Genomic DNA, 115343 nt, shown 5'->3' with positions numbered 1-115343 from the left:
GACGATCCGTCTCGTCGATCACTGGACGCCGCCGAGCGGCCGCACCCACTGGTTCGACATCACCAAGCAGCCGCTGGTGCGCGACGGCGAGGTCTACGTCCTGTCGATCGCCATCGACATCAGCCACGTCAAGGCCGCCGAGGCCGCGCTGGCGCTGACCGACCCGCTCGGCGGCGACATTGCCGATGCGCTGCCTTGCGCCTTCCTGCTGGTCCGCGAGGGCCAGATCGAATTTGCCAACCTGCGCGCCTGCGAGCTGCTGAACACGCCGCCGGTCGGCCTGCTCGGCCGCCCCCTGGCCGCAGTCGCGGGCGCCGACCTGCTGCCGCCGGACGGGCAGGCTCAGTGCAGCACCCGCTTCACCGTCGGCGAACAGACGCTGCTGGGCGAAGCCCGTGCGATCACCTGCGTCGAGCAGCGCACAACACTGGTCGTTCTGCACACGGCCGGCGCCGCCGGGACGGCCGGCACGGCGTGATAAACTGCGCGGTTACCTCAAATACGCCGCGCAGCAATGAACGCCACGTCCACTCTTTCCGATCTCCTGAGCCGCGTACCGGCGCGCGAACACGCGGCGCTGGCAAGAAAGCTCGCCACGCTCGAAACCCGTCGTGCCGCCGGCAAACCGGTTGACCGGCTCGAGACCGAACTGGGTCAGGAACTGAACCACGCAGCCGCCAAGACCGAACGGCGCCGGCAGAACCTGCCAGTCCCGAGCTTCGACGAATCGCTGCCGGTCAACCAGCGGCGCGACGAAATCCGCGCGGCCATCGCGGCGAATCAGGTTGTCATCGTCTGCGGCGAAACGGGCTCGGGCAAAACGACGCAGTTGCCGAAGATCTGTCTCGAACTGGGTCGCGGCATCAACGGCCTAATCGGTCATACGCAGCCAAGGCGCCTCGCCGCGCGGTCGGTCGCCAGCCGGATTGCGCAGGAGCTCAAGAGCGAACTCGGCGCCATCGTCGGCTTCAAGGTCCGCTTCACCGAGAAATCCGGTGGCGACAGTTACATCAAGCTGATGACCGACGGCATCCTGCTCGCCGAAACGCTGTCCGACCGCGACCTGACCGCCTACGACACGATCATCGTCGACGAGGCGCACGAACGCAGCCTCAACATCGACTTCCTGCTCGGCTACCTGAAGCAGCTGCTGCCGCGCCGGCCCGACCTCAAGGTCATCGTCACCTCGGCGACGATCGACGCCGAGCGCTTTTCGCAGCATTTCGACGGCGCGCCGGTACTCGAAGTCTCGGGCCGCACCTATCCGGTCGAAGTCCGCTACGCGCCGCTGGAAAGCCGCGACGAGGACGACGCCGAGATCGAGATGGAGGAAGCGATCGTTGCCGAGGTCGAGCACCTGTGGCGGCATGACGGCGCCGGCGACGTGCTGGTCTTCCTGCCCGGCGAGCGCGAAATCCGCGAAACCGCCGAGGCCTTCCGCAAGGCCAAGCTCCGCAATGCCGAAGTGATTCCTCTGTTCGCACGGCTCAGCAACGAAGACCAGCAGCGCATCTTCCGCCCCGGCAACGGCCGCCGCGTCGTGCTCGCGACCAATGTCGCCGAAACCTCGCTGACCGTTCCCGGCATCCGCTACGTGATCGACTCGGGACTGGCACGGATCAACCGCTACAGCCCGCGCGCCAAGGTCGAGCAGTTGCTGGTCGAAAAGATCTCGCAGGCATCGGGCAGGCAGCGTGCCGGCCGTTGCGGCCGCGTCTCCTCGGGCATTTGCGTACGGCTTTATTCGGAAGAAGACTTCAATCTGCGCCCGGCCTTCACCGACCCCGAGATCATCCGTTCGAGTCTGGCCGGCGTCATCCTGCGCATGGCCGCGCTCAGGCTCGGCAAGGTCGACGCCTTCCCCTTCCTCGAAGCGCCGTCGGGCCGGCTGGTTGCCGACGGTTACCAGCAGCTACACGAGCTCGGTGCCGTCGACGACCTCGACGAGCTGACCCCGGTCGGCAAGCAGCTTGCGCGGCTGCCGGTCGACCCGCGACTGGCGCGGATGCTGCTTGCCGGCCATGAACAGCAATGCCTGTCCGAGATCCTGATCATCGCCTCGGGCCTGTCGGTGCAGGACCCGCGCGACCGGCCGTTCGACGCCCGCGACGCCGCCGACCGCGCGCAGGCAAAGTTCGTCGACGAGAAGTCCGACTTCCTCACCTATCTGAACCTGTGGGCCTTCTTCGAAAAGGCCGTCGCCGAGAAGACATCGAACCGCCAGCTCGTCGAGGTGTGCCACACGCATTTCCTGTCGCACATCCGGCTGCGCGAGTGGCGTGACCTGTACCGGCAACTGGCCGACATCGTCGACGACCTCGGCTGGCGCCGGAACGAGACCACCGGCACCTTCGAGCAGATCCACAAGGCGCTAATCACCGGCCTCTTGGGCAATATCGGTTTCAAGCAGCCCGACCGCGACGAATACCTCGGCGCACGCGACATCAAGTTCAACATCTTCCCGGGATCGGGGCTGAAAAAGGCGCGGCCGAAGTGGATCGTCGCCGGCGAACTGGTCGAAACGACCAGGCTGTACGCGCGCGGTGTTGCAGCGATCGAATCCGAGTGGATCGAAAAACTCGCGACCCACCTGACCAAGAAGCAGTACTTCGATCCGCACTGGGAGAAGAACGGTGCACAGGTGATCGCCAGCGAGCGCGTCACGCTGTACGGCCTGCCCATCGTCAACCGCCGCCGCGTCCACTACGGCCGCATCAATCCGGTCGAGGCGCGCGAGATCTTCATCCGCGAGGCGCTGGTCCGTTTCAACTACCAGACCAAGGCCAAGTTCTTCGACCACAACCTCGAACTCTTGCTCGAGATCGAGGAGCTCGAACACAAGGCACGCCGGCAGGACGTGCTGGTCGACGAGAACGCGCTGTATGCGTTCTTCGACGAGCGCGTGCCGGCGGACGTCGTCAACGGCGCCAGCTTCGAGGCCTGGCTGAAAAAGGCCGAACGCGAACAGCCGCAGCTCTTGTACCTGAGCCGCGAGTTCCTGATGAGCCACACCGCCGACGCGGTGACCGAGGAGCAGTTCCCGGTGTTCTTCAAGCTGGCCGAGGCCAGGCTGCCGCTCGCCTACCGCTTCGAGCTCGGCCACGCGCTCGACGGCGTCACGCTCACCCTTCCGCTGCACCAGCTCAACCGCGTCAACCACGCGGTGTTCGACTGGCTGGTGCCGGGCATGCTGCGCGAGAAGGTCACGCTGCTGGTCAAGTCGCTGCCCAAGGCGATCCGCCGCGTCTGCGTGCCGGTGCCCGAGTTCGCGACCAGGATGCTGACCGAACTCGACAAGGCCGACCGCGAGGCGCCGCTGCTGCCGCAACTGGCGCACGCCGTCACTCGCGGTACCGGGCTGACCGTGAGCGCCGAGGATTTCGACCCCGGCGTGCTGCCGCCCCACCTGTTGATGAACTTCCGCGTCGTCGACGACGCCGGCCAGGAGCTGGCAGCGGGCCGCGACCTGATCGCGATCCGCGCCCAGCTCGGCGAAGCGGCGCAACTGACGTTCCGCGACGAGGCCGACGATGCCGGTATCGAGAAATCCGGCATCGTGAAGTGGGACTTCGGCGACCTGCCCGAACAGCTCACCTTCAAGCGCCACGGCCGCAAGCTGACCGGCTACCCGGCGCTGGTGCCCGATGACGACAGTTGCGCGATCCGGCTGTTCGATACCGCCCACGCCGCAGCCGGGGCACACCGGCAAGGCGTGGTGCAGTTGCTGCGTTTCGAGCTCAAGGAACACGTGAAGCAGCTCGAGAAATCCGTACCCAACTTCCAGCAGCACGCCATTGCGCTGCGCGGCACACAGAATGCCGACCAGTTGATGGCGGACATCGTCGCGGCGATCTGCGACCGCGCCTTCGTCGGCGACGACGAAGCGCCGCGCAGCAAGAAGGACTTCGACAACCAGAAATCGCGCGCCAAGGTACGGCTGCCGAGCGTGCGCGATGCCGTGGTCCGCACGCTCGCGGCGGTCGTCGCCGAATACGTGCCGGTGGTGATGGCGGCGAACAGGTCGGGCAATCTTGCCCACGCGCTGAACCAGCAGCTCGGCACGCTGGTCTACCAGGGCTTTCTGGCCGCGACGCCGTGGGAGCAGTTGCCGCGGCTGCCGCTGTACCTGAAGGCGATCCGCATCCGGCTCGAGAAGCGCGTCGCGAACCCGCAACGCGACGGCCAGCGCAACGCCGAGATCACCGAGCTGTGGCAGCGCTGGGAATCCGAGCTCGATCGTTGGCAGCGCGAAGGTCGCGATACCGCGCCGCTGCTGCCGTTCCGGTGGATGATCGAGGAGCTGCGCATCTCGCTGTTCGCGCAGGAGCTCAAGACGCCGTACCCGGTATCGCTGAAGCGGCTGAACAAGAGCTGGGACGAGATCACCCGCCGATGACCGGTCTCCCCCGGATCTGCTGCGCAACCCGATTGCTGCGTCGGTCTTTCACCCGACCCTCGCTGCGCCGCGAAGCAAGTCCCCTTGCGAGATACGGTGCGTATCATCTCGGGTTTGGTTCAAAGCCCTCCTTGCTCTCGGGCTGCTCGCGACGATTCGGGATGTCAGCTTGAAACCGCATCTCGACCTGCGGGGTGCGCTGCAGGACGTGAGGCCCGAAGCGGACGAGCGTCGGACCGCGCTGATCGCCGGCGCGGTCAACCGGCTCGGCGAGGCGCTGCTGAACCGGCTGCTCGTCGAGTACCGGCACGTCTGGGTGCTGACGAGCAAGCCGCTGCTCAGCAGCACGTCGCGCTGCGGTGAAGTGCTGCTGGCCGGCGAACCGCTCGATCACGCCGGGCTAGCCGCCGCGCGGCTGCCGCGGGTCGACGACGTCTACTGCCATGTCGGCGAACGCGGCCTTGCCAACCAGCGCGATGCCGGCATCCATGCAATCGGCCCCGGCGACATCGTTGCGCTGGCGCACGCCGCCGCACAGGCCGGCGCGCGGCGCTTCTGCCTGATCGAAGCGATGGCACCCGGCGCGCAGATGATGCGGCACGTTCCGCTTGCCGCCGGCGAGACCGGCCGCCAGCTGGCGCTGCTGTCGTTCGAGCACGTCGCCCATGTCCATCCGACGGTGTTCAGGACGCCGCCGGCCGGCCAGGGCTGGCTGGCCCGGTTCAAGTCGGCCTACCTCGCGCAGTTCGCCTACATGCTGCCGCAATCGGTCACACCGCTGACCAGCCCGCGCATCGCCGAAGCGTGCACGCGGATCATGCGGCGGCCGGCGACCGGCCATCAGGCCTTCGACGTTCGCGACCTGCGGGACGCACTCGAACAAGGTTGAGTGCGGCGATCGGAATCCGGTTTGACGGCGAAGACGCACCGACAGCCGATACGCCATACCGCCGGCAGCGGTTTCGGCCGCCGCCCTAGGCCAGGCACCAGCCGTCGCGCCCCCCCGCCTTGGCGCGGTACATCGCCTGGTCGGCCAGGCGGATCAGCGTGCCGATATCGGCCGTGTCGCCGGCCGGCACCGCAATGCCGATACTGGCGCTGACCCCGATGTCGATGCCGAGCGAGTGGTGGATGACGCGGACCGCGTCGTTGATCTGGACCGCGATCCGCTCGGCATCGTCCGGCTCGCCGACGTTCTCGAGCAGGATCACGAATTCGTCGCCGCCGAGACGGGCGACGGTGTCGCTGGCGCGGACCTGCTGGCGCAGCGCCAGCGCAATCGCCTTGAGCAGCGCATCGCCGACATCGTGGCCGTAGCAATCGTTCACCGCCTTGAAGCCGTCGATGTCGATCAGCAGTAAGGCCAGCCTTGCCCCGTTTCGGCCGGCACGCGCCAGCGCCGTCTTCAGCCGGTCGTGCAGCAGTAACCGGTTCGGCAGCCCGGTCAGCGGATCGTGATGCGCCAGCCGGGTCAGCTGTGCCTCGCTCAGCGCCAGCCTGGCGTTGGCGTCGGTCAGTGCCTGCGTGCGCTCGGCGACCTTGGCTTCGAGCGCCTGCTCGCTCTCGCGCGACGCATGCAGCGCCATCTCGCGCGTCGCAAGCGTCTCGGCCTGCGCCGCCTCGGCCTGGCGGCGCGACACCTGGATGCGGTCGGCGAGGGCGAACGACAGCAGCAGCATTTCCAGCGCCGAGCCGATCTGCATCGTATGGCTGGTCAGCGCATTGGTCGGCAGCCACGCGAGGTTGCGCATGGCCATCATGCCGACGCCGGCGAGCAGCAGCGTCCATGCAAGCAGGAAGTAGCGCGCACCGGGCTGGCGGCGCAGCAGGCACAGCACGCCGATGACCACCGCCAGCAGCGAGAACGATGCCCCGAGCAGCGAGGTCACGACGGCCGCCCACTGGTAAGGCAGCACCGCCGGCGCGAGTGCGGCGAGGCCGAATCCGGTCATCAGCACGACGATCAGCCGGTCGGCCCTCGGTGCCACCGTGGCGGTATCGAGGAACATCCGCGTGAACAGCGCGCCGAAGAAACCGGTGGCGGCAAAACCGCTGGGCAGCGCGACATTGCCCCAGGCCAGCCACTGCGGCCACAGGTACTGGTTGCCCAGACCGTTGAGCGACAGCTGCCCGACCGCCATGCTCGCTGCGAACGCGACATAGACGAGATAGACCCGCTCGCGCAGCGAGAAATACAGCAGCAGGTTGTAGAGCGCCAGCGCCAGCAGCATGCCGTAGTACAGCGCCAGCAGCGCGTATTCGTCGCGACTGTGTGCGTGGAAGGCGGCCGGTTGCCAGAGCCGCAGCGGCACGGTGAGGTTGCCTTCGGACACGACGCGCAGGTAGACCGTCGATTCGCCGGCCGGCAGCGACAATGGCACCACGAAGTGCCGGTACGGCAGCGGCCGCTGTGCGAACGGCAGCTTGTCGCCGAACTGCGCGGTGGCACCCGGCGCGTAGACGGTGATGTGGTCGAGCGACGAATAGCCGATCTCGAGCAGCCAGTCCGCCGGCGCCATGCCGCGCTGCACGGTCAGCTTCAGCCAGTAGGTGCTGTGCGAGTAGCCGAAGTTGGGATCGCTGTGCGATGGCGGCAGCGGGCGGAATCCGTCTGCCTTGCGGACGTCGTCTATCGTCAGCGCCCTGCCGGCGTCCTCGAGATAGCCGACTGCCGGCGCCGCGTCGTACATCGTCGCCCGGGCGTCGAGGACCAGCGCCGAGTGTGCCTTCGCGGCAAGGCAGAGCAGCAGAAGTATCAGCAGCCGCATCGGGCTTTCCTTGGAAGCTGTTTACGATTTTTTCGCGGCCGCGCCGAGCCGGAAAAAACACCGCCACAAGGCGTGCGACGCGGGCAATAACGGCTTATTGGCAAGAAGCACAACGCAGTGATACGTTTTTTCCCGGCTCGCTCCACCGGCTTCCGGGCAGTGCCGGCGGCGGACCGCGCTGCAAACCGCTTGCGGTACTCGTACCGCGGCGCGGTTCACGCCCTGCCCCCGGCACGGCCCGAAACGTAGCCGTGAAAAGATCGTAAACAGGTGCTTGCCATGCAATCGGCATGATTTTCGCAGATTATGCCGCAGCGTGTGACCGGCAATGCATCCGGCCGATCAGCCTGCGACGGCCAGCGCCGGCAGCCCGTGCCGCGCCCGCGCGTCATTGCAGCGCTCGTCACCCTCGGAAAACTCGTGGCAGGTGCTCGATCGCCGCGCATAGATGCCGCAGCCGACCGATACGCCGACCTCGCCCTGCAGCGCAATGCAGTGCACCGGCGCGGTTTCGGTGCCGCGCATCGCCACCCGCCACGGATTGATCGGCGTCGTCAGCTCGGCCGGCACCGTGCCACCCGGGCAGGCGTCGGTTTCGCCCCAGTAGAACGAGACGCGGAAGCTGGCGCAGCAAGCGCCGCAGGACTGGCAGGCTGAGGACATCGCACGGATACCGGAATGCGGTGCACCCTGCACCGCGGCGGCGATCATAGCCAGCCGGCGCCAGAGCGGATGTTGCGATCTGTACAAGCCGCATCCGTGTTGTGCGTTTACGCCAGTGTCGCACCGAGCACCCGCTCGGCCAGCCCGAACGACACGCTCATGCCGATGCCGCAGGTGATCGCCACCGCGGTGACGCCCGGCGCCGCCTGCCTGACGAGGTAGCCGCCCGGGCCGCTGGCGTAGACGCCCTGCCAGCGTTCGAGCACCGTCAGCCGACGCCCGAGCAGCGATTCGGCCAGCTCCAACAGGCGCTGGTCGATCGCCTCGGCGTTGAACGGCCCGACCGACTCGCCGTAGCGGTGCGAATCGCCGATCAGCAGCTCGCCCGACTCGCCGACCTGCTGGACGATCAGATGGATGCCCTCGGCCAGCCAGACCGGATCGGTGGCGTCGAGCTGGCGGCGCAGCGCGGCCAGCGACTCGAGCCCGGCGAACGAGCCGTAGCGCAGGGTCGACATCCCGGTCATCAGCGCCGGGCCGAGCGTGATGCCGGGGTTGGCAACCCGGAGCATCTGCAGCGCGCAACGCTGCAGCGGCGGCTCGGCGTAGGCGTCGGGGAAGAGCGTCTGGAAATCGTGGCCGGCGCAGATGATGGCCTGTTCGGCCTGCCAGATGCCACGGCTCGTCGTCACGTTCGGCAATTCGATCGCGTTGACCTGCGTACCGAAAACGAACTCGACGCCGTGCACTTCGGCCAGCCAAGCGACGAGACGCGGCAAGGCAACGCGCGATTCGAACGCGATCTCGTCGCCGCTGTAGAGCGCGCCGGTCACGTTGTCGAAAGGCACGCCGAACGCGCCGACCTCGGCCGGACTGATGAGCCGCGTGCCGTAGCTGTCGCCACGCAGCGCCTGGAACTCGTCGAGCACCGCCTGCTCGACCGGATTGCGTGCCACCGTCACGCTGCCCTGCGCCTTGTGCCAGCAACCGGCCTTCAGCAGCACGTCGAGCCAGATCTCGCGGCTGGCCTGCGCCAGCTCGCGCATTTCGCCCTGCGTCTGGCCGAGCACGAGGCCGAGGCCGAAGTTGCGCACCGATGCGCCGAGCGGCTGGCTGTCGCGCTCGAACACCGTCACCTTGTGGCCGCGTCTGGCCGCCGCCAGCGCGTGTGCCAGCCCGACGATGCCGGCCCCGACGATGGCGATGTCGCACCGTTTGGCCGCACTCACGGCCGCTTGCCGCGCGGTCTGATTCACGGCCGCTCCCCGCGCGCGAGGCGCGCATCGATCTCGGCGATGACCGCCGGCAGGTCTGCAATGCTGTCGATGACGAAATGCGCGCCGGCGGCGTCGAGCTTCGCCTCGGCCGGCGCGCGGCGCGCGGCCTGTTCGGGCGGGCTTAGCGCCGCCCATTCCTCGTAGCTCAGGCCGACTTCGTTGCCCGACGCCGACAGCCCGACGGTCCACATCCCGGCCGCCAGCCCCTCGGCGATGCCGGGCACGGTGTCGTCGACCTTGACGCAGGCGGCAACGTCGCTGATGCCTAGGCGGATGACGTTCTCGAGCGCCATCCATGGCCCCGGACGCCCGCCGGCGGCCAGGTCGTCGGTGGCGATCGTGCAGTCGGGCGCATAGCCGCGATCAAGCGCGATCGGCAGCAGCGCGTCCATCACCACGCGCGGATAGCCCGAGCACGAGCCGATTTTGATGCCCTGCGCCCGCAGCGCCGCAATCGCGTCGAGCGCACCGGGGATCAGCTGCGAATACTGGCCGACCCGCGCAACCTGCAGCGGCATGAAGGCCTCGTAGACGGCATCGACGTCGCCATTGCTCATGCCGCGGCCGTACTTCGCATGCCAGCGCGCAGCGATCTGCGGCATGTCGCCGAGCGCGCGGATGTGGTCCCACTTGGCGAGGCCCATCGGCACGCGGGCCTCGGCCATGTCGATGTCGACGCCGAAGCCGCCGAATGCGTCGAGCAGCACCTGCGTCGGCGCGAACGAGCCGAAGTCGACGACGGTGCCGGCCCAGTCGAAAATTACGGCTTGCAATTGGCCGGCGTAGCGGCGGGTGTAGCGGTAGTTCATAGGTATGCTCCTGGTAATACGGAGCGACCGGAAAAGCCCCGCTGGCAAGGCGTGCGAAGCGCAGACAGTACAAGCAAGTACGGCAAGCGAGCACAACGATGCCAGCGGGGCTTTGCCGGCCGCGACAAGTCAGTGGGTCCAGCCGAGTTCGGCGAGTGCATCGGCAATCGCGGCAACCGCCTGGCCGATCTCGGCGCCGTCGATCGCGCCGATGCAGCCGACGCGGAAGGTTTCGACCGCGGTGAGCTTGCCCGGGTAGAGCACGAAGCCGCGTGCGCGCACCGCCTCGTAAAAGCGCTTGAAGTCGTAGTCGGGATGGTTCGGCGCGTGGAAGGTGACGATGATCGGCGCCTGCAGCGACGGCTCGAGGAACAGCCTGAGCCCGATCCGCGCCAGCCCCGAGATCAGCCTGCGGCAGTTGGCGGCATAGCGCACCAGCCGGGCCGACTGGCCGCCCTCTTGCCGGTACTGGTCGAGCGCGGCGGCCAACGCCGCGACGACGTGGGTCGGCGGCGTGAAGCGCCACTGGCCGGTTTTCTGCAGGTAGAGGTACTGGTCGACGAGGTCCATCGCCAGCGAATGGCTGTTGCCGCTCGACGCCAGCAGCGCATCGCGCCGGGCGATGACGAAACCGACGCCGGGCACGCCCTCGAGGCATTTGTTGCCCGACGCGATCAACGCATCGAAGCGGATCTCGCGCGCGTCGACCGGCAGCGCACCGAAGCTGCTCATCGCGTCGACGATCAGGCTGCGCCCGGCGCGCTCGACCACGGCGGCGATCTCGGCCAGCGGGTTGAGGATGCCGGTGCTGGTTTCGCAATGGATGACGCCGACGTGGCTGATCGCCGGGTCGGCGGCGAGCCTGGCGGCCAGCTCGGCCGGATCGGGCGGCGTGTCGTCGGCCGTTTCGCAGACCGCGACCCGCCGGCCGATCACTTCGGCGATCCGTGCCATCCGCCGGCCGTAGGCGCCGTTGACGAGCACGAGGATCTTGCCGCCCCTGGGCACCAGGTTGCCGATCGCGGCCTCGACCGCAAAGGTGCCCGATCCCTGCAGCGGCACGCAGACGTGGGTCTCGGCGGCGTGGGCAATGTCGACCAGCGCCGTGCAGACCTGCGCCGTCAGCGCGTTGAACGCGCCATCCCACGATCCCCAGTCGGTCAGCATCGCGGTCTTGGTCGCCAGACTCGTCGTCAGCGGCCCCGGCGTGAGCAGAATGGCATCTCTCATTGGGCTTCCCTCATCATCATCCCTCAGTCATCTAGACGAATTTTTCGTTACTTAAAAACCGGGGCAGCGCCCCGGCACGATCGAATCAGCGTTGCCGCCACGCCTGCGTCCTGCGGCCCAGCCACCACGCGGCAAGGCTGAACAGCAGGCAGACGAGCGCCGATGCGGCAACGATCAGCGTCGCCATCGCCGCCGCCGCTGCGGTGTCGCCGGCGTCGTCCATGTTCAGCACCGCAACCGAGGCAAGCACCGTGTCGGGCGTGTAGAGGAAGATCACCGCCGACACCGTGCACATCGCCGACACGAAGTAAAAGCGCGCAATGTCGAGCATCGCCGGCAGGCAGACCGGCAGGGTCACGCGCCACAAGGTCGTCCAGAACGGCACCTTGAGCGATGCGGCGACGGCCTCGAACTCGTCATCGAGCTGCTTGAGCGCGGTGGTCGCGGTCAGGTGGGCCGTGGTGTAGAAGTGGGCGACCGAACAGAGCACCAGCACCGTCATCGAGCCGTAGAGGAAGTGCAGCGGGTTGGCCGGATCGTTGAAGAAAAAGATGTAGCCGAGACCGAGCACCAGCCCCGGCACCGCCATCGGCAGTATGGCGAAGGCCTTGAGCAGTTGCCGCGCGACCGGCGCCGCGCGGCTCTTCTCGGCCAGATAGGCGCCGCCGAACACCGCGACCGTGCCGCAGACCGCCGTGGCCAGCGCCAGCCTGACGCTGTTGTAGAACGCCGCCCAGCCGCCACCGTCCATATTGTCGAAGTCGAAGTGGGCCAGCGTCGGCATCAGCTTGTACGGCCACATCCTGATGAAGGCCGCGGCGACCGCGGTGGCGAGGATGGCCAGCAGCGCGCCGCCGATCACCGTGCACGTCAGCGTGCTCAGTGCGTCGACCCAGGCCTTCGGCCTGATCACCAGCGGCTGCGCCCTGGCCGTCAGCAGCGCGCGCTGGCGCTTCTGCAGCGCCCGGTCGATCACGAAACTCAGCACCGCCGGCAACAGCAGCAGCACGCCGATCACCGCGCCCTTGGGGAAGTTCTGCTGGCCGATCACCTGCTTGTACGCCTCGACCGCGAGCACGTTGTACTGGCCGCCGATGACCTTCGGCGCACCGAAGTCGACGATCACCAGCGTGAACACGACCAGCGCCGACGAGATCAGCCCGTAGCGCGCCGCCGGCAAGGTCACGGTCAGGAAGCGCCGGACCCGGCCCGCGCCGAGCGCCGTCGCCGCCTCGTACAGCCGCGCATCGGCAACCGACAGCGCCGTGACCAGAATCATCAGCGCATGCGGAAACGTGAAGAAGACCTCGGCGATGACGATGCCCCAGAAGCCGTAGATGCCGCCATCGGGAAACCACGCCTTCAGCAGCCCCTGGTTGCCGAACAGGTAGACGAGCGCGATGCCGGGCAGCAGCGACGGCGCCAGCAGCGGAATCAGCGCCAGGCCGCGGAACAGCGGCTTGGCCGGCATGCAGGTCCGGGTCAGCGCCGCGGCAAACACATAGGCCAGCGGCAGTACGATCGCGGTCGTCGCCAGCGACACCGCCAGGCTGTTCGACACCGCGTCCCAGAAGCGCTCTCCGCCGGCGATCGCGGCAAACTGCGCCAGTCCGGCGAAGCGGCCGTCGTCGCCGGTCAGCGCCTTGCCGAGGATGGCCGCCAGCGGCAGCGCCAGGCTGACCACCAGCGCGGACACCAGCAGCCAGAGCAGGCCGGCCGCGAGGAGCTGACTGCGATCGCTGGCGAGCCGTGTGCGCAGCGCGATCATGCGCCCTCCTCCGCCGATGCAAATGCGCGCAGGCGCGCTGGCGGCAGCGACAGCGGCACCATCCGGTCGAGCGACAGGTTCAGGTGTTCGAACTCGCCGCGGCCGACGTCGGCGACAAGCTGCAGGCCGCCCCAGCCCGGCACCGACAATGCCACCCGGTAAAAGCCGCCGAGGAGCTCGATCTTGCGCACATGCGCCAGCGCGGTATTGGTGACCTGCGTTCCGGCCGGCCCCCAGTTCGCATGCAGCTGCACGTCCTCGGGGCGGATGAACAGCGTCAGCGGATGGCCTTCCGGCCTTGGCGGCGTCACGGTCGCGGCCAGCAGCAGATCACCCAGCCTCGCCATCCCGATGCCGGCCGAACTCGCGTCGATCCAGTTCGACTGGCCGACGAACCCGGCGACGAAGCGGCTCGCCGGCCGGGCGTAGATCTCCTCCGGGGTGCCGATCTGCTCGATCACGCCATGGTTCATCACCACGACGCGGTCGGCCATCGTCAGCGCCTCCTCCTGATCGTGCGTCACCATGATCGTCGTCACGCCAAGCCGTTGCTGCAGCGACTTGATCTCGCGGCGCAGGTGCTCGCGCACGCGGGCGTCGAGCGCCGACAGCGGCTCGTCGAGCAGCAGCAGCGACGGGCTGGTCGCCAGCGCCCGGGCCAGCGCGACACGCTGCTGCTGGCCGCCCGAGAGCTGGGCCGGGTATCTGGCGTCGATGCCGGGCAGGCCGATCTGCGCCAGCAGCTCCGTGACACGCCGCGCCTTGTCCTCGCGCCGCCCCTTGAGGCCGTAGGCGATGTTCTGCGCGACGGTCAGGTTGGGAAACAGCGCGTAGCTCTGGAACACGATGCCGTAGTCGCGCTGCGAAGCCGGCAGTCGCGTCACGTCGCGCTCGGCGTCGCCAGCGGACATGAACAGCGCACCGTCGCTGGCCGCCTCGAGGCCGGCGATGATGCGCAGCAAGGTCGTCTTGCCGCAGCCGGACGGGCCGAGCAGGCAGAGGAACTCGCCCTTCTTCACCGACAGCGACACGCCGTCGAGCGCAGTGAATGCGCCGAAATGCTTGGCGACGCGCTCGACGCGCAAGGCATCGACCGCGGTGCCTGCCTGTTGCCAGTCGCGGTTCATTGCGCTTCTCCTGCAACAACGCGCGCGGCGCGGCGGGCAATGGCGAGGTAATGCGCGAGCCCCGGCGTCGTCTTGCCGACGACCTTGGCCTCGTCGTCCCAGCGGCGCAGCGCGACCGCCGCCACGGCATGCGGATTGCGCGCGAAACGCCCGGCCTCGGCCGCGCCCATCACGCCGCCCTGCAGCGCCAGTGACAGCCGCGACGCATCCGACAGCCCGGCCAGATAGCCCGGCTCGGCCGCGCACAGATAGCGCTTGGCCGACACGTGCAGGGCGATCGGCGCAAGCACATCCTCGCCGAACAGCTTGCGCAGCGCGGCGATGCCGGTCTGCTCGTGGCGGTCGTCGATGCCCTTGGCAAGGTCGTCGTCATCCTGTCCGGCCACCAGATGACCGACGTCGTGCAGCAGCGCCGCGGTGATCAGCGATGCGGACGCACCGTCGCGCTCGGCGCATTCGGCGCTCTGCAGCGCGTGTTCAAGCTGGCTGATCGCCTCGCCGCCATAGCGCGAAGCGCCTGCGCCGGCCAGTAACTCCTCCAGCGCCATCCAGTCCAGAGTCATCGTGTATCCATCCCGTTTTGACATGGCGCCAATCTAGACGGCTTGTGTTACGCACCCATGACGTCTAGACGACTTTTCGCACCAGGCCGCAAATGCAAACAGCCCCGCGGCTGCGGGGCTGTCTGACGGGGGCAGGCTTATTTCTTCGGTTCGGACTTGGCGTCGTAGCGCTTGGTCCACTCGGCGAGGATCTTGTCTCGGTTGAGCGCCGACCACTTGAGATCCTGCTTGATCAGCAGCTGTTCGTAGTTGGCCGGGATGTGCGCATTCGGCTTGGCGATACCCGGCATCGCGACGATGGCGAAATTCTTCTCGTACAGCTCGTTGGCCGAGCGCGACGCCGACCAGTCGGCGAGCTTCTTCGCCGCATCGGCGTTCTTGGTCCCCTTCATGATCGCCGTGGCTTCGACGTCCCAGCCCAGACCTTCCTTCGGGAACACGAGGTCGATCGGCGCCCCGCCTTCCTTGAGCTTGGCCGCACGGTACTCGAACGAAATGCCGATCGGGAACTCGCCCGCGGCCGCCTGCTTGCACGGCTTGGAGCCCGAATGCGTGTACTGGGCGATGTTGTCGTGCAGCTTGTCCATGTACGCCCAGCCTTCCTTCTCGCCGAACACCTTGAGCCAGGCCGACACGTCGAAGTAGCCGGTACCGCTCGACGCCGGGTTCGGCATCACGATCCTGCCCTTGTACTCGGGGCGGGTCAGGTCGCGCCAGCTTTCCGGCTTCTTCAGCCCCAGCTTGGCGGCTTCGACGGTGTTGAAGCAGATCGCCGCCCCCCACACGTCCATGCCGACCCACGACGGCGGGCTGGCCGGATCGACATAGGCCTTCGACAGCTTCTCGACGCCCTTGGGCGCGTACGCCTGCAGCATGCCTTCCTTCTCGAGCACCAGCAGCGACGACGCGGCAACGCCCATCACCACGTCGGCCTGCGGATTGGCCTTTTCGGCCAGCAGCTTGGCGGTGATGATGCCGGTCGAATCGCGCACCCACTTGAGCTTGATGCCGGGGTTCTCTTCCTCGAACTTCTGCTGGTAGGCCTTGAGCTGGTCGGCTTCCAGCGCGGTGTAGACGGTGAGCGTGGTATCGGCGAAGGCGGTGCCGGCCAGTGCGCAGGCAAGACCGAATGCGATACGGTTGACGAGTTTCATGACTGCGGTCCTTGTGCGGTCCAGAGGGGGAAATCGCAGCGGATTCTAGGCAGCGTGTATTACCAGGTTGTGACGTCTAGACCTATCCGGCCGGCACGATCATCGCCGCTCGCGCCGTGGCAATCGTGCTCACGACGCCAGCAGCGGCGCCATGTTCGGCGGCGTGGACGGCAGCTCGAATCCCAGCGTCATCCAGTGGCGCAGTTCATCGGCCGGCATCGGCCTGGCGATCAGATAGCCTTGCGCGGCATCGCAGCCCATCACCGCCAGCGCCTGCCAGATCGCCGCGGTTTCGACCCCCTCGGCGACGACCTCGAGCCCGAGGATGTGGCCGAGTTCGATGATCGAGCGCACGATCGATACATTCTCGAAATTGTGGCCGAGCCGCTCGATGAAGGTCCGGTCGATCTTGAGCTCGTGGACCGGCATCTGCGCCAGATAGCCGAACGACGAGTAACCGTTGCCGAAATCGTCGATCGACAGCAGCACGCCGAGCTGGCGCAGCCGGTCGAGGTTGCGCAGCAACTGCTGCGGCCGGTGCATCATGCCGGTTTCGGTGATTTCGAGGCACAGTTGCGAGGGCGGCACATCGTGTCGCTGCAGCGTGTTGTCGATGAAGGTCACGAAGGTGTCGTCCTCGACGTCGCCGGTGCTGACGTTGACCGAAACGCACAGCATCAGCCCGCCTTCGCGCCAGCGTGCCAGCTGGCCGACCACTTCGTTGACAACCCAGTGCGTGATCGCGTGCAGCCGGCCGGTCTGTTCGGCGAACGGGATGAACTCGTCCGGCGCGATCCAGCCGCGCTCCGGGTGCGCCCAGCGGATCAGCGCTTCGGCCTTGTCGACGCTGCCGTCGCCCAGCCTGGCCTTGGGCTGGTAGTGGACGCGGAACTGTCCGTCCTCGATCGCTTCGCGCAGGTCGGCGAGCAGCACCGTCCGGTTGCGCCGCTGCACCTGCGTTTCCGGACAATAGATCGCATAGGCCGTGTGGTCTCGCTTGGCCAGATACATCGCCATTTCGGCATGGCGCAGCAGCAGTTCGGCCGTCTCGCCGTGTTCCGGGTAGACCGCGACGCCGATGCCGACGCCGAGGTCCAGCCGCTGCCCGCCGACCATCACCGGATCGAGCAAGGCTGCGTCGAGCCGGGCGAGCAGGCTCGGCAGCGCGTCGATCCGGGTGCGCGGGAACAGCAGCGCGAACTCGTCGCCAGGCAGACGCGCGCACAGTTCGCCCTGCTGCTGCATCAGCCCGGACAGGCGACGCGCCAGCGCGACCAGCATCGCATCGCCGGCCGGATAGCCGAGGTAGTCGTTGACATAGCGGAACTGGTTGATGTCGAGCAGCAGCAGCACGAACGGCGCATCGTCGCTGGCCATGCCCGACTGCATCAGTTCGAGCAGCCTGGTCCGGTTCGGCAGGCCGGTCAGCCTGTCCTCGAAAGCCTGCCGCAGCATCAGCCGTTCCCGCTCGGCCACCGCCTCGCTCATCGCATTGAAGTTGCGGGCCAGTTCGCCCAGCTCGCCGCCCCCTTCCTGCCCCAGCCGGACACCGTAATCGCCTTCGCGCATCCGCCGTACCGCGGCCAGCGTTGCGCTGATCGGTCTGGCGATCCGCCACGCGAGCAGGCTGGAAATCAGCATGCCGACCATGAAAACGGTCATGCCGACCCAGATGGCCTGCCACAGCGCCCGCACCAGTGCCGCATCGAATGCAGCGGCATCCTCGGTCGCGGCGATCACATAGCGGCTGCCGGCAGCAGGGCCAGGCTGCAGCAGCGTCCGCACGCGCTCGCCGGCGACCTCCCGCTCGATCGTCCGGGCCGCGGTCAGCGCCTGCCGCAGCGTGTCACGCCCGGGGTCGTGCGATTGGCCGTCGATCACGGCTCCAGCTGCGAGCTTCGGCGCGTCGCCCTCAAAGAGGTAGACCGAGATCGACCCCAGTCCGAGCAACCGGCAGTAACGCGAAAAGGCCGATTGCCATTGCTGCGGATCGGAAACGATGTCTGCACCGGTCAGCGCGTCGCGCAGCATCGGCCCCGCGGGCAGCAACTGCTCGGCGGCGGCGACGGCGGCACGCAGGCGACCGTCAGTTTCGGCGCGGGCCGCCGCCGCCTTGAGCGCGTAGGCGTAGGCCCCGCCCGCAACGGCCACAAGCAGTGTGAGCAGCAGGAAAACCAGCAGCATCCGGGCACGGATGCCATAAAACCCGCCGGGACCGGATCGGGGCAAGCGCATGCTGTCGTCCATATCGAATCGTCAAGACCAATCTATACGACAGCATGGTAACTTACCAGAAGCTTAAATCAATCCAGAATCCAGCCGGCGCACAAGGTATTGGCCGCGTCGTCGCGCAGCTTCAGCCCCCAGGTATCGGCGGCGGCCGGCTTCAGCTGCAGCGTCCGCTCGATCAGTTCGTCACGGCGGAATGCATGCACGTGCAGCCTGCTGCCATGTTGGTAGCCGGCCAGCACGCCGTCCAGGCTGCCCAGCCGGATGCCGTCGATCGCGATCAGCACATCGCCGGCCGACAGCCCGGCCGCATGCGCGGCGCCCCCCTCGAAGACCTGGGTAAGCTTGACACCGGCGGCATCGGCACCGATGCGGGCACCGATGCTCACGCCGGGGACCAGCTTGCCGTCGTGCCAGCCGCCCTTGTCGCCGCCGCCGAGCGGCACCCGGCGCTGCACGTCGACACCGAAACCGGCCAGCAACTCGGCGACCGGCAGATCGGCGGTCGAGCGGATCGCCATCTCGAAGAAGGCCGCGAGATCCACCCCGGCCACCTCGCCGGCAACGCGCTCCCACTCGTCCTCGCCGACGCCGCGGCCGTCGCGGTCGAAGTCCTTGCCGAAGCGCTGCCAGAGCGCGCGCATCACGTCGTCGAGGCTCTTTTCTCCACCGGTCTTCTGACGGATGGTCAGGTCGAGGCACAGCGCGGCCAGCGCGCCCTTGGTGTAGTAGCTGACCAGCGCGTTCGGGCTGTTTTCGTCCTGCCGGTAGTACTTGACCCAGGCGTCGAGGCTGGCGTCGGCCAGCGTCTGCCGCTGCCGCCCCGGCGTGCGTTCGACGCCGGTCAGCGTCTGCGCCAGCAGGTCGAGGTATTGCTGCGGCGTGATGATGCCGGCGCGCCGCAGCATCAGGTCGTCGTAGTACGAGGTGATGCCCTCGAACGCCCACAGCAGCCGCGTGTACGCTTCGCGGTCGAGCGGGTACGGCGCGTAGGCGGCCGGCTTGATCCTCTTCACGTTCCAGCTGTGGAAATACTCGTGGCTGCACAGCCCGAGGTACTGGATGTAGCCGGTCTTGCGATCGGTTTCGTGCGCCAGCGGCAGATCGTTGCGCGCGGTGATCAGCGCCGTCGATGCGCGGTGCTCGAGCCCGCCGTAGCCGTCGCCGGTCGCGACCGTCATGAACAGGTAGCGGTCGAACGGCGCCGGCTCGCCGAACAGGCGGATCTGCGCCTCGCAGATCTTTTTCAGGTCTTTCTTCAGCCGCTTGAAATCGGTCCGGTGCCGGCCGGCGATGACGATCTCGTGCGGGACGCCGCAGGCCTTGAAGCTGTCGTCGTCGAAGGTGCCGAGCTCGACCGGGTGGTCGATCAGCTCGTCGTAGTTGCGCGCCCGGTAGCGGCCGAAGCCGCCGTCCTTGAGCTTGACCGCCGGCAGCGTTGTCGCAACGCGCCAGCCGGCGTTTCCTTTCGGCGCGACGATCTCGACCTCGCACGGCAGACCCTCGTGGCCGGCGGCGGCGAGAAAGACACTGGTGCCGTTGAAGAAGCCGCGCGTATCGTCGAGCCAGGCGCCGCGCACCGACAGGTCGAACGCGTAGACGCGATACTCGATCACCAGCGGCCCGGCGGCCGGCGCGGCCTGCCAGCGGTGCTTGTCGAGCTTGCTCAGCGTGACCGGCTTGCCGCCGGCGCGGGCGGCGATGTCGGTGATGTTGCGGGCGAACTCGCGGATCAGGTAGCTGCCGGGTATCCACACCGGCAGCCAGACGACCTGGCCGTCGGTCGCCGGCTCGGCAATCGTCAGCGTCACGTCGAAGTAGTGGCCGGCGAGGTCGGCCGGGCGGATGCGGTAGTGCAGTGCGGACATGTTCTTCCTCTCGTGTTGTCCTAGCGCGCCAGACCGACCTGATTGCGGCCGGCCGCCTTGGCCTGGTAGAGCGCGGCATCGGCGGATTCGATCAGTTGTTCGGCGTGCATGCCGTTGCCGAGCTGGGCAACGCCGGCACTGAACGAAATCGTCAACGGCTCGCCGCTGCCGCTCGTCTGGCACAGATCGCCGAAGCGCTGCCGCAGCTCGTCGACCTGTTGCGCGGCGCGCAGCAGCGAGGTGTCCGGAAACACGATCGAGAACTCCTCGCCGCCGTAGCGGCCGACCAGATCCGCACCGGGAAAAGCCTGCCGCAACAGCCGTGCCAGGCTCTTGATCACCCGGTCGCCGACGGCATGGCCGTAGCGGTCGTTGACCGACTTGAAATGGTCGATGTCGATCATCGCGAATGCCAGCGGGCGCACGGTCTCGTGCGCGCGGGCGACCTCCTGCAGCAGCCGCTCGATCAGGTGGGTATGGTTGAGCAGCCGGGTCAGGCTGTCGCGGCTCATCAGCTCGCGCAGTCGCCGGTAACGGTCGACCATCATCGTGACGATGTCGATCAGCTCGTCCGGATCGTTGTTCTTGACCAGGAAATCGTCGCCGCCCATCCGCCTTGCCGACAGCTGGCGGCCGCGTTGCGTCTCGCTCGACAAAAAGACGATGGGGATGCCGTCGAACGCCGGGTTCTGCCGCAGCACCCGTGCCAGCTCGTCGCCGGTACATTCGGGCATGTACATGTCGAGCAGGATCAGCTCGGGCTTTTCCAGCGCGACGAGCTGCGGCACCTTGAGCGGGTTCTTGACGCTGCGCACGCGCATTCCGCCCATGGTCAGCACATTGCTCGCCCAGTGCGTCAGCATCTCCGAATCGTCGACGATCAGCACCCTGGCCGGCTGCGGCGACTGCGCCTCGAGCATCCGGTCGATCTGGTCGATCAGCCGGTGGCTGTCAAACGGCTTGGGCAGGAAATCGGTGGCGCCGGCCCGGGCGAGTTCGATCTGCTCCTGCGCGGCCATCGGCAGCGACAGATAGACCAGCGGGACATCCTGCAGGCGCGCAATCATCGGCAGGACCTGCGGCAGCGCCATGTCGTCGCAACCGGCCTCGTCGACCAGCACCATCAACGGCGCCTTGCCGTGGATGGCGGCGAGCAGCGCGCTGGCGCGGGCAAACGCCTGGCACTCCAGCCCGAAGAGCGACAGCTGCTGGATGACGCTGCCGGCATACGCGGCGTTGCGGCACAGCAGGTAGATCGACGCGGGCGCAGCATCCATGGGCATCATCCTTGCTGCTTGCGCGAGAAATCGTGAAGCTGCCGCCGCCACTTCTTGGTCGGCCGGCCTTTGGAGAGCGGGTGTTCGAACGTCGGCACCAGCGCGCGATCGAGCGACTGTTGCGCCCTTCTCGCCTCGCTCTCGGGCGTTTCGTCGTACAGCGTCCGCGCCACCTCGGCCGGACCGCGGCGGTCCGACAGCTGCGCGACGACGACGTCGAACTCGCCGTGTGCGGTCAGCACGCGCAGACGGTCACCGGCCTTGACGGTTCGCGCCGGCTTGGCGCGGTCGCCGTTCAGGTGCACGTGGCCGGCGTCGATCGCCTCGGTGGCCAGCGAGCGGGTCTTGTAGAAACGGGCGGCCCAGAGCCATTTGTCCAGCCGGACCTTGGCCGCGGCTTCGTCGTGTACGGGCATGATGTCGTGGTATTGGTAGCGTGACCTGAATGGTACTACGCAAGTGCCGGCATCGCCCGGGCGAGCGAACACAACTGCGCCGCTTGAAAATGCCCACGATTGTCTGTTGTCGACATCGCCGTCGCAGCGCACGCTAGGAGCCTGTCCAAGGAGCCGCTTTTCAGGAGAAACCCATGATCGTCGTTGTCACCGGAGCCAGTGCCGGATTCGGCCAGGCCATCGCCCGCCGCTTCGTGGCCGAGGGTCACAAGGTCGTTGCTGCCGGCCGCCGTCTCGAAAGACTCGAGGCGCTCGCCGCCGAGCTCGGCCCGGCGCTGCTGCCCTTGCAGCTCGACGTCACCGACCGTGCGGCGGTCGCCGCCGCATTCGACACGCTGCCCGCCGGCTTCGGCGCAGTCGACGTGCTCGTCAACAACGCCGGGCTTGCGCTCGGGCTCGAGCCGGCACAGCGCGCCGACCTCGACGATTGGGAGCGGATGATCGCCACCAATATCAACGGTCTCGTCTACTGCACGCGCGCCTTGCTGCCAGGCATGGTCGAACGCGGCCGCGGCCATGTCATCAGCATCGGTTCGACCGCCGGCGAGTGGCCCTACCCGGGTGGCAACGTCTACGGCGCGACCAAGGCCTTCGTCCACCAGCTCAGCTACAACCTGCGCGCTGACCTGATCGGTACGCCGGTGCGCGTGACCAATATCGAACCCGGGCTGGCCGGCGGCACCGAATTCTCGAATGTGCGCTTCCACGGCGACGATACCAAGGCCGGCGCGGTGTACCAGAACGTCCAGCCGCTCACGGCCGACGACATTGCCGACACCGTCTACTGGGCCGCCAGCCGGCCGGCACACGTCAACATCAACAACATCCAGCTGATGCCGGTGTGCCAGGCCAACGGGCCGCTGGCCGTGCACCGCGGCTGAGCGCCGCCAGCAAAACCCTGCTGGCGGCGTTGTACTCGCTTGCCGTACTTCCATGTCCTGTTGCGACTGCAGGAAGTCGGGACGCTTCGTCCGCCCTGCCAGCATCGCCTAGCCGAGTTTTGTTTGCGGCTCTACGCGCTAGCCAGAACAACAAACCCGCCGGTGGCGGGTTTGTTGTTCTTGGTACCGGGTCAGAGCCACGGTTCGGTCAGCTCGATCCATTTCTGGCCATTGTCGAGCCGCACCGGCGAGTACACCTGGAAGTAGGCATCGAGCAGGCTGCTGGCGAGCGGATCGACATTGGCGGCCACATAACCGCGAGCCTTGTAGTAGCGGTAGACACCGCTGCCGTCGATCCGGAACACCAGGCTGTTCTGCGCGTAACTCTTGCCGGTCTGCCACTGGCTGTAGCCATTGAGTGGATCGTTGTACGGCGGCGGCGTTTTCAGCGTATCGACCAGCGCCAGCGGACTGGCGGTCGAGACGCGGAAGTCGTCGAAGTAGGCGAACTGGTCGCTGGCCGGCGCCCAGTCGGTGCTCGATCCGCCGAAGAAGGTATCCATCTTGATCGCCGATACGCCGACCGCAGCACCGTTGCGCAGCAACAGCCCGCTTTGCTGCAGCACCAGCTTGCCGTCAATCCACTGGCGGAACTGGCCGTTGGCCTGGCCCGCATCCCCCAGCACGACCTGCTGCGTCAGCGTGTACCAGACACCGGGCTTGAACCGGGTCGCCACCGCGTAATAGTCGCCGCACTCGTCCTTCTTGCCCGGGTAGTACTGGTAGCTGAAGCCGACGCCGTTCTCGCGCCACATCAGCCGGGTGGTGAAGCCGTCGAACGTACCGTTGGCGATGCAGCCGGTCGGAGTATCGCCGCCGCCGAGCCCCGGCAGCTTGCCGCCCTTGACCCAGGTGAAAGCGTTGTCGAAGCGCAGCTTGTACTGCAGCCACAGCTGACCGTAACTGCCGCCGAGCGGTGCATCGAAGGTCATCGCCGAATTGCCGCCGATCTGGCCGGCCTTGTAGGTGACGCGCAGCACCTTGTTGGCCTGGTTGTCCGGATCGCCGACGATGGACAGCCGCCCTGCGGCAACGCCGGTCGATTCGCCCGGTGCAATGCCCCAGTCGGACTGGAACGCCGATGCGCCGTACAGGCCGATCGCACCGTTCTCGAAGGTGTTCTGCAACACCCATACGTCCGGAGCCGGAGCCGGAGCCGGAGCCGGAGCCGGAGCCGGAGCCGGAGCCGGAGTCGGAGTCGGAGTCGGAGTCGGAGTCGGAGTCGGCGATGGTACTGGCGTTGGCGTTGGCGTTGGCGTTGGCGTTGGCGTTGGCGTTGGCGTTGGCGTTGGCGTTGGCGAGGGTGTCGGAGTCGGTGTTGCGCCGCAAGTCCCGCCGACCGACCACAAGGTCGGCGTCGCGGCCGGATTCCAGCCGGTGCCGACATAGGCCGTGTGCGTGCTGCGCGCGGTATACACCGTGCCGCTGTAGACCACGGTATCGCCCGCGGTATAGGTATTGCCCTCGGCCCAGTCACCGCGACAGGCGGCGTGGCCGAGCACGCTCAAGCCCAGAAGCACGGCAAACGCCGCACCATGCATCGTCTTCATCTCTCTGCCTCCCCGGCGTCCGGCGCCTTGTGTGATTGCCGGCCTCAAGACCGGTCGCCGAAAACGATAAGGTTCAGCCTTGCAAGGAACAAGCGGCCGGCGGCAGACGTCGTGATGGATGCGACAGACGGACAAAAAAAAACGGAGCCGCTCGGGCTCCGTTCTCTTCGGGCAAGGCCGAATCAGCCTTCCGACTTGGCCGCACGGCGGCGTTCGTGTTCCTGCAGGTGGCGCTTGCGGATACGAATCGACTTCGGGGTGATTTCGACCAGTTCGTCGTCGTCGATGAACTCGACCGCCGATTCCAGCGACAGCTTGATCGGGGTGGTCAGGCGAACGGCTTCGTCGGTGCCCGAAGCGCGGACGTTGGTCAGCTGCTTGCCCTTGATCGGGTTCACGACCAGATCGTTGTCGCGGCTGTGGATACCGATGATCATGCCTTCGTACAGCTTGTCGCCCGGCGACACGAACATGCGGCCGCGGTCCTCCAGCTTCCACAGCGCGTAGGCCACGGCTTCGCCGTTGTCCTGCGAGATCAGCACGCCGTTGTGGCGACCCGGCATGTCCGGCTTCACCGGTGCGTAGTCGTCGAACACGTGGCTCATCAGGCCGGTGCCGCGGGTCATGGTCATGAAGTCCGACTGGAAGCCGATCAGGCCACGTGCCGGGATATGGTATTCGAGGCGGGTACGACCCTGGCCGTCGGATTCCATATTGGTCAGCTCGCCACGGCGACGGCCGATTTCTTCCATGATGCCGCCCTGGTGTTCGTCTTCCAGGTCGATGGTCAGGTTTTCGTACGGCTCGCACTTCTGGCCGTCGATGTCCTTGTAAACGACGCGCGGCTTGGCCACGGCCATTTCGAAGCCTTCACGGCGCATGTTTTCCAGCAGGATCGTCAGGTGCAGCTCGCCGCGGCCCGAAACGCGGAAGATGTCGGCATCGGCCGTGTCTTCGACGCGCAGCGCGACGTTGGTCAGCAGTTCCTTGGTCAGGCGGTCGCGGATCTGGCGGCTGGTGACGAACTTGCCTTCGGTACCTGCCAGCGGCGAGGTGTTGACCATGAAGTCCATGTTCAGCGTCGGTTCGTCCACGCCGAGGACCGGCAGGCCGATCGGGTTATCCTTGTCGCAGATCGTGACACCGATACCGATGTCGTCCAGACCCGAGATGATGATGATGTCACCGGCTTCGGCGCCTTCGACCGGCACGCGATCCAGCCCCTTGTAACCGAGCACCTGGTTGATACGGCCGGTGGCCACCTGCTCGTCATGGTTCATGACGACGACTTGCTGGCCCGGCTTGATGCGGCCGTTGATGACCTTGCCGACGCCAAGACGGCCGGTATAGGTCGAGTAGTCCAGTGCCGACAGCTGCATTTGCAGCGGCGCATCCGGATCGCCCGGCGGCGTCGGCACGTGCTTGAGCACCACTTCGAACAGCGGACGCATATTGTCCGATTCTTCGGCTAGGTCGAGCTTGGCGAAGCCGTTCAGGCCCGACGCGTAGATGATCGGGAAGTCGAGCTGTTCGTCGGTTGCGCCCAGCTTGTCGAACAGGTCGAACGTCTGGTCGACGACCCAGTCCGGACGCGCGCCCGGACGGTCGACCTTGTTGATCACGACGATCGGCTTCAGACCCAGCGCCAGCGCCTTCTTGGTGACGAAGCGGGTCTGCGGCATCGGGCCTTCAACCGAGTCGACCAGCAGCAGCACGCCGTCGACCATGCCGAGCACGCGCTCGACTTCACCGCCGAAGTCGGCGTGCCCCGGGGTGTCGACGATGTTGATGTGGGTGCCTTCGTAGTCGATGGCGGTGTTCTTGGCCAGAATCGTGATGCCACGTTCCTTTTCAAGATCGTTCGAGTCCATCACGCGCTCGTCAACCTGCTGGTTGTCGCGGAAGGTGCCGGATTGGCGCAGGAGTTGGTCGACCAGGGTGGTTTTGCCGTGGTCGACGTGGGCGATGATGGCGATATTGCGAAGGGCGCGTGTCATGGAATGCTGCGAGGGTTTGGGTAAACCGGGGATTCTACCACGCGATCATGACGATCCGCTTCGGGCACAATCACCGTCCGGCGCAAATTGGCTTCGAACGTGCAGCCGGCCCGGTATTCGCGGCGACAAAAAAAACGCCGGCACGAGCCGGCGTTCTCTGGCAGATCGCCGAGCGGCTTAACGCTGTTCGTCCATCTGGGCGGCCTGGATCGCGGTCAGCGCGATCGTGAACACGATGTCGTCGACCAGCGCACCGCGCGACAGGTCGTTCACCGGCTTGCGCAAGCCCTGCAGCATCGGGCCGACGCTGACGACGTGGGCGCTGCGCTGCACCGCCTTGTACGTCGTGTTGCCGGTGTTGAGGTCCGGGAACACGAACACGGTGGCCTTGCCGGCCACCTTGCTGCCCGGTGCCTTCTGCGCGGCGACATCGGCGACCGATGCGGCGTCATACTGCAACGGACCATCGAGCACCAGTTGCGGGTACTTCTCGCGCGCCAGCTCGGCCGCGGCACGCACCTTGTCGACATCGGCGCCGGCGCCGGACTTGCCGGTGCTGTAGCTGATCATCGCCACCTTCGGGTCGACGCCGAACGCCTGCGCGCTGTCGGCGCTCTGCTTGGCGATTTCGGCCAGTTGTTCGGCGGTCGGGTTCGGGTTGATCGCGCAGTCACCGTAGACCAGCACCTGGTCCGGCATCAGCATGAAGAACACCGACGAGACGATCGACGAGCCCGGTGCGGTCTTGATCAGTTGCAGCGCCGGACGCACGGTACTGGCCGTCGTGTGCACGGCGCCCGAAACCAGACCGTCGACCTTGTCGACCGCCAGCATCATCGTGCCGAGCACGACGGTATCGGCCAGTTGCTCGAGCGCCTGGCCTTCGGTCAGGCCCTTGCTCTTGCGCAGCTCGACCATCGGTGCAACGTATTCCTGACGGACCAGATCCGGGTCGAGGATTTCCAGCGATGCCGGCAGCGTCACGCCCTGGGCGGCGGCAATCGACTCGATCGTCGCACGCTTGCCGAGCAGCACGCAGCTGGCGATGCCCTTCTCCTCGCAGATCACCGCCGCCTTGATCGTGCGCGGCTCGTCGCCTTCCGGCAGCACGATGCGCTTCTTCGCCGCGCGCGCCTTGCTGATCAGCTGGTAGCGGAATGCCGGCGGCGACATCCGCCCCGATGCCGGCACCCTGACGCCGGCGGCGAGCGATTCGGCCGCCAGCTGTTCGGCGACGGCATCGAGCACCGCGTTCATCCGTTCGATGTCGTCGGCCGCGACGGCCTGCGGCACCTGAGCGATGCGCGCCGCGGTGCCGTAGCTGTCGGTGTCGGTCTGCAGCACCGGAATGCCGCTGTTGAGCGCCATCGCCGAGAATTCGCGAATGCGCGGGTCGGGCATGCTCGAGTGCGTCAGCAAGAGCCCTGCGAGCTGGACGCCGTTCTTCGCCGCCAGCGCGGTCGCGAGCATGATGTCGTCGCGGTCGCCGGCGCTGACGACGAGCGCGCCCGGCTTGAGCCGCTCGACGACTTCGGTGACCGAACGGGCTGCGACCACGGTTTCCAGCACGCGGCGCTTGCTGATTTCGCCTTCGATCAGCACCTGTGCGTTCAGATGGCGTGCGACGTCGAGCGTGCGCGGCGCGAGCAGCTGTGCGTCATAACGGATGACGCCCCAGACCGGGATGCCGTCGATGGCCGGCTGCGCGGCGGCATCGAACGTCGCCGGCGCCTTGTTGAAGATCACCCCGGCGACGTTCAATCCTTCATGCCGGAGCTGGGCGGCCAGCACCTTGACCTCGTTGACCGCGCCCGGCGCACCGGCATTGGCGACCAGTACGGTTTCGGCCTGCATCGCGCGGGCGACGTCGGCGTTCAGGCCGGCGGTGAATGCGTTGTTGGGGTCGACGTGCAGACCTTCGACCACCAGCACGTCGGCGCCGTGCGACGCGCCGATGCACAGGCTGACGATGTCCTCGAGCAGATCGTCGTTCTGCCCTGCCGCGACGCGGGCGATCACCTGGCCGGTCGACAGCCCGTTCGGCGAGTCGATCTGGCAGATCTCGCGGGCGAAGTGCGTCGAACGCTCGATCTCGTGATGGTCCTGCGAGACGGGCTTGACGAAACCGACCTTGAGGCCCTGGCGCTGCAGCGCCCGGACCACGCCGAGCGAAACCGAAGTCAGGCCCACGTTCTGGCGCGTCGGCGCAATAAAGAATGTCTGCATATGTCGATTCCTCTTATGGGCGCGGAGCCCGGACTGCTGCTTGAGATACGGTGGCGCCCTGCGCGCTTGCCCCTGTCATGAGCGCAGGCGGCACAGGCGCTTGCGCCCGATGTCGATGCCGCAAATGTAGTTCATCGCCTGCAACCGGTGGCGGTACTTGTTACGCCGGCCGCATGAAATTTGCTCGGCGTCATGGCTGCGTCTCGCAACCATTGACATCCGGACGAAACAACGTCAATCAATTTGACCATCCACGATGGCCGCCGGCTAGCGGCGCCGCTTTTGCGCAGCCTCGATCCGCGGCAGCAGGCGCAGGTAGATCGCCGCCCCCAGCCCGCAGATCAGGCAGCCGACCACGGTGTCGGCCATCCGCGCCAGCGCGAAATCGGTCGCCGACATGCTGCCGCGCAGGATGCCGAAGTCGAGCAGGACCATCACCAGCGCGGTGATCGGAATCACCGCAACCCAGTAATTGCGCGCCTGTGCCGCCGGCAGCCAGACCGCCATCGCGGTCACGCACAGCGCCAGCGCCCACTCGGCGCGGACGAAATGCACGATCAGCGCGCCGAGCACGGCGCCGATCAGCGAACCGGCCAGACGCTGGATCAGCTTGTGGATGCTGTGGCGCGGATCGTAGACGGTGACGATGACGATCGTCAGCGGCACCCAGTAGGCGCGCGCCAGCCCGAGCCAGTGGCCGACCACGTAGCCGGCGACGACCAGCACCATGAAGTAGATCGTGAACGCGCCGTTGGTGTGGCGCCGGCGCAGAAGGTGCCGGGCCGCATCGCGCAGCATCGGCGCGCTCTGCGGCTCGGGCTTGCGGGCGATCGCCAGGTCGATCAGCACCGCCAGCATCCCCGCCAGCCCGCCGACGATCAGGTAGGTGCCGCACAGCGGCGGCAGGTCCGGCGCGCTGTCGCCGAACAGGAAGGCGATCAGCCAGTACTTGCCGATGAACTCGACCGCGCTGCCGGCACCCTGCAGCCAGCCGGCAACGGCGGTAAAGCCGATCAGCAGCAGCAGCGACGCCCCCGGAACCAGATGACCGACGACACCGGCGATGCCGGCCAGCAGCATGCCGACCGTCATGTAGAGGATCGCCGCCAGCCGCTCGCCGGTATCGCCGCCGCTGTCGACGAACAGCGTGTAGAAACCCGCGACCGCGCCATAGACCGCCGGCAGGAACTCGCCCCGCAACAGCGCGACCGCCAGCGGCAGACCGACGGCAATCGCCGCGCGCAGCATGCGCCGGCGGTTCGCCGGGGTACGCTGCAGGGTCAGGGCGGGATGAAGCAGCATGGGTATATGACGTCGGCGATTTGATAAGCGCGGAATGTACGATGCGCACCGTGGCTTGGCATTGGTAATGATGACGTAGTGGCCGGCAAGCGCTTACATAAGCGCCAGCCGGCGTATTCATTACCCAATACGACAATATATTTAAAGATAACAACGCATTGATTTACAATCCGATTTCATAAAAATTTGGCAATCCGGAATGCATGATTACCTGCAAAGCCGGAAAACCATGTAGTTGCGCGAGTAAACCGCCCGGATCGTTTGTGCTCGCGACCGGAAAAGCGTTCTAATTAGCAAACACTAATTTATCGACATTGAAAGCATGCCTCAGTCCGACCCGCACCGAATCCTGCGCCCCGCCATCGTTGCCCTGCTGGTCATCAGCATCGGCCTGCTGCTCTGGCAGTACTTCGGGCTGGACCGGGTGCTGCGCATCGACGGCGAGAGTCCGTACCGGCTGCAGATCGTCGACGACCGCGAGAGCGGCGGCGCATCGGTAGCGACGCTGGCGGTGCAGGACAAGCGCATCGTGTTCGGCTGTACGCTGCGCGACCAGTACGAGTGGCCGTTCTGCGAACTGGCAATCTGGCTCAGCGAAAAGCCGCAGCACGGCGTCGACCTGTCGCGCTTTCAGCACATTGCGTTCAAGCTGCGCAGCGCCGGCAGCGGCAATCCCCGGCTGCGCATCTTCGTGCGCAATTTCGACCCCCGGGACGCCAGTGCCGACGATTCGCTGAGCTGGCGGCTCAACGAACTGCAGTTCGATCCGCGCGACGACGGTCGCGAGATCCAGGTGCCGCTGCGCGCTTTCAACGTCGCCTCGTGGTGGCTGGTCAACCACAAGATCCCGGTCGAGCGCGCTGCGGTCGAAATGGACAATGTGCCGGTCATCATGATCGACACCGCCGGCGTGCGCGAAAACGCACTGCGCAGCATCACCATCGACTATGTCGAATTCCGCGGCAAATGGGTCAGCACCGGCGAGATGGCGCTATTCATCATCGCGCTGTGGGTCGGCGCCGCACTCGCCTACCTGCTGCGCGGGCAGATCGGCATGCGTCGCACGCTGGCGCACAGCCGCGAACGCGAGCAGGAACTCAGCGCGCTGAACGCCACGCTGATGATCGAAAACGCCAAGATCGGCGAACTCGCCAAGCACGACCCGCTGACCGGCGCGCTCAACCGTGCGGGCGTGCGCGACGCACTGCTTGACGAGGCGGCGATGAGCCAGATCAGCAAGCAGTCGTTTGCCGCGCTGTTCTGCGACATCGACCATTTCAAGCGGGTCAACGACGAGCATGGTCATGCCGTCGGCGACCAGGTACTGCAGCACTTCACCGCCCTGCTCCGCAAGCGCATCCGCCTGCGTGACTACCTGGTGCGCTGGGGCGGCGAGGAGTTCGTCATTTTCTGCCCTGGCACCAGCCTCGAGCACGCCGGCCAGTTGGCCGAGTCGCTGCGCCAGTCGATCGAAGCGGCCGACTGGCCGACCGGTCGGCCGCTGACCGCGAGCTTCGGCGTGGCGACGCTGGCCGACGAACCGCTGTCGCAGTTCCTCGAACGCGCCGACCAGGCGCTCTACGAAGCCAAGCGCCTTGGACGCAACCGGGTGGTCAGTGCCGGTTCGAAGCACACCGGCGGCCAGATGGCCGACATGCCAGATAGTTGATTAAAACAACGTAATAAGATTACGGAATTCTGCGTACCACACGCCTAGCATTGCGTAATTGGATTACGTGATCCGGAGCCGGCAAGGCTTTGGCAAGGTGTTGCGGGATGCAGACCGAAAACAATGCGGGTTCGACCCGCTGGCTGTTGTGGCTGGTGGCGATCGGCTTTTTCATGGAGACGCTGGACGCCACCATCGTCAACACCGCGTTGCCGTCGATGGCGCACAGCCTTGGCGAAAATCCGTTGCGGATGCAGTCGGTCGCGATCGCCTACGTGCTGACCGTCGCCGTGCTGCTGCCGGCCAGCGGCTGGCTGGCCGACCGCTTCGGCGTTCGCCGCATCTTCATCACCGCGATTGCGCTGTTCACCACCGGCTCGCTCGCCTGTGCGCTTGCACCGGACCTCGGCGCGCTGGTTGTCGCCCGCATGCTGCAGGGCGCCGGCGGCGCGATGATGGTGCCGGTCGGACGCCTGACCGTGTTCAAAGCCGTGCCGCGCAAGGACTTCATGGCGGCGATGAACTTCGTCACGCTGCCCGGCCTGATCGGCCCTTTGGTCGGACCGACGCTCGGCGGCTTTCTGGTCGAGTACGCGTCGTGGCACTGGATCTTCCTGATCAACCTGCCGATCGGTCTGCTCGGCATCATCGCCACGGCGCGGCTGATGCCCAACTTCAAGCTCGATCACAACCCGGATTTCGATGTCACCGGCTTCGTCCTTGCCGCGGTCGTGATGGCGATGCTGACGCTGTCGCTCGAAGGCGCCGGCGAGCTGCACCTGGGCATGGACGCGGTCGTGCCGATGCTGTCCGCCGCCGCGCTGGCATTGGCGCTGTACTGGCAACACGCGCAGCGCCATGCCACGCCACTATTCAGCCCCCGGCTGTTCTCGGTGCCGAGCTTCCGGATGGGGGCGTTCGGCAGCTTCTTCGGCCGCATAGGTACCGGCGCACTGCCGCTGCTGACGCCGCTGTTCCTGCAGATGGGCCTCGGCTTCAGCCCGCTGCACGCCGGGCTGATGTCGATTCCGACCGTGATCGGGTCGATGTCGATGAAGCGCGTCGTCGTCGGTACCGTCCGGCGCTTCGGATACCGTCGCGTGCTGAGCGCCACCACGGCAGCACTCGGCCTGACCATCGTCGGCATCGGCCTGTGCGGGCTGGCCGGGCTGTACTGGCCGATGGCCTTGCTGATGGCCGTTCAGGGCGGGCTCAACGCCACGCGTTTCTCGGCGATGAACACCTATATGCTCAAGGACCTCGACAACGGCCTGGCCGGCAGCGGCAACGGGCTGATGTCGATGATCATGCAACTGACGATGAGCCTCGGTGCCGCGCTGGTCGGCCTGCTGCTGGCCGCGTTCGGCGGCCACTTCGCCACCGGCTCGCCGCAGCTGCACACGGTATTCCTGCACACCTATCTGTGCATCGGCGTCGTCATCGCCGCACCGGCACTGCTGTTTGCACGGATCGACGATCCGCTGCCGGAGGGTGCCGCGGCCGCCGGCGTGACCGGCGCCGGCGAGGCCCGGCGCGCCGGTTGATCCCCCTGCCGGGCCGGTGGTTTTTCCGCTTGAAATGCGAGGGGCCTGCTCCATCTAGCATGCATACAGAACTTCTGCCTGCGAGGAGAAACCATGCGGATCGACAAACTCACCACCAAGTTCCAGGCCGCGCTGGCCGACGCACAGAGCCTGGCGCTCGGCCATGACGCCGGCTTCATCGAACCGGTCCACCTGTTCGCCGCGCTGCTGAACGACAGCGACTCGGGCACCGCCGCGCTGCTGTCGCGCGCCGGCGTCAACGTGCCGCCGCTGAAAAGCGCAGTGAACACCGCGCTCGAACGTCAGGCCAGGGTCGAAGGCAATGGCGGCGAGATCAACGTCTCGCGCGATCTGGCCAACCTGCTGAACCTGACCGACAAGGCCGCGATCAAGCGCGGCGACGCTTTCATCTCGTCCGAGCTGTTCCTGCTCGCGCTGTGCGACGACAAGGGCGAGGCCGGCCAGCTGCTAAAAGCAAACGGCGGTGGCCGCGATGCGATTGCTGCGGCGATCGACGCCGTGCGCGGCGGTGCCAGCGTCAACGACGCCAATGCCGAGGAACAGCGTGAGGCGCTGTCCAAGTACACGATCGACCTGACCGAGCGCGCCCGCGCCGGCAAGCTCGACCCGGTGATCGGCCGCGACGACGAAATCCGCCGCGCCATCCAGGTCCTACAACGCCGCACCAAGAACAACCCGGTGCTGATCGGCGAGCCGGGCGTCGGCAAGACCGCCATCGTCGAAGGTCTGGCGCAGCGCATCGTCAACGGCGAAGTACCCGAGTCGCTCAAGCACAAGCGGCTCTTGGTGCTCGATCTGGCCGCCCTGCTCGCCGGCGCCAAGTATCGCGGCGAGTTCGAGGAACGGCTGAAGGCGGTGCTGAACGACATCGCCAAGGATGAAGGCAACACCATCATCTTCATCGACGAAATCCACACCATGGTCGGCGCCGGCAAGGCCGAAGGCGCGATGGACGCCGGCAACATGCTGAAACCCGCGCTGTCGCGCGGCGAGCTGCACTGCCTTGGCGCGACCACGCTCGACGAGTACCGGCGTTACATCGAGAAGGACGCCGCGCTCGAGCGCCGCTTCCAGAAGGTGCTGGTCGACGAGCCGAGCGTCGAGGCGACGATCGCCATCCTGCGCGGGCTGCAGGAGAAGTACGAGATCCATCACGGTGTCGACATCACCGACCCGGCCATCGTCGCCGCGGCCGAGCTCTCGCACCGCTACATCACCGACCGCTTCCTGCCCGACAAGGCGATCGACCTGATCGACGAGGCCGCGGCCAAGATCAAGATGGAGATCGACTCCAAGCCCGAATCGATGGACAAGCTCGAGCGCCGGATCATCCAGCTCAAGATCGAGCGCGAGGCGGTCAAGCGCGAGAAGGACGAAGCGTCGCAACGCCGCCTCGGCCTGATCGAGGAAGAGATCGGCACGCTGGAAAAAGAGTATTCGGATCTGGAGGAAATCTGGAAGGCCGAAAAAGCCGCCGTGCTTGGCTCGCAGTCGATCAAGGAAGAGATCGAACAGGTGCGCAACGCGATGGACGCGGCCCAGCGTCGTGGCGAGTGGGACAAGGCCTCCGAGCTGCAGTACGGCAAGCTGCCCGAGCTGGAAGCCAAGCTCAAGGCGGCCGAAGCCGCCGAGGGCCAGGACAAGCCGCCCCGGCTGTTGAGAACGCAGGTCGGCGCCGAGGAAATCGCCGAAGTGGTGTCGCGCGCCACCGGGATTCCGGTCAGCAAGATGATGTCGGGCGAGCGCGAAAAGCTGCTGAACATGGAAGACGCACTGCACAAGCGCGTCGTCGGTCAGGACGAGGCGATCACCGTCGTGTCGGACGCGATCCGCCGCTCGCGCTCGGGCCTTGCCGATCCGAACCGGCCTTACGGTTCCTTCCTGTTCCTGGGTCCGACCGGCGTCGGCAAGACCGAGCTAACCAAGGCGCTCGCCGAGTTCCTGTTCGACACCGACGAGCACATCATCCGGCTCGACATGTCCGAGTTCATGGAGAAGCACAGCGTCGCGCGGTTGATCGGCGCGCCGCCGGGCTACGTCGGCTATGACGAAGGCGGCTATCTGACCGAGGCGGTGCGGCGCAAACCGTACAGCGTGATCCTGCTCGACGAGGTCGAGAAGGCGCATCCGGACGTGTTCAACGTGCTCCTGCAGGTGCTCGACGACGGCCGGCTGACCGACGGCCAGGGCCGCACGGTCGATTTCAAGAACACGGTGATCGTGATGACCAGCAACCTCGGCAGCCAGCAGATCCAGATGATGGCCGGCGAGGATTACCAGCTGACCAAGATCGCCGTGCTCGCCGAAGTGAAGGCGCATTTCCGCCCCGAGTTCGTCAACCGGATCGACGAGATCGTCGTGTTCCACGCGCTGGCGGCCGAGCAGATCAGGGGCATCGCCGCGATCCAGCTCAAGCGTCTCCAGGGCCGGCTGGCGGCGCTGGAGATCGGGCTCGACGTCAGCGACGCAGCCTTGGCGCAGATTTCTGAGGCCGGTTTCGACCCGGTCTACGGTGCGCGGCCGCTGAAACGGGCGATCCAGAGCGAAATCGAGAACCCGCTGGCCAAGCGCATTCTGGCCGGCGAGTTCGGTGCCAAGGACGTCGTCCATGTCGACGCGGTCGACGGCAGGATCGTGTTCGCGCGCTGATGCGCCATCCTCGCCACACCCCGCGCCGCGGGGTGTTTTATTACCGGCGACAGCGGGCAGAATGACGGCTTGAATCGCGCCGAACACCCCCGATGTGGAAGGAAGACCGCAAACCCACGGAGAACCCATGTCCCAAGTCAGCGCCAACGGACTGCAGATCGAATACGAACGCTTCGGCGACCCCGACGCGCCGGCCATCGTCCTCGTCATGGGGCTGGGCATGCAGCTGATCGGCTGGCCCGACGAGTTCTGCCAGCGACTTGCCGACGCGGGCTTTCAGGTGATCCGCTTCGACAACCGCGACATCGGGCTGTCGAGCTGGCTCGACCATCTGGGCGCGCCCAGCCTGCCGTGGAACCTGCTCAAGCGCCGGATGGGGCTGGCGATCAGCGCGCCCTACGCACTCGACGACATGGCGACCGACACGCTGGCGCTGATGGACGCGCTCGGCCTGGAGACGGCCCACATCGCCGGCGTGTCGATGGGCGGCATGATCGCCCAGCTGGTCGCCGCGCGTGCGCCGCAGCGTGTGCTGAGCCTGGCAAGCATCATGAGCACCAGCGGTGCCGCGGGCCTGCCCGGGCCGACCCGCGCCGCGCTGGCGGCGCTGATCCGCCGGCCGCCGCGCAATGCCTACGCCGAGGAAAACCGCGCCGCGATGATCGAATGGATGATGCGCAATTTCGCCGTGATCCAGAGCCCCGGCTTCCCGACGCCGCCCGAGCAGCAGCGTGCACGACTGCACCGCAGCCTGGCGCGCGCCGTCCACCCGGCCGGGGCGCTGCGCCAGCTGTTTGCCGTGGCCGCCGCGCCCGACCGCAGCCCGCTGCTGGCAACGATCCGGGTGCCGAGCCTCATCATCCACGGCAGCCACGATCCGCTGATCCCGCCGGCGTGCGGCCGCGACTGCGCGGCCAAGATCCCGGATGCGCGGCTGGTCGAGGTCGACGGCATGGGCCACGACATGGCGCCCGGCGTCTGCGCGCGGCTGCTCGAGCTGTTGCCGCCGCACTTCCACGCCGCCACGAGGACCCTCGCGACCGCCTAGCCGGTCAGCGCGATTTCTCGAACTGCTGCAGCATCGCGTGCAGCTCGTTGGCCACCGTCGACAGTGCGGCTGCGGCATCGCTGATGCCGGCATTCGCCGCACCGTTCTGCTCGGTCAGTGCGCTGATTTTTTCCATCCGCGCCGCGACCTCGGTGGCCGCCTGCGATTGCTGCCGGAGCATGCCGTCAATCTCGTGCGCCGACCGCTCGACGCCGCCGCTCGCGTCACAGATCTGCTGCAGCGTCCGCTCGCAGTCGTCGATCATCGCCGTACCCTGCCGCACCGCATCGACCGCCTGCCCCATGCTCGCCTGCGCCAGACCGGAGCGCTCGGCGATGGTGGCAATCGTTGCGCTGATGTCAGCGGTGCTCTGGCTGGTCCGTTCGGCGAGCTTGCGGACTTCGTCGGCGACGACGGCAAAGCCGCGTCCCTGCTCGCCGGCACGCGCGGCCTCGATCGCCGCGTTGAGCGCCAGCAGATTGGTCTGGTCGGCAATCTCGCGGATCGTCCGTGTCACGGTGTCGATATTATGAACGGCATCGGACAGCGCCCCCAGCGTCTCGCGCGCCGTGTCGACGACGGCGACAACCTGTTGCGTCGCCTGCTGCGCTGCACGCATCTCCCCGCTGCCGCGCCTGGCCAGTTCGCCGGCCCGATCGGCATGGGCCGCGCTCTGCCGCGTCGAGTCGTGGATTTCGTCGACCGAAACGGTCAGTTGCTCGAGCGCCGCGGCCACACCGGCCACGCCGTCGGACTGCGAATGCGCGCGTTCGCTCATCGACGCCGTATCGCCGGCGACCTTGCCGGCACGCTCGCCCACGGTGTCGGCCGCCGAAACGACGTCGGCGATCACCGCACGCAGGCTGATCCGCATCGCCTCGATCTGCAGCAGCAGGCGCGCGCATTCGTGCGGCGCACCGGTACGGGTCTCGAAGCGGAAGTTGCCTTCGGCCATCTGCCCGATCGCCGCGCTGGCGGCCGCCAGCGGCGCCTGCCAGCTCGCCCGCAGCCACACCCAGCCGGCGGCGGCAACGCCAGTCGCAACGATCAGGCAGTAAAGCGGCTCGACCCACAGCGCCGCACCGGACAGCGCCAGCAGCACGGCAAGCACCAGCGCCAGCCGCCACTGCAGTGCCAGCGTGCTCGGCCAGCGCGTTGGCGGCAGCGACGCCTGCCGCTGGTTCACCGCGCCGTAAAGCGCCTCGGCATCGCGGATCTGCGCTTCACTCGGCGCATTGCGTACCGACATGTAGCCGGTTTTTTCGCCGTTGCTCAAAAGCGGCGTAACGAAGGCTTCGACCCAGTAGTGGTCGCCGTTCCTGGCGCGGTTCTTGACGATGCCCCGCCACGGCAGGTCTGCCTGCAAGGTTTGCCACAGGTCGGCAAAGGCCGCCGGCGGCATGTCCGGATGGCGGACCAGATTGTGCGGGCTGCCGAGCAGTTCGTCCCGGCTGAAACCGCAGATGTCAGTAAATGCTGGATTTGCGTAGGTGATCCTGCCCTTCAGATCGGTTTTACTGACAAGCGGGCGATGCGGGTCGACCTTGATTTCCCGCCCTGTCACCGGTTCGTTGCGACGCATTTCAATATCCCTACCATTGTTATGGTTATATTGATGGGCCGCATATTAGAACAAATATTACCGAATACTTATAGGTGTAATCGGCAGTGTCTGCCCCTGATGACACACCGTTGACGGCGCACGTACTCAGGGCAGTGCTGCGGCCGAAATCAGCGATCTGGTGTAAGGATTCGACGGCGCCGCGAACACTGCATCGACCGCGCCCTGCTCGACGACCTCGCCCGCGTGCAGCACCATGACCCGGTGCGCCAGCGCGCGGACGACGGCAAGATCGTGCGTGATCAGCACGTAGCCGATGCCGCGGCGATGCTGCAGCTCGGCCAGCAGCGTCAGCACCTGCACGGCGATATGCGCGTCGAGCGCCGACGTTGGCTCGTCGAGCACCAGCACGTCCGGCGAGACGATCAGCGCCCGGGCGATGGCGATCCGCTGCCGCTGTCCGCCCGAAAACGCATGCGGATAGCGGTCGGCCACGTCGGCCGTAAGGCCGACCTCGGCCAGCGCCGCGATCACCTGTCGCCGCCGCTCGAGCGGGTCGAGATCGGGCTGATGGACCTTCAGACCCTCGCCGACGATCTCGCCGACGGTGAGCCGCGGCGACAGCGACGCGAAGGGATCCTGCAGCACGACCTGCAGATGCCGCCGCGCCCGGCGCAGCGCGCTGCCCGAGAGCGCATCGAGCGGCAGCACGTCGTCGCCGAGGTGGAATGCGATGCTGCCGCGGGCTTCACGCACCAGACGCAGCAGCGCCAGTCCCAGCGTGGTCTTGCCCGAGCCGGACGCGCCGACGACGCCGAGCGTCTCGCCGCGCGCCAGCGAGAAATCGACCGACGACAGCGCATCGACGTGTTCCGGACGACGCAGCCAGCCGCGCGAACGGCGGTAACGGCAATGCAGGCCGGTGGCGCGCAGCAGCGGCCTTGCGTCATCGGCGATCGGCCGCGCCAGCCGGACGCTGCGCGCCGCCAGCAGGGCCTTCGTGTACGGGTGTGCCGGCGCGGCAAACAGTCGCTCCGTTTCCGCCATCTCGACGATGCGGCCTTCGTGCATCACCGCGACGCGGTCGGCGAAATCGCGCACCAGCGGCAAGTCGTGCGAGATCAGCAGCAGGCCCATGCCCGATTCGGTCGCCAGTGACTTGAGCAGCGCGAGCACCTGGCGGCGCAGGTGGGCGTCGAGCGCCGTCGTCGGCTCGTCGGCGACCAGCAGCCTGGGGGTGCCGGCCAGCGCGATCGCGATCAGCACCCGCTGCCGCTGGCCGCCGGAGAGCTGGTGCGGGAAGCGTGCCAGCATCGTTTCGTCGAGCCCGACACGCTGCAGCAGCGCGGCCATCTCGGCCTGCGCCGCACGGCCGCCCAGACCGCGATGCAGCGCCAGCGCTTCGCCGAGCTGCGCGGCGACGCTCATCACCGGGTTCAGCGCCGACAGCGGCTCCTGGAACACCATGCCGATCCCGGCGCCGCGCAGCCCGCGCAATTGCCGCCGCGACATCGCCAGCACGTCGTCGCCGGCGAACAGGACCCGGCCGCTGCAGCGTGCATCCGGATCGAGCCGCATCAGCGCCCTGGCGGTCACGCTCTTGCCCGACCCCGAGCCGCCGACGATGGCCAGCGTTTCACCGGCCGCCAGCGTAAAGCCGACGGCGTCGACCGCCGGCGCGGAAGCACCGGGGTAATTCACGCTGAGTGCGTGCACATCAAGGAGGTGTGTGGCGGCATGCGGCATCATGGGTCCATCTTATGTTACAAACGGCACGGTTCCCGGACTTTTCGGGAACTTACTTACGGTAAAACTTTCTGGATTTTGATGGGACAACTGAATTACTGGCTGCTGCTCGGCAGCTTCCTGCTCTTGCTGGCCACCTTGTCGAGCGCGATCACCGCCCGGCTGGGCCTGCCGCTGCTGCTGGTCTTTCTCGGCGTCGGCATGCTCGCCGGCGACAGCGGTCCGGGCCAGATCCAGTTCAGCAACTATCCGCTCGCCTTCGGCGTCGGCAACGTCGCGCTTGCGGTGATCCTGCTCGCCGGCGGGCTGCAGACGCGCATCCGGAGCTTTCGCGTCGCGCTCAAACCTGCGCTGTCGCTCGCGACGCTCGGCGTGCTGGTGTCGGCCGGGCTGGCCGGGGTGTTCGCGGCGTGGCTGCTCGGCCTGCCGTGGCTGCACGCGCTGCTGCTCGGCGCCATCGTCGGCTCGACCGACGCCGCAGCGGTGTTCGCGCAATTGCGCTACGGCGGCGTGCGGCTCAACGAGCGCGTCGGCGCAACGCTGGAGATCGAATCGGGTGCCAACGACCCGATGGCGATCTTTCTCGTCATCACCCTGCTGAGCGTGATGACCGGATCGAGCCAGCCCGGCACGCTGAGCATGATCGCCGAGTTCCTGCGCCAATTCGGTTTCGGCGCGCTCGGCGGCCTCGCCGGCGGCTGGCTGATCTCGCGCGCCGCCGCGCGGTTCGCGCTCGCCGAAAGCCTCTACCCGCTGCTGATTCTCGGCGGCGGGCTGATGATCTTCGCCGCGGTCAACACGGTCGGCGGCAGCGGCTTCCTGGCGATCTACCTCGCCGGCCTCGTGATCGGCAACCGGCCGCTGCCGGCGGGCGAAAGCGTCCAGGGGATGATGGATGGTCTGGCCTGGCTGGCGCAGGCCGGCATGTTCCTGCTGCTCGGCCTGCTGGTGACGCCGAGCCGGCTGCTGCCCGAAATCGGCCCCAGCCTCGCCTTTGCCGCCTTCCTGATGCTCGTCGCCCGGCCGATCGCCGTCGCGCTCTGCCTCGTGCCGCTGAAGTTCAGCCGGCGCGAGATCGTTTTCGTCAGCTGGGTCGGCCTGCGCGGCGCGGTCCCCATCGTATTGGCGACCTTTCCGATCATGGCCGGCGTCGACGGCTCGGTCGCACTGTTCGACATTGCCTTTGCCGTCGTGCTCGCCTCGCTGCTGATCCAGGGCACGCTGGTGCCGTGGATGGCCAAGCGTTGCCACGTCGAAGTGCCCGACTACCCCGAACCGCTGGCGCGGCACGGCCTGCGGCAACCCGGGCGTGCCGACTGGCAGCTCGTCCAGTACCGGATCGCCGCCGATGCACCGGCCGACCACAGCGTGCCGCACGCCGCGCCCCACCTCGAACACGGCAGCGCCAAGCCGCTGGCCGTGCTGCGCGGTGCGCGGCTGGTGCTGCCGCGTCAGGCCGAGCGCTTGCAGACCGGCGACCTGATCGTGCTCGCCGCGACCGAAGCGGCGCTGCCCGAACTCGGCCGCTGGTACGGCGAGGCGCAAAGCCGGCGGATGGCCTACGAGCGCGCCTTTTTCGGCGACTTCGTCATCGACGGCGACGCGCCGCTGCAAGCGCTTGCCGAACTCTACGACAGCCCCCTCAACGAGAAGGAGGCCGAATTCGACGTCGCCGCGCTGATCAATGCCCGGCTGGGACGCCACGCGGTTGTCGGCGACCAGGTCAGCTTCGGCACGCTGCTGCTGACCGTACGCGAGGTCGAACGCGGCCGGATCACCCGCGTCGGCCTGAAGCTGGGCCAGCCGGCCAAGGTGTGAACTGCTACACAGCCGTCATGCGGGCATGGCTGTAGACTGGATTCATTATCGTTTCACAGGACCACCATGATGAAGAAGGCACTGTTCATCGGCCTGCTCGCGGCGCTGCCGCTCATGGCACCACTGGCGGCGCAGGCCGCCGACGTCAGCATCGGCGTTTCGGTCCCCGGCGTATCGGTCTACATCGGTGATCGCGACAACCGCGGTTACTACTGGTACGACGGCCGCTACCGCGACCCGTCGTGGTGGAACGCCCACCCGCAATACCATCCGAAGTACGGCTACCGCAATCCGCGCGGCTATTACTGGGACGGCGGTCGCTACCGCGACGAGAAGTGGTGGAAGAAGAACGGCAAGTACAAGCATCACGACCGTGATGACGACGACCGTGGCGGCTACCACTGCCCGCCGGGTCAGGCCAAGAAAGGCAACTGCTGACCGTTGCTCACCGGAAAAACCGGCCGCTGGCCGGTTTTTTCATGCGTCGGCGCGCGGATCGAGCGCCGCGCGCAGCGCCTCGCCGATGAACACCAGCAGCAGCAGCATGCCGACCAGCACCGCGAAGGTCGGCAGCGAGATCCACCACGCATCGAGGTTGGCCTTGCCCTGCGCCAGCAATTCGCCCAGCGACGGCGTGCTCGCCGGCACACCAAGACCGAGGAAATCGAAGCTCGTCAGTGCCAGCACCGCGCCGGACATCCGGAACGGCAGGAAGGCAATCACCGCGGTCAGCGAGTTCGGCAGCAGGTGGCGCCGGATGATCTGCCAGTCCGAGAGCCCCAACGCCCTCGCCGCCAGCACGTATTCGAGGTTGCGGTTGCGCAGGAACTCGGCCCGCACGTAATCGGCCAGCCCCATCCAGCCGAACACCGACAGCAGCACCAGCAGGATCAGCAGGCTGGGTTCGAACATCGACGCAAAGATCAGCAAGAGGTAGAGCTCGGGCATCGCGCTCCAGACCTCGATCACGCGCTGGGCGACGAGATCGACCTTGCCGGCGAAATAGCCCTGGACCGCCCCGGCGACGATGCCGAGCGCGCAACCGATCACCGTCAGCGCCAGACCGAACAGCAGGGACACGCGGAAGCCGTAGACCAGCCGCGCCAGCACGTCGCGGCCGCGGTCGTCGGTGCCGAGCCAGTTTTCCCGCGACGGCGCCGCCGGGTTCGGGCTCGGCGCAAAATAGTTGATCGTGTTCGCGGCATAGCGGTTCGGCGCGAACAGCGCCCAGTTGCCGTTGCTGGTGAGCCGGTCGCTGATGTAGGGGTCGAGATAGTCGGCCGGCGTCGGAAAATCGCCGCCGAACTCGGTCTCCGGGTAGTCCTTCGCCAACGGGAAGTACCAGGCATCGTGGTAGCGGACGACGAGCGGCTTGTCGTTCGAGAGCAGTTCGGCGCCAAGGCTGAGTACGAACAGCGCGCTCAGCAGCACAAGGCTGTAGAAACCCAGGCGCTGGGCGCGGAAACGCCGCCACGCGCGCCGCCATGGCGACAGCGGCAGGCCGGGTACAGGGCTTGCCTTGGCTTCGAACGCGCCGTCCAGTACCGGCTCGAGGATCGGCTTCATGCCTCGACTCCCTCGAAGCGCAGGCGCGGGTCGACCAGCACGTAGCACAGGTCCGACAGCAGCTTGGTCAGCAACCCGATCAGCGAAAACAGGTAGAGCGCGCCCATCACCACCGGATAGTCGCGGCGGATCACCGACTCGTACGACAGCAGGCCGAGGCCGTCGAGCGAGAACAGCGTCTCGATCAAGAGGCTGCCGGTAAAGAACGCGCCGACGAAGGCCGCCGGAAAGCCGGTGACGATCGGGATCATCGCATTGCGGAACACGTGCCCCCACAACACGCGCCGCTCCGAGAGCCCCTTGGCGCGTGCGGTCAGCACGTACTGCTTGCGGATTTCCTCCAGCAGGCTGTTCTTGGTCAGCAGGGTCACCGACGCGAAGCTGCCGACGACCATCGCCGAGATCGGCAGCACCAGGTGCCACAGGTAATCGGTGACCTTGCCGAGCAGCGACAGGCTCTCCCAGCCGTCCGACGTCAGCCCGCGCAGCGGAAACAGCTGCCAGAAGCTGCCGCCGCCGAACAGCACCAGCAGCAGCACGCCGAGCACGAAGCCGGGAATCGCGTAGCCGATCATCAGCACCAGCGTCGTCAGCCAGTCGAAGCGGCTACCGTGCCGCATCGCCTTGGCCACGCCGAGCGGCAGCGATACCGCGTAGACGATGATGAAGCTCCAGACGCCGAGGCTGGCCGACACCGGCAGCTTGGACTTGATCAGCGTCCACACGTCCTCTTGGTGAAAATAGCTCTGGCCCAGATCGAAATGCAGGTACTGCTTGATCATCAGCCAGAAGCGCTCGGCCACCGGCTTGTCGAAGCCGTACAGTGCGCGGATTTCGGCCAGTTGCTGTGCATCGAGCCCGCGATGGCCGAGCCGCGCCGCCGAGCCGCCGCCCCCGCTGGCTTCGGCAAGCGTCGACGTGCCCCTGAGCTGCTGGATCAGCTCGTCGGCCGGCCCGCCGGGCACGAACTGGATCACCGCAAACGTCACCAGCAGGATGCCGAACAGCGTCGGCAACATCAGCAGCAGGCGTTTGGCGAGATAGAGCGGCATTGGCGGGTGTCCGGGGGTTTGTCCCACCTTAGCACGGCTGGCCCAACGCCGACGGCTGCCGCGATAATGGCGGTCCCGAACTTTGCCGTGGACTGCCGATGCGCCTGCCGATCCTGCTGACCGTTCTGGGCCTGACCGCCTGCGCGTCGGTGCCGCACGCCGACGAAGCGCGCCTTGCCTGCGCCAGCCTCGTCGCCAGCAAAACGAGGGCCGAAGTCCGGGTCGAATCGGTCTACGCGCTGTCGGCGACGACGCTCGCCGTCACCGCCTACCCCAAGCTTGCCGGTTCGCAGGCGGTGCAGTGCCGCTACGACACCGGCAGCGGCAAAGCCAGCGTCAATTGAAGCTAGTGAAGCACGCCAGGAAAACCCAGCGCAGCGGTGCTGGCAAGGCGTGCGAAGCGCTGACAGTACGAAAGTACGGCAAGCGAGCACAACGCAGCCAGCAGGGTTTTGCTGCCGTGTTTAGAGCACCATCACTGCCACCCAGCCGAACACCAGCAACGGCAGGTTGTAGTGCAGGAAAGTCGGCACCACCGTGCCCCACATGTGGTCGTGCTGGCCGTCGACATTGAGGCCCGACGTCGGGCCGAGCGTCGAATCGGCCGCAGGACTGCCAGCGTCGCCGAGCGCGCCGGCGGTGCCGATCAGCGAGACGATGGCCGTTGCCGAGAAACCGAGGTGCATCGCCAGCGGCACGTAGATCGTCGCGATGATCGGCACGGTCGAGAACGACGAGCCGATGCCCATCGTCACGATCAGCCCGACCAGCAGCATCAGGAAGGCGGCGAGCGGCTTGTTGTCGCCGATCATCGCCATCGAGCCCTTGACCAGCGTTTCGACGTGACCGGTCGCCTGCAGCACCGCGGCAAAACCGTTGGCGGCGATCATGATCAGGCCGATGCCGGCCATCATTTTCATGCCGTCCTGGAACAGGCTGTCCGACTTCCTGAACTGCACCGCGCCGCCGAGCACGCAGACGATGAAGCCGGCCAGCGCGCCGAGGATCATCGAATCGGCGGCAAGCTGGACCGAGAACGTCGCGACCATCGCGACGACGGCAACGGTCAGCGAGCGGCGCGTGTAATGCCCGCCCTCGCGCTCGACCGTCGCCAGCGCCTCGAGGTCGTAGTCGCGCGGCTTGCGGTAGCTGAAGAACACCGCGATCAGCAGGCCGAACAGCATGCCGATCGCCGGGATCAGCATCGCGTGCATCACGTCGACATGGCTGGCGTCGAGGCCGGCCTTGGCGATGTTGCCGAGCAGGATCTGGTTGAGGAAGATGTGGCCGAAACCCACCGGCCAGAACATGTACGGCGTGACCAGACCGAAGGTGATCACGCAGGCCAGCAACCGCCGGTCGACCTTGAACTGGCCGAGCGTGAACAGCAGCGGCGGCACGACCAGCGGAATGAAGGCGATGTGGATCGGCAGGATGTTCTGCGACGCGATCGCCAACAGCAGCAGCGCACCGATGATGCCCCACTTGATCGAGCTGCCGCGCGCGCCCTTCTCGGCCATCCGCGCCAGCCCGTCGGCCATCGCGTGCGGCAGACCGGACTCGGCCAGCGCCAGCGCGAACGCGCCGAGCAGGCCGTACGACAGCGCCACGCTCGCGCCGTTGCCGAGACCGGAACCGAAGGCGGTCAGCGTATCGGCCAGCGGCATGTGGGCAACCCAGCCGGCGGTCACGACGGCGAGCAGGATGCTGACGACGACGTTGACCCGCGCCAGCGAGAGCAGCAGCATCAGCATCACGGAAATCAGGACGGCATTCATGGCGTTCTTCTAGGTGGGTTCGGACGGAAAAACCGGCGGACTTTACCGGCGAAACGGCGGGCGTGCATCGGCAATAACGCGTACGGACCGCCGCCGGCCCGGGTTTGCGACAAACTACCGCGCCCACCAGGTCTGGATCGCCCACTCCTCGGCGCCGTAGTACTTGGGCAAGGTCGCGGGCCAGGCATAGTGGTTGCGGAAGGCGACGCGGTGCACGCGGTTGTGCCAGTTCGGCACCAGGTAGTAGCCGGCGCGCAGCACGCGGTCGAGCGCACGGCCGGCCTCGACCAGCGCGGCACGGTCGGGGGCCTGCACCACCGCAGCGATCAGCGCATCGACCGCAGGGTCCGCGACGCCCATCGCGTTGTTCGAACCGGGTTCGCCCGCCGAGCGCGAACCGAAGTTACCGTAAAGCTCGTTGCCCGGGCTTTGACTTGCGCCAAAGGTCACCACGGTCATGTCGTAGTCGAACGCATCGAGCCGCTTCTGTGCCAGCGCCAGATCGAGCACGCGGTAGTTGAGCGTGATGCCGAGCTTTTGCAGGTTGCGCGCATACGGCGCAACCAGCCGCTCGAAGGCCTTCTGGTACAGCAGCATGTCGATGACGAAGGGCTCGCCGCTCCGATTGCGCAGCGCGCCGTCGCGATAGCGCCAGCCGGCGTCGTCGAGCAGCTGGCGTGCACGCAGCAGGTTCTTGCGCAGGCTGTCGGGCGGCGCGGTTGTTGGCGGCATCGTCGCGGTGACGAAAACCGACGGATCGATTCTGCCGCGCAACGGTTCTAGGTGGCGCAGCTCCGCCGGCCCCGGCTTGCCCTTCGCTTCGAGCTCGCTGTTGGAAAAATAGCTCGGCGAGCGCGTGTACTGGTCGTAGAACAGCTGGCGGTTCATCCATTCAAAATCCATCGCCAGCACCAGCGCCCGCCGCACGCGCACGTCCCTGAACTGCAGCCGGCGGGTATTGATCGCGTACCCCTGCATGCCGGCGCTGTTCTCGTGCGCAAAGGTCTGCTTGACGATGCGGCCATCGCGGAACGCCGGCCCGGTGTAGCCGCGTACCCACTGGCGCGCGACGTTCTCGAAGGTGAAGTCGAATTCGCCGGCCTTGAACGCCTCGAGCCGGGCGGTATCGTCCTGGTAGTAGCGGTAGCTGATCCGTTCGAAGTTGTAGCTGCCGCGCCGCACCGGCAGGGTCCAGCCCCAGTAGTCGGCCCGGCGCTGGTAGACGATGCGCTTGCCCGGATCGACGGCGCCGATCGCGTACGGCCCGCTGCCGATCGGCGGCTGCCTCACCCACTCGTCGAACGGCTTGCCGCCGCCCCACTCCCTTGCAAAGACCGGCAACTGGCCGACGATCAGCGGCAGCTCGCGGTTGTACTGCCTGAAGCGGAAGCGCACGGTCTCACCGTCGAGTACGTCGACGCCGGCAACATCGCTCCAGTACTGGCGGAACATCGGGCTGGCGCGCTTGCTCGTCAGCGTTTCGAACGAAAAACGCACATCGTCGGCCCCCACCTTGCGGCCGTTGCTGAAGCGCGCCTTCGGGTTCAGGTGGAAGGTCACCGACCTGCCGTCGGGCGCGATGCGGATATCGTCGGCAAGCAGGCCGTAGGCCGAGAACGGTTCGTCCTGGCTTTGCATCGTCAGGCTCTCGAACACCAGCCCGTCGCCCAGCCCGCCCAGGCCGGCCGCCGCACGCCCCTTGAGCGTGAACGGGTTGAGCTTGTCGAAATCGCCCATCGCCGCCAGCCGCAGCTCGCCGCCAACCGGCGCGGCAGGGTTCACGTAGTCGAAGTGCGTGAAACCGGCCTGATACTTCGGCGCGTAGCCGAGCGCGACTGCATCGTCGGCTCGAACGGGCAGGATCGCGAACAGCATCAGGAAGGCGGCAATGAAGCGCATCGGGTTTCGCCGGATGGGGACACTGCCCAATTCTAGAGCCAGTTCAGCGTCTTTTCGTACCGGTGTTCGGGGTCGTGCCGGCGGCCGGCCGGGCACGTGCCTCGCCGCGGTACGAATACCGCATGTGCAACGCCGCACGCTGCCGGCCATATCCCCACGGACCGTCGCCGATGGCCGCCGCGGCGGGCGGCACCATACCCGAATGGCATTTCGTGGCGTATGCTGACTGCGGTGCCCGACCGGAGCCAGCCATGCCCGACCTCGATCCTCCCCGCCTGCTGAGATCGCAAGCCGTTTTCCAGGCCCGGGACATGCAGATCCGGGCCGACACCTATGCGCTGCCCGGGCGCGCCGAGCCCTGGGTATCCAGCGTGCTCGAATACCCGGACTGGGTCAGCGCATTTGCGCTGACGCGCGATCATCATGTCCTGCTGGTCCGGCAGTACCGGCCCGGCATACGACAGTACAGCCTGGAAGTCCCCGGTGGCTGGGTCAAGCCCGACGACCCGTCGCTGGAGGCGGCGATCCGGCGCGAGCTGCAGGAAGAAACCGGCCACCGTTTCGGCGAGTTGCGCCCGCTGGTCGCCGTCTCCCCCAATCCGGCCACGCACAACAACCGCCTGCACTGCTTTCTGGCGCTGGACGGCATGCCGGCGCAGGCGCTGCCACAGGACGACGACGAGCAGATCAGCGTCCAGCGGCTGCCGCTGGCGGAAGTGACCGCCCTGCTCAGGAACCGCGAGCTGTTTCACAACGGCCACCTGACCTGCATCTTTTATGCCTTGCTCGAGCTGGGGCTGCTCGCCGCCCCCGGCCCGGATCAGCCGTCGCCCGGCCGATAGGCCGCACCGGCGCCCCACCGACGGGTGCGGCGCCGCGCCGGACCGTGTGCAGTCTCACACGTGATAAAATCGTCGCCTGTTTTTGCACGGCTTGCCGCATGGCCTATCTCGCCCTCGATACCTCCACCGAACATCTGTCGCTCGCGCTGTCGCACCAGGACGGCGTGATCGCACGCGACTGGCACGTCGGCCAGCGCCACGCCGAACAGACGCTGCCACGACTCGAAGCGCTGCTGGCCGAGGCCAGCCTGACCCGGTCGGCGCTGCAGGGCATCGCCTTCGGCATGGGTCCGGGTTCGTTCACCGGCCTGCGCATCGGCTGCGGCATCGCCCAGGGGCTGGGCTTCGGTCTGGGGATTCCGGTAATCGGCGTCTCGACGCTCGAAGCGCTCGCGCAGGGCAGCGGCGCCGACAAGGTCTTCGCCTGCCTCGATGCGCGGATGCAGCAGGTTTATGTCGCCCGCTATGTGCGCGAAAGCGGCGGCTGGCGCGAGATCGGCGAAGCGCTGGTCTGCGACCCCGACGCCGTACCGGTGCCCGACGACACCGGCTGGACCGGCGTCGGCAGCGGCTTTGCCGCCTACGGCGACGCGCTTTCTGCCCGCCTGGGCGAGCGGCTGGTCGCGACCGAGCCCGAACGCTTTCCGCACGCGCGCGACCTGCTGGCGCTGGCACTGCCGCGCTTTGCCGCCGGCCTTGGCCGTCCGGCACACGAGGCGACGCTGGTCTACCTGCGCGACAAGGTCGCGCTGAAAACCCACGAGCGCGCGCCGAAGTGACGCTGCGCCCGCTGACCGCCGACGACGTCGACGCGCTGGTCGCACTCGACGCCGCGACCAATCCGCAGCCGTGGTCGGCCGCGTTGTGGCGCGATGCGCTGACGCGCGATCACGGCACCGGACTCGTCGACGGTGAAGGCCGGCTGGCCGGTTTCACCGTAAGCAGCCGCGTGCTCGACGAGGCAGAGCTGCAGTCGATCGCCGTTGCCCCCGGACTGCAGCGCCGCGGCTTCGGCCTCGCGCTGCTGAACGCGCTGCTGGCCGAGTTGCGGCGCGACGGCGTCGCCCGGCTACTGCTTGAAGTCCGCGCCGGCAACACCGGCGCGCAGGCGCTGTACGCAGCCTGTGGCGGCGAAATCGTCGGCCGCCGCAACGGTTATTACGATCACGGTAGAGAGGACGCCCTGCTCTACACCTTCGTGCTGGCCGGAGGCGGATCATGAGCAGGCGCGCGCTCGACGAACTCGGCCTCGGGCCGATCTGGATCCGCCGCGACCAGCTTGCGGCACTGGCCCGCGACGCGGCGCCCGAAGAGGCCCAGGACGAACCGGCACCCGGTGTCGTTATACCGCGGCCGGCCGCACCGGCTGCCGCAGCAACCGCCGGCACACCATCCCCGGCAGCCACCAAGGCCAGCCGCGCCCCGGTCGTCGTCATTCCCGATGCGCGCACCCGCGCCGCGCCGCAGGCCGACATCAAGCCAGCCGAGAACGAGCGCAGTCGCGACATCGCGGCGATGGACTGGGAAACGCTCGAGGCATCGATCCGTGCGTGTACCGCGTGTGCGCTGTGCGAAGGCCGTACCCAGGCCGTTCCCGGTGTCGGCGACCGCAGCGCGCGCCTGCTGATCGTCGGCGAAGCGCCCGGTGCCGAAGAGGACAAGCGCGGCGAGCCCTTCGTCGGTGCGGCCGGCAAGCTACTCGACAATATGCTCGCGGCGATCGGCGAGAAACGCGGCGACGGCGTCTACATCGCCAACGTGCTCAAGTGCCGCCCGCCGGGCAACCGCAACCCGCAGCCGCCGGAAGTCGCCGAATGCGCGCCGTATCTGGCCCGGCAGATCGCGCTGATCCGGCCGACGGTGATTTTCGCGATCGGCCGCTTCGCCATCCAGACCCTGCTCAAGACCGATGCACCGATCAGCGCGCTGCGCGGCAAGGTGCACCGCCACGACGAGACTCCGGTGGTGATCAGCTACCACCCGGCCTATCTGCTGCGCAATCTGCCCGACAAGGCCAAGGCCTGGCAGGATCTGCTGCTGCTCGGCGAGCAACTCGCCGCAACAAAATCCGGCGACTGATTACCGCGGCCCTTCCGGCCGCAACCGTGTGCGCACGACGCGCCGCTCAGCGATCCGGCAGGTAAGGCGCCGGGTCGACCGCCTTGCCGTCGACGCGCACCTCGAAGTGCAGCCGGTCGGTCGGCACGCCGGCGCTGCCGCCGGCCTTGGCGATCACCTGGCCGGCCTGCACGCTGGCGCCGTCCTTGACCAGCAGCTCGCGGTTGTACGCATACACGGTGATCACCCGGGCATCGTGCTTGATCACGATCAGGTTGCCGTAGGTGCGGATGCCGCCGCCGACGTAGACGACCTTGCCGGCCGCCGCCGCCTTGACCGGATCGCCGGGCTGCGCCGCGAGCACAATGCCCTTCATCGTGCTGCCGTTGTAGCGCGCGACCACCTGCCCCGGTACCGGCCATGCCAGCCGGATGTCGACCGCGGGTTTGCTCGGGGCCGGTTTGGCCGGCGCGGGCTTGCCGCCCGACGGCGCGCTGCCACCCGACGTGCCGGGCGGCGCCACGCGCAGCAACTGGCCGGTCTGGATGTCGTTGCCGCTGAGCTTGTTCCAGCGCTTGATCTCGGCCACGCTGCGGCCATTCCTGGTCGCGATGCGCCAGAGCGTGTCGCCCTGGGCCACGCGGTAGAAACCGGCCGGCGCAGGGCCGGCGTCGGGCGTGCCGGCACACGCGGCAAGCAGCGCCGCCAGCAGCAGCGGCGCGGCACGACGGAGGATTGTGGAAGCGGACATGGAGCGAATCTTACCGTCTCCACGCCCGTGCCGCCGTGATCGACTTGCTCTTGCCAAACGGCAAGAGTTCAGCCCGACGGCATGCGCCCGTCGTCAATGCGCCGCCGCCGGCGTCCTCGCCGCGACGAAGGGCGGCAGCCCCCGGGCGATCAGATAGCAAAGCAGCGTTACCACGATGCAGGCGAAGAACGCGAGGTGGATGCCGCTGACAAGGGACAGCCGGGCACCGTCGAGCAGGCCGGCGGCATCGAGCCCGAGCCGGTCCGCGAGCTGGCCCAGTTGCACCTGCTCCTGCGCGCGGATCAGCAGTTGCGGGCTGTCGAGCAGGCGGACGATGTCCGGGCTGTGGACGCCGGCAAGCACCTCGCCAACCTGCTGGCGATAGCGCAAGTCGACCGCCAGCCCGGCGGCGCTGGCGCCGATCATGCTGCCGAGCATCCGTGTCATCTGGATCAGTGCCGACGCGACGCCGACGTCGGCGCGCGCCACCGACGCTTGCACCTGCAGCGTCAGGTTCGGCAGCTGGAAACCGAGGCTCAGGCCGCAGATCGCAAAGCCCAGCGCCATCAGCCAGTGCGGCGTCGCGTCGTTCAGCGTCGCCAGCAAAGCGGTGCCGAACATCAGCACCAGCAGTCCCCACGAGATCAGTTTTTCCGGCTGCGGCAGCCGCGGTACCAGCCGGCCGTTGATGATGCTGCCGACCGTGATGCTGACCAGCAAGGGCGTCACCAGCATGCCGGCCGCTTTTGGCGACAGCCCGAAACCGCCCTGCAGCAGCAGCGGTGCATAGAAGATCAGCACGAACATCACCAGCCCGGTGAGGAAACCGAGCACGCACAGTTGCCGCACGGCCTTCTCGGCAAACAGCCTTGGCGGAATCACCGGCGCGCGGCTGCGTGACTGGTGGCGGACGAACAGCCAGCACACCAGTCCCGTCCCGGCGACCATCGCCCACAGCCACGGGCTGGCTAGGCCCAGCGTACCGAAACGCTCGGTGGTGAACAGGATCGCGCAGAAGCCGGCCGCCAGCAGGCCGGCGCCGAGCCAGTCGATCGAACGATCATCGGAGTCGTGGTTGACCTGATGCGGCAGGTAGCGCCACACGACCGGCAAGGCAAGCAGGCCGATCGGCAGATTGACGTAGAACACGCTGCGCCAGCCCAGGTGTTCGGTCAGCCAGCCGCCAAGTGCCGGCCCCATCGCGGTGGCGATACCAAAGGTCGCCGACAGCATTGCCTGCCAGCGCACCCGTTGCAGCGGATCGGGGAACAGGTCGCTGACCGACGCGAACGCCGCGCCGGCAAGCATGCCGCCGCCGATCCCCTGCAGCGCCCGTGCCAGCACCAGCTGCAGCATGCTCTGCGCCATGCCGCACAGCGCCGACGCGAGCGTGAACAGCACGATCGCCGCCAGCACGAACGGCTTGCGGCCGTACAGGTCACCGAGCCGGCCGGTGATCGCGATCATCACCGCATTGGTCATCAGGTACGCCGACGCCACCCACGGATAAAGCGCGTAACCCTGCAGTTCGGCGACGACGCGCGGCAAGGCGGTGCCGACGACGGTCTGGTCGAGCGCGATCAGCATCATGACCAGACAGATGCCGCTCATCGCGGCGATCGAGACCCAGGTCGAACGCGGCTCAGCCATGGCCGGCGCGCGGCGGCAACGCATTGCCCAGATGCGTCATCGCCCGCAACAACTCGTCCCGCGCCTCATCGGACACGCGGTCGAGCACGTCGCGCGCGTGCTTGTCGAACATCGTGCCGATGTCCTTGGCGTGCGTCTGCCCGGCGGCGGTCAGTACCAGGATGTTGCTGCGCCGGTCCTGCGGGTTCGGCGTGCGCTCGACCCAGCCCTCGGCGACCAGCTGGTCGACCATCCGGCTGATCCAGCTCTTCTCGAAGTTGAGGATCTGTCCCAGTGTCGACTGCGTCATCGGGCCGACGCGGTACATCATTTCGAGAATGCGGCTGTTCTGGGACAGATTGATCGCGGCGAGCTGGTCCCGCTCCTCGAGCACGAAGCGCCAGACGAGCTCGCGCAGTTGTCGCGCGTCCTTGTCGACTCTCATACGGAAATCTCCATGGATATCGATGTCCCTTTGAATGTAAACGCCACCGTTGCACCTTGCAACGAAATGCGGCGCCGCAGCGAGGCAAATAATTTGGATGACAACGTCAAACCGCGCGGCTTTCACGCCATCGATACAAAAAGGGCGCACCGCGGTGCGCCCTTTGCAAGCCGTGCCGACGTCAGCCGGCGCGGCGACGGAACAGCGGCATCGGCTGGGCGACGCTGCTCTGGTACGACTCGGTGAAGTCGTCGAGCCCCTTGAGCGCCTCGGCGATGTCCTTGTCCTCGCGGATCACGAAGGCGTTGAAACCGCAGCGGGTCAGGTAGTTCAGCGTGTCCTTGAACACGTCGCCGAAGGCGCGCAGCTCGCCGGTGAAACCGTAGCGTTCGCGCAGCAGCCGGCCGATAGAGAAGCCGCGGCCGTCGGTGAAGGCCGGGAATTCGACGGCGATCAGCTTGAGGCCCGCCGCATCGGCGCCGAGCAGTTCGGGTTCGTCATCGGGCGAGAACCAGACGCCGACGTCGCCGCGCGCGGTCAGCTCGGCCTTCTGCGCGAGGTACTGCGCCAGCGGCACGATCACGGTGCCCTGCGCCGGCACGGCGGCGAACGCCCCGTCCTCGCTATTGCGCAGCAGCGTGGCGGTATCGTCGACGATCTGCCGGTCGAGAATCAGCTTAGGCATCGGCGACCTCCTTCGGTGCCCGCAGGTTCGGCTTGCCGGCGTAGACCCTGGTCTTGAACGGCTCCATGCCGATCCGGTCGAACACGTCGATGAACGGCTCCTCGCCTTCACGGGCGGCGACGAACACATTGATGATCTTCTCGATCACGTCGGGCATTTCGTCCTGCGCGAACGACGGGCCGATCACTTTGCCGATGCTGGCGGCCACGCCCTGGCGGCCGCCGAGCGACACCTGGTACCACTCGGAACCATTCTTGTCGACGCCGAGGATGCCGATGTTGCCAACATGGTGGTGGCCACAGGCGTTCATGCAGCCCGACATGTTCAGGTCGATCTCGCCGAGGTCGTACAGGTAGTCGAGGTTGTCGAAGCGCTGCTGGATCGCCAGCGCGATCGGGATCGACTTGGCGTTGGCGAGCGAACAGAAATCGCCACCCGGGCAGCAGACCACGTCGGTCAGCAGGCCGACGGTCGGCGTCGCGAGCTTCAGCGCCTTCAGTTCTTCCCACAGTGCCAGCAGCTCGGCCTGCTTCACGTACGGCAGGATCAGGTTCTGCTCGTGGCTGGCGCGCAGCTCGCCCAGCGAGTACTTGTCGGCCAGATCGGCGATCGCGTCGAGCTGGTCGCCGCTGACGTCGCCGGGCGCGACGCCCGGATGCTTGAGCGACAGGGTCACACAGGCGTAGCCCGGCTGCTTGTGCGCGAACACGTTGCGCTCGACCCAGCGGCCGAAGCCCTTGTTGTCCTGACGCGCGGCAACGAAACCGGCATCGTCACCGGCAAACGATTCGTACGCCGGTGCGGTGAAGAACTTCGAAACGCGGTCGATCTCGCCCTGCGTCAGCGTCGTCGGGCCGTCCTTCAGGTGGACCCATTCCTGCTCGACCTTGGCGCCGAACGCTTCCGGCGTCATCGCCTTGACGAGGATCTTGATCCGCGCCTTGTACTTGTTGTCGCGACGGCCGTAGCGGTTGTACACGCGCAGCACGGCGTCCAGATACGACAGCAGGTGCATCGGTTCGAGCCACGGCTTGATCAGGCTGCCGATGATCGGCGTGCGGCCGAGGCCGCCGCCGACGTAGATCTGGAAGCCGATCTCGCCGGCTTCGTTGCGGATCACGTTGATGCCGATGTCGTGGACCAGGATCGCGGCGCGGTCTTCGGCGGCACCGTTGACGGCGATCTTGAACTTGCGCGGCAGGTGGGCGAACTCGGGGTGGAAGGTGCTCCACTCGCGGATGATTTCGCACCACGGGCGCGGGTCGACGATCTCGTCGTGGGCGACGCCGGCGAACTGGTCGGTCGTCGTGTTGCGGATGCAGTTGCCCGAAGTCTGGATCGCGTGCATCTGCACCGTGGCCAGATCGGCGAGGATCTGCGGCACGTCTTCGAGTTTGGGCCAGTTGTACTGGAGGTTCTGGCGCGTGGTGAAGTGGCCGTAGTCGCGGTCGTAGCTTCGGGCGATCTTCGCGAGCACGCGCACCTGGCGGCTGGCGAGTTCGCCGTACGGCACGGCCACGCGCAGCATCGGCGCGTGGCGCTGGATGTAGAGGCCGTTCTGCAGGCGCAGCGGGCGGAATTCTTCTTCGGTCAGCTCGCCCGCGAGGTAGCGGCGCGTCTGATCGCGGAACTGCGCTACGCGCTGGTCCACGATTTTCTGGTCGAGTTCGTCGTAAACGTACATCGCGATCCTAAGCGAAAGGTGTCCAGGCGGCGCGAATGTGCCGGTCGTAAGAACAACGCACACGCACGCACCCATGAGGCGGAAACTATACCAGCAGCCGCCTTATGAGCTGAATTACTGAGTTTTTATAAGTTGCAATGATTTGGCTATATAAGTGGGCATCGGCACGGCATGAAACCGGCCGGTCCGGCGCGAAAGCGCCACCGCCACGACGCCGGATGCCGTCGCCGCGGCATTGCTGCATTTGTGAGTCCCCTGCCCCGGCGGTAAGCTGACGCTACGTGTATTGAATCATTCAAGAAGAACGCCATGTCCCAGCCGCGCCAAGCCATCCGTCGTCTCGACTACACCGCCCCCGCCTACCTGATCGACCGCGTCGACCTGACCTTCGACCTCGACGACACCGCCACGCGCGTCACCAGCCGGCTGGTGCTGCAGCGCAACGCCGGGATTGCGCCCGATGTGCCGCTGGTGCTGAACGGCGAAGCACTGGTGCTCGAAGTGATCAAGCTCGACGGTGCGCCGCTGCCGCCCGATGCCTACACGCTGAGCGACGAGGCGCTGACAATCCCGGGCATGCCGGACACCGCCATCCTCGAAATCGTCACCCGGATCAACCCGGAAGCCAATACCGCGCTGTCGGGCCTCTACCTGTCCGGCGGCAACTTCATCACCCAGTGCGAGGCCGAGGGCTTCCGCCGGATCACCTTCTACCTCGACCGGCCGGACGTGATGGCCAAGTTCACCACGACGATCATCGCCGACCGGGCCAGGTTTCCGGTGCTGCTGTCGAACGGCAACCGCGTCGGCGAAGGCACGCTCGACAAGAACCGCCACTGGGTCAAGTGGGTCGACCCGTTCAAGAAGCCGGCCTATCTGTTCGCGCTGGTCGCCGGCAAGTTCGTTTCGGTCACCGGCAACCACACGACGCCGTCGGGCCGCAATGTCGCGATCGAGATCTACGTCGAGCCCGGCAATGCCGACCGCTGCCACCATGCGCTCGCGGCGGCGCAGAAGGCCATGGCATGGGACGAGCAGCGCTTCGGCCTCGAATACGACCTCGACGCCTACATGATCGTCGCGACCAACGATTTCAACATGGGCGCGATGGAGAACAAGGGCCTCAACGTCTTCAACAGCAAGTACGTGCTGGCCAAGCCCGAAACCGCGACCGACGCCGACTTCGACGGCATCGACTCGGTCGTCGCGCATGAATACTTCCACAACTGGACCGGCAACCGCGTCACCTGCCGCGACTGGTTCCAGCTGTCGCTGAAGGAAGGCCTGACCGTCTATCGCGACCAGGAGTTCTCGTCCGACCTCGGCAGCCGTGCCGTGCAGCGCATCCAGAACGTCCGTGGCCTGCGCGAGTACCAGTTCGCCGAGGATGCCGGCCCGCAGGCGCATCCTGTCCGTCCGGACGAGTATCAGGAAATCAACAATTTCTATACCTGGACCGTGTACGAGAAGGGTTCCGAAGTCGTGCGGATGTACGCGACGCTGCTCGGTACCGACGGTTTCCGCAAGGGCATGGACCTGTACTTCAAGCGCCACGACGGTCAGGCGGTGAGCTGCGACGACTTCCGCGCCGCAATGGCCGACGCCAATAGTGCCGACCTCGAACAGTTCGGCCGCTGGTACAGCCAGGCCGGTACGCCGGTGCTCGATATCGAGGGCGTCTATGACGAAGTCGCGCAGACGTACACGCTGACGGTGACGCAGTCGTGCCCGGCGACGCCGGGTCAGGACGGGAAGCTGCCGTTCCACATTCCGCTGGCGCTCGGCCTGCTGGATCGCCGCGGCCAGGAGCTGCCGCTGCAGCTCGAGGGCGAAGCCGTCGCGGCCGGCACGAGCCGCGTGCTTGCGCTGCGCGAGCCGGTGCAGACGTTCACCTTCGTCAACGTCCCCTATCACCCGGTGCCTTCGCTGCTGCGCGATTTTTCGGCGCCGGTGAAGCTCGACTACCCGTACAGCGACGACGATCTCGTCTTCCTGATGGCGCACGACAACGACGCATTCGCGCGCTGGGAAGCCGCCAACCAGTATGCGACCCGGCTGCTGCTGCAACGCTACCGCGACGGCGAGACCGATACCCCGGCGCCGGAAAAGTTCGTCGCCGCGATGGCCGCAGTGCTGAACAACACGCAGCTCGACCCGGCGCTGGCGGCGCTGATGCTGACGCTGCCGAGCGAAGCCGCGCTGTTCGAGGCGCTGGTCGACGTCGATCCGCAGAAGCTGTGCGCGGTCCGCCAGGGGCTGAAGGAAGCACTGGCGCGCAGCCTGCGGCCGCAGCTCCTGACGGGCTACCAGAAACTCAACACCGGCGCGCCCTACCGCTACGACGGCCCGGCCGTCGCCGGCCGTGCGCTCAAGAATGTCTGCCTCGATTATCTGGCCGAACTCGACGAACCGCTGACCGCCGAGCTGCTCGCCGACCAGTATCGCCACGCCGACAACATGACCGACCGGCTCGCCGCGCTGAAGGCGCTGGCGCAACGCGACGACGGCGAGCCCTATGTCTCCGACTTCGGCGCGGTCTGGCAGGACGACGCGCTGGTGATGGACAAGTGGTTCGCGCTGCAGGCGACGAGCAGCCGCCCCGGTGCGCTGAGCCAGGTGCAGGCGCTGATGGGCCACCCGGCGTTCTCGATCAGGAATCCGAACAAGGTCCGTGCGCTGATCGGCGCGTTCTGCCAGCAGAACCTGCAGCATTTCCACGCGCTCGACGGTTACGGTTACGCCTTCGCGGCCGACCGGATCATCGAGCTCGACAAGCTCAATCCGCAGATCGCGGCAAGGCTGGCGTCGTGCTTCAACCGCTGGACCCGGCTCGAACCGGCACGCCGCGCGCTGATGCGCGCCGAGCTCGAACGGATCGCCGGCGAACCGGGGCTGTCGGGCGATACCTTCGAAATCGCCAGCAAGGCACTGGGCGCCGGCGCGGCGGGCTAGACGGACAGGGAGGAAACATGAAGGCCATCCGCATCCACCGCTACGGCGGTCCCGAAGTCCTGCAGCTCGACGAGGTGCCGGTACCGGTGCCGGCCGACGGCGAGCTGCTGGTCCGGGTCAAGGCCGCCGGTGTCAATCCGGTCGACTGGAAGATCCGCGAAGGCCGGCTGGCCGGCATCATGGCGCACCGGCTGCCGCTGACGCTCGGCTGGGATGTCGCCGGGGTCGTCGAAGCCGTCGGCGCCTCGGTCACCGGCTTCAGGCCCGGTGACGACATCTACGCCCGCCCCGACGCGTCGCGCGACGGCTGCTACGCCGAGTATGCGGTGATCCGCGCCGACGAAGCCGCGATCAAGCCGCCGACGATCTCGTTCATCGAAGCCGCCGGCGTGCCGCTGGCGGCGCTGACGGCATGGAAGGCGCTGTTCGACGAGGCCGGGCTCAAGGCCGGCCAGCGCGTGCTGATCCACGCCGGCGCCGGCGGCGTCGGCGGTTTCGGCATCCAGCTTGCCAAGCACGCCGGCGCGCACGTGATCGCGACCGCGTCGACCGACAACCTTGCGCTGCTGCGGCTGCTCGGCGCCGATGACGTCGTCGACTACACGCGCGAGAACTTCATCGTCCGCGCGCCCGACGTCGACGTGGTGTTCGACACCATCGGCGGCGAGACGCAGGACAGATCGTGGGCCTGCCTCAGGCCCGGCGGCGTGCTGGTGTCGGTCGTCTCGGCGCCCGACCCGGAAACGGCGCAGCAGCACCGGGCACGCGGCGCACTGGCCGTCGTCGAGCCGAACGGCGCCCGGCTGGCCGAACTCGCCCGGCTGATCGATGCCGGCATCGTCACCGTGGTGATCGACGACGTCTATCCGCTCGATGCGGCGCGCGAAGCGCACGCGCACAGCCAGACGGGCCACGCGCGCGGCAAGATCGTGCTGCACGTGGCGGACTGAGCGGCCGGATCAGCACGAACAGGGGGAAACGCTGCTGCCGGGTGGCTGCGGCTCGCACTCGGCAATGCCGGTGCCGCAATCGGAACGCTTCATCGAGCAGAGCCTGACGTGGTTTCGCCAGCCGTCAACCGACGCCGGCCGGCCGAAATAGTAGCCCTGGGCCGCGTCGACCTTGCGCCGGTTCAGGTAGGCAAGCTGGACCGGGGTTTCGACCTTTTCGACAACAACCTTCAGATCGAGCATCGACGCCATGCTCAGCACGCTGTCGAGCACGCACTCGACCTCCCGGCTCTTGCCCACGCCGTCGAGGAACAGGCCGTCGATCTTGACGAAGTCGAAACGGAAACGGTGCAGATAGCCGAGCGAGCTGTATTCGGCGCCGAAATCGTCGAGCGCGATCTGGATGCCGCCGTCGCGCAGGCGGCCGAAAACGGCGTTGATCTGCTCGGTCTGCGAGATCGCGACAAAGCCGCGCTCGGTCACCTCGATCACCGGCTGCACGCCGTGCTCGCGCAGCACCCGCCCCCAGTGCTCGACGTGTTCGAGCAGTGCATCATCCGTCAGCGCCTCGTGCGACAGGTTCAGCCCCAGCCGCGCCCCGGCAGGCAGGGCCAGCAGAGGCAGGTCTTCGATCATCCGGACGATCAGCAGATGGGTCAGTTCGCTGATCAGCCCGTTGCTTTCGGCATGGGCGATGAAGCGGTCCGGCGCGACGAAGCGCCCGTCGGGCAGGGGCCACCGGGCCAGCATCTCGACGCCGATCAGCGATTGTTCCGGCAGCGAAAACACCGGCTGGTAGTACGGCACGATGGTCCTGGTGGCAATGGCCTTGCGCAAGGCGCGGTTGAACGCCCTTTCCCTGCTGGTGAGGCGTCTGGAAAACACGAACAGCAGCCAGAGCACACCGATCGCGATCACGTTCCACGTCACTAGGCTGTCGCGCATGTACAGCCAGCGCAACTGGTCGTCAGCCTCGACATAGACCTGCGCGCCGCCCGGTATCGACACGCTTTCCCATTCGTTGCGAAAGACCGGCAGATACGTGTCCACATGCTGATCGGCGCTCAGGTAGGTTCCCTTGATGCGCAGCACGACCCGTCGGTAGCGCAACGGATCCTGCGAGCGCAGCAGGTCGAAGAAGTACGCGGCCTGCAAGACGTTCAGCACGTTGTAGCCGTCGCTGTATGCATGGAAATCGAGCAAGCCCGGGGTATCGAGATTGAGCGGCGAACCGGCCTGGAAGGCGTTGCCCGAAAGCAGCCTGCCCAGCATGCCATCGATCTGCGCCTGCGCCGTTCCCGGCAGCGAGGTGCACACGAGCTGTCCGCCCTTGAGCACGCTAAAGCCCTGCACGTAGGGCATCCGCCCGGCGTGACTGCCCAGCGCCCGGACGATATCGCCATCGCAGCGGGCCACCTGCTGCGCCTGCGCCTGCGAGCGCCGGTGAACATCGTCGGCCATTTCGCGCGACTGCTGCTGCGCAGACGCCACCCGTTGCGCCAGCGCCGCCGCAACACCGCCAAGTTCCTGCCGGACGCCGTACTGGGTGAGGCGATAAAGGCCGAAATTGGTCGCGGCCAGCACCGCCAGGCCGGTCAGCCCGAGCACCAGCCAGCGCTTTGCTTCGTAGCCGGTCGATCGCGAAACCGGCATCAGATCAGCCCCAGCCGGCGGCACTTGTCGACCGCGCCGACACGGTTGCCTACGCCGAGCTTGCCGTACATGCCGCTCAGATACCATTTCACCGTCTGCGTCGCCAGATTCAGCCGCGACGCCACCTGCTCGTTGGTCAGGCCTTCGGCGACGAGCCGCAGGATTTCGAGCTCGCGCATGCCCAGCGGCACGCTGGCCGCCGGTTTGGCGGCCTGATCTCGGGTCTGCAGGATCAGGTCGGCGTGCCTTTGCTCGGCGGCGGTCAGCCTGGTGCGGCTGCGCAGGCCGGCCAGCAGCCCGACCAGTTCGGGGCCTTCGTCGAGGAAGGAGCTGATCGTGCCATTGGCGGCGGCAAGCTGCAGCGCGTCGTGCAAGGCCTCGCTTGCCAGCGCCTGCTCGCCGGCACACAGATGCCCGACCGCCGTCAGCAGATGAAGCTTCATCCGTCGCCACGACCGGCCGACCTGGGTTGCCTCGGTCATCAGCGTTGCCAGACGCTGCATCGCGACGACTCGGGACGGCTGGCCCGCGTGCAGCATCAGCCGCAGCATTTCGATGCCGGCGCCCTCGAGCTCTTCGCTCGGATGGACGAAGACCTGCACCGGGGGAAGCTCGGCATGGCCCAGCAGATCGCCCACCAGCGCCCGCAGGCGCACCGGGTTCCGGGTCACGATGGCAATGCGCGCCATCTCGAAACCCAGCCGGCGCTGCACGGCGGCATCCTGGGTAAAGCGGTCGGCCAGCCGTTCGAGTACCAGCAGGGCCGGCTCGCTGCCCTTGTCGATCAGGGTCAGCCGCGCATCGATGATACCGGCGAGCAGGGTCGACAGTACCGACGGCGAGCCCCTGTGCAGGCGCTGGTAACGGTCGAGCCAGTCGCGCGCCACATCGTACTGCCCCAGCTCGTACAGCAATTGCAGCCGGTAGCCGACACAGAACACGTGCATGCTGCCGGTCAGCGTGCGCACCGAGCGCGCGTGGATCATGTCGTCGGCGTTTCCCAGCACTTCCAGCGCATGCTTCAGTTCGCCGCCGGTTGCCAGCGTGGCGGCCTCAAGGAAATACGAAGTAAACAGCCCCTGCAGATTGCCCGCTTCGCGATGAATGCGTTTGGCCTGCATCACCACCGTGCCGGCCTTGGCCAGCTCGCCCTGACTGATCTGGATCATGGCCAGCATGTTGTAGATGCGGCCGCGGTTCATGTCGCCGACGTTTTCCAGCATCGGCATCAGTGCTTCGACCCCCTGCAGGATCGCGGCATAATCGGGTTGCGGATATTCGGTCAGGACCAGTTCCTGCAGATTGATGGTTTGCTCGACGAGCGGATCACACATGCCACGCATATTCGTTTTCACTTCTCTCAGGACCTGCAACGCCCGTTGCACGTCCCCGCTAAAGATAAGACCCCATACATAACTCGCGCTCAGGCCCGGGTTGCCGTACAGAAGCGCTGGCGGCAAGACCTGGCACCAGTCGATCACCTGCTGGAAGCACGCCCGGAACAGCAGGCTTTGCGTCAGCGCAGGCAGGTACTTCAAGGCGTCATCCCACGCGCCTGCACCGATCCAGTGCCCGACGGCCTGCTCGATCAGCCCCTGCCCGATGAACCATTCGGCCGCCCGCCGGCGCAATGCCGCTTGTGCCTGCGCCGGCAATGCGCCGGCCAGCGTTGCCGCATGCGCCACCAGTACCGGATGAACCCGGTACAGCTCGTCGCCCAGCGCTTCGACCGGCAGGCCGTGATGCACCAGCCCGGCCAGCAGCGGCGCACTGTCGCTGCGCTCGAACAGCCAGTCGCACAATGGTGCCGATACCTCGCCCAGCGGCATGATGCTGGCGAGAAAAGCCCGCTCGGCATCACTGCCGGCGGCAAGGACTTCGTCGTCCAGATAGCGCCGGACACGGTGGCAAAACGCCGCCGACCGCACCACCGCTTCCGGCGCGTCACGGTCGTTCTCCGCGCTCGCCCGCAGCAAGCTCGCAATGGCCGGCCAGCCGCCGCTGGCACGCTCCCAGCACCCGGCCTCGCCGCGATGGCGCACCGCGGTGTGCCGGCACAGGGTCGCCACTTCGTCGGTACCCATGGCCAGTGTCGACGCACCGAATTCGACCAGTTCGCCTGAAATCCGCAGGTGTTCCAGCGCGTGCGGTGCAAAGCTGCGCGTGGCGATCACCAGCGTGACATTTGCCGGCAGCGCATCCAGCACGGCCCGCAGCCAGCGTCCTTCGCACGCGGCGGATATCCGTTCCAGCGCATCGATGAACACCATCACCGGCTGCCCGCTCGCGCCGGCCCGCTCGCCAAGCAGTGCCAGCAGGGAGCGGATCGCGTGATCCGGCAGCCGGTCGGCCGGCTCCGGCGTCAGCCACTGCGCCACGCCCGGCGGCAGCGACTGGAACAGTTGCAGCAAGGCGCAGCTTTTGCCGAAGCCCGCCGGCGCATGCAGGACCAGCACCCGGCAGGACGCCAGATGCATGGTCAGCTTTGCCTGCAGTGACGGCCGGGGCATCAGCCCGCGCCGCGCCGGAGGGAGGTCAACGACCAGCATCCGTGTTTTCTCCAGTGAGGTCGTCGGGGCACAACGCGCCCGAAGCGAGCGGACAGATCCCGTAGGGCCCGGCGGCACCAAGCGGTTCCTTGACTTTAGTCGTTCGGCTGTCCGCCGACTTCGGCACTTCTTGTGAAGTGGCGCGGGGTTCCCTGGTCGTCTCCGCGACCTTTTCGACTTCCTGTTCCATGCCGCAGGCCACACGCGCAGCGTGCACATCGCGTCCGGAATGCCGCTGGCGCCCCTCCTGATCCGGCCAGCCACGCCACCGGCCGGCATCTGGCGGATCACGCCGGCGGCAACCGCGATCGCCGTGGCGACACCGTGGCGCCTCAGACCTTATAGCGCGCCACGACGCCCAACAATTCGTCGCTGTAGCCGTGAAGCTGCGCGCCGACTTCGGCCGTACCGTGTGCATTGGCGCTGGTTTCCTCGGTCATCTGCGCGACCTTTTCGATTTCCTGCGCCATGCTGTTGCTGGCCATGCTCTGCTCGCGCATCGCATCCGAGATGTCGTTGACGCTCGAGAGCACCGCCTGCGCGCTGTCCTTGATCTGCGCCACCACCTCGCCCGCCGATGTCACGTGGTTCACGCCCGCTGCAACCTCTTCAACGGTCAGCCGGATTGCCGTCACGGTGTGCAGTGCCTCGCTCTGCATCTGCGCGATGGTCTGGGCTATTTCCTGCGTCGACGTGCCGGTACGCTCGGCCAGCTTGCGCACCTCGTCGGCGACCACCGCGAAGCCGCGCCCCACTTCGCCGGCCCGCGCCGCCTCGATGGCTGCATTCAGCGCCAGCAGATTGGTCTGCTCGGCGATTTCCTTGATCGCCGTGACCACGGTGCTGATGTTTTCGGCCTTCTGCGACAGCGCCTCGACCTGCTGTGCGGTCAGATTGGCGCGCTCGGCGATCCGGTCGACCTTGTCGATCGCTTCGGTGATGGCCATGCCGCCGGTCGCGGCCAGATCGCCGGCCTGCTGCGCCAGTACGCGCGTCTCCTGCGAGCGCTCGGCCACGTGGGCAATGCTGACGGTCACTTCCTCGACCGCCGCAGCCATCGCCGACGACGAACTGCTGACCATCTCGTTGGCGGCCGACAGCTCGTTGGTGCTGGTCGCCAGCTCGCCGGCGCGCAGGCCGACATTGCGGCTGACCCCGGCAATCGCCCCGAGGCTCTGCTGCACCACGCCGAGCAGATCATTGAGCGCGGATGCGGTCACGCCGATTTCGTCGCGCGATCCGGCGTCGAAGCGCCGGGTGAAATCGAGCGTCTTGCCGATTTCGGCCGTTTCCTGCTGCAGCCGGTGCAGCGATTGCGCGATGCTGCGCGAAATCACGAAGCCGACCACCAGCAGCGCGGCACAGCCGGCAGCACCGATCGCAATCACCGTGGCATACAGCGTCTGGATGTCGGCAGCAACTTCGGCACTGCGCCGGTTGCCCAGATCGACGTTGAACTGCACCAGCTCGGACACCGCGACAAACACCTTGTCGGCGGCCGGCGAGGTCACCTTGCGCAGGAAGTCGAGCCGTACTTCCTTGCCTTCGAGCGCCATCAGCTGATCGGTCAGCCTGATCCACGTGGCCTGGGCATCGACCACAGCCTTGAAGAGCGCAATGTCCCGTTCCTTCACGTCCGGGGCGTCGAGCTCGATCGCCTTTTCATAGCTCTGCAGCGCCTTTGCCAGGCGCTCCCGCGTCGCGAAGAAGCTTTCCTTGACGGCCTTCTCGTCCTCCGGCTGTACCGCGGTCCACATCAGTGCCTGACGGCGTGCCTCGGCGAACTCCTGGTTGATCTGCGGCACGGTCGCCAGCGTCGGCACGATGTTGCTGGTGATGTCGTGCGCGCTGTCCTTTACCGAGGAAACCCGCCAGAACACCGTCGCCACCAGCAGCGCGAACGTTGCAATACCGACTGCATTCAGCAGTACCAGTTTGGTCGTGATTTTCATGATCGTCCCCCGATCCGAACGATCCACGACAGCACCCGATTGATCCCAGTTTTCATGCGTCACTCCACTTCCCGAATCTTGTAAGAAAACACAACAGCATTTAAGAATGACGGCGGTTTTTTTGTATTAATTACATCGCTATGTCATCGGCCGGAGGATAGTGAAGCCCGCAGACAGCAACAACGCATAAGTAAATGCTTATTGATATGGATCAATACATGCCACTGATATTTTCGATAACCACCCGAACGGGTGGTGCCAATTCCAGCCTTTCGTGAGTGCGTGGCCGATCGTCCCCCCGTTCCGGGCAAAGCAACAGCTTTGCCATCAAATATTGATGATAAATATCATCAACTTATATAACGTCGCCAACTCAACGACCCGAGTGTGAAGGATGAAAATAATGACATTTCCGGCAGAAAAATCATGCATCACGCATTGGAATCCACCAAGCCAGCCTATTTGAACGCCGGACATCAGCATTCAGCGCCGCCAGTACCCAGCCTCCTGGCCGCACGGAAAACGGCAAAAAAAAAGGCCGGTGCATCACTGCGCCGGCCGGGGCCCGACCAAATCCATCCATGACGAACGGATTTATTCTTTCATCGATTGAAACCGTAGACATCCATTGCCAGAATGCGCTCGGTTACACCGTCGTAATGGCGCACGGCGCTCGTTCCCGCGCCGGCCGCCCCCAGCGTCACGTACAGCGGCAGCAGATGTTCTTCGCTCGGGTGCGCACGTTCGGCGCCCGGCGCCTGCCGGCGGTAGTCGAGCAAGGCGTCGAGGTCGGCGGCCTGCAGCCTGTCGTGCATCCATTCCTGGAAAGCGGTCACATAGGGCAGTGCCGGTGCGCCGTCGAAACCCGGCTCGAATTCGTACAGATTGTGCGTCAGGCTGCCCGAGGCGATCAGCAGCACGTCGTCCGGTAGCAAGTCGGCGAGCAACTGCCCCAGCCGGTAGTGCCAGGCCGGGCTTTGCCGCGCGTTGATCGACAGCGGCACCACCGGGATGTCGGCAGCCGGGTAGAACGACTTCAGCGGCACCCAGCCGCCGTGGTCGAGGCCGCGCTGCGGATCGAGCTGCACCGGCCAGCCGGCCGCTTCCAGCCCCTGTGCCAGTTGCTGCGCCAGCGCCGGATCACCCTGCGTGTCGTAACGCTGCTGGTAGAGCGCCGCCGGGAAGCCGTAGAAATCGTGGATCGTGTCGTGCGTTGCCGCCGAACCGATCATGGTGATCGCCGCATGGTGGTGCGCCGAGACCATGACGATGGCGCGCGGGCGCGGCAGCCCGGCGGCGATCCGGGCCCAGGCCTCGCCGGTGTGGCCGGGATCGAGCGCCAGCATCGGCGAACCGTGGGAAACAAAGAAGGCAGGCAGTCGGGTCATCATCATTCTCCTGGCGCGAAGCCGGATGGCCATCGGCCATCCGGGTTCGGGATTGTGGATTTACTTGGCAGCCGGGCTCTTCACCAGGGCCAGCTTGCCGTCGCCGAGCAGCGTCAGCACCGCGGCAGCCACGGTCAGGAATACCGGATATTCCCAGCCGCCGTTCGGGTTGCCGAACGCCCAGCCGTTGCCGAAGTGGACCGTCGAGGCGCCGGCCAGCAGCAAGGTCAGCGGCACGGCGACAAGGCGCGGCATCACGCCGAGGATCAGCAGCGCGCCGCCGCCGATTTCGGCCAATGTCGTCGGATACGCCAGCCAGCCGGGAAAGCCGACCGAGGCAAAGAATTGCGCGGTGCCCGGCAGCGTGAACACCAGGAGCTTGGTGAAGCCGTGGGCCAGGAACATCACGCCGAGGGCAAGGCGCAGCAGCAGTGCGGCATAGGGGGCGGTGCGTTGGTCGATCATCGTGGGTCTCCGGTTTGGGTGTGGCCTGTCTAGTTGCAGGCGGTTCGGCATGTGCCGTTGCAGTGGTGCCACTTTAGGTCGGGGCCGGATCAGGATAAATATGCAATAATGCGATTTATCGTCCCGAAATTCGCAATAATCAGTCCTATCCATAACCGGAGCACCACCATCGACCGCTTTGCCGCCATGCAGGTGTTCACCGCCGTCGTCGACGCCGGCAGCTTCGTCCGCGCCGCCGAGCGGCTGGGCCAGTCGACCACCGCAGTCTCGCGCCAGCTGGCCGAGCTCGAAGCGCATCTGGGCGTGCGGCTCTTGCAGCGCACGACGCGGACGATGTCGCTGACCGAGGCCGGCCGTATCTATTACGCGCAATGCGTATCGCTGCTGGCCGATCTGTCCGATGCGGAGGCGGCGGTCAGCTCGGCCAGCCAGATCGCCAGCGGCGTGCTGCGCGTCAACGCGCCGGTGTCGTTCGCGATCCGCCACCTTGCGCCGCTGCTGCCCCGGTTCCGCACACTCCAGCCGCAGGTCGGCATCGAGCTGGCGGTCAACGACCGCGTCGTCGATCTGGTCGACGAAGGTTTCGATCTGGCGCTGCGCATCAGCCGCCAGCCGCAGGCTTCGACGCTGATCGCCCGGCGGCTGGCGTCGGTTCGCGTCGTCGTCTGTGCTTCGCCGGACTATCTGGCCCGGCACGGCACGCCGGCGACGCCCGATGATCTGGGCCGGCACCAGTGTCTCGGCTACAGCTACACAGATCGCGGCACCAGTTGGGAGTTCACCGGCCCGCCGGCGCACAGCATCGAGGTCAACGGCTTCCTGCGTGCCAATAACGGCGACGTGCTGGTCGAGGCCGCGATCGCCGGTGCCGGGCTGATCGCCCAGCCGACCTTCCTCGTCGGCGACGCGCTGCGCGACGGCCGGCTGGTCCGCGTGCTGGCCGACCATGCCCTGCCCGACTACACCGCGTGGGCGGTTTATCCGAGCCGGCGCTTCCTGTCGGCCAAGGTGCGCAGTTTTGTCGATTTCCTCGGCGCCGCCTGGGGCGACGCGCCGCCGTGGGATGCGGATCTTTGACCGTTCGTCATCATCACGCCGAACAACACTAGACCGACCGGTCTACTCAAGCTAAAGTGCACGGCATGAAACACGAACAGCCCGACACCAAGCAGCACATCCTCGATACCGGCGAAGCCATCATCCTCGGCAAGGGCTTTGCCGCGGTCGGGCTGACCGAGATCCTGACCGCGGCCGGCGTGCCCAAGGGTTCGTTCTATCACTACTTCAAATCCAAGGAGCAGTTCGGCAAGGAACTGTTCGAGCAGTACTTCAGCAACTATCTGACGCAGCTCGACGCACTGTTTCTGGATGACAGCCGCAGCGCACAAGCGCGCCTGATGGCGTACTGGGATGGCTGGCTGTCGACGCAGGGCAACTGCCGCTGCGAGGAGCAGTGCCTGGTGGTCAAGCTCTCGGCCGAAGTTTCTGACCTGTCCGAACCGATCCGCGACACGATCAAGAGCGGCACCGGCCGCGTCGTCGCAAGGCTGGCAAAGCTGGTCGAAGCCGGCCTGGCCGACGGTTCGCTGCCCGCCGCGCTCGACCCCGAACACACCGCGGCGACGCTGTACCAGCTCTGGCTCGGCGCCAGCCTCTTGACCAAGATCCGCCGTGACGACAGCGCCCTGCACACCGCGCTGACCGCCACCCGCACCATGCTGAACGTGAAAGACTGAGTTCACCGCGCAAATCCACCCGGGACGGCACCAACAGTGCCGTTTCTTTGGCCGGCTTACTAGACGACCGGTCTAATTTAAACGGAGCACACCATGCAATCGTTCAACTTCCATAACCCCGTCAACATCGTATTCGGCGAAGGCCGCATTGCCGATCTGGCCACGCTGGTCCCGGCCGAGGCACGCGTGCTGGTGCTGTACGGCGGCGGCAGCATCAAGAAGAACGGCAGCTATGACGAAGTGCTCGCCGCGCTTGAGGGCCACACGGTGTTCGAGTTCGCCGGCATCGAGCCGAACCCGCGTTACGAGACGCTGATGAAGGCCGTGGCGCAGGTCAAGGCCGAGCAGATCGACTTCCTGCTCGCCGTTGGCGGTGGCTCGGTCGTCGACGGCACGAAGTTCGTCGCCGCCGCCGCGCAATATGACGGCGACGCGTGGGACATCCTCGTCACCGGCGGCGCCCGCATCAAGTCGGCACTCCCGCTCGGCGCGGTGCTGACGCTGCCCGCCACCGGTTCGGAAATGAACCAGGGCGCCGTGATCACCCGCGAGGCGACCAAGACCAAGCTGCCGTTCCACAGCCCGAAGGTGTTCCCGCAGTTTGCCGTGCTCGACCCGACCAAGACCTACAGCCTGCCACCGCGGCAGGTCGCCAACGGCGCCGTCGATGCCTTCGTCCACGTGGTCGAGCAGTACCTGACCTACCCGGCCGACGCGCCGGTGCAGGACCGCTTTGCCGAGGGCCTGCTGCAGACACTGATCGAGGTCGGCCCGAAGGCGCTGGCGACGCCGCATGACTACCAGGTGCGCGCCAACCTGATGTGGGCCGCGACGATGGCGCTGAACGGCCTGATCGGTGCCGGCGTGCCGCAGGACTGGGCAACGCACATGGTCGGCCACGAGCTGACCGCACTGTACGAGCTCGACCACGCGCAAACGCTGGCGATCGTGCTACCGGCGATGCTGCAGGTCCGCCGTGCCGACAAGCGCGCCAAGCTCGTCCAGTACGCCGAACGCGTCTGGAGCATCCGTGACGGCAGCGACGACGAACGCATCGACGCGGCCATCGCCAGGACCCGCGACTTCTTCGAGGCCATGGGCGTCAGGACCACGCTATCGGGCTACGGCCTCGGTGCCGACGCCGTCGACGCGGTGGTTGGCCAGCTCGAAGCGCACGGCATGACCGCGCTCGGCGAAAAAGGCGACGTCACCCCGGCCGTGAGCCGCCGCGTGCTCGAAGCCGCCCTCTGATCCCCCACGGAGCATTTCCATGACGACCAACCACCGCATCGTCCTCGCCTCGCGCCCCAAGGGCGCGCCGACGCCGGGCGACTTCCGCCTTGAAACCGAAACCCTGCCGGCGCCCGGCGCCGGCGAAGTCCTGCTGAAGACGCTCTACCTGTCGCTGGACCCGTACATGCGCGGCCGGATGAGCGACGCGCCGTCGTACGCGCCGCCGCTCGCCATCGGCGAGACCATGATCGGCGGCACCGTGAGCCGGGTTGCGCAATCGAACCACCCGGACTTCGCGCCGGGCGATCTGGTGCTGTCGTTCAGCGGCTGGCAGGAGTACGCGCTGTCGAACGGCGAAGGACTGACCAAGCTCGATCCGGCGCTGAAGCAGCCGTCGCTGGCACTGGGCGTACTCGGCATGCCCGGCTTTACCGCCTATATGGGCCTGCTCGACATCGGCAACCCCAAGCCCGGTGAAACCGTCGTCGTCGCTGCCGCCAGCGGCGCGGTCGGCTCGGTCGTCGGCCAGGTCGCCAGGCTCAAGGGCGCCCGCGTCGTCGGCATTGCCGGCGGTGCCGACAAGGTCCGCTACGTCGTCGACGAACTCGGCTTCGACGCCTGCGTCGACCACCGCAGCCCGACCTTCGCGCTTGAGCTCGCCGCCGCGACGCCAGGCGGCATCGACGTGTACTACGAGAACGTCGGCGGCGCGGTGTTCGACGCCGTGCTGCCGCTGCTGAACACCGGCGCCCGCGTGCCGGTCTGCGGGCTGATCTCGCAGTACAACGCCGAATCGCTGCCGCCCGGCCCGGACCGCTTGCCGCTGCTGGCAGGGACGCTGCTGAAAAAGCGCATCCGCATGCAGGGTTTCATCATCTGGGACGACTACGGCCACCGCTATCCGGAGTTCGCCGCGGCGATGACGCCGTGGGTCGCCAGCGGCCAGGTGAAGTTCCGCGAGGACATCGTCGACGGCCTCGCCAGCGCGCCGGAAGCCTTCATCGGTCTTCTGGAAGGCAGGAACTTCGGCAAGCTCGTCGTCCGCGTCGCCGACTGATCACGCATCACCTTTGCCGTACCCCGCACCCGCCGCCGGTGGGTGCGCTCCCCTTACCCAGTACAGGATGGACATCATGCCGCTCGACAAACTGCTGACCCCGCTCACCGTCGGCCACACCACCCTCGCCAACCGGCTGATCATGGCGCCGCTGACGCGCTCGCGCGCCGGCCAGCCCGGCGACGTGCCGACCGCACTCAACGCCACCTACTACGCCCAGCGCGCCAGCGCCGGGCTGATCGTCACCGAAGCCTCGCAGATTTCGCGCCAGGGTCAGGGCTATGCGTGGACGCCGGGCATCTACACCGACGCGCAGGAAGCCGGCTGGAAAGACGTCGTCGACGCCGTGCACGCCAGGGGCGGCAAGCTGTCGTTGCAGCTGTGGCACGTCGGCCGGATCTCGCACCACCTGCTGCAGGACAACGGCCAGGCACCGGTCGCACCGTCGGCAATCCGTGCCGAGGGTGCCAAGAGCTTCGTCGTGCAGGAAGACGGCACGCCGGCCAATGTGCAGACCGACACGCCGCGCGCGCTCGACATCACCGAACTGCCGGGCATCGTCGCCGCCTACGCGGCCGCAACGGCACGCGCCAGACGCGCCGGTTTCGACTTTGTCGAAGTGCACTCGGCCAACGGCTACCTGCTGCACCAGTTCCTGTCGACCAACAGCAACCAGCGCACCGACGGCTACGGCGGCAGCCTGGAAAACCGTGCCCGGCTGCTGCTTGAAGTGATCGACGCCGTCGTCGCCGAAATCGGTGCCGACCACGTCGGCGTGCGGCTGTCGCCCAACTTCGTCGCCCACGATATCCAGGACGCCGAATCCGAAGCGATGGCGACGTATCTGGCGGCCGAGTTCGCCAAGCGCGGCCTCGCCTACCTGCACATCGCCGAGCCGGACTGGGCCGGTGGCGCGCCGCTGTCGGACGCCTTCCGCGCCGCGCTGCGCAGCAATTACAACGGCGCGATCATCACGTGCGGCGGCTACAGCGCCGAATCCGGTGAAGCCCGCCTCGCCGGCGGCACCGCCGATGCGATCGGCTACGGCCGACCCTTCATCGCCAACCCGGATCTGGTCGAACGCTTCCGCCGCGGCGCGGCGCAGAACACGCCGGACCAGAGCACCTTCTACGGCGGCGCCGAGCACGGCTATACCGACTATCCGGCACTGGCCGACTGAACGGCTGGCACTCTGCTGGCAGCGTCGTCCCCGCTTGCCAGTACGTCCTGGTCCGTGGACTCCTCCCGCAAAACAGCACTGAGGAACCATGAAAAAGGGCCGCGGAGATGATCCGCGGCCCTTGCGCTCGACGAATCGAGGTCAGTCCACCACCGTATTAATCAACAATCGTGGTCGTCACGCTTTCAATCTTTTGATTGAAGTTGAATGGCGCCTGGTAAGCCTTGCTGACCGCACCACCTTCATCCTCACCGACGGCGACACCATCGTCGAAGGAGAACATCCGAGCGATCGTATTCGGGACCAGTTTCTTGGCCACCAGCGTGCCATTCAGGTAAAGGTAAGCATTGCCGCCCTTGCCCTGGCCCGAATCATTGCCCTTGCCGCCAACGCCGTTCTCGTCGTAACGGAACTTGACGGTAATGACGTTATCGCCTTTGTTCAGCGGCGTCTTGCTCGTCGCAGCGGTGTTTTCATATGCCAGCCAGTTGTACTCAAACGTCGGAATGCCGTTCTTGACGAACAAGGTCCAGCCCGCAAAGTTACCGCCCTGAGCGATCACAACACCATTGGTGTTCTTCACGTCCGTAGTTGTCGGGTTCCGCTTGTTTGTAGATTTTTTTCTTGAACAATTCCGGTCGCTCTGTTTGCCACATTTTCAGCGACTCGATCGGTGACCGGAAGCCCAGCGCTTTTTGCGGGATGTGATGGTTGTAGGCGTTCCGGTAATCGTCCAACGTCTGCGCCAATTCCGCTGCACTGGCAAAGCGGGTCTGCTTCACCAGCTCGCTGATCCGGCCGTTGAAACGCTCGACCATGCCATTCATTTGCGGCGTGCGCGGCGGGATCAGCCGATGCTCGATCCCCAAGGCTGCACAACGGCGATCAAACACGTGCCGTCCGCTCGGGGTCTTGGCTTTGCTGGTGAAGCGATCGGTGAATTGGCTGCCATTGTCGGTCAGCAGTTTCTCGATTTTCATCGGCGCCGCCTTGTACAGGCGCTGCAGGAAGTCGACGCTGCTGGCTTCGGACTGATCCGGGTAGATGTGCAGGAACACCCAGCGGGTGGCCCGGTCGATCGCGACGAACAGGTAGCTGCGCGAGGTTTCGTCGGGCATCTGCGGCAAGTACTTGATGTCCAAATGGAAGTAGCCCGGTGCGTAGTCCTTGAAGCCCTTGGAGGGCGCGGCGGGTTCTTCCGGCTGCAGTTGCGCCTGCAGTGTCTTGAGGTTGCCGACGCCTTCGCGCACCAGCAGCCGGTTGATGCCGGATCGGGTGGCGTTCGGGTTGATGAAACGCTGGGCCACCGCGGCCAGGTCATCGAGCGGCAGCAGCAAGGTGGTGCGCAGAATCAGCACCAGCGCTTCCTGCGTCTGGGACAAGGTAGTGTGCAGGGTATGCGGGCGGTGCGACCGATCGGTGAATTCGTCGCGCGTTTGCCATTTGCGGATGGTGTCCTTGCCGACGCTGTAGCGCAGCATCAGCTCGCGCTGCGAGAGGCTGGAGTGGCGGATTTCCTCGCGGGTGAGCGGTGTGGTGCGGGCATTGCTGTGCAGGCGGTGGCTCATGGCTGGCTCGCATTGACAGACTGAGTGATCAAGGTACGCAAAAGCGCGCGTGCCTGGAAGAGTGGCCAGCTGCGCTTTGGAAGCCAATCAGACGAAACCCAACAGGTAAGCAAGTTGTTATGGGAGCGATGCTGCAAGTGTTTGCCATGACTGCCTGCACATTGCTTTGGATAAATTTGCCGCGCGTAACGAGGCCGTCTCGGCGCCCGGGCTGTCCCGGGTCGGTCCGGACCGCTCCAGACCGGGCTCTGCTATTGCCGGGCTTTTTATGCCCTACCTTTGACCTATGCCGTAAAAGCCCGGGCTGTGTCACGATGCCCACGCCTCATTACCAAAGGATGACCCATGCAGATCGCCAGCTTCGCCGACTTCCTGATTGCCGCCAGCCAGCAGCCCGAGCCGCAGCGGCTGCTCTTCGTGTTCACCCGCGCCGAACTGCCGGCCGATGCAACGGCCGAGGAAAAGGCCCGGTTCGAGCGCGGCGAAGGCGGCACGCTGGAGCCGGTGATGTGCGTCGACAAGCTGCCGTCCGAGATCGCCGACTTCGCCCAGCTCAAGGCCGAATCGGCGCAGATTCCGCAAAGCTGGGACATCGGTTTCGTCGCCAGCCTCGGCGGCCGCGCCGGCCGCGCGCCGGGCAGCGACGAAGCGGGCGAGCCGCTCGAGCGGATGGTCGGAATGATCAAGCAGGGCCACGTCGGCCAGTTCCTCGCCTTCGACCGCAACGGCGAGATGCTGCAGTTCGGCTGAGGCAGCGTGCCGTGGCTGACGGCAGGCGCTGCGGCGTTCTTTCCGGAATGGCGGGACGGGCGCGGAAAACGACCGCGCTCAGCCCTGATACTGCGCGTCGCTGACCTGCTCCATGAAGTCGGCCGTCTTGCCGTCCTGCACTTCCTGAATGGCGATATGCGTCATCGCCGTCGCCGCAGTCGCGCCGTGCCAGTGCTTTTCGCCGGCGGCAAACCACACCACGTCGCCCGGGCGGATCTCTTCGACCGGGCCGCCCCAGCGCTGCACCAGGCCGCGGCCGCCGGTGACGATCAGCGTCTGGCCCAGCGGGTGGGTATGCCAGGCGGTGCGGGCACCCGGTTCAAAGGTGACGGTGACACCGAGCGCTCGCGCCGGGGCATTGGCCGGGAACAGCGGGTCGACGCGCACCGTGCCGGTGAAGTAATCGGCCGGGCCGCGCGCCGATGGCTGGGAACCGCTACGGATGATGTCCATTTCCAACTCCTGTGCTCGCTGCCTGCGGCAGCCGATGCGGACAATGTAGCAGCCCCGCTTTCATGTGATTAGCCGCACAAATGTGCATGAACTCATGAACTTTACTCATCAATTTGCGCCCGCCCCCCGCAAGCCCGCGTCCACGGAAGCACGCGCAAGGACAAGCGCCCTCGCCCGATAACCGGTGCGAGGGCGCTGGCAGCAAAGGTCGGACTCAGTCCTTCAGCGTCGCCATGTCGATGACGAAGCGGTACTTCACGTCGCTATTGAGCATGCGCTCGTAGGCATCATTGATGTCCCGCATCGCGATGATCTCGACGTCGGCGGTAATGCCGTGTTCGCCGCAGAAGTCGAGCAGCTCCTGCGTTTCGGCGATGCCGCCGATCAGCGAACCGGCGACCGATCTGCGGCCCATGATCAGCGGCACGGAATCGAGCATCGGCTTCAGTTCGCCAAGGTAACCGACCAGCACCAGCGTACCGCCGATCGCCAGCGTCGGGACGTACGGGTTCAGGTCGTGCACGTAAGGCACGGTATCGACGATCAGGTCGAACTCGCCCTGCACCGCCGCCATCTGCTCGGCGTCGGTCGACACGACGATACGCTTCGCGCCCAGCGATCGCGCGTCGTCCTCCTTGCCCGGCGAGCGGGTGAACAGCGTGACGTCGGCGCCCATCGCGCTGGCGAGTTTCAGCGCCATGTGGCCGAGCCCGCCGAGACCGACGACGGCGACCTTGCTGCCCTTGCCGACTTTCCAGTGCCGCAGCGGCGACCAGGTGGTGATGCCGGCGCACAGCAGCGGCGCCGTGCCGGCCGGGTCCAGCGCTTCGGAGACGTTCAGCACAAAGGCTTCCGAGACGACGATCCGTTCGGAATAGCCGCCCGATGTCAGGGTGTGGTCATGCCGGTCGTAGCCGTTGTAGGTCAGCGTCGGAAACGCGGTGCAGTACTGCTCGTGGCCGCGCAGGCACGGATCGCACACCCGGCACGAGTCGACCATGCAGCCGACGCCGACCCGGTCGCCCGGCTTGAAGCGGGTGACGCCGGCACCGACAGCGGTCACGCGGCCGATGATCTCGTGGCCGGGGACCACCGGGTAGATGCTGTTGGCCCAGTCGTTGCGCGCGGTGTGCAGGTCCGAATGGCAGACGCCGCAGTACTCGATGGCGATCACCACGTCGTCGGTCCGCGCGTCGCGGCGCGCAAAGCGGTAAGGCGCCAGCGCGGACTCGGGGCTATGGGCGGCGTAGCCCAGCACTTCATTGCTCATGGCCAATCTCCGTGACGGGGACCGGCGCAGCACACGGCGGAATGCCGGGCGCCCTTCCCCCAGCCTTGCAATATAGAAGCTGCAGCCGAGACCGATTAGCCGCCATAATCGGCATACGCTGATGAACAGGGCTCATGAATGCCGCGCGAGAACTTCAACGACCTGCTCGCCTTCGTCACCGTCGCCCGGGCGGGCAGCTTCACCCGCGCCGCCGCGCAGCTTGGCGTGTCGCAGTCGGCGCTGAGCCACACGATACGCGGGCTGGAGGAAAGGCTGGGGCTGCGCCTGCTGACGCGGACGACGCGCAGCGTCTCGCCGACCGAGGCCGGCGAGCGACTGCTGGCGACGGTGGCGCCCCGCTTCGATGACATCGAGGCCGAGCTCGCCGCGCTGAGCGAGCTGCGCGACAAGCCGGCCGGCACGGTCCGCATCACCGCGGCCGAGCACGCCGCCAGCCAGGTGCTCTGGCCCAGGCTCGCGCCGCTGCTGCGCGACTACCCCGACATCAGGATCGAGATCGGCGTCGACTACGGCCTGACCGACATCGTCGCCGACCGTTTCGACGCCGGGGTGCGGCTCGGCGATCAGGTCGCCAGGGACATGATCGCGGTGCGCATCGGTCCGGACATGCGCATGGTCGTCGTCGGCGCGCCGGACTACTTCGGCCGGCGCCCGACGCCGCAGACGCCGCACGAGCTGGCCGGCCACGACTGCATCAACCTGCGGCTGCCGACCCATGGCGGCCTGTTGCCGTGGGAGTTCGAGAAGGACGGCCACCGCCTCAACGTGCGGGTCGAGGGCCAGTGGGTGTTCAACACCACCGCGCCGAGGCTGCACGCCGCGCTGGCCGGCTTCGGGCTGGCCTTCGTACCCGAAGACATGGCGCTGCCGCACATCGCCGATGGCAGCCTGATTGCGGTACTCGACGACTGGTGCCCGCGCTTCGCCGGCTACCACCTGTATTACCCGAGCCGCCGGCAGACTTCGCCGGCGTTCGCGCTGGTGGTCGAGGCGCTGCGGCACCGGGGATGATGCCGCAGTGCGTCCGGCCGACGATTACAGGTCGAACGACGCCTGCATGAAGTAGGTCCGCGGCTGGCCGACGTACTTGCCGTAGTTGTTGTCGGTCGAGCGGGTGTAGTACTCGCGGTCGAACAGGTTCTTGATCCCGGCGGCAAGCTTCATGTTGTAGAACTGCGGGCCGAATGCGTATTCGCCGCGCACGTTCCACGTCGCGTAGCCGGCGATGTCGCCATAGCGGCCGTCCGGCGTTTCGCTGGTGATGTAGTTCGGGCCGGGGCCGGGCGAGTGCTGCTGCGACTGCGCGAAACCGTCGACGTTGAACGTCCACTGCGCACGCTGGTAGCGCGCACCAAGCGTGCCGACATGGCGCGAGTAGAACGGCAGGTCCTTGCCGGCGAAGGCGCCCTGCTCGGACGTCGCCTTGGTGTACGCATAGGTTGCGTACGCGGTCAGCCCCTTGAGCATTGCATCGACGTTGGCGAGGTCGTAGTGGACGGCGGTTTCGATGCCCTGGTGCTTGGTGGCGCCGAGGTTGGTCCACTGGTCGCTGCTGTTGGGCTGGCCGGGGATCTTGCCGACGTACTGCATCTCGTTGTCGAAGTCGATGTAGAACAGCGTGACCTCGCCGCCCCAGCGGCCGTCGTCGTAGCGGGTGCCGAATTCGTAGGTGTGCGCCTTCTCGGCGGTCAGGCCGTTCGCGCTCTGGTTGCCGCTGCCGCCCTGCGCGATCTGGAAGTACTGCATCGGCCCGAACGAGGTGTTGGCGTTGGCGAACACGTTCCACACGTCGCTGAGGTGGTAGCTGGCGTTGATCGACGGCAGCGGCTCCTCGTAGCGCTGCTCGCGCTTGTAGCCGAGCATCACGTCGCTCCACTGCGTGTCGATGATCTCGTAGCGCAGCCCCGGCACCACGGTCCAGCGGCCGTAGCTGATCGTGTCGTCGATGTAGAACGCCTGTGCCTGCGTGCCGCCGTTGCGGTCCTGCGTCAGCACGTAGTTGCCCTTCGGTACGCCGCCGGCCTTGACCTTGTCGGTCAGCGCCTTCTCGCTCATTTTCTCCTCGAGATAGCGGTAGCCGACGCCGATCTCGTGGCTGGCCTCGCCCCAGGCGAACAGCTGCGAGTAGCGCGGCTCGATCGCGAAGGTGCTGTAGTTGCGCGGATACGCAACGAGCTGGGTCATGTCGTAGTAGGCGCCGTTGGCGATGTGGCTGCCGCGGAAGCTGTCGGTGTAGTAGGTCAGCACCTCGAACTTGCGCGTCGCGTCGACGTGGCTGTACTTGAGCGACGCGTCCTTGCGGCGGCCGGCAAAGTCGTCGTACGGCCGGGTCGACTGGTACGGGTTCTGCGCGTATTCCTTTACCGACAGGCCGCCCGGCATGTCGGCGCCGGCGTCGTAGTAATGCAGGCTGGCGGCGAGCGTATCGCGCTCGGTGATCGCGTAACTGGCCTTGAGCATCACGTCGTCGATATTGGTGTGGTCGTTGTCGTCGCGGTAGCCGTCGCCCTTGACGCCCGAATACAGCAGCACCGCGCCGAGCCCCTTGTCGTTGGTCCCGCCGACCGAAGCGCTGATCAACTCCTTGACGCCGCCGTGCTCGGCGCCCTGGATTTCGGTGCTGACGTTGGCGCCGAACTGCTTGGGAACCGAGCGGCTGACGAAGTTGATGATGCCGCCGACGTTCTGCGGCCCGAAGCGCACCGAGCCGCCGCCGCGGACGACGTCGATCGCCTCGATGTTGCCGATCGCCAGCGGCGCCATCGACAGCTGCGGCTGGCCATACGGCGCCACCGCGAGCGGCACGCCGTCGAGCAGGATGGTCGAACGCGGCGACAGCCGCGACGTCAGCCCGCGCACACCGACGTTGAGCGAAATGTCGCTGCCGCCGGTGCCGTTGTTGTCCTGCACCTGCACGCCCGGTACGCGGCGCAACACCTCGCGAACGTTGGTGGCAGCGCTTTCGGTCAGCACCTTCTGGTCGACGTAGGTCCGCGCGCCCGGATGGTTGAGCACGTCGACGCCATTGGCGTCGTCGAGCCAGTTGCCGACGACCGACACCGTGCCCAGCGTGGTCTCCGCGCCCTGCTGCGTTGTCTCGGCGGCGTGGACCTGCATGGCCAGCGCGACCCCGGCGGCCACACCGGTCAGTTTGAACAGCTTGCTCACTTCACTTGCTCCCTGGAGTTCGGTCGAAACCGGTTTCAATATCCGGCCATCGATCCGTATGGTCGTCATCGACCTTATTGATAATGAGAATTGATTATTATTTAATCAGCCATGCCGCAGACATCGGGTAAATCCCGACCCGGCCGCGCGTCAGCGCGGGAAATGCGGCTGCAGCACCACGTCGGTCATCGCCGCACAACAGCAGGCCAGTACCTCGCCGTCGGCAACCGCGCAATCGGGCCGCATCAGCCAGCGCACCTCGCCGGACTGCAGCGTGCTGCGGCAGCCGCCGCACTGGCCGGCGCGGCACTGCGCTGCCGCATAGGGCTGCAGCGGATCGAGCGCCGCCAGCAGCGTCGCCGCTTCACCGCCGCGGACGCTGCGGCCGTCGGCGAGCGCGATGCGCACGTCACCCTGCGCCGCACCGGCGGCAGGGCCGAACGATTCGCGGTGGATGCGCCCGGCGGCGACACCGGCCAGCGCCAGGCCGACCTGCGCGGTGCCGCTCATGCCATCGCCGGCGCAGAGCCACGCGGCACAGCGGGCCGGGTCGGCGACCAGCGCCTGCACGTCGCGCGGGCTCAGCCGGCCCTGCTCGCCCTGCCAGCCGGCATCCGGCGCGGAGAGTCGCGGCCGGTAGTCGAACCAGCCGGCCGAACCGGCCAGTGCCGCCAGCTCGTCGTGCCACAGCAGCGCGTCGCGCGTCCGGGCTGCATGCACCAGCGTCACCCGCCGCGGCGGCGCCGCACGCAGGCGGTCGAGCATCGCCATCAGCGGCGTAATGCCGATGCCGCCGGCGATCAGCAGCACCTCTTCATCGCGACTTGGCCGGCAGTGGAACGCCCCGCGCGGCAGCGATGCCGAGATCCGCGCGCCGACCGGCATGGCGGCAATCGACGACGATGCGCGTCCTTCGGGCTTGATCGCGATCCAGTATTGCGCCGGCCATCGCTGCCAGCGCGCCAGCGAGTAGCAGCGCGCGCCGTCGTCGCCGTGTACCAGCAGGTGCTGGCCGGCGCTGAACCGCGGCAGGCGGCCGCGTACCGCGCCGAGCCGCAGGCGCACGCAGCCGCCGACGGTTTCACGTTCGAGCACGCGCAAGCTCAGCGAGCGGCCGGCACGCTGGCGGCGCCAGTCCTGCCATGTCGCGATCCAGCCCTGCGCCTGCCACCACAGCAGGGTTGCAAACAGTACGGCCACGGCGGTGCCGATCAGGACGAGCGTCACGCCGCGGCCTGCGCCAGCCGCACGCGCCGGCGGCGGCCGCGCATCCACAGCCAGCTGCCCGACAAGGTCAGCACCAGCATCACCAGCGCGCAGGCGTCGATCCACAGCCACTTGGCGTCGTTGCCGAGCAGGGCCTTGCCGGTATGGATGTCGAACAGCAGCCGGGCAAGGCTGATCGGCGGGTCGACCTTGGGCAATGCGGCCAGCCTTGCCGCGATCGCGTCGTCCGGCACCCAGCGGATGCCGTCGTCGCTGGCCTGCGGCTTGCCGGCCTCGCCGGCGAGCAGCCGGCCGTCGGCAAGCCGGCTCAGCTGGGTGACGTTGCCGGCCAGCACCACCGCCCAGCCGTTGCGGTCTTGCCGGTACAGCCCGGCGCTGGTTGCGGCAAACACGCCTTGCGGTGCGGCCAGCAGCTGGAAGACCTCGATCCGGTTTGCGGTCAGCACCGGCTCGGCACGGCTGCCGCGGATCAGCCACAGGCCGTGCTTGCCGCCGACCAGCAGGCCGCCGTCGGCAAGTTCGAGCACGCTTCTGGCCTCGGGCCGCTCGATCGCGTAGCCGGGAAACCACGCGGTCGGCGCTGCAAGTTTCTTCAGCCCCAGCGTCTTGCTGTGCGACAGCAGCAGCGCGGTGACGCAGATCGCCAGAAACGGCAAGGCCAGCACCACGCCGGCCCACATGTGCCAGCGACGCCAGCGCGACGGCATGTCAGCCATTTCGCCCAACCCGGATTCGGAAAAGCGGCGATTCTAAATGAATTCGATTCTCAGTTAATCAATACCTTACAGACGGTTACCAAGTGCCCGGCCCGCGGATGACCACCGTACCGCAGGCGCAAAAAAACCGCAGCCGAAGCTGCGGTTTTCCGGCGAAGCGGGGAACGCTTACTTGTCGCTCAGCGCCACGACGCCCGGCAGTGCCTTGCCTTCGAGGAACTCGAGCGAAGCGCCGCCACCGGTCGACACGTGCGACACCTTGTCTTCCAGCCCGGCCTTCTCGACCGCGGCGACCGAATCGCCACCGCCGACGACGGTGATCGCGCCGGCAGCGGTCGCTTCGGCCAGCGCGTGCGCCACGGCGAAGGTGCCCTTGGCGCTGGCGTCGATTTCGAACACACCCATCGGGCCGTTCCACAGCACGGTCTTGGCCGACTTGATGATCTCGGCAAAACGCTTGCACGACGCTTCACCCACGTCGACGCCTTCCTGATCGGCCGGAATCGCGGTCGAATCGACTTGGACCAAGCCGTCAAGCGTGCGGGCGTCGAAGTCCAGATGCTTGGTGACCATGGTGTCCGAAGGCAGTTCGAGCTTGTCGCCGGCTTGCGCCATCAGCTCGCGCGCCAGTTCGACGCGGTCGTTCTCGCACAGCGAGTTGCCGATCTCGAGACCCTTGGCCTTGAGGAAGGTAAACGCCATGCCGCCGCCGATGATCAGCTTGTCGACCTTGGGCAGCAGCGCCTGGATCACGTCGATCTTGCCCGAGATCTTCGAGCCGCCGATGATCGCCACGAACGGACGCACCGGACGGTCGACCGCATCGCCGAGGAACTCGAGTTCCTTCTTCAAGAGGTAGCCCGAAGCGCGCGGCAGGTTGACGCCGACCACCGACGAATGCGCGCGGTGCGCGGTGCCGAAGGCATCGTTGACGAACACATCGCCGAGCTTCGAGAGCGAAGCGCGGAACGCTTCGACCTTGGCCGGATCGGCCTTGACGCTGTTGCCGTCGGCGTCCTTGGCCTTGCCTTCTTCCTCGATGTGGAAGCGCACGTTTTCCAGCAGCGCGACCTGACCGGCCTGCAGCTTGGCAACAGAAGCCTCGACTTCCGGACCGACGCAATCATTGAGGAAAGCGACCGGCTTGCCCAGCAGTTCGGCCAGACGGGTCGCCACCGGCGCCAGCGTGTACTTCTCGACGCGCGCACCGTTCGGGCGGCCGAGGTGGCTCATCAGCACGACCGACGCGCCCTGCTCGAGCGCGTAGCGGATCGTCGGCAGCGCGGCGCGGATGCGCTTGTCGCTCTCGACCACGCCGTTTTTGACCGGCACGTTGAAGTCGACGCGAATCAGGACGCGCTTGCCGGCAAGCGCCAGGTCTTCGATGAACAGCTTGGTCATGCTTTGCTCCATTGAGTGAATAGGAAATCGACTGCGATTCTACCGGTTCCGACAGCGGTAGTTTCGGAACCGGACGACTACATTGCGGCTGCGCAATGCCTTCAGGGTAGCAAGGTCACCGGCACGATATCGGCATAATCCCCTACCGGCACCTGCTGGCTGCCGTAGAGCAGCGCCGTCGCGTTGGCCAGACTGACCGCGCCACCGCCGGGTGCGTTGCCGGTGATCGGCTGGCCGGTGGTGCCGTCGCCGAAAATCGTCGAGCAGCTCACGTTGTTGATGCCGGTGCACAACTGGTAGTCGAGCTGCTCGGTACCGCCGACCCGAACCATGTAGCGGGACGAAATGCTCTGGCTGTTCGTGCCCGGCCCGGCCTGCAGCGTGTACGACGTTGCGGTGTCGCAGGTGATCGTGACGTAGAAGTTGATCACGCTGGTGCTCGACAACTCGGGGTTGTACTGGCCGAACGACGGGTCCTGCCCCGAGCCGATCGAGCAGCCGGCGCTGGCCAGGCGGGCGATCATCACGAGGAACAGGGCGAACAACAATCGGTACATCGCTACTCTCCTGCGCAGCGCACCGGCGCCAGTTGCTGGACGACATCGTTGCCGGCCGGCAGCACCAGCGCGCCCCGGCAACGCAGCGCCTCTGCGTCGGTCACGACAAAACGGTACTCGCCGGCGGCGAGGTCGTCGACGTAGAAACTGCCGTCGAGCGCGGTCTCGAGCTTGCGCGTGCCTTCGGGCAAGGCCAGCCGGATCACGGCGTTGGCCATCGGCGCCCCTTGGGTGTCGAGCAGTTGCCCCGCCCAGGCGCGGATCGGCTTCGCGGCAAAACGGGTGAGATGGCCGGCGTTGTACGCGGGCTGGACGTCGCGCCGCAGTTGCGGCACGTCGTAATCGAGCGGGATGTCGTTCTGCACCAGCGCGATCTGCTGGCTGTTGTAGCTCGACAGGTCCGGCAGCACGACGCGGCCGTCGGTGCCGGTCCGGCCAACGAGCTGGCCGTTCTGGGTGACGCCGACGCCGGCCAGCGGCAGCTCGGCGATCGCGAAGCTCTGGTTCACCTGTCGCGCCAGTGCGGCGGCGCCGTCGGCGTAGACCAGCGCGCCGGCCCAGCTCGCCCGCCACGCGGTCTCCATGCCTTCGCTGCGCGACGCGCTCAGCGACAGCTGCCCCGGCGCGAAGCGGCCATCGACCGAGCCGTCGACCTCGTCGCCGGCATCGCCGTGCTGGGCGTTGATCCGGTAGCCCCAGCCCTCGCCGAACGGCGTCGAGCGCGCCAGCGCCAGCGTGCTCTGCCAGTTGCCGTCATTGCTGCGCTGGCTGCTGGCCGAGGCGGTGGTCCGGCTGTCGAAGAACCACGACAGGTTCACATAGCCGCCGACCGACGTGTTGTCGCCGGTATCGGCCAGCGTCAGATTCATCGACAGCGAGACCGAGCGCAGCGGCGCCACCGAATAGCCGAGGCGCCACTGGTTCTGCGTCGGCAGCATGCCTCCGACCTGGCGCGACCAGTCGAGGCTCCAGTTGCCCCACGCCGGCGCACCCCAGCTGCCGCCGGCGCCACCGCTCCAGCGCGGCGGCGCAAAGCTGGTATCGGCGGCCACATAGCCTGGGTCGATGTGCTGGGCAAAACCGCGCAGGCTCCAGCTGCGCTCGTCGAAGCGGTAGGCCAGATACTGTGCATCGCCCTCGTTGCCGTCGTCGTGCCGCGCCCACGAGAATGCCCCCGAGAGCACGCCGGCACGGCCAAGCCGCATCGTCAGCAGCCCGCCGGCCGAGTCGTAGTCGGGATTGCCTTCGGCGCGCGCACCGACGGTCAGGCCGTCGCTCACGCCGTAGCGGTGGTACAGCGAGTAGGCAAAGCCGCCGTAGTCGTCGAAGCCTGCGGGCCGGCGCCAGACGCCGGCGTTGTAGTTGAAATCGTTGAGGCCTGCCTTGAGCAGGCTGTCGTCGAAGTAGTACGGCACGTTGATCGTCTGGCGGTTGCCGTATTCGTCGCGAACCACGATCTGCACGTTCTGCAGCCCGGCGAAATAGCGCAGGTCCTGGAACTGGTACAGGCCGGGGCTCAGGCTATCGGTACGGATGCGCTCGCCGTTGAGGTAGACCTCGGCCGTCGACGGCGTCGTCACCGGAACGGTGGCCGACATCGACGGCGAACTGCCGAAATCCTGCTGCATCGAGAACACGCGCGCGTAGCCGATCCCGGCCAGTTGCGGCGCGCTGCCGAGCGTGCCGGTCACCGGCGACAGATCGCCGAGCGTCAGCCGCGCCATGCTGTCCGGCCAGTCGTAGCTCGCCGCAGTGGTGACGCGCTGCCAGCGCTCGTCGCGGCCGGACGACTGGTAGTTCTGGTCGCTGCGCAGGTTCCAGCCGCCGGCAGACAGGTTGAGCAGCGGCGCAAAGCCGTAGCCGTCGCTGCCGTCCGGATTGCGGAAAGTCGATACGCTGTAGTTGAGGTAGCCGGAAACGCCGCCGCGCCAGACCTCGGCCGGGCGCGACGTGCCGTAGAGCGAGATCGTCTGCTCGCCGATCCGTTCGGGCGCGACGGTCAGCGACACGGCAAGCTGGTCCGGGTCGTAGCGACTCTGGACGTCCTTGAGCGAGTCGATCTGCAGGTAGCGGACACCGTCGAACTCGGCCGACTGGCCGTCGAGCTTCAGCCCGAGCTGGCGCACGTCGTCGCTGGCGAGCCAGAGCCGGCCGGCCTCGAGCCAGCCGCGCTGCGCACCGCGGTCGACGTCGTTGACGCGCACAGCCACCAGAATGGCCTCGGCACTGGCCGTGCCGGCCAGCAGCGCGAACATCAGTCCCCGGCAGAAACGCAACATCAGCTTTTGCAGTCGGCCGGTTTCAAGGTCAGCGGCACGGCCAGCGTCTTGTGGTCGAACGCCAGCGTCAACACCGGTTTCTCCTGTGTGCACAGCGCTTCGGGCAGCTTGAGACCGTAGCTGCGCGCAATGCCCGGCAGCAGGTACCAGGCGTCGAAGCGATCAACCGAGCTGCCGTCGGAGAACGTCGCCTGCTTGATCTTGAGCGTCGTGTTGCCGTCGTTCTCGACCCTGACGTCGAGCCGGCCCCTGGCTGCGTTTGCCACCGCCTTGACCGACGGCGCCGGTTTCAGCGGCTGGACGAACACCGGCACGCCAAAGCTGACCAGCATCGCCACCTGCCCCTGCCTGGGCGCGCCGGCGCCGGTCTGCTCGCTCACGTAGAGCCGGAACGCCTGCTCCTGCTCGCCGCGTGCGCCCTTCGGCCCGAGCCGGATCACCTTGCTGGCCTTGGGCGGAAGTTCAAGCTGGCGCGGGAAGTACACCAGCGCATCGGACGGCGTGTACTGGTCTTTGCCGGCCGCGTCCTGCTGCCAGGCCTTCAGCGACACCGCCACCCTGAGCGGTGCATCGCTGTTGTTGGTCACCGTGATCGCATTGGCACGATCCTGCGGCGTGAAATCGATGCGGACCGGCGAGATGCCGAATCCGGTTGCCCGGGCGGCTGTTGCGGCAAACAGCAAGCCGGCCAGGCCGGCCTTAAACACGGTATTGAGGGTCACGGAGCCAGATCGAGGGTCATGATTACCGTGTCATTGTAATCACCAACCTTGGCGTTCTGATAGTCGGCGCCCTTCACGCCCGCGGTCAGCAACACCGGTATCGGCGTGCTCGAACCGGTACCCGCGCCGGTTGTCTTGTCCGCGGCCAGGGTATAGCCGATCACGTCGGTCGCCGTGCCGCCGGACAGGAGCATCTGGCGGTTGTTGCTGCCGTCCGGATTCAGGCCGTTATCGAGCGACACCGTGTAGTTCACGCCATTGGTGCACCAGAAGCTGGTCCCGGCGGATTTGGTCTGGTCGCCGCCGCCCGGGGTCAGCGTACCGAAGTCGATCACGACGTCGTTGGCATCCTCAAACTGGCAGGTCCCCTCGACGTGTGCCTTGATCTGCACGTTCTTGTCGACCGCATAAGCGCTGCCAGCAGCCATCACCAGCATGGTGGAGCCGATGGCCCAGCAGATCCCCTTTTTCATGATGTTCTCCCGCTGTTTCCGAGCTGGAAACAAGTGATTCAACTTGATCTTTGTGTAAGTTTAATCAGTCGGGATATTCAACTTATGTATCAAACTACCGGCGCAATACGGTAAAACCCACATGCAAATCAGGGAGAAACGGTCAGCACCACGTTGTCGCTGTAATTGCCGACCGGGCTGTCGACATAGGCCGCCGCATCGACACTCGCGGTCAGGGTCAGCGTGATCGGCGTCAGCTCGCCCTGGCCGGTGCCCCCCATCGGATCCGCACTCAGCGCATAGGGAATGAAAGCACCGCTATCGCCGCGCATCCGCCGCTGCGCCCCGTCCGGAGAGCGGCCCAGGTCCATCGTCACGGTGTAGTGCGTTCCGGTGCTGCACGTGAACGCCACCGGCTGCGACACCTGCCGCTGCCCCTGGCCGGGTACCAGCGCGCCGAAATCGAGCACCACGTCATCGGCATTGCTGAACTTGCAGCTTCCGGGCACCGACGCCGTCACCGGCATGCCGCGGGTATCGGCATGGGCGGCGCCGCCGAGCAGCAGGAGAATGAAAACGCAGTGTCGCATCAGTACTCCACCAGCACGCGGTTCGACTGCAAACCGGTCAGGGCATCGACTTCGAGCTGTGTCCTGACCACCGCCGGGCAATCCCGCGATACGGACCCGGCATCCCCCACTTGGCAGCCGGGGGCCTGCACCTGTGCACGAAGCCTGACCGGCTTCGCCGCCAGGGCCTGCGCCGCCACCATCAATCCGACCGCGATGCCAAGACAGCCGCGCATCAGGAATATCCTTACAAAAACGGGAAATCGACTTCGGGACGACGCCCCGAGATCAGTTCGGCGATTGCATGGCCGGAACCGCACGATTCGGTCCACCCCAGCGTACCGTGGCCGGTGTTCAGGTACAGGTTGCCGATCCGGCTGCGGCCGATATAGGGCAGGTTGCCCGGCGTCGCCGGCCGCAGCCCGCACCAGAACTCGGCGTCGCCATAACCGGCGATCTGCGGGAAGATCTCGCTGGTCCGCGTAATCAGCGCCTTGCAGCGCACCTCGTTCAGTTCGAGATTGTAGCCGTTGAATTCGGCCGTGCCGGCCACCCGCAGCCGGTCGCCCAGACGCGAGAACACCAGCTTGTAGCCATCGTCGGTCAGGCTCACCGTCGGCGCCAGATCGGTATCGACGATCGGGATCGTCGCCGAGTAGCCCTTGGCCGGATAGATGTCGAGCGTGATGCCGACCTGCTTCAGCAAGAGCGGGCTGTAGCTGCCCAGGCAGACCAGATAGGCGTCGGCGTGCAGCGTTTCGCTCACAGTGTCGCCATCGTCGTCGTATTCGACATCGACACCGGCGATCTGCCCGCCCGCCTGATGCAGCCGAACGATGCGGGTCTGGTAGCGGAAGCGCACGCCTTGGCCGGCCGCGAGCTCGGCCAGTTCCTGCGTGAAGATGCAGGCGTCGCCCGACTCGTCCGTCGACGTGTACGTGCCGCCGACGATGGGCAGGTGGCTCTTCGCCAGCGCCGGCTCGATCGCGATGCATTCGGCCGCATTCTTCACCTCGCGGTCGAGCCCGATCTCGCGCATCGCCGCCGCGGCCGGGATCGCCGCCTCGAAATCGGCCAGATCGGTGTAGTAGTGCAGGATGCCCTTCGAGAGCTCGTCGTAGTGCAGCCCGGTATCGGCGCGCAGCTGCTGCAGCTGCGCACGGCTGTAGAGCCCGAGCCGCACCAGGTTCTGCAGGTTGCTGCGTGCGCGCGCCGGCGTGCACTCCTGCAGGAAGCGCAGGCCCCAGCGCCACTGCGCCGGGTCCATCTTCAGACGGAACAGCAGCGGCGCGTCTTCCTCGCCCAGCCATTGCAGCGTCTTCCACGGCGCCTTCGGGTTGGCCCAGGGTTCGGCATGGCAGACCGAGATCTGCCCGCCATTGGCGTAGCTCGTTTCCAGCCCGGCCGCCGGCTCGCGGTCGATCACCGTCACCTCGTGCCCGGCCTGCGCCAAAAACCACGCCGACGTGACGCCGACCACCCCAGCCCCCAGCACGATCACCCGCATCCGAATCCCTCCCCGCAAGAGACGGCATTATGCCGCGTGCAATTTGCCGCCGCCCAAGGAGTTGGACACGCTTTGATCCATGTAAATCTGTCTCCCCGCAAACGGCCTCGGCCTTGCCCATCGTTGATGTACGACAATCCGGACCGATGCGCTTTTATTCGTAGAACAATTGTTCTACAATCGGCACCAAGACAAACGACCCCCGGATCGACGGACATGGACGACAACAAGAGCAAGGCGCTTGCCGCGGCACTGGCGCAGATCGAACGGCAGTTCGGCAAGGGCTCCATCATGAAGATGGGCGAAAACCAGATCGAGAACGACCTGCAGGTCGTGTCGACCGGCTCGCTGGGCCTTGACCTCGCGCTGGGCGTCGGCGGGCTGCCGCGCGGCCGCATCGTCGAGATCTTCGGGCCGGAATCGTCGGGCAAGACGACGCTGTGCCTGCACGTGGTTGCCGAAATCCAGAAGCTCGGCGGCACCGCCGCCTACATCGACGCCGAAAACGCGCTCGACCCGATCTACGCCGCCCGCCTTGGCGTCAACGTGCCGGAAATGCTCATCTCGCAGCCGGACACCGGTGAACAGGCGCTGGAAATCGCCGACATGCTGGTCCGCTCGGGCGGTGTCGACATCATCGTCGTCGACTCGGTCGCCGCGCTGGTGCCGAAGGCCGAAATCGAAGGCGAAATGGGCGACGTTCACGTCGGCCTGCAGGCGCGGCTGATGAGCCAGGCGCTGCGCAAGCTGACCGGCAACATCAAGCGCACCAACACGCTGGTGATCTTCATCAACCAGCTCCGGATGAAAATTGGCGTGATGATGCCCGGCCAGAGCCCGGAAACCACCACCGGCGGCAACGCGCTCAAGTTCTACGCATCGGTGCGCCTCGACATCCGCCGGATCGGCGCGGTGAAAAAGGGCGACGAGATCATCGGCAACCAGACCAAGGTCAAGATCGCCAAGAACAAGGTCGCCCCGCCGTTCCGCATCGTCACCTTCGACATCCTCTACGGCGAAGGCATTTCGCGCGAAGGCGAAATCATCGAACAGGGCGTCGCGCAGAAAATCGTCGAGAAATCGGGCGCCTGGTACAGCTACAACGGCAACAAGATCGGCCAGGGCATGGAGAATTCGCGCCAGTACCTGAAGGACAATCCGGAAGTGGCCGCCGAGATCGTCGCCAAGGTGCGCGAAAAGATCGGCCCGGTGCTGCCGCTCGATACCGGTGCGGCGATCGATGACGACGCCGAGGCACTGGCCGAATAAGCCACCCTCCCCGAAAAAGACGGCCGGTTTACCGGCCGTTTTGCATTGGAGCCTGCATGCCCCCGACGACCCCGACCCTGCGCAACCGCGCCCTCGGCCATCTGGCACGGCGTGAGTACGCGCGCCTCGAACTGCGCCAGAAGCTGCTGCCGCACGCCGACGGCGACGAAGCCGCGCTCGACGCGATCCTCGACGACCTCGTCGCACGTGGCTGGCTGTCGGACGAACGCTTTGCCGAGCAATGGGCGCACTTCCGCTCGCAACGCTACGGCCCGCAACGGCTGCGCGCCGAGCTGCGGCAGAAAGGCGTAGCCGACGAACTGATCGACGCGGCACTGGCCGATGTCGCCGACGACGAATTCGCCCAGGCCCGGTCACAATGGCAGAAGAAGTTCGGCGCACCGCCGCAGGACGCCAAAGAACGCGCCAGACAGGCACGCTTCCTCGCCGGCCGCGGCTTCTCGCTCGACGTCGTCTACAAGGTCATCGGCGGCGAAGACGACGACAGCCATTAGGGCGCTGCGACCAGCGCATCGCGCACGTGGTCGATGAAAGCCCTGACCTTGGCCGGCACGTGCCGGCCATCGGGGTAGACCGCGTAGATGCCGGCTCGCGGCAGCGCGTAGCCGCTCAATACCCGCGTCAGTTGGCCGATCCGGACCTGTTCGGCCACCATGAAATCCGGCAGCGTCGACAGCCCTGCCCCGGCGCTCACCAGCCCCTGCAGCCCGGCGGTCGAGTTGACCTTCAGCGCCGCCTTCACCCTGACCGCTTCGTCGCCGCCGGCCGGTGCCGCAAACGTCCATTGCAGCGGTGAACGCAGCAAGGTCAGCGCCACCCAGCGGTGCGCGGCCAGATCGGCCGGCGTCTGCGGCGTGCCGTGCCGTCTCAGGTAATCCGGTGCGGCGACGACCCACTGGCCGAAATCACCGAGCGGCACAGCCCGCAGGCTCGAGTCCTTGAGCCAGCCCATGCGGATCGCCAGATCCAGCCGCGCGTCGACCAGATCGACCTGCTCGCTGGCAGTGACGATGTCGATCTCCATCTTCGGATAGCGTTCGAGAAAGCCGACGATCAGCGGCGCCAGCACCGTCGCCGCATACTCGGCCGACACCGTCAGCCGCAGCAGCCCGCTCGGTTCCCGCCGGTCGGCGTCGAGCCGTTCGAGCGCCGCCTGCATCTCGCGCAGCAGCGGTGCACAGTCGTCGAACAGGGCACTGCCGGCCTCGGTCAGGCTGACCTTGCGCGTCGTCCGCGTGAACAGCCGCACGCCCAGTTCGGCCTCGAGCCGGCTGACCTGCAGGCTCAGTTGCGACTTCGGCCTGCCGATGCGCTCGGCCGCGGCGGTGAAGCTGCCGGTTTCGGCGACGGCGGCAAACGCCGCCAGCAGGTTCAGGTCGTGGGCCATTGCCATTGTTTCCATATAAACAACAGTCAATTATCAACTGTGCGGTTTATCCGTTCAATCGCAAAGCGCATCATCGCCACATCGATTGAACGGATGCCACCATGTCCACCGAACTGATCCTGCTGTTCGACCCCAGCTGCGGCTGGTGCTACGGCGCCCACCCCGCGCTGGCCGCGCTGCGCGACGCCAGCCCGCTGCCGTGGCGGCTGCTGCCGACCGGCCTGTTCGCCGGTGCGGCCGACGTACCCGCTGCCGACGCCGACTTCTGGCGCAGCGACATGCGGATCCGCGAGCGCACCGGACAGGCGCTCGACGTTCTACAACGGGTGCAGGCGCTGCGCTACGTCGACGGCGTGCTGGTCGATGCGCCGCAGCTCGCCGCGCTCGCCGGCGACTTCGGCCTTGATGCCACCGCGCTGCAGGCCGGTTTTGCCGCCCGCTGGCCCGAAGCGCTGCACCACGACGTTGCCCAAGCCCGGATGCTGATGCGCCAGCTCAACCTGCGCGGCGTCCCGGTGCTGCTGCTGCGGCGTGGCGACGACGTCGTCATCGTCCCCAATGCCCTGCTTTTCCAGAACCCGGTCGCACTGATCGAGTTCGTCGCTACCCACGCCTGACCCCAAGGAGCTTTTCATGAATATCGCCCTCATCGGTGCGACCGGCTACGTCGGTTCCAAACTGCTCGCCGAAGCCCTCGCCCGCGGCCATCGCGTCACCGCACTGGTCCAGCACCCGGAAAAACTGCAGCCACATGCCAGCCTGACCGGCGTCGCCGTCAAGGTTCAGGACACCGCAGCGCTGGCAGCACAACTCAAGGGCCACGACGCGGTGATCAGCGCCTTCAGCGGCCACGCCCAGAGCGATGTGCTCGGCTACTTCGTCGACGGTTTCAAGTCCATCGTCGCCGCAAGCAAGGCCGCCGGCGTTCCCCGCCTGCTGGTCGTCGGCGGTGCCGGCAGCCTCGAGGTCGCACCGGGTGTGCAGCTCGTCGACACGCCCGAGTTTCCCGAGCAGTGGAAAGCGTCGGCGCTCGGCGCCCGCGAAGCGCTGAACCTGCTGCGCGCCGAAACCGCCCTCGACTGGACGCTGCTGAGCCCGTCGGCGATGCTGCAACCGGGCGAGCGGACCGGCGCTTTCCGCCTCGGCGGTGACCAGTTGCTCGTCGACGCCGACGGCAACAGCATGATCTCGGTCGAGGACTACGCGGTCGCGATGATCGACGAGCTCGAAACACCGAAGCACAGCCGCAGCCGTTTCACCGTCGGCTACTGATCCGGTCGCGGCGCGATCGAGGGCCCGCTTCTGCCGCCCTTGATCGCCATGGCGACTTGGTTTCCTTCGGGATTATTTTCGATGTAACAATTCCCGATTGCTGGCAGCATATGGCCATGTCCTCATCCCAACGTTTTCACATCCCCGGCTGGATGCTGCTGCTCGGCATCCTCACCGCGATCGGCTCGGTGTCGATCGACATGTACCTGCCGGCGTTTCCGGCCATCCAGCAAAGCCTGAACGCCAGCAGCGGCGCGGTACAGCTGACGCTGACGACCTTCTTCGTCGGCATGCTGTCCGGCCAGCTGATCTACGGCCCGGCCAGCGACCGTTTCGGCCGCAGACGGCCGCTGGTCGCCGGGCTGGTGCTGTATTCTCTCGCCTCGGTCGGCTGCATGCTGGCGCAGAGCATCGAGGCACTGATGTTCTGGCGCTTCGTCCAGGCCATCGGTGCGTGTTCGGGCATCGTGCTGGCGCGCGCGATCGTGCGCGACCGTTGCGATCCGCGCGAAGCCGCGCGCTCGTTCTCGATGCTGATGCTGATCATGGGCGTCTCGCCGATCCTCGCCCCGCTGCTCGGCAGCTACGTGCTGCAGGTATCGAACTGGCGGGTGATCTTCGGCATCAACGTCGCCTTCGGGCTCGCTTGCCTGATCGCCGTCGTCGCCACGCTCAAGGAAAGCCGCCAGCCCGATCCGGCGACCTCGCTGAATCCGTTCAGGGTGTTCCGCAGCTATGTCGAGATCCTTCGCGACCGCGACTTCAGCGTTCACGCGGTGTCCGGCGGTTTTGCCCAGGCCGGGCTGTACGCCTACCTCGCCGGCTCGCCCTTCGTGCTGATCGAGCTGTTCCACCTCAGCCCCAACGCTTACAGCTGGGTCTTCTGCGCCAATGCGGTCGGGCTGATCGGCGCATCGCAGATCAACGCCGCGCTACTCAAGAGCAACGGCATCTACACCTTGCTGCGCCACGGGCTGACGGCGACACTGGCCGCCGCCGTCCTGCTCGCCATCGCCGGTGCCGTCACCGGCAGCATCACCATGGTGCTGTTGCTGGCCGGCATTTTCGCGTTCATGACCAGCCTCGGCTTCGTCAACCCGAACGCCGCCGCCGCCTCGCTCGCCAACCATCCCGAGCGCGCCGGCAGCGCGTCCTCCTTGCTCGGTACGCTGCAGTACGGCCTCGCCACGATCGCGACCTTCGCGATGGGCATGATCCACGACGGCACGGCCCGGCCGCTGGCATTCGCCATGGCGCTGTGCGGGCTGATCGGCTGGGGCATCAACCGCCGCTTCGCCCGTCGCTGAACGCCGGCAACCGCAACAGCCCGCCCCGCAGCAAGCCCGCCGCTACCCGCCCCGGCGGGCTTTCCTTTAGAATCCAAGGTTTGCCATTTGCACGCCTTTTCGAGCCCAGCGCCCATGAAAACCGCCGAGATTCGCCAGAAGTTCCTCGACTTCTTCGCCAGCAAGCACCACCAGGTCGTCGCCTCCAGCCCGCTGGTACCGAACAACGACCCGACCATCATGTTCACCGTGGCCGGCATGGTGCAGTTCAAGGACTGTTTCCTCGGTTTCGACAAGCGCAGCTATACCCGCGCCACGACCAGCCAGAAATGCCTGCGCGCCGGGGGAAAGCACAACGACCTCGAGAACGTCGGCTACACCGCGCGCCACCATACCTTCTTCGAGATGCTGGGCAATTTCAGCTTCGGCGACTACTTCAAGCGCGACGCGATCACCTTCGCCTGGGAATTCCTGACCAGCGACCAGTGGCTGAACCTGCCCAAGGACAAGCTGATGGTCACCGTCTATGCATCGGACGACGAGGCGTACGACATTTGGCACAAGGAAGTGGGCCTGGCTGCCGAGAAGATCGTCCGCATCGGCGACAACAAGGGCGCAGCGTATGCGTCGGACAACTTCTGGACGATGGGCGACACCGGCCCCTGCGGCCCGTGTACCGAAATCTTCTACGACCATGGCCCGTCGGTTGCCGGCGGCCCGCCGGGGTCGCCCGACGAGGACGGCGACCGCTACATGGAGATCTGGAACAACGTCTTCATGCAGTTCAACCGTGACGAAACCGGCACGCTGCATCCGCTGCCCAAGCCGTCGGTCGACACCGGCATGGGCCTCGAACGGCTCTCGACCGTGCTGCAGGGCGTGCACTCCAACTACGAGACCGATCTTCTCGCCGAGCTGGTCAAGGCCGCCGCACGCGAGACCGGCGTGCCGTACAGCCAGGACGTGCCGTCGCTGAAGGTCATCGCCGACCACATCCGTGCCTGCGCCTTCCTCGTCGCCGACGGCGTGCTGCCGTCCAACGAAGGCCGCGGCTACGTGCTGCGCCGGATCATCCGCCGCGCGGTGCGCCACGGCTACAAGCTCGGCCAGAAGAACACCTTCTTCCACAAGCTCGTCGACGACCTCGCCCGCGTGATGGGCGACGCCTACCCGCAGCTGCGCGAAGGCCAGGCCAGGATCGAGGACGCGCTGCGCGCCGAGGAAGAACAGTTCGCGCGCACGCTCGACATCGGCATGGCCCTGCTGGAAAAGTCGATCGAAGGCGGCAAGACCGTGCTCGACGGCAAGACCGCGTTCACGCTGCACAGCACCTACGGCTTCCCGATCGACCTGACCGCCGACATCTGCCGCGAGCGCAATCTCGAACTCGACATGGCCGGCTACGAGCGCGAACTGAAGGAAGAGCAGGAGCGCGGCCGCGCCGCCGGCAGCTTCAAGATGACCGCCGGCCTCGCCTATGACGGCAGCGCATCGACCTTCCACGGCTACACCGAAGTCAGCACCGAAGCCACGGTGATCGCACTCTACAAGGGCAGCGAACAGGTCCAGCAGCTCGCCGCCGGTGACGAAGGCGTCGTCGTGCTCGACAACACGCCGTTCTACGCCGAATCCGGCGGCCAGGCCGGCGACGTCGGCGAGATCTCGGTGGCCGGCGGCCTGAATGCGCTGTTCGACGTGACCGACACCCAGAAGGTCAAGGCCGACGTCTTCGGCCACCAGGGCAAACTGGCGCGCGGCAGCCTCAAGGTCGGCGACAGCGTCACCGCAACGATCGACCTGCACAAGCGCCACGCAACCCAGCGCAACCACAGTGCCACCCACCTGCTGCATGCCGCACTGCGCGACGTGCTCGGCACCCACGTCGAGCAGAAGGGCTCGCTGATCACGTTCGAGCGCACCCGTTTCGACTTCAGCCACCCGAAGGCGCTGACGGCCGAAGAAGTCGCCAGGATCGAGGCGCTGGTCAACCACGTCGTGATGGCCAACCACGCCGTCGACGTCGGCCTGATGAGCTACGACGACGCGATCAAGGCCGGCGCGATGGCGCTGTTCGGCGAGAAGTACGGCGACGAAGTACGCGTGCTGAAAATGGGCGAGTTCTCGACCGAACTGTGCGGCGGCACCCACGTCCACCGCACCGGCGACATCGGCTTCTTCAAGATCGTCGCCGAAGGTGGCGTCGCCGCCGGCGTGCGCCGCGTCGAAGCCGTCACCGGCGAAGGTGCACTGGCCACGGTGCAGGCGCTCGAAGGCGAACTCAAGGCCGCGACCGGCATCGCCGGCGCCCAGCCGGGCGAACTCGTCGGCAAGCTCGAGAAGCTGCAGGCCGAGCTCAAGGCCGCACAGAAGGAAGCACAGCTGCTCAAGAGCCAGATGGCCTTCGGTCAGCTCGACCAGCTGGTCGGTCTGGGCATGCTGACGATCAAGGACGTCAAGGTCGTGGTGTCCAACGTCGAAGGCGTCGACGGCGGCACGCTGCGCGAGATGAGCGACAAGCTGATGGACCGCATCGGCTCGGGCATTGCGGTACTGGCAAGCGCACAGGACGACAAGGTCAGCATCATCGCCCGCGTCTCCAAGGATCTGACCGGCCGGATCAAGGCCGGCGAGATCGCCAACCATGTCGCGGCACAGGTCGGCGGCAAGGGCGGCGGCCGTCCGGACATGGCGCAGGCTGGCGGTACGCAGCCGGAGAACCTGAAAGAAGCGCTCAAGAGCGTCGCGACCTGGGTCGAAGCCAAGCTCTGATCGTCAAGCCACGCAGCACCAACGGCTGGTCACCCTGCGTGCCAGCCGTTTTTACATGGAGAAACCGCATGACACCCCGCCCGCCGCTGCAGACCGGCCGCTACCGCCACTACAAGAACCTGAACTACGAAGTGATCGACGTGGTCCGGCACTCGGAAACCACCGAATGGATGGTGCTGTACCGCGCGCAGTACGGCGACTTCGGCCTATGGGTGCGGCCGTATGCGATGTTCTTCGAACAGGTCGTCGTCAACGGCGAACCGGTACCGCGCTTTGCCTACGTCGGCCCGGCCGAATGACTTCCCGCCGCGCTGATGATGCGGCCCGGCTCGACCTCGGCGACCGTCTCGTCAGCGCCGGGCTTGCCGGGCTGTTCGGTGCGTTCTACGGCCTGCTGCTGACGTGGCTGCTCGCCGCTCCCGTCTCGCTGCCGGCGATGATCTCAGCCTCGGCCGCGCTGTTTGCGCTCATCGGCTTCATCCGCGGCCCGGTGGTCGGCGACCTGATCGGTGCGCTGGCGCACTTCTGGTATGGCGTGTTCAACGGATTTTCGGACTACACGCCCGACACGCCACCGCGCGATACCGCCCGCACACTGAAAACGCTGTTCTATTTCGGCTTCGCCACCGGCGCACTGGTCTGGCTGGCGATCTAACACGCAGAAAAAATGTATGGTCAGCCCCTCTCCTGCAACCCCAAGGCCGTGGTGTTGGTAAAGCATGCTTGCGCTAATGTATCCGGGCTCCGCATGGGCGCGGATACGCGCCCGGCCCTCGATGAGTCGCCGCGCCTGACTGTCCTTAAAAGCCCCACAGCATTGAATGCTGGATTTTTGGCCAGGTTCTCAGCCAGGCAGTGTGCCGTTTACCGCCATCATGGTTTGGCATCGCAAAAGCAGGTCTGAACGGTTAGAACATCAAACTGCGTGCGGGTGGGGCTGGTATTGCCCGCCCTTGGCCAGCACTGCCCAGACGATCCGCGCCAGCTTGTTGGCCAAGGCACAGGCCACCACATTGCTATGCCGGCGGCCGAGCAGGCCACGCAGCCATGCGCCCAGCGCATCGTCACGCCGGTCGGCGCGTTGCATCACTGCGCGGGCGCCTTGCACCAGCAGCCGGCGGAGGTGCTTGTCGCCGCGCTTGCTGATGCCAAGCAAGGTCTGCTTGCCGCCGGTCGAGTATTGCCGCGGCACCAGCCCCAACGAGGCCGCAAAGTCGCGACCGCACTTGAACTGCGAGGCGTCACCCGCCTCGGCGGCCAGCGCACTGGCGCTAATCGGGCCGATGCCGGGAATGCTCAACAGCCGGCGGCCGGCGTCGTCGTCCTGCAGTTGCCGAGCCAGCTCCGCCTCGATGTCCTTGATCTCGGCGCTTAGCCCCTTGATCCGGGCGTGCAGCCGCAGCAACACCTGCACCAGCCGGGGCGGCAGTGCGTGAACCGGATCATCCAGCAGTGCCGGCAGGCGCTGGATGCTCGCCATGCCGATCGGCAGGCTCACGCCGAATTCCAGCAGGAAGCCGTGCACCTGGTTGATCGCGGCGGTGCGGTGGGCGATCAGCGATTCGCGCAGCCGGTGCAGCGCCGAGAGCGTTTGCTGCTCCGGCGTCTTGACGGCGACGAAACGCATCGACGGCCGGGCAGCGGCCTCGCAGATTGCTTCGGCATCGTTGTAATCGTTCTTGTTGCCCTTGAGAAAGGGCTTCACGTATTGCGGCGCGATCAGCTTGACCTGGTGACCGGACTCGGCGAGCTTGCGCGCCAGCCAGTGGGCCCCGGCGCAGGATTCCATCACCACGGTGCAGACCGGGGTATTCGCCAGAACATCGATCAGTTGCCGTCGGCTGTACTTCTTGCGCAGCACCTGATGGCCATGCTGATCCTGGCCGTGAAGGTAGAAGGTATGTTTGCCGATATCGATACCGAGCAGTGCGACGGAGGTCATGGCGCGTACTCCCGAAATGAGAAAAGCCCAACAAGTGTGAACCTGCTGGACTTTAGGGTGGTCAGGCTGACCATCTCATTAGCCCCGGCGTGCCGGGGCTTTTTCGTTGCCGGCGACGACGGGATCAGTGCAGCTGGCCACCGATTTGCGCCGTGCCGTGGCCGGCAAACAGCTGTTCGACGTCGACCAGATCGAAGTGGTAACCCTTGCCGCAGAACTCGCAGGTGACGTCGACCGAGCCCTTTTCGGCCAGCACGTGGTCGACTTCGTCGCGGCCGACCATCTCGAGCATGCCGCCGACGCGCTCTCGCGAGCACGTGCAGGCAAAACGCGGCATGACCGGGTCGAACACGCGGACCTGCTCCTCGTTGAACAGCCGGTACAGCACGTCGCGCACCGGCAGGCCGAGCATTTCTTCCGGCGTGATCGTCTGCGCCAGCATCTGGATCCGCTCCCACGCATCCGGGTCGCCGTGGCCGGCGGGCATCTTCTGGACCATCAGCCCGGCCGACATGCCGTCGGCACAGGCCAGCCACAGCCGCGTGTCGAGCTGCTCCGAGTGCTTCATGTAATGCTCGATGATCTCGGCCACGCCCTGCCCCGGTTCGAGGCCGACGATGCCCTGATACGCCTCGCCCTCATCCGGGTCGAGCGTCAGCATGAAGCGGCGGTCCTTGCCGAGCAGTTCGGCCAGCGAGACGTCGGGAATATCGCCGTCCCAGCGCGCCATCGCGCGGATGGTGTTGTCGCTGGTCACCTCGACCACCAGCAGCCGGACCGCGCCGGTGCCGTGCAGCTGCATCACCAGCGTGCCTTCGAACTTCAGCGTCGCCGACAGCAGCGTCCCGGCCGCCATCAGCTCGCCGATGAGGCGCGCCAGTACCGGCGGGTAGTCGTGACGCGCGAGCACTTCGCGGTAGCTGGCGTCGAGCTTGACGATCTCGCCGCGCACCGGCGCATCGTCGAAAAGGAAACGTTCAAGCGTGTCTTGGGTCATGGTTCTCTGCCGGCCGTGGCCGGGTACTCTCGATTCAAATTAAAAAGCGCGGCCGGCAAAACCCGGCGCAGCGGTGCTGGCAAGGCGTGCGAACACGTCCCAAAGGGACTCCCTGCGGTCGCAACAGTACAAACGCGTACGGCAAGCGAACACAGCCAGCAGGTTTTGCGGGCCGCGCTACAGGCCGAGCAAGGCGCGGTCGATCTTCACCACCACCTTGCGGATCGTCATCGACTCGCCGACGCACCGGCCCGGCCGGTGCAGCTCGCCCGGATAGAACACGACGAAATCGCCGGGCTGCAGGTTCAGGCGCTGTTCGTTTGCAGGCGTCACATAAAACGCGATATCGCGGCTGTCGTAGAAATCATCGACGACGGCCAGCCCCGGATCGGGCGCAGCAACACCAAAGCCTTCCTCGCCAGCAAGCAAGAGCTGGATGTCGGCGTAGCGGCGGTGCGCTTCGGGCCGGCCGGCGTCGAACGGCTGGGTGATCATTTCCTGGATCATGAAGAACAGCCGGTCGCCGTCGATCTCGTAGCGGCCGGCCGGCATGGTGTTCAGGTCATGCGCCGCCAGCGCCTCAAGGGCGCGGTTGACCGCATCGGGCAGCACCGCGCGCTGCTGGGGCCAGTGGGTAAGCTTACCGAGGTACATGTGTCGTTCCCGTGTCAGTCGTCGGCCCGGCCGAAATCGAGCAGATATTCGGTCATGGGCAGGCTGGAGCTGATGTCGAAGGTGCAGCCGGCCTCGACGCCGATGCGGGCGATGTCCAGCGCATTCAGGTCGTCGCGGCCGTACACCGCCTGCATCGCGCCGAGCGCGTAGTCGCGGCCGCTGCCGATCGCCCAGAAGCGCTCGTACTCGTAGACCTCGCGCAGGCTGTAGACGCCGAAAATGCCGTGGCTGTTGGCGATCAGCGCGGTCAGCTGGCTCGATTCGTACGGATCGTCCTCTTCCTCGTCGGGCTTGAGGAAGAAGTCCTCCTTGAGCTTCGGATGCAGCTTGCGGAAGCTCTCGAAGATCGCCACGCGGCTGGAGAAATCCAGCGTCTTGGATTTCTTCAGTGCGGCCTGCATCACCAGATCGTGCGCGGCGCTGCCCGAAATCGAGAAGTAGCTGCCGTGCGACTTGAAGATCTTGTTCCACTGCGCATCGAACCCCGCGCCCAGCGCGGTATCGCCGAAGGTGGACTGGCTGTCGGCCGCAATCGCGACCTGATTGTTTTTTCTGACAACAACAACAGTAGTCATCGATTTCCCTTGATCAACGGCAGCCGCCGGCCGGCCCAATACGGGCAACAAACGCCGCATCGCAAAGCGTTGACGCGCTGTCGGTCGCAATCGCGACCTGGTTGTTTTTTCTGACAACAACGACGGTAGTCATCGATTTCCCTTGATCAACGGCAGCCGCCGGCGGGCCCGATACGGGCAACGAACGCCGCATCGCAAAGCGTTGACGCGCTGTCGGCCGCAACCGCGGCCTGGTTGTTCTTGCTGACGACGACGGCGGTCACCGGCTTTCCTTGATCAGTTGCACGAGTTTGCCCAGAGCATGGACGACAGCCCGATGGCGGACGTCGAAGCGATCGCCGCCGAACACGCAGCGTTCGGTGACGATGCCCAAGGGCGAGCCCCAGGCGAACCAGACGGTGCCGACCGGCTTGTCGTCGCTGCCGCCACCGGGGCCGGCGATTCCCGACACCGCGATCCCCCATTCGGCGCTTGCGGCCGCCATCGCGCCCTGCACCATCGCCGCGACGACCGGCTCGCTCACCGCGCCGAGGCCCTGGATGAAGGCCGGTGGCACGTCGAGCATGTCGACCTTGGCGCTGTTGCTGTAGGTGACGAAGCCGCGGTTGAACCAGTTGCTCGATCCGGCGATGTCGGTGATCGCGCCGGCGATCAGCCCGCCGGTGCACGATTCGGCCGTGGTCACGCTCTGGCCGCGCGCCAGCAGCAGCCGGCCCAGCTCGGTGGCCAGCGCTTCGGTATCGAAGATGGGGGCGTTCATCGCATCCACAAGCTCAATCGACCAGCAAGGGCGACACCGGCGCCTTGAGGAAGTGCTCGCGGTAGAACTTGAGTTCGTCGATCGACTCGTAGATGTCGGCCAGCGCCTCGTGGCGCGCCTTCTTCTTGAACTGGCGGTGCACGTCCGGCTGCCAGCGCTTGCACAGCTCCTTCAGCGTCGAGACATCGAGGTTGCGGTAGTGGAACCAGACCTCCAGCTTGGGCATCCAGCGCGCCATGAAGCGGCGGTCCTGGCAGATCGAGTTGCCGCACATCGGGCTGGTCCGCTGCGGCACGTACTGCTGGATGAAGGCCAGCGCTTCGGCTTCAACCGCCTCGACGCTCAGTGTCGATGCCTTGATCCGGTCGATCAGGCCCGAGCGGCCGTGGGTCGACTTGTTCCAGTCGTCCATCGCGTCGAGCACGGCATCGGGCTGGTGCACGGCCCAGGCCGGCGATTCGGCCACGGTGTTCAGCTGGCTGTCGGTGATCACGATTGCCAGTTCGATGATCTTGTCGTTCTGCGGATCAAGGCCGGTCATTTCCATGTCCAGCCAGATCAGGTTGTTCTGATCAACCATTTATCGTCCTTTCCGTTGGTCAGCACCGCTTTGGCGGTGCTGGAATGTCATCCGGGATTTTAGCACCGATGGCGGGGTGGCCCGTTCGCCGGCCCGACTCACCGGTACTTTCACCGCCCGTGCCGGACAGCCGGCAAGCGTACATTTGAAAACAAACCGGCCGTTTCAATTGCTGCACTGCAGCACTATGCTGAAACCGGATGCCGCCCTGCCATGCGGCACTCCTGTCCTTCTCCCCGACGATCATCGCCGGGGTTTTTTTTGCCGCTTCAGAGCCGCCGATACCCAAGGGCACGTCCTGCCGGGCGCAAACCCGGTGCATGCCGGCAAGGCGTACGAACACGTCCCAAAGGGACTCGCTGCGGTCGCAACAGTGCATGCGGCAGTACAACGACACCGGCAGGGCGTTTTAGCCGCCTAGGCCAGGCGCAGCACCACCTTGCCCTGATTGCGGTTGTCCGCAACATAGGCGTGCGCCGCCCGCACGTCGGCAATATCGAACACCCGGTCGAGCGAGGGCTTGAGCCTGCCGGCGATGATGTCCGGCAGCAGCTGTGTCGCCAGCGCATTCGCCAGCTTTGCCTTCACCGCCAAAGGCTGGCTGCGCAAGGCCGATCCCTGCACGCGCTGGCGCTTGACCAGCAGCAACCCGAGATTCAGTTCGGCCGCCTTGCCGCGCAGCAGGCCGATGACGATGATCCGGCCGTCACGGTTCAGGCACAGCTGGTCGCGGCCGAGGTAGTCACCGCCAACGGTATCGAGAATCAGGTCGGCCCCGCCGCCCGCTTTCACTTCGGCGACGAAATCCTGCTCGCGATAGTTGATCGCCCGGTCTGCTCCGAGCGCCGTGCACCAGTCGGCTTTTTCCTTGCTGCCAATGGTGACGACGACGTCGGCGCCAAGCCGCTTGCCGAGCTGGATTGCCGCCGCGCCGATGCCGCTGGCACCGGCGTGCACGAGCAGCCGCTGGCCGGCTTGCAGCTCGCCGAGTTCGACCAGATTGAGCCAGACGGTCATCCACACTTCTGGCAGGCTCGCCGCCTCAAACCAGTCCAGCGCTTCGGGTTTGCGGACCGCCAGCAGCGCGTCGAGCACGCAGTACTCGGCGTAGCCACCGCCGGGGACGAGGCCGAACACGGCGTCACCAACGGCAAAACCGTCGGCGCCGTCGCCAACCGCGACGACCTCGCCGGCGATCTCGAGCCCGAGCACCGTCGATTCGCCCGGTGGCGGCGGATAGTGGCCGGCGGCCTGGACGAGATCGGCACGGTTGATCCCGGCGGCGCGAACGCGAACCAGCAGCTGGCCCGGCCCGGCCACCGGCCGCGGCAGCGTTCCCCACACCAGTTGCGGGTAATTTTCCGGCAGGATCGCATTCATCGTTTCGGCCATAGCCACCTCAAATCAGTGCATTCAAACGCACCGGGAAACCGTCGCGAACCGGTGCAAGGTGCCGACACAGGAACAGCCGGAATGGGCATGGAGCCCATGAGGAAGCTCGATGGCTGTCCTCCACGGAATACGGCGAGGCGCGCACAACGCAGCGCCAGCGCAGCAGCGCTGCGTTTTCAGGTCTCGGAAATCCCCGCCAGTTGCTCCTGCACGCTCTGGTGCGGCAGCGCGAGGTATTCCTTCGACTGCATCTCGGTCAACCGGCTGGCGGTACGGAAGAACTCGCTCGCCTGCGTGCCTTCGGTATACAGCTCGTCGACGCCGACCGCCGCCGACAGGATCAGCTTGACGCGATGGTCGTAGAGCACGTCGACCAGCCAAGTCAGGCGCCGCGCCTGGTTCGAGGTTGCCGGGCCGAGCTTCGGAATGTTGGCGACGATCACCGTGTGGTAGCGCCGCGCCAGCTCGAGGTAGTCGGCCTGCGCGCGGCCGTCGCCGCACAGCACGGCAAAATCGAACCAGACCACGCCGTTGGCGTGACGCAGCGCGACGATCTTCCGGCCTTCGATCGTCAGCGTTTTCGGCAGCGGCGCGCCCACTGCCACGGCATCGAAGATCGCCGCCAGCTCGGCGTCGGCATCGACACCAGCCGGGCTCAAATAGGTGCGCGCCTTCGACAGCGTGCGCATCCGGTAGTCGTTGCCCGAGTCGATATTGAGCACGTCGAGCTTTTCTTTCAGCAGCGCGATCGTCGGCAGGAAGTTGGCGCGCTGCAGCCCGTTCGGGTACAGGCCGTCCGGCGCGTAGTTGCTGGTCGCGATCAGCACCACGCCGCGTGCGAACAGCCCTTCCATCAGCCGGCCGAGGATCATCGCGTCGGCGATGTCCGAGACGTGGAATTCGTCGAAGCACAGCACCCGTACCGACTTGGCCCATTTGGCGGCGACGCCGGCCATCGGATCATCGGTGCCGGCCTGCTTTTTCAGTTCGGCATGGACTTCCTGCATGAACTGGTGGAAATGCAGCCGTTTCTTGCGCTTGTACGGCAGGCTGGCGAAGAACGCATCCATCAGGAAGCTCTTGCCACGGCCGACGCCGCCCCAGAACCACAAACCGCGCGGCAGCGCCGGTTGCGGCAGCAGCGATTTGCCGAGAAAACGGCCGCGCTTTCGTTTGAACTCGACCAGCTCGTGCCATAGTGCATCGAGCCGGCCAATGGCTGCGGCCTGCGCGCCGTCGGCGATGAAGCCTTCCTGCCCCTTGAGCCCGTCGTACCAGGCTTGCGGGCTCTGCCCTTCCTGCGGCGGGGCGATCACGTGTTGCGACATGCGAAAAACCAGATGACAGCAAAGCGGCAATTATGACCGATCGGAAAGCAAAAAGCGCCGCCCGGGGGCGGCGCTCTTCGCGCAGGCTGATGCTTCATGCACCTATTTTTACTCAAACCCGTCTCAGTCGGTGAGCGAGCCAAAGCAGTTTGTTTCCGCCCGAAGCGCAGGAGCCGGAATGGACATCAAGTCCATGAGGACTCCGAGCATCGGACGGGAGCAAAATGCGCAGGCGCAGCCGCCGAATGAGATGGGTTTACAGGGCGGCGGCTTCTTCAGCCAGATACTTGGCAACGCCGGCAGCGTCAGCCTTCATGCCCTTCTTGCCCTTGTTCCAGCCAGCCGGGCAGACTTCGCCGTGTTCTTCGGTGAACTGCAGCGCGTCGATCACGCGCAGCATTTCGTCGATGTCGCGACCCAGCGGCAGGTTGTTGACGACCTGGTGCTGAACCACGCCGGCCTTGTCGATCAGGAACGAGCCGCGCAGCGCAACGCCGGCGCCGGCCAGTTCGACGTCGAACGCCTGGCAGATTTCGTGCTTGATGTCGGCAACGAGGGTGTAACCGACCTGGCCGATACCGCCCTTCTCGACCGGGGTGTTGCGCCATGCGCTGTGGGTGAAGGCGCTGTCGATCGACACGCCGATCACTTCGACGTTGCGCTTCTTGAACTCTTCAAGGCGGTTGTCGAAGGCGATCAGTTCGGACGGGCAGACGAAGGTGAAGTCCAGCGGGTAGAAGAACACGACGGCGTACTTGCCTTCGGTGGCCTTCTTGAAGTTGAAGTTGTCGTCGATCTGGCCATTGCCGAGCACGGCAGAGGCGTTGAAGTCCGGAGCGTTTTTGCCAACGAGTACGGCCATGGGAATTCTCCTGAATCGGTGTGAAAAAAATCGCGTAAAAGATAGTCGCTGCGCCGGCGGGCTGTCCAATCAGCATTGTTGATGCAGCCGATAGGCTCTGCCTATCCGCCGGCCTCCGGACAGTATATCTAGTACAACATGTCGCGAGCGTGAAGCACCAGCGCGCTCGGTTCACTCTGGCCGGCCTGCTGCGGCTGGGCGGCGGCGCGGGTGGCGGTCGCCCCCTGGCGCCAGTCGCGCCCCGCGTCGACGACCAGCCAGCCGAGATTCAGCGCGGCAGCCTGCGCCTGTTCGGCACCGTCGCCGCGATCAAGCAGCGCAACGAAGCGGGTCCGGCCGGCCGACACCCATTGCAGCAGCGGCAGGTCGGCATCGCTGTCGCCGAAGGCCAGCACCGGTCGCCGGCCGATCGCCCGCTCGACCGCCACCGGCTTGGCCGCGCCGGTCAGGACGGTCTCGAAGGCCGGGCTGCGCACGATGGTCGCGCCGCCGCCCTGCACCGCCAGCCTGGCCTTGAGCGTGCTGGCGACCACCTGTTCGGGCGACACCCCGTAGACGCGCTCGGCCCACGGGCGGACGAAGCCAATGTCGCCGCTCGACACGATCCAGGTCTTGAAGCCGCTGGCGCGCAGATAAGCGATCAACTCGCTCATCTGCCGATGGCCCTGCACGCGGCCCGATTCGGCCAGCCAACGCTGCACGCGCGCCGTCAGCGCATCGACACTGCCGTCGTGCGTTGCCGCAATCAGCGTCTGGGCGTCGGCGGCGCTTTTCACCGGCTGGCCGGCCAGCACGGTGCTGAACGGCGCTGTCTTCGCCCATTCCGGGTGCTGCGGCGCCAGCCGTCTGACTTCATCAAAGGCAAATGCCAGCTCGGCACTGCTGGCGTACGCCAGTGGCTCGTCGACGTCGAACACCGCCACCCGGGCCTCGGGCGGCAGGTAATCCGGCGTTTTTTCCTTGACGACGCGGGCGACGAAACCGGTGATCGCCGTCTTGCTCGCGCCGTCCTGCCACGACGGCAGCGGATCGGCATGAGCGGTTGCGGCGACGAGCATCAGGAGGGCAAGCAGGCGGGACATGGGCAGCTCCACGGCAGGGACTTGGTCCAGCTTAGAGCGGCCACCAAAACCCTGCTGGCTGCGTTGTAATCGCTTGCCGTACTTACCTGTACTGCCTTCGCTTCGTACGCCTTACCAGCACCGCTACGCTGAGTTTTGTTAGCGGCTCTTAGAGCGGCAAGCCGCCGGCTGCCGGACCCGTGTACCGGAATTGGCCGGCGTGCCTGCCGTTTGAAAACCCCGCTTGGGGGCAAACCCCGACTACCGCTTGCCGCGCCCCGGCGCTAGGCTCAAAATTCAAACAGTCTTTTGAAACAGTCTTCGCCGCACTACCGGAGCCGACATGACCGCCTACCCCCACCTGCTCGCCCCGCTCGATCTGGGCTTCACCACGCTGAAGAACCGCGTGCTGATGGGCTCGATGCATACCGGGCTCGAAGAAGCACCGGACGGCCCCGAGCGGCTGGCCGCGTTCTATGCCGAACGCGCCCGTGGCGGCGTCGCGCTGATCGTCACCGGCGGCATTGCGCCGAATCCGGCCGGGCGCATCTATCCGGACGCGGCGATGCTCGCCAGCGACGCCGATATCGCCCGCCACCTGCCGGTGACCCAAGCGGTGCACGCAGCCGGTGGCAAGATCGCGCTGCAGATCCTCCACGCCGGGCGCTACGCCTATCACCCGGACGCAGTCAGCGCCTCGGCGGTCGCATCGCCAATCTCGCCGTACACACCACGCGAACTGAGCCACGACGACATCCTGCAAACGATCGCCGACTTCGCCAACACCGCAAAGCTGGCGCGCGAGGCCGGCTACGACGGTGTCGAGATCATGGGCAGCGAGGGCTATCTGATCAACCAGTTCCTCGTCGAACGCGTCAACCACCGCGATGACCACTGGGGCGGCACCTTCGACAAGCGCATGCGGCTTGCGGTCGAAGTCACCCGCGCCGTGCGCGCCGCCGTCGGCGCCGACTTCATCGTCATCTTCCGGCTCTCCCTGCTCGATCTCGTGCCGCAGGGCGGCACCTTCGACGAGGCGATCCGGCTTGCCAAGGCGCTCGAAGCCGCCGGCGTCACGCTGATCAATACCGGCATCGGCTGGCACGAAGCGCGCATCCCGACCATTGCCCAGGCGGTGCCGCGCGGCGGTTTCGGCTGGGTGACCGCCGCACTGAAGCCGCACGTGAACGTGCCGCTGGTCGCGGTCAACCGGATCAATACGCCCGAGGTTGCCGAGGCGGTGCTGGCCAGCGGCGCCGACATGGTCTCGCTCGCCCGGCCGATGCTCGCCGATGCCGATTTCGTCGCCAAGGCCGCGCGCAACGCCGCCGACGAAATCAACACCTGTATCGCCTGTAACCAGGCTTGCCTCGACCACGCGTTCGAAGGCAAGCCGGCCAGCTGCCTCGTCAACCCGCGCGCCGGCCGCGAGACCGTGTTCGTGATCAAACCCACCGTTGCCAAGCAGCGCGTCGCCGTCGTCGGCGCCGGCCCGGCCGGCCTGTCGGCGGCGCTGACCGCCGCGCAGTGCGGCCATGCGGTGACGCTGTTCGAGGCGTCGGACGCCATCGGCGGCCAGTTCCGCCTCGCCAGTCATGTGCCGGGCAAGGAGGAATTCCGCGAAACGCTGCGCTACTTTGCGCGCCAGCTCGAACTGGCAATGGTCGACATCCGGCTGAATTCGCCGGTGACCGCCGCCGATCTCGCCGGCCATTTCGATCACGTGGTGGTCGCCACCGGCGTCAAGCCGCGTGTGCCCGAAATCACCGGCGTCGACCACCCCAAGGCGGTCACCTATCCGGACCTGCTGTCGGGCAAGGTCGCACCGCAAGGCCATGTCGCCATCGTCGGTGCCGGCGGCATCGGCGTCGACACCGCGGTGTTCCTGTCCGAAACCGGGCACGGCGACCACGCCATCGACGACTACCGCAAAGACTGGGGCATCGATGCGACGCTGACCCATGCCGGCGGCCTGACCCCGCCGCACGCCACGCCATCGCCGCGCGAAATCTGGCTGCTGCAACGCCGCAAGGGCCGCCCGGGCTCGGGCCCCGGCAAGACCACCGGCTGGGTACACCGGCTGGAACTGCAGCACCGCGGCGTCCACCTGCTCGGTGAAGTCGAATACGTGCGCATCGACGACGAAGGCCTGACGATCCGCCACGGCGGCAAGGAGGAAACGCTGCCGGCCGATCAGGTGGTGATCTGCGCCGGGCAGGAATCGGTGAACGCGCTGTACGACGAGCTGCTGGCGCTCGGCGTCACCGCCTACCGGATCGGCGGCGCCGAGAAGGCCGGCGAACTCGACGCCAAGCGCGCGATCGAGGAAGGGATGAAGGTCGCGCTGGCGCTGTAAACGGCAACCCGATCCGAATGCGACGCGCGCGCGGCCGGATCGGGGCCACGATTCAGTCGGGTAGGCGCTCGGCGGGTATCTGGCCGGTCAAAAAGCCATGTAACAACGCCAGCGAAGCCGCAAGTATCTCGGGCTCAGCGCTGTAGAGCCCGAGCGGCAGTATCCGTTGCCCGCGCTTGCCCTCGATGTGGAACAGCAGACCGCATACGTTCTGGATACAGCCGGGCGTCGGATCGACCATGCTGGCCCACGTCTGGGTCTTGCGGCGGAGACCATAGCTGATGCTCTGCTCGGTGATATGCAGATCGAAGTACCTCGGCTTGAAGAGTATGCCCAGCAGCCCACACAAAAAAGCAGCACCAAGCAGCAACAAGACGTAGCCACCAAGCCGGACGAGCCACGGCATACCGTCATCCTGCATATCCCACAGTAACAACGCACCAAGGCCCAGAAAAAGCACCCCACCTGCACCGAAGGTAATCAATGTAGCGCCTTTTCGTGCCGGCAGTGTCATTGGCAGGGTGAACTCGGCCAGAATTTCCTCATCCCCGATATCTGCATCCTGCTTCATTGCCAATCCTTAATGAATTAGAAAGCATGAAATATATCGGCCGAAAGACTGCCAGGCAATAACCGCATACCTCATCGCGAAAGCTCGGGTACACAGCAGCGCAGCCAACATACAAATGCCCCGTTCCCGAGGGCGTTCTTCATCGCGAAGACTGAATCGCACTGGCGCGCTGAACAGCAAAACGGGCCGCAGCGCGGCCCGTTATGAACAAGAGAAAGGCCAGACCGGCCCCTCAACCGGTCCAGCCTGTTACCCCAGTCAACTATCCCAGATCCAGCGGCACGAAAATCTGCGCATCGTCACGCTGGATCAAGAGCGCGATGCGCTTGCCGGCCTTGGCGGACAGGCTGCGCAATTGCTCGACAGAATTCACCGGCGTGCCGTTCAGCGCCAGCACCACATCGCCAGGCTGGATGCCGGCCTTGGCCGCCGGGCCTGTGACCTGGCCGACGACAAGGCCGCTGCCGATGCCGCTTTCGGCCTTTTCCTGCGCCGTCAGTGGCCGTACCGCCAGACCGAGCTTGGCCTGGCCTTCATCGCTCACAGCCTGCGCCACCTTGGCGTCCTTGGCCGCATCGATCTTCACTGACAGCACCTGCTCCTTGCCGTCGCGCCAGATCGTCATCGGCACGGACTCGCCCGGTTTTACGCTGGCCACCAGCGGCGGCAGGTCGCCCGATGCGGTGATCGGCTTGTCGCCGAACTTGAGCACGATGTCGCCCGGCTTCAGCCCGGCCTTCGCACCCGATCCGCCCGGGTTCACACCGCTGATCAGCGCGCCGTTCGGCGACTTGAGCCCGAACGAATCGGCCAGCGACTGATCGACGTTCTGCACCATCACGCCAAGCTGGCCGCGCACGACCTTGCCGTGGGCGAGGATCTGCTGCTCGACCTGCTTGACCACGTCGATCGGGATCGAGAACGACAAGCCCTGGAAGCCGCCCGAACGGCTGTAGATCTGCGAGTTGATCGCGATCACCTCGCCGGCGGCGTTGAACAGCGGCCCACCCGAGTTGCCCGGGTTGATCGCCACGTCGGTCTGGATGAACGGCACGTAGCTTTCGTCCGGCAGGCTGCGCGATTTGGCCGAAACGATGCCGGCGGTGACCGAATTCTCGAAACCGTACGGCGAACCGATCGCCAGCACCCAGTCGCCGACGCGCGACGCAGCCGGGTCTCCGAGCTTCACCGTCGGCAGATCCTTGGCGTTGATGCGCAGCACCGCCACGTCGGTCGGTTTGTCGACGCCGATCACCTTGGCCTTGAACTCGCGCTTGTCGGTCAACTTCACCGTGACCTCGCTGGCACCGTCGACGACGTGCGCGTTGGTCAGGATCAGGCCGTCCGATGCGACGATGAAGCCCGAGCCGAGGCCGCGCGTGAGCTGCGGGCGCTGCTGCGGCTGCATCGGTACGCCGAAACGGCGGAAGAACTCGTAGAACGGGTCATCCGGATCGAGCTGCGGACCTTGTTGGACATCGGCGGTCTTGGTCATGCCGGTGGTACTGATATTGACCACCGCCGGGCCGTAGCGGGCAACGATGTCGTTGAAACTGGGCAAGCCAACGGCAGCGGGTGCCGGCAGCGGCGCGGCAGGCTGGGCCACCGCCGCCGGGGCCGACGGCGTCGCACCGGCCAGTGGCAAGGCTCGGCTGCCAACAGCGCCGACCGCCCCGCCCAGCGCCGCAGCAACGACGAGCGCACTCAACTTGGGCCACCAGGTTTTTGCTTGGGTCTGCATTGCGCGAGCTCCGTATTGGTTGGGACAGGCTCAAGGTAGCGCAGCGCGACTTAAAAAAAACTTAAGGGACCGCCAGCCCGCGCTTCGGTCTGGCGGGCTGCGGAAAAATCACACCGGTTTCGCCGCGATCAACTGCACCACCGCGCCCAGCCCGGTGTGGTAAGTCCCTTCGATCACCTCGCGTTCCAGCTCGCGCAGATGGCGGAAATCCAGCCCGGCCAGCTCCTCGTGCAGCATCGCCGCCGTCACCATCGTATCGGCCGAACTGCCGCCGCCGGTGCGGTGCTGCAACTGCGCCGGCGTGTACGCTTCCAGCACGAACACGCCGCCCGGCTTCAGCGCCGCGACCACCTTGCGGTGCAGCGCCTTGCGCAGCACCGAGGGCAGCGGGCAGAAAATCGACACGACGCCGTCCCAGCACGCCTCGCCCGGATCGAACTCGGCCAGATCAGCGTGCACCCGCTCAATCGCCACGCCATGCGCTTCGGCCAGCCGGCCCGCCTTTTCCAGCCCCACCCGCGATGCGTCGACCGCCGTCACCGCATAACCCTGCGTCGCGAGAAACACCGCATTGCGCCCCTCCCCCTCCGCCAGACTCAGCACCCGGCCTTTCGGCAGCGCAGCGACGTTGTCGGCCAGAAAGCCATTCGGCGCAGTGCCGTAGGCATAATCATCAGTGCTGTAGCGTTCATCCCACATGGTGTTTTCCGTTTGTATTTGAAAGGTATTGGAGCGATTCGGACGAGTCGTCGACGCAAATTACTTTGCCTTTTTCGACTTTGCACCGGACGCATTCAGCGCCGCCGCTGCACGAATCAGTGCGATAAACGCCTCGGCATCGATATCCTCGTCCTGCTGGACATCGATCGCCCGCCGGGCATTGCCGTCGAGGCTGGCATTGAACAGCCCGGCCGGATCATCGAGCGACGCGCCCTTGAGGAAGGTCAGCTTCACTTTGGCCTTGTAGGTCTCCCCGGTGCAGATGATCCCGCCGTGCGACCACACCGGCGTGCCCATCCACTTCACCTCCTCGACCACATCCGGCAGCGCGGCCTTGATCAGACCTCGCAGCTTGCTCAAGGTCTCGCCGCGCCAGTCGCCGAGTTCGGCGATTTTGCGGTTGATGAATTCGGGGGCGGACAAACCTTCGATTAAATCCGATGTGCTCATAACACCTCCTGAAAATCCGAAAATGAAGATATAGATTATTACGACCTCGGGCTTGCCCTCCGGCGACACTAACGCCTGAACCAAGCCGCGCCGCGACGCGGCGTCGGCTTGAAAGTGTTACCAGGATGAATCAATCGAATGCATCCATAAGCAGAAAGGTTGCTGGCGACCTCTGATGCTGATTGATCAACGGCACCAGCCTCCTGAAATGCTCGGTATTGCAGTGCGCATCCAAAGCGGCCCGATCGGGCCACTCCTCTACGAATACGAAGTGCCCGGAATCTTTCTGATTGATGAATAGATCGTAGGATAAGCAAAGCGGTTCTTCCTTGGTCTTCTCAACCAGCTCCCGATATAGAGGCATTACCTCCTCGACGCACTCCGGCTTGATAAAATCTTGAGCTATTACTTTGAGCATAATCTACATGTCCGATTATTCAGACTAACGATTAAGCTAACGGGCAGACAAAAGCGCAGCTTTTGGCTGTCCAGCGAACGGAGTGAGCGGCAGCTGAGCGCATTGTTATACGTTCACCTCGAGACCCAATGAGTTTCTGATTGCTCTTCTCCGGAGGAGTCTTGCCAGGTTAGTTTTACCTGATACTTGCGCGGACTGCTCATATGAAAAGCTGCCAGCAGCTTAAACCGTGAGTTTTGCTTCATTTCCGGGTATGGAAGTACATGGTGGATTTCACTTGTTAAAGGGTTATCTTGGCAATCAACAAGCTCAAGATCGACCTTGTATGCGCTGCCTTTGCCAGTGTTGGCAACTATGAAATGGCTAGATTTCCCAAGTTTTGTGATTGCCACATTCAGTTGGGGCTTTGTCTTTAAATGCTCTTGCTCTTCTATGCTCTTTATTTGGAGTTTGGAAAGCTCCGCCGTAATTCGCTCAAGCTCCAGTTGCTCTGCTGCCAGTTTGCGAGTTCGCACAAGTGAAACCGCTGAAATTACGATTGCGATAATTGACACCAAGAGTGTAAGCAACTCGGAATGTATCACTTAAATTTTCCTTTAAAGGCCTTTTTTATCATTGCCTCAATTCCTTTTTTGCTTCTGGAATGATGATTTGTTTTGCTTGCTCGATACCGGCCTCTTTTAGGTCGCAGAGCATTATTTGGTGCCCGCAAAAGACGCATTTTACGAAGTCGTCATCTTGCACATTATCTGGTTGCTCAAAATCCGTATGTCCGCATTGCGGACACTGCATGACAACGTTCTTTGTCTTGATCATGCTTCAATCTCCGAATGCGTATAACCTAGTGTGTGCACCATGGTGCGTAACAAATTATTGCGACATTTGTCGCATAACTCCGACGACAAACACTAAAGATAGCTACAAAGAGCAACAAAAATGACAAATGATTATTTAATAATCAGCAGATTACACAGAAGCCCCCCCGTTCAGCGCATGTCCGATAAAAAACCAAGTGCACCATGCGTTCACAACAAGCTCGCACCATTTGCCCCAAATATGCCCATCACCTG

General features: G+C 66.2%; 100 protein-coding genes (1 of these 100 running past the window's edge). 33 read left to right on the top strand and 67 right to left on the bottom strand.

The window, feature by feature from the left end; all coding sequences use genetic code 11:
- The 3 genes from BJP62_RS17685 to BJP62_RS17675 all read left to right on the top strand — a co-directional run.
- On the top strand, window positions 1–478 hold the 3' end of the coding sequence (locus BJP62_RS17685) for a PAS domain-containing protein (RefSeq protein WP_070532032.1). The gene continues 803 nt to the left of window position 1, outside the view; only the last 478 of its 1281 coding nucleotides appear in the window; its start codon lies beyond the left edge, outside the window; the stop codon is at window positions 476–478.
- A 36-nt stretch (window positions 479–514) separates the two neighbouring features.
- Window positions 515–4396, top strand: coding sequence for an ATP-dependent RNA helicase HrpA (gene hrpA, locus BJP62_RS17680; RefSeq protein WP_070525298.1), 3882 nt, complete (start codon window positions 515–517; stop codon window positions 4394–4396).
- A gap of 169 nt (window positions 4397–4565) precedes the next feature.
- A complete protein-coding gene (locus BJP62_RS17675; RefSeq protein ID WP_070525296.1) occupies window positions 4566–5285 on the top strand; it encodes a hypothetical protein in 720 nt (239 codons plus the stop codon).
- Window positions 5286–5370: 85 nt separating this feature from the next.
- On the opposite strand, the gene BJP62_RS17670 is transcribed toward BJP62_RS17675, so the two are convergent.
- The 13 genes from BJP62_RS17670 to BJP62_RS17610 form a co-directional block, all read right to left on the bottom strand.
- Window positions 5371–7164 (bottom strand): diguanylate cyclase, encoded by a 1794-nt coding sequence (locus BJP62_RS17670; protein ID WP_070525295.1) that lies wholly within the window; start codon window positions 7162–7164, stop codon window positions 5371–5373.
- A gap of 342 nt (window positions 7165–7506) precedes the next feature.
- The gene (locus tag BJP62_RS17665; protein ID WP_236943630.1) at window positions 7507–7914 is read right to left on the bottom strand and encodes a YkgJ family cysteine cluster protein; all 408 of its coding nucleotides are present in this window, start codon (window positions 7912–7914) and stop codon (window positions 7507–7509) included.
- A gap of 20 nt (window positions 7915–7934) precedes the next feature.
- Window positions 7935–9083 carry a TIGR03364 family FAD-dependent oxidoreductase gene (locus BJP62_RS17660; protein ID WP_083301010.1) on the bottom strand — a complete coding sequence of 383 codons (1149 nt, stop codon included), beginning with the start codon at window positions 9081–9083 and terminating at the stop codon, window positions 7935–7937.
- Window positions 9080–9913, bottom strand: coding sequence for a phosphonoacetaldehyde hydrolase (gene phnX, locus BJP62_RS17655; RefSeq protein WP_070532029.1), 834 nt, complete (start codon window positions 9911–9913; stop codon window positions 9080–9082). The genes BJP62_RS17660 and phnX overlap by 4 nt, the downstream gene beginning before the upstream one ends.
- Window positions 9914–10042: 129 nt before the next feature.
- On the bottom strand, window positions 10043–11143 hold the full coding sequence (locus BJP62_RS17650; RefSeq protein ID WP_070532027.1) for a 2-aminoethylphosphonate--pyruvate transaminase: 1101 nt from the start codon (window positions 11141–11143) through the stop codon (window positions 10043–10045).
- 85 nt (window positions 11144–11228) lie between these two features.
- On the bottom strand, window positions 11229–12911 hold the full coding sequence (locus BJP62_RS17645; protein WP_070532024.1) for a putative 2-aminoethylphosphonate ABC transporter permease subunit: 1683 nt from the start codon (window positions 12909–12911) through the stop codon (window positions 11229–11231).
- Entirely contained in the window at window positions 12908–14038 is a 1131-nt protein-coding gene (locus BJP62_RS17640) for a putative 2-aminoethylphosphonate ABC transporter ATP-binding protein (protein ID WP_070532022.1), read from the bottom strand. Before BJP62_RS17640 ends, BJP62_RS17645 begins: the two co-directional genes overlap by 4 nt.
- Window positions 14035–14601: a phosphonate degradation HD-domain oxygenase gene (locus BJP62_RS17635; RefSeq protein ID WP_070532019.1), complete on the bottom strand. Its 567-nt coding sequence runs from the start codon at window positions 14599–14601 to the stop codon at window positions 14035–14037. Before BJP62_RS17635 ends, BJP62_RS17640 begins: the two co-directional genes overlap by 4 nt.
- A gap of 137 nt (window positions 14602–14738) precedes the next feature.
- A complete protein-coding gene (locus tag BJP62_RS17630) occupies window positions 14739–15755 on the bottom strand; it encodes a putative 2-aminoethylphosphonate ABC transporter substrate-binding protein (protein ID WP_070532017.1) in 1017 nt (338 codons plus the stop codon).
- A 129-nt stretch (window positions 15756–15884) separates the two neighbouring features.
- Window positions 15885–17990: a bifunctional diguanylate cyclase/phosphodiesterase gene (locus BJP62_RS17625; RefSeq protein ID WP_168163856.1), complete on the bottom strand. Its 2106-nt coding sequence runs from the start codon at window positions 17988–17990 to the stop codon at window positions 15885–15887.
- 68 nt (window positions 17991–18058) lie between these two features.
- Entirely contained in the window at window positions 18059–19852 is a 1794-nt protein-coding gene (locus BJP62_RS17620; RefSeq protein WP_070532010.1) for a M61 family metallopeptidase, read from the bottom strand.
- 20 nt (window positions 19853–19872) lie between these two features.
- Window positions 19873–21129, bottom strand: coding sequence for a diguanylate cyclase (locus tag BJP62_RS17615; RefSeq protein ID WP_070532008.1), 1257 nt, complete (start codon window positions 21127–21129; stop codon window positions 19873–19875).
- 5 nt (window positions 21130–21134) lie between these two features.
- A complete protein-coding gene (locus BJP62_RS17610) occupies window positions 21135–21545 on the bottom strand; it encodes an RNA-binding S4 domain-containing protein (RefSeq protein WP_070532005.1) in 411 nt (136 codons plus the stop codon).
- Window positions 21546–21718: 173 nt separating this feature from the next.
- Between BJP62_RS17610 and BJP62_RS17605 the strand changes: the two genes are divergently transcribed.
- Complete coding sequence (locus BJP62_RS17605; protein WP_070532002.1) at window positions 21719–22465, top strand: SDR family NAD(P)-dependent oxidoreductase; 747 nt, start codon at window positions 21719–21721, stop codon at window positions 22463–22465.
- Window positions 22466–22656: 191 nt separating this feature from the next.
- On the opposite strand, the gene BJP62_RS19100 is transcribed toward BJP62_RS17605, so the two are convergent.
- From BJP62_RS19100 to BJP62_RS17585, 4 genes are all read right to left on the bottom strand, one after another.
- Entirely contained in the window at window positions 22657–24075 is a 1419-nt protein-coding gene (locus BJP62_RS19100) for a polysaccharide lyase (protein ID WP_236943629.1), read from the bottom strand.
- Between the two features lie 182 nt (window positions 24076–24257).
- Entirely contained in the window at window positions 24258–26072 is a 1815-nt protein-coding gene (typA, locus tag BJP62_RS17595) for a translational GTPase TypA (protein ID WP_070531997.1), read from the bottom strand.
- Between the two features lie 177 nt (window positions 26073–26249).
- Window positions 26250–28298, bottom strand: a complete 2049-nt coding sequence (gene pta / locus BJP62_RS17590) for a phosphate acetyltransferase (protein WP_070531994.1) — start codon at window positions 28296–28298, stop codon at window positions 26250–26252.
- A gap of 267 nt (window positions 28299–28565) precedes the next feature.
- A complete protein-coding gene (locus tag BJP62_RS17585; RefSeq protein ID WP_070531991.1) occupies window positions 28566–29600 on the bottom strand; it encodes an FUSC family protein in 1035 nt (344 codons plus the stop codon).
- 322 nt (window positions 29601–29922) lie between these two features.
- Here BJP62_RS17585 and BJP62_RS17580 point away from each other — a divergent pair, with 322 nt between their 5' ends.
- The 4 genes from BJP62_RS17580 to BJP62_RS17565 all read left to right on the top strand — a co-directional run bounded on the left by BJP62_RS17580 (window position 29923) and on the right by BJP62_RS17565 (window position 36531).
- Window positions 29923–31269 (top strand): diguanylate cyclase, encoded by a 1347-nt coding sequence (locus BJP62_RS17580; protein ID WP_070531988.1) that lies wholly within the window; start codon window positions 29923–29925, stop codon window positions 31267–31269.
- Window positions 31270–31376: 107 nt separating this feature from the next.
- Window positions 31377–32813: a multidrug transporter subunit MdtD gene (gene mdtD, locus BJP62_RS17575; RefSeq protein ID WP_070531985.1), complete on the top strand. Its 1437-nt coding sequence runs from the start codon at window positions 31377–31379 to the stop codon at window positions 32811–32813.
- A 93-nt stretch (window positions 32814–32906) separates the two neighbouring features.
- Complete coding sequence (gene clpB, locus BJP62_RS17570; RefSeq protein ID WP_070531982.1) at window positions 32907–35483, top strand: ATP-dependent chaperone ClpB; 2577 nt, start codon at window positions 32907–32909, stop codon at window positions 35481–35483.
- A 127-nt stretch (window positions 35484–35610) separates the two neighbouring features.
- Window positions 35611–36531, top strand: coding sequence for an alpha/beta fold hydrolase (locus BJP62_RS17565; protein ID WP_070531979.1), 921 nt, complete (start codon window positions 35611–35613; stop codon window positions 36529–36531).
- A gap of 4 nt (window positions 36532–36535) precedes the next feature.
- Here the strand turns inward: BJP62_RS17565 and BJP62_RS17560 are convergent, their stop codons facing one another.
- Complete coding sequence (locus BJP62_RS17560) at window positions 36536–38113, bottom strand: methyl-accepting chemotaxis protein (protein ID WP_070531976.1); 1578 nt, start codon at window positions 38111–38113, stop codon at window positions 36536–36538.
- A gap of 126 nt (window positions 38114–38239) precedes the next feature.
- Window positions 38240–39841, bottom strand: coding sequence for an ABC transporter ATP-binding protein (locus tag BJP62_RS17555; protein WP_083301007.1), 1602 nt, complete (start codon window positions 39839–39841; stop codon window positions 38240–38242).
- Window positions 39842–39919: 78 nt separating this feature from the next.
- On the opposite strand from BJP62_RS17555, the gene BJP62_RS17550 reads away from it, so the two are divergent.
- Together BJP62_RS17550 and BJP62_RS17545 are read left to right on the top strand one after the other, a co-directional pair.
- Window positions 39920–41656 (top strand): potassium/proton antiporter, encoded by a 1737-nt coding sequence (locus tag BJP62_RS17550; RefSeq protein WP_070531974.1) that lies wholly within the window; start codon window positions 39920–39922, stop codon window positions 41654–41656.
- A 66-nt stretch (window positions 41657–41722) separates the two neighbouring features.
- Window positions 41723–42094 (top strand): DUF2502 domain-containing protein, encoded by a 372-nt coding sequence (locus tag BJP62_RS17545; protein ID WP_205700930.1) that lies wholly within the window; start codon window positions 41723–41725, stop codon window positions 42092–42094.
- 39 nt (window positions 42095–42133) lie between these two features.
- Here BJP62_RS17545 and BJP62_RS17540 read toward each other — a convergent pair whose 3' ends face one another.
- Complete coding sequence (locus BJP62_RS17540) at window positions 42134–43222, bottom strand: ABC transporter permease (protein WP_070531970.1); 1089 nt, start codon at window positions 43220–43222, stop codon at window positions 42134–42136.
- Window positions 43219–44274, bottom strand: a complete 1056-nt coding sequence (locus BJP62_RS17535; RefSeq protein ID WP_070531968.1) for a microcin C ABC transporter permease YejB — start codon at window positions 44272–44274, stop codon at window positions 43219–43221. Before BJP62_RS17535 ends, BJP62_RS17540 begins: the two co-directional genes overlap by 4 nt.
- Window positions 44275–44372: 98 nt before the next feature.
- On the opposite strand from BJP62_RS17535, the gene BJP62_RS17530 reads away from it, so the two are divergent.
- Window positions 44373–44618 (top strand): hypothetical protein, encoded by a 246-nt coding sequence (locus BJP62_RS17530; RefSeq protein ID WP_070531966.1) that lies wholly within the window; start codon window positions 44373–44375, stop codon window positions 44616–44618.
- 120 nt (window positions 44619–44738) lie between these two features.
- On the opposite strand, the gene BJP62_RS17525 is transcribed toward BJP62_RS17530, so the two are convergent.
- Complete coding sequence (locus BJP62_RS17525) at window positions 44739–46052, bottom strand: Na+/H+ antiporter family protein (RefSeq protein ID WP_070531963.1); 1314 nt, start codon at window positions 46050–46052, stop codon at window positions 44739–44741.
- A 114-nt stretch (window positions 46053–46166) separates the two neighbouring features.
- Window positions 46167–47951, bottom strand: coding sequence for an extracellular solute-binding protein (locus tag BJP62_RS17520; protein ID WP_070531960.1), 1785 nt, complete (start codon window positions 47949–47951; stop codon window positions 46167–46169).
- Window positions 47952–48202: 251 nt separating this feature from the next.
- On the opposite strand from BJP62_RS17520, the gene BJP62_RS17515 reads away from it, so the two are divergent.
- The 4 genes from BJP62_RS17515 (at window position 48203) to BJP62_RS17500 (ending at window position 50872) form a co-directional block, all read left to right on the top strand.
- Window positions 48203–48793 (top strand): NUDIX hydrolase, encoded by a 591-nt coding sequence (locus tag BJP62_RS17515; RefSeq protein ID WP_070531957.1) that lies wholly within the window; start codon window positions 48203–48205, stop codon window positions 48791–48793.
- Between the two features lie 98 nt (window positions 48794–48891).
- The gene (gene tsaB, locus BJP62_RS17510; protein WP_070531954.1) at window positions 48892–49572 is read left to right on the top strand and encodes a tRNA (adenosine(37)-N6)-threonylcarbamoyltransferase complex dimerization subunit type 1 TsaB; all 681 of its coding nucleotides are present in this window, start codon (window positions 48892–48894) and stop codon (window positions 49570–49572) included.
- Window positions 49569–50015 carry a ribosomal protein S18-alanine N-acetyltransferase gene (gene rimI / locus BJP62_RS17505; RefSeq protein WP_070531951.1) on the top strand — a complete coding sequence of 149 codons (447 nt, stop codon included), beginning with the start codon at window positions 49569–49571 and terminating at the stop codon, window positions 50013–50015. The genes tsaB and rimI overlap by 4 nt, the downstream gene beginning before the upstream one ends.
- Entirely contained in the window at window positions 50012–50872 is an 861-nt protein-coding gene (locus tag BJP62_RS17500) for a uracil-DNA glycosylase family protein (protein ID WP_070531948.1), read from the top strand. The genes rimI and BJP62_RS17500 overlap by 4 nt, the downstream gene beginning before the upstream one ends.
- A gap of 46 nt (window positions 50873–50918) precedes the next feature.
- Here the strand turns inward: BJP62_RS17500 and BJP62_RS17495 are convergent, their stop codons facing one another.
- The 5 genes from BJP62_RS17495 to BJP62_RS17475 all read right to left on the bottom strand — a co-directional run bounded on the left by BJP62_RS17495 (window position 50919) and on the right by BJP62_RS17475 (window position 56045).
- Window positions 50919–51602: a peptidoglycan DD-metalloendopeptidase family protein gene (locus BJP62_RS17495; RefSeq protein WP_070531945.1), complete on the bottom strand. Its 684-nt coding sequence runs from the start codon at window positions 51600–51602 to the stop codon at window positions 50919–50921.
- A 93-nt stretch (window positions 51603–51695) separates the two neighbouring features.
- The gene (locus BJP62_RS17490) at window positions 51696–53252 is read right to left on the bottom strand and encodes an MDR family MFS transporter (RefSeq protein ID WP_168163855.1); all 1557 of its coding nucleotides are present in this window, start codon (window positions 53250–53252) and stop codon (window positions 51696–51698) included.
- Window positions 53245–53676, bottom strand: a complete 432-nt coding sequence (locus BJP62_RS17485) for a MarR family winged helix-turn-helix transcriptional regulator (RefSeq protein WP_070531940.1) — start codon at window positions 53674–53676, stop codon at window positions 53245–53247. The genes BJP62_RS17490 and BJP62_RS17485 overlap by 8 nt, the downstream gene beginning before the upstream one ends.
- A 181-nt stretch (window positions 53677–53857) precedes the next feature.
- Complete coding sequence (locus BJP62_RS17480; protein WP_070531937.1) at window positions 53858–54361, bottom strand: DUF934 domain-containing protein; 504 nt, start codon at window positions 54359–54361, stop codon at window positions 53858–53860.
- Entirely contained in the window at window positions 54354–56045 is a 1692-nt protein-coding gene (locus BJP62_RS17475) for a nitrite/sulfite reductase (protein WP_070531934.1), read from the bottom strand. Before BJP62_RS17475 ends, BJP62_RS17480 begins: the two co-directional genes overlap by 8 nt.
- A gap of 309 nt (window positions 56046–56354) precedes the next feature.
- On the opposite strand from BJP62_RS17475, the gene pepN reads away from it, so the two are divergent.
- Together pepN and BJP62_RS17465 are read left to right on the top strand one after the other, a co-directional pair.
- The gene (pepN, locus tag BJP62_RS17470; protein WP_070531931.1) at window positions 56355–58997 is read left to right on the top strand and encodes an aminopeptidase N; all 2643 of its coding nucleotides are present in this window, start codon (window positions 56355–56357) and stop codon (window positions 58995–58997) included.
- 17 nt (window positions 58998–59014) lie between these two features.
- Window positions 59015–59947, top strand: a complete 933-nt coding sequence (locus BJP62_RS17465; protein ID WP_070531929.1) for an NADP-dependent oxidoreductase — start codon at window positions 59015–59017, stop codon at window positions 59945–59947.
- A gap of 9 nt (window positions 59948–59956) precedes the next feature.
- Here the strand turns inward: BJP62_RS17465 and BJP62_RS17460 are convergent, their stop codons facing one another.
- The 5 genes from BJP62_RS17460 to BJP62_RS17440 all read right to left on the bottom strand — a co-directional run bounded on the left by BJP62_RS17460 (window position 59957) and on the right by BJP62_RS17440 (window position 67954).
- Window positions 59957–61600, bottom strand: coding sequence for an EAL domain-containing protein (locus BJP62_RS17460; RefSeq protein WP_070531924.1), 1644 nt, complete (start codon window positions 61598–61600; stop codon window positions 59957–59959).
- Window positions 61600–64227: a LuxR C-terminal-related transcriptional regulator gene (locus BJP62_RS17455; protein WP_236943717.1), complete on the bottom strand. Its 2628-nt coding sequence runs from the start codon at window positions 64225–64227 to the stop codon at window positions 61600–61602. The genes BJP62_RS17460 and BJP62_RS17455 overlap by 1 nt, the downstream gene beginning before the upstream one ends.
- 254 nt (window positions 64228–64481) lie before the next feature.
- Complete coding sequence (locus BJP62_RS17450; protein WP_070531920.1) at window positions 64482–66101, bottom strand: methyl-accepting chemotaxis protein; 1620 nt, start codon at window positions 66099–66101, stop codon at window positions 64482–64484.
- 602 nt (window positions 66102–66703) lie between these two features.
- Window positions 66704–67489 carry a dioxygenase gene (locus BJP62_RS17445; protein WP_070532941.1) on the bottom strand — a complete coding sequence of 262 codons (786 nt, stop codon included), beginning with the start codon at window positions 67487–67489 and terminating at the stop codon, window positions 66704–66706.
- 60 nt (window positions 67490–67549) lie between these two features.
- On the bottom strand, window positions 67550–67954 hold the full coding sequence (locus tag BJP62_RS17440; RefSeq protein ID WP_070531916.1) for a DoxX family protein: 405 nt from the start codon (window positions 67952–67954) through the stop codon (window positions 67550–67552).
- 186 nt (window positions 67955–68140) lie between these two features.
- Between BJP62_RS17440 and BJP62_RS17435 the strand changes: the two genes are divergently transcribed.
- The 5 genes from BJP62_RS17435 to BJP62_RS17415 all read left to right on the top strand — a co-directional run bounded on the left by BJP62_RS17435 (window position 68141) and on the right by BJP62_RS17415 (window position 73160).
- Window positions 68141–69031, top strand: a complete 891-nt coding sequence (locus tag BJP62_RS17435; RefSeq protein ID WP_083301004.1) for a LysR family transcriptional regulator — start codon at window positions 68141–68143, stop codon at window positions 69029–69031.
- Between the two features lie 65 nt (window positions 69032–69096).
- Window positions 69097–69690: a TetR/AcrR family transcriptional regulator gene (locus tag BJP62_RS17430; RefSeq protein WP_070531913.1), complete on the top strand. Its 594-nt coding sequence runs from the start codon at window positions 69097–69099 to the stop codon at window positions 69688–69690.
- Between the two features lie 93 nt (window positions 69691–69783).
- Entirely contained in the window at window positions 69784–70941 is a 1158-nt protein-coding gene (locus BJP62_RS17425; RefSeq protein ID WP_070531910.1) for an iron-containing alcohol dehydrogenase, read from the top strand.
- A 19-nt stretch (window positions 70942–70960) separates the two neighbouring features.
- Entirely contained in the window at window positions 70961–71980 is a 1020-nt protein-coding gene (locus BJP62_RS17420) for an NADP-dependent oxidoreductase (RefSeq protein WP_070531905.1), read from the top strand.
- Between the two features lie 76 nt (window positions 71981–72056).
- Entirely contained in the window at window positions 72057–73160 is a 1104-nt protein-coding gene (locus tag BJP62_RS17415) for an alkene reductase (protein WP_070531903.1), read from the top strand.
- A gap of 157 nt (window positions 73161–73317) precedes the next feature.
- Here the strand turns inward: BJP62_RS17415 and BJP62_RS17410 are convergent, their stop codons facing one another.
- Together BJP62_RS17410 and BJP62_RS17405 are read right to left on the bottom strand one after the other, a co-directional pair.
- Complete coding sequence (locus BJP62_RS17410) at window positions 73318–73743, bottom strand: hypothetical protein (RefSeq protein WP_205700929.1); 426 nt, start codon at window positions 73741–73743, stop codon at window positions 73318–73320.
- Entirely contained in the window at window positions 73703–74728 is a 1026-nt protein-coding gene (locus tag BJP62_RS17405) for an IS481 family transposase (RefSeq protein WP_070531897.1), read from the bottom strand. The genes BJP62_RS17410 and BJP62_RS17405 overlap by 41 nt, the downstream gene beginning before the upstream one ends.
- Window positions 74729–75073: 345 nt before the next feature.
- Between BJP62_RS17405 and BJP62_RS17400 the strand changes: the two genes are divergently transcribed.
- Window positions 75074–75478, top strand: a complete 405-nt coding sequence (locus tag BJP62_RS17400; RefSeq protein WP_070531895.1) for a ribonucleotide reductase subunit alpha — start codon at window positions 75074–75076, stop codon at window positions 75476–75478.
- 78 nt (window positions 75479–75556) lie between these two features.
- Here BJP62_RS17400 and BJP62_RS17395 read toward each other — a convergent pair whose 3' ends face one another.
- Together BJP62_RS17395 and BJP62_RS17390 are read right to left on the bottom strand one after the other, a co-directional pair.
- Complete coding sequence (locus BJP62_RS17395) at window positions 75557–75952, bottom strand: cupin domain-containing protein (RefSeq protein ID WP_070531892.1); 396 nt, start codon at window positions 75950–75952, stop codon at window positions 75557–75559.
- A 214-nt stretch (window positions 75953–76166) separates the two neighbouring features.
- The gene (locus BJP62_RS17390; RefSeq protein WP_070531889.1) at window positions 76167–77222 is read right to left on the bottom strand and encodes an NAD(P)-dependent alcohol dehydrogenase; all 1056 of its coding nucleotides are present in this window, start codon (window positions 77220–77222) and stop codon (window positions 76167–76169) included.
- A 138-nt stretch (window positions 77223–77360) separates the two neighbouring features.
- Here BJP62_RS17390 and BJP62_RS17385 point away from each other — a divergent pair, with 138 nt between their 5' ends.
- A complete protein-coding gene (locus BJP62_RS17385) occupies window positions 77361–78254 on the top strand; it encodes a LysR family transcriptional regulator (protein WP_070531887.1) in 894 nt (297 codons plus the stop codon).
- Window positions 78255–78278: 24 nt separating this feature from the next.
- Here BJP62_RS17385 and BJP62_RS17380 read toward each other — a convergent pair whose 3' ends face one another.
- The 11 genes from BJP62_RS17380 to BJP62_RS17330 all read right to left on the bottom strand — a co-directional run bounded on the left by BJP62_RS17380 (window position 78279) and on the right by BJP62_RS17330 (window position 89841).
- Window positions 78279–80411, bottom strand: coding sequence for a TonB-dependent siderophore receptor (locus BJP62_RS17380; protein ID WP_205700928.1), 2133 nt, complete (start codon window positions 80409–80411; stop codon window positions 78279–78281).
- Between the two features lie 150 nt (window positions 80412–80561).
- On the bottom strand, window positions 80562–81638 hold the full coding sequence (locus tag BJP62_RS17375) for a 2Fe-2S iron-sulfur cluster-binding protein (RefSeq protein ID WP_145927244.1): 1077 nt from the start codon (window positions 81636–81638) through the stop codon (window positions 80562–80564).
- Complete coding sequence (locus BJP62_RS17370) at window positions 81635–82354, bottom strand: PepSY domain-containing protein (RefSeq protein ID WP_070531882.1); 720 nt, start codon at window positions 82352–82354, stop codon at window positions 81635–81637. Before BJP62_RS17370 ends, BJP62_RS17375 begins: the two co-directional genes overlap by 4 nt.
- A 168-nt stretch (window positions 82355–82522) precedes the next feature.
- Window positions 82523–83755, bottom strand: coding sequence for a phosphoglycerate kinase (gene pgk, locus BJP62_RS17365; RefSeq protein WP_070531879.1), 1233 nt, complete (start codon window positions 83753–83755; stop codon window positions 82523–82525).
- A gap of 101 nt (window positions 83756–83856) precedes the next feature.
- Window positions 83857–84312 carry a spore coat U domain-containing protein gene (locus BJP62_RS17360; RefSeq protein WP_070531876.1) on the bottom strand — a complete coding sequence of 152 codons (456 nt, stop codon included), beginning with the start codon at window positions 84310–84312 and terminating at the stop codon, window positions 83857–83859.
- 2 nt (window positions 84313–84314) lie between these two features.
- Window positions 84315–86567: a fimbria/pilus outer membrane usher protein gene (locus tag BJP62_RS17355; RefSeq protein WP_168163853.1), complete on the bottom strand. Its 2253-nt coding sequence runs from the start codon at window positions 86565–86567 to the stop codon at window positions 84315–84317.
- Window positions 86568–86590: 23 nt separating this feature from the next.
- Window positions 86591–87313, bottom strand: a complete 723-nt coding sequence (locus tag BJP62_RS17350; RefSeq protein WP_070531871.1) for a molecular chaperone — start codon at window positions 87311–87313, stop codon at window positions 86591–86593.
- A complete protein-coding gene (locus BJP62_RS17345) occupies window positions 87310–87786 on the bottom strand; it encodes a spore coat protein U domain-containing protein (protein WP_070531868.1) in 477 nt (158 codons plus the stop codon). Before BJP62_RS17345 ends, BJP62_RS17350 begins: the two co-directional genes overlap by 4 nt.
- Before the next feature lie 128 nt (window positions 87787–87914).
- Window positions 87915–88355, bottom strand: a complete 441-nt coding sequence (locus BJP62_RS17340; RefSeq protein ID WP_070531866.1) for a spore coat protein U domain-containing protein — start codon at window positions 88353–88355, stop codon at window positions 87915–87917.
- Window positions 88355–88570 carry a hypothetical protein gene (locus BJP62_RS17335; protein WP_070531863.1) on the bottom strand — a complete coding sequence of 72 codons (216 nt, stop codon included), beginning with the start codon at window positions 88568–88570 and terminating at the stop codon, window positions 88355–88357. The genes BJP62_RS17340 and BJP62_RS17335 overlap by 1 nt, the downstream gene beginning before the upstream one ends.
- Before the next feature lie 11 nt (window positions 88571–88581).
- Window positions 88582–89841, bottom strand: a complete 1260-nt coding sequence (locus BJP62_RS17330; protein WP_070531861.1) for a D-amino acid dehydrogenase — start codon at window positions 89839–89841, stop codon at window positions 88582–88584.
- A gap of 216 nt (window positions 89842–90057) precedes the next feature.
- Here BJP62_RS17330 and recA point away from each other — a divergent pair, with 216 nt between their 5' ends.
- Entirely contained in the window at window positions 90058–91110 is a 1053-nt protein-coding gene (gene recA, locus BJP62_RS17325) for a recombinase RecA (RefSeq protein ID WP_070531858.1), read from the top strand.
- 56 nt (window positions 91111–91166) lie between these two features.
- Window positions 91167–91625 carry a recombination regulator RecX gene (recX, locus tag BJP62_RS17320; RefSeq protein ID WP_070531856.1) on the top strand — a complete coding sequence of 153 codons (459 nt, stop codon included), beginning with the start codon at window positions 91167–91169 and terminating at the stop codon, window positions 91623–91625.
- Here recX and BJP62_RS17315 read toward each other — a convergent pair.
- Window positions 91622–92518, bottom strand: a complete 897-nt coding sequence (locus BJP62_RS17315) for a LysR family transcriptional regulator (RefSeq protein ID WP_236943628.1) — start codon at window positions 92516–92518, stop codon at window positions 91622–91624. The two genes, recX and BJP62_RS17315, sit on opposite strands and share 4 nt — an antisense overlap.
- A 101-nt stretch (window positions 92519–92619) precedes the next feature.
- On the opposite strand from BJP62_RS17315, the gene BJP62_RS17310 reads away from it, so the two are divergent.
- The 6 genes from BJP62_RS17310 (at window position 92620) to BJP62_RS17285 (ending at window position 98500) form a co-directional block, all read left to right on the top strand.
- Window positions 92620–93135 carry a hypothetical protein gene (locus BJP62_RS17310; RefSeq protein ID WP_070531850.1) on the top strand — a complete coding sequence of 172 codons (516 nt, stop codon included), beginning with the start codon at window positions 92620–92622 and terminating at the stop codon, window positions 93133–93135.
- 16 nt (window positions 93136–93151) lie between these two features.
- Window positions 93152–93790: an NAD(P)-dependent oxidoreductase gene (locus BJP62_RS17305; RefSeq protein ID WP_070531847.1), complete on the top strand. Its 639-nt coding sequence runs from the start codon at window positions 93152–93154 to the stop codon at window positions 93788–93790.
- 116 nt (window positions 93791–93906) lie between these two features.
- On the top strand, window positions 93907–95097 hold the full coding sequence (locus tag BJP62_RS17300) for a multidrug effflux MFS transporter (RefSeq protein ID WP_236943627.1): 1191 nt from the start codon (window positions 93907–93909) through the stop codon (window positions 95095–95097).
- A gap of 114 nt (window positions 95098–95211) precedes the next feature.
- Window positions 95212–97845, top strand: a complete 2634-nt coding sequence (gene alaS, locus BJP62_RS17295; RefSeq protein WP_070531842.1) for an alanine--tRNA ligase — start codon at window positions 95212–95214, stop codon at window positions 97843–97845.
- Between the two features lie 68 nt (window positions 97846–97913).
- Window positions 97914–98144 carry a DUF1653 domain-containing protein gene (locus BJP62_RS17290; RefSeq protein ID WP_070531840.1) on the top strand — a complete coding sequence of 77 codons (231 nt, stop codon included), beginning with the start codon at window positions 97914–97916 and terminating at the stop codon, window positions 98142–98144.
- Window positions 98141–98500 carry a hypothetical protein gene (locus BJP62_RS17285; protein ID WP_070531837.1) on the top strand — a complete coding sequence of 120 codons (360 nt, stop codon included), beginning with the start codon at window positions 98141–98143 and terminating at the stop codon, window positions 98498–98500. Before BJP62_RS17290 ends, BJP62_RS17285 begins: the two co-directional genes overlap by 4 nt.
- A gap of 261 nt (window positions 98501–98761) precedes the next feature.
- Here BJP62_RS17285 and BJP62_RS17280 read toward each other — a convergent pair whose 3' ends face one another.
- From BJP62_RS17280 to BJP62_RS17235, 11 genes are all read right to left on the bottom strand, one after another.
- Complete coding sequence (locus tag BJP62_RS17280; RefSeq protein ID WP_070531834.1) at window positions 98762–99787, bottom strand: IS110 family transposase; 1026 nt, start codon at window positions 99785–99787, stop codon at window positions 98762–98764.
- A gap of 124 nt (window positions 99788–99911) precedes the next feature.
- Window positions 99912–100784: an Hsp33 family molecular chaperone HslO gene (hslO, locus tag BJP62_RS17275; protein ID WP_070531831.1), complete on the bottom strand. Its 873-nt coding sequence runs from the start codon at window positions 100782–100784 to the stop codon at window positions 99912–99914.
- Window positions 100785–100961: 177 nt separating this feature from the next.
- Window positions 100962–101438: a YhcH/YjgK/YiaL family protein gene (locus BJP62_RS17270; RefSeq protein WP_070531828.1), complete on the bottom strand. Its 477-nt coding sequence runs from the start codon at window positions 101436–101438 to the stop codon at window positions 100962–100964.
- 14 nt (window positions 101439–101452) lie between these two features.
- Entirely contained in the window at window positions 101453–102034 is a 582-nt protein-coding gene (locus BJP62_RS17265; RefSeq protein ID WP_070531825.1) for an MFS transporter, read from the bottom strand.
- A gap of 259 nt (window positions 102035–102293) precedes the next feature.
- A complete protein-coding gene (locus tag BJP62_RS17260) occupies window positions 102294–102794 on the bottom strand; it encodes a CinA family protein (RefSeq protein ID WP_070531824.1) in 501 nt (166 codons plus the stop codon).
- Between the two features lie 13 nt (window positions 102795–102807).
- A complete protein-coding gene (orn, locus tag BJP62_RS17255; RefSeq protein WP_070531821.1) occupies window positions 102808–103374 on the bottom strand; it encodes an oligoribonuclease in 567 nt (188 codons plus the stop codon).
- A gap of 19 nt (window positions 103375–103393) precedes the next feature.
- Window positions 103394–103717 carry a hypothetical protein gene (locus BJP62_RS18560; protein ID WP_145927243.1) on the bottom strand — a complete coding sequence of 108 codons (324 nt, stop codon included), beginning with the start codon at window positions 103715–103717 and terminating at the stop codon, window positions 103394–103396.
- A 74-nt stretch (window positions 103718–103791) separates the two neighbouring features.
- Complete coding sequence (locus tag BJP62_RS17250) at window positions 103792–104754, bottom strand: NAD(P)H-quinone oxidoreductase (RefSeq protein ID WP_083301068.1); 963 nt, start codon at window positions 104752–104754, stop codon at window positions 103792–103794.
- 188 nt (window positions 104755–104942) lie between these two features.
- A complete protein-coding gene (gene zapE / locus BJP62_RS17245; protein ID WP_070531814.1) occupies window positions 104943–106094 on the bottom strand; it encodes a cell division protein ZapE in 1152 nt (383 codons plus the stop codon).
- 256 nt (window positions 106095–106350) lie between these two features.
- Window positions 106351–106956, bottom strand: a complete 606-nt coding sequence (locus BJP62_RS17240) for a peroxiredoxin (RefSeq protein ID WP_070531811.1) — start codon at window positions 106954–106956, stop codon at window positions 106351–106353.
- Between the two features lie 128 nt (window positions 106957–107084).
- The gene (locus BJP62_RS17235) at window positions 107085–108038 is read right to left on the bottom strand and encodes an HAD family phosphatase (RefSeq protein ID WP_070531808.1); all 954 of its coding nucleotides are present in this window, start codon (window positions 108036–108038) and stop codon (window positions 107085–107087) included.
- A 322-nt stretch (window positions 108039–108360) separates the two neighbouring features.
- Between BJP62_RS17235 and BJP62_RS17230 the strand changes: the two genes are divergently transcribed.
- Window positions 108361–110373, top strand: coding sequence for an FAD-dependent oxidoreductase (locus BJP62_RS17230; RefSeq protein WP_070531806.1), 2013 nt, complete (start codon window positions 108361–108363; stop codon window positions 110371–110373).
- Between the two features lie 52 nt (window positions 110374–110425).
- Here the strand turns inward: BJP62_RS17230 and BJP62_RS17225 are convergent, their stop codons facing one another.
- The 7 genes from BJP62_RS17225 to BJP62_RS17200 all read right to left on the bottom strand — a co-directional run bounded on the left by BJP62_RS17225 (window position 110426) and on the right by BJP62_RS17200 (window position 115089).
- A complete protein-coding gene (locus BJP62_RS17225) occupies window positions 110426–110944 on the bottom strand; it encodes a hypothetical protein (RefSeq protein ID WP_070531804.1) in 519 nt (172 codons plus the stop codon).
- Window positions 110945–111206: 262 nt separating this feature from the next.
- Window positions 111207–112685, bottom strand: coding sequence for a DegQ family serine endoprotease (locus BJP62_RS17220; protein ID WP_070531801.1), 1479 nt, complete (start codon window positions 112683–112685; stop codon window positions 111207–111209).
- Window positions 112686–112793: 108 nt separating this feature from the next.
- On the bottom strand, window positions 112794–113384 hold the full coding sequence (locus tag BJP62_RS17215) for a bifunctional 2-polyprenyl-6-hydroxyphenol methylase/3-demethylubiquinol 3-O-methyltransferase UbiG (protein WP_070531798.1): 591 nt from the start codon (window positions 113382–113384) through the stop codon (window positions 112794–112796).
- 60 nt (window positions 113385–113444) lie between these two features.
- Window positions 113445–113939, bottom strand: coding sequence for a DUF1801 domain-containing protein (locus tag BJP62_RS17210; protein ID WP_236943626.1), 495 nt, complete (start codon window positions 113937–113939; stop codon window positions 113445–113447).
- A gap of 46 nt (window positions 113940–113985) precedes the next feature.
- Window positions 113986–114273, bottom strand: a complete 288-nt coding sequence (locus BJP62_RS17205) for a putative quinol monooxygenase (protein WP_070531792.1) — start codon at window positions 114271–114273, stop codon at window positions 113986–113988.
- Between the two features lie 113 nt (window positions 114274–114386).
- Window positions 114387–114857 (bottom strand): hypothetical protein, encoded by a 471-nt coding sequence (locus BJP62_RS18180; RefSeq protein ID WP_083301000.1) that lies wholly within the window; start codon window positions 114855–114857, stop codon window positions 114387–114389.
- A 28-nt stretch (window positions 114858–114885) separates the two neighbouring features.
- A complete protein-coding gene (locus BJP62_RS17200; RefSeq protein WP_070531789.1) occupies window positions 114886–115089 on the bottom strand; it encodes a hypothetical protein in 204 nt (67 codons plus the stop codon).
- Window positions 115090–115343: the final 254 nt, after the last annotated feature.

The organism is Jeongeupia sp. USM3, assembly GCF_001808185.1.
Taxonomy (GTDB): Bacteria; Pseudomonadota; Gammaproteobacteria; order Burkholderiales; family Chitinibacteraceae; genus Jeongeupia.
The sequence above is the reverse complement of the archived record's forward strand: the minus strand, read 5'-3'. Positions and strand labels throughout refer to the sequence as shown.

Coding starts and splice junctions, on each gene's coding strand:
- hrpA (WP_070525298.1), top strand. CDS start 515: ATGAACGCCACGTCCACTCTTTCCGATCTCCTGAGCCGCGTACCGGCG.
- BJP62_RS17670 (WP_070525295.1), bottom strand. CDS start 7,164: ATGCGGCTGCTGATACTTCTGCTGCTCTGCCTTGCCGCGAAGGCACAC.
- phnX (WP_070532029.1), bottom strand. CDS start 9,913: ATGAACTACCGCTACACCCGCCGCTACGCCGGCCAATTGCAAGCCGTA.
- BJP62_RS17650 (WP_070532027.1), bottom strand. CDS start 11,143: ATGAGAGATGCCATTCTGCTCACGCCGGGGCCGCTGACGACGAGTCTG.
- BJP62_RS17645 (WP_070532024.1), bottom strand. CDS start 12,911: ATGATCGCGCTGCGCACACGGCTCGCCAGCGATCGCAGTCAGCTCCTC.
- BJP62_RS17640 (WP_070532022.1), bottom strand. CDS start 14,038: ATGAACCGCGACTGGCAACAGGCAGGCACCGCGGTCGATGCCTTGCGC.
- BJP62_RS17635 (WP_070532019.1), bottom strand. CDS start 14,601: ATGACTCTGGACTGGATGGCGCTGGAGGAGTTACTGGCCGGCGCAGGC.
- BJP62_RS17630 (WP_070532017.1), bottom strand. CDS start 15,755: ATGAAACTCGTCAACCGTATCGCATTCGGTCTTGCCTGCGCACTGGCC.
- BJP62_RS17625 (WP_168163856.1), bottom strand. CDS start 17,990: ATGCGCTTGCCCCGATCCGGTCCCGGCGGGTTTTATGGCATCCGTGCC.
- BJP62_RS17620 (WP_070532010.1), bottom strand. CDS start 19,852: ATGTCCGCACTGCACTACCGCATCCGCCCGGCCGACCTCGCCGGCCAC.
- BJP62_RS17615 (WP_070532008.1), bottom strand. CDS start 21,129: ATGGATGCTGCGCCCGCGTCGATCTACCTGCTGTGCCGCAACGCCGCG.
- BJP62_RS17610 (WP_070532005.1), bottom strand. CDS start 21,545: ATGCCCGTACACGACGAAGCCGCGGCCAAGGTCCGGCTGGACAAATGG.
- BJP62_RS17605 (WP_070532002.1), top strand. CDS start 21,719: ATGATCGTCGTTGTCACCGGAGCCAGTGCCGGATTCGGCCAGGCCATC.
- BJP62_RS19100 (WP_236943629.1), bottom strand. CDS start 24,075: ATGAAGACGATGCATGGTGCGGCGTTTGCCGTGCTTCTGGGCTTGAGC.
- typA (WP_070531997.1), bottom strand. CDS start 26,072: ATGACACGCGCCCTTCGCAATATCGCCATCATCGCCCACGTCGACCAC.
- pta (WP_070531994.1), bottom strand. CDS start 28,298: ATGCAGACATTCTTTATTGCGCCGACGCGCCAGAACGTGGGCCTGACT.
- BJP62_RS17585 (WP_070531991.1), bottom strand. CDS start 29,600: ATGCTGCTTCATCCCGCCCTGACCCTGCAGCGTACCCCGGCGAACCGC.
- BJP62_RS17580 (WP_070531988.1), top strand. CDS start 29,923: ATGCCTCAGTCCGACCCGCACCGAATCCTGCGCCCCGCCATCGTTGCC.
- mdtD (WP_070531985.1), top strand. CDS start 31,377: ATGCAGACCGAAAACAATGCGGGTTCGACCCGCTGGCTGTTGTGGCTG.
- clpB (WP_070531982.1), top strand. CDS start 32,907: ATGCGGATCGACAAACTCACCACCAAGTTCCAGGCCGCGCTGGCCGAC.
- BJP62_RS17565 (WP_070531979.1), top strand. CDS start 35,611: ATGTCCCAAGTCAGCGCCAACGGACTGCAGATCGAATACGAACGCTTC.
- BJP62_RS17560 (WP_070531976.1), bottom strand. CDS start 38,113: ATGCGTCGCAACGAACCGGTGACAGGGCGGGAAATCAAGGTCGACCCG.
- BJP62_RS17555 (WP_083301007.1), bottom strand. CDS start 39,841: ATGATGCCGCATGCCGCCACACACCTCCTTGATGTGCACGCACTCAGC.
- BJP62_RS17550 (WP_070531974.1), top strand. CDS start 39,920: ATGGGACAACTGAATTACTGGCTGCTGCTCGGCAGCTTCCTGCTCTTG.
- BJP62_RS17545 (WP_205700930.1), top strand. CDS start 41,723: ATGATGAAGAAGGCACTGTTCATCGGCCTGCTCGCGGCGCTGCCGCTC.
- BJP62_RS17540 (WP_070531970.1), bottom strand. CDS start 43,222: ATGAAGCCGATCCTCGAGCCGGTACTGGACGGCGCGTTCGAAGCCAAG.
- BJP62_RS17535 (WP_070531968.1), bottom strand. CDS start 44,274: ATGCCGCTCTATCTCGCCAAACGCCTGCTGCTGATGTTGCCGACGCTG.
- BJP62_RS17530 (WP_070531966.1), top strand. CDS start 44,373: ATGCGCCTGCCGATCCTGCTGACCGTTCTGGGCCTGACCGCCTGCGCG.
- BJP62_RS17525 (WP_070531963.1), bottom strand. CDS start 46,052: ATGAATGCCGTCCTGATTTCCGTGATGCTGATGCTGCTGCTCTCGCTG.
- BJP62_RS17520 (WP_070531960.1), bottom strand. CDS start 47,951: ATGCGCTTCATTGCCGCCTTCCTGATGCTGTTCGCGATCCTGCCCGTT.
- BJP62_RS17515 (WP_070531957.1), top strand. CDS start 48,203: ATGCCCGACCTCGATCCTCCCCGCCTGCTGAGATCGCAAGCCGTTTTC.
- tsaB (WP_070531954.1), top strand. CDS start 48,892: ATGGCCTATCTCGCCCTCGATACCTCCACCGAACATCTGTCGCTCGCG.
- BJP62_RS17500 (WP_070531948.1), top strand. CDS start 50,012: ATGAGCAGGCGCGCGCTCGACGAACTCGGCCTCGGGCCGATCTGGATC.
- BJP62_RS17495 (WP_070531945.1), bottom strand. CDS start 51,602: ATGTCCGCTTCCACAATCCTCCGTCGTGCCGCGCCGCTGCTGCTGGCG.
- BJP62_RS17490 (WP_168163855.1), bottom strand. CDS start 53,252: ATGGCTGAGCCGCGTTCGACCTGGGTCTCGATCGCCGCGATGAGCGGC.
- BJP62_RS17485 (WP_070531940.1), bottom strand. CDS start 53,676: ATGAGAGTCGACAAGGACGCGCGACAACTGCGCGAGCTCGTCTGGCGC.
- BJP62_RS17480 (WP_070531937.1), bottom strand. CDS start 54,361: ATGCCTAAGCTGATTCTCGACCGGCAGATCGTCGACGATACCGCCACG.
- BJP62_RS17475 (WP_070531934.1), bottom strand. CDS start 56,045: ATGTACGTTTACGACGAACTCGACCAGAAAATCGTGGACCAGCGCGTA.
- pepN (WP_070531931.1), top strand. CDS start 56,355: ATGTCCCAGCCGCGCCAAGCCATCCGTCGTCTCGACTACACCGCCCCC.
- BJP62_RS17465 (WP_070531929.1), top strand. CDS start 59,015: ATGAAGGCCATCCGCATCCACCGCTACGGCGGTCCCGAAGTCCTGCAG.
- BJP62_RS17460 (WP_070531924.1), bottom strand. CDS start 61,600: ATGCCGGTTTCGCGATCGACCGGCTACGAAGCAAAGCGCTGGCTGGTG.
- BJP62_RS17450 (WP_070531920.1), bottom strand. CDS start 66,101: ATGAAAATCACGACCAAACTGGTACTGCTGAATGCAGTCGGTATTGCA.
- BJP62_RS17445 (WP_070532941.1), bottom strand. CDS start 67,489: ATGACCCGACTGCCTGCCTTCTTTGTTTCCCACGGTTCGCCGATGCTG.
- BJP62_RS17440 (WP_070531916.1), bottom strand. CDS start 67,954: ATGATCGACCAACGCACCGCCCCCTATGCCGCACTGCTGCTGCGCCTT.
- BJP62_RS17435 (WP_083301004.1), top strand. CDS start 68,141: ATGCAGGTGTTCACCGCCGTCGTCGACGCCGGCAGCTTCGTCCGCGCC.
- BJP62_RS17430 (WP_070531913.1), top strand. CDS start 69,097: ATGAAACACGAACAGCCCGACACCAAGCAGCACATCCTCGATACCGGC.
- BJP62_RS17425 (WP_070531910.1), top strand. CDS start 69,784: ATGCAATCGTTCAACTTCCATAACCCCGTCAACATCGTATTCGGCGAA.
- BJP62_RS17420 (WP_070531905.1), top strand. CDS start 70,961: ATGACGACCAACCACCGCATCGTCCTCGCCTCGCGCCCCAAGGGCGCG.
- BJP62_RS17415 (WP_070531903.1), top strand. CDS start 72,057: ATGCCGCTCGACAAACTGCTGACCCCGCTCACCGTCGGCCACACCACC.
- BJP62_RS17405 (WP_070531897.1), bottom strand. CDS start 74,728: ATGAGCCACCGCCTGCACAGCAATGCCCGCACCACACCGCTCACCCGC.
- BJP62_RS17400 (WP_070531895.1), top strand. CDS start 75,074: ATGCAGATCGCCAGCTTCGCCGACTTCCTGATTGCCGCCAGCCAGCAG.
- BJP62_RS17395 (WP_070531892.1), bottom strand. CDS start 75,952: ATGGACATCATCCGTAGCGGTTCCCAGCCATCGGCGCGCGGCCCGGCC.
- BJP62_RS17390 (WP_070531889.1), bottom strand. CDS start 77,222: ATGAGCAATGAAGTGCTGGGCTACGCCGCCCATAGCCCCGAGTCCGCG.
- BJP62_RS17385 (WP_070531887.1), top strand. CDS start 77,361: ATGCCGCGCGAGAACTTCAACGACCTGCTCGCCTTCGTCACCGTCGCC.
- BJP62_RS17370 (WP_070531882.1), bottom strand. CDS start 82,354: ATGGCTGACATGCCGTCGCGCTGGCGTCGCTGGCACATGTGGGCCGGC.
- pgk (WP_070531879.1), bottom strand. CDS start 83,755: ATGACCAAGCTGTTCATCGAAGACCTGGCGCTTGCCGGCAAGCGCGTC.
- BJP62_RS17360 (WP_070531876.1), bottom strand. CDS start 84,312: ATGTACCGATTGTTGTTCGCCCTGTTCCTCGTGATGATCGCCCGCCTG.
- BJP62_RS17355 (WP_168163853.1), bottom strand. CDS start 86,567: ATGTTCGCGCTGCTGGCCGGCACGGCCAGTGCCGAGGCCATTCTGGTG.
- BJP62_RS17345 (WP_070531868.1), bottom strand. CDS start 87,786: ATGAAAAAGGGGATCTGCTGGGCCATCGGCTCCACCATGCTGGTGATG.
- BJP62_RS17340 (WP_070531866.1), bottom strand. CDS start 88,355: ATGCGACACTGCGTTTTCATTCTCCTGCTGCTCGGCGGCGCCGCCCAT.
- BJP62_RS17335 (WP_070531863.1), bottom strand. CDS start 88,570: ATGCGCGGCTGTCTTGGCATCGCGGTCGGATTGATGGTGGCGGCGCAG.
- BJP62_RS17330 (WP_070531861.1), bottom strand. CDS start 89,841: ATGCGGGTGATCGTGCTGGGGGCTGGGGTGGTCGGCGTCACGTCGGCG.
- recA (WP_070531858.1), top strand. CDS start 90,058: ATGGACGACAACAAGAGCAAGGCGCTTGCCGCGGCACTGGCGCAGATC.
- recX (WP_070531856.1), top strand. CDS start 91,167: ATGCCCCCGACGACCCCGACCCTGCGCAACCGCGCCCTCGGCCATCTG.
- BJP62_RS17315 (WP_236943628.1), bottom strand. CDS start 92,518: ATGGCCCACGACCTGAACCTGCTGGCGGCGTTTGCCGCCGTCGCCGAA.
- BJP62_RS17310 (WP_070531850.1), top strand. CDS start 92,620: ATGTCCACCGAACTGATCCTGCTGTTCGACCCCAGCTGCGGCTGGTGC.
- BJP62_RS17305 (WP_070531847.1), top strand. CDS start 93,152: ATGAATATCGCCCTCATCGGTGCGACCGGCTACGTCGGTTCCAAACTG.
- BJP62_RS17300 (WP_236943627.1), top strand. CDS start 93,907: ATGTCCTCATCCCAACGTTTTCACATCCCCGGCTGGATGCTGCTGCTC.
- alaS (WP_070531842.1), top strand. CDS start 95,212: ATGAAAACCGCCGAGATTCGCCAGAAGTTCCTCGACTTCTTCGCCAGC.
- BJP62_RS17290 (WP_070531840.1), top strand. CDS start 97,914: ATGACACCCCGCCCGCCGCTGCAGACCGGCCGCTACCGCCACTACAAG.
- BJP62_RS17285 (WP_070531837.1), top strand. CDS start 98,141: ATGACTTCCCGCCGCGCTGATGATGCGGCCCGGCTCGACCTCGGCGAC.
- BJP62_RS17280 (WP_070531834.1), bottom strand. CDS start 99,787: ATGACCTCCGTCGCACTGCTCGGTATCGATATCGGCAAACATACCTTC.
- hslO (WP_070531831.1), bottom strand. CDS start 100,784: ATGACCCAAGACACGCTTGAACGTTTCCTTTTCGACGATGCGCCGGTG.
- BJP62_RS17270 (WP_070531828.1), bottom strand. CDS start 101,438: ATGTACCTCGGTAAGCTTACCCACTGGCCCCAGCAGCGCGCGGTGCTG.
- BJP62_RS17265 (WP_070531825.1), bottom strand. CDS start 102,034: ATGACTACTGTTGTTGTTGTCAGAAAAAACAATCAGGTCGCGATTGCG.
- BJP62_RS17260 (WP_070531824.1), bottom strand. CDS start 102,794: ATGAACGCCCCCATCTTCGATACCGAAGCGCTGGCCACCGAGCTGGGC.
- orn (WP_070531821.1), bottom strand. CDS start 103,374: ATGGTTGATCAGAACAACCTGATCTGGCTGGACATGGAAATGACCGGC.
- BJP62_RS17250 (WP_083301068.1), bottom strand. CDS start 104,754: ATGAATGCGATCCTGCCGGAAAATTACCCGCAACTGGTGTGGGGAACG.
- zapE (WP_070531814.1), bottom strand. CDS start 106,094: ATGTCGCAACACGTGATCGCCCCGCCGCAGGAAGGGCAGAGCCCGCAA.
- BJP62_RS17240 (WP_070531811.1), bottom strand. CDS start 106,956: ATGGCCGTACTCGTTGGCAAAAACGCTCCGGACTTCAACGCCTCTGCC.
- BJP62_RS17235 (WP_070531808.1), bottom strand. CDS start 108,038: ATGTCCCGCCTGCTTGCCCTCCTGATGCTCGTCGCCGCAACCGCTCAT.
- BJP62_RS17230 (WP_070531806.1), top strand. CDS start 108,361: ATGACCGCCTACCCCCACCTGCTCGCCCCGCTCGATCTGGGCTTCACC.
- BJP62_RS17225 (WP_070531804.1), bottom strand. CDS start 110,944: ATGAAGCAGGATGCAGATATCGGGGATGAGGAAATTCTGGCCGAGTTC.
- BJP62_RS17220 (WP_070531801.1), bottom strand. CDS start 112,685: ATGCAGACCCAAGCAAAAACCTGGTGGCCCAAGTTGAGTGCGCTCGTC.
- BJP62_RS17215 (WP_070531798.1), bottom strand. CDS start 113,384: ATGTGGGATGAACGCTACAGCACTGATGATTATGCCTACGGCACTGCG.
- BJP62_RS17205 (WP_070531792.1), bottom strand. CDS start 114,273: ATGCTCAAAGTAATAGCTCAAGATTTTATCAAGCCGGAGTGCGTCGAG.
- BJP62_RS17200 (WP_070531789.1), bottom strand. CDS start 115,089: ATGATCAAGACAAAGAACGTTGTCATGCAGTGTCCGCAATGCGGACAT.